At 42.6% G+C, this 112411-nt stretch carries 93 protein-coding genes and 4 tRNA genes; 48 read left to right on the forward strand and 49 right to left on the reverse strand.

Annotated elements, in window-relative coordinates:
• A partial coding sequence (locus BHC43_RS02105) for a calcium-binding protein (RefSeq protein WP_144078731.1) occupies positions 1 to 2667 on the reverse strand: 2667 nt, incomplete at its 3' end.
• A gap of 827 nt (positions 2668 to 3494) precedes the next feature.
• Positions 3495 to 4025 (reverse strand): menaquinone-dependent protoporphyrinogen IX dehydrogenase, encoded by a 531-nt coding sequence (hemG, locus tag BHC43_RS02115; protein ID WP_100156377.1) that lies wholly within the window; start codon positions 4023 to 4025, stop codon positions 3495 to 3497.
• A gap of 153 nt (positions 4026 to 4178) precedes the next feature.
• Between hemG and BHC43_RS02120 the strand changes: the two genes are divergently transcribed.
• Positions 4179 to 5897, forward strand: a complete 1719-nt coding sequence (locus tag BHC43_RS02120; protein ID WP_100141565.1) for a proline--tRNA ligase — start codon at positions 4179 to 4181, stop codon at positions 5895 to 5897.
• A 185-nt stretch (positions 5898 to 6082) separates the two neighbouring features.
• Here BHC43_RS02120 and nadE read toward each other — a convergent pair whose 3' ends face one another.
• A complete protein-coding gene (gene nadE / locus BHC43_RS02125) occupies positions 6083 to 6874 on the reverse strand; it encodes an NAD(+) synthase (protein ID WP_100156378.1) in 792 nt (263 codons plus the stop codon).
• Between the two features lie 352 nt (positions 6875 to 7226).
• Here nadE and BHC43_RS02130 point away from each other — a divergent pair, with 352 nt between their 5' ends.
• The 5 genes from BHC43_RS02130 (at position 7227) to BHC43_RS02155 (ending at position 11911) form a co-directional block, all read left to right on the forward strand.
• Positions 7227 to 7469, forward strand: a complete 243-nt coding sequence (locus BHC43_RS02130; protein ID WP_100141563.1) for a Pathogenicity locus — start codon at positions 7227 to 7229, stop codon at positions 7467 to 7469.
• 338 nt (positions 7470 to 7807) lie between these two features.
• Positions 7808 to 8194, forward strand: a complete 387-nt coding sequence (locus BHC43_RS02135; protein ID WP_306807691.1) for a DUF971 domain-containing protein — start codon at positions 7808 to 7810, stop codon at positions 8192 to 8194.
• Positions 8195 to 8268: 74 nt separating this feature from the next.
• Positions 8269 to 9006 carry a bifunctional demethylmenaquinone methyltransferase/2-methoxy-6-polyprenyl-1,4-benzoquinol methylase UbiE gene (gene ubiE, locus BHC43_RS02140; protein WP_100156380.1) on the forward strand — a complete coding sequence of 246 codons (738 nt, stop codon included), beginning with the start codon at positions 8269 to 8271 and terminating at the stop codon, positions 9004 to 9006.
• Between the two features lie 71 nt (positions 9007 to 9077).
• Positions 9078 to 10520, forward strand: coding sequence for an aminoacyl-histidine dipeptidase (locus tag BHC43_RS02145; protein WP_100156381.1), 1443 nt, complete (start codon positions 9078 to 9080; stop codon positions 10518 to 10520).
• Positions 10521 to 10717: 197 nt separating this feature from the next.
• Positions 10718 to 11911, forward strand: a complete 1194-nt coding sequence (locus BHC43_RS02155) for an LD-carboxypeptidase (RefSeq protein WP_100156383.1) — start codon at positions 10718 to 10720, stop codon at positions 11909 to 11911.
• Between the two features lie 40 nt (positions 11912 to 11951).
• Here the strand turns inward: BHC43_RS02155 and BHC43_RS02160 are convergent, their stop codons facing one another.
• Both BHC43_RS02160 and hmpA read right to left on the reverse strand, forming a co-directional pair.
• Positions 11952 to 12395, reverse strand: coding sequence for an Rrf2 family transcriptional regulator (locus tag BHC43_RS02160; protein WP_100152132.1), 444 nt, complete (start codon positions 12393 to 12395; stop codon positions 11952 to 11954).
• Positions 12396 to 12478: 83 nt separating this feature from the next.
• The gene (hmpA, locus tag BHC43_RS02165; protein WP_100156384.1) at positions 12479 to 13693 is read right to left on the reverse strand and encodes an NO-inducible flavohemoprotein; all 1215 of its coding nucleotides are present in this window, start codon (positions 13691 to 13693) and stop codon (positions 12479 to 12481) included.
• A 276-nt stretch (positions 13694 to 13969) separates the two neighbouring features.
• Here hmpA and lgt point away from each other — a divergent pair, with 276 nt between their 5' ends.
• A complete protein-coding gene (gene lgt, locus BHC43_RS02170) occupies positions 13970 to 14821 on the forward strand; it encodes a prolipoprotein diacylglyceryl transferase (protein ID WP_100156385.1) in 852 nt (283 codons plus the stop codon).
• An 82-nt stretch (positions 14822 to 14903) separates the two neighbouring features.
• Here lgt and BHC43_RS02175 read toward each other — a convergent pair whose 3' ends face one another.
• From BHC43_RS02175 to BHC43_RS02195, 5 genes are all read right to left on the reverse strand, one after another.
• Positions 14904 to 17270, reverse strand: coding sequence for a DNA translocase FtsK (locus BHC43_RS02175; protein WP_100156386.1), 2367 nt, complete (start codon positions 17268 to 17270; stop codon positions 14904 to 14906).
• Positions 17271 to 17380: 110 nt separating this feature from the next.
• Positions 17381 to 18487, reverse strand: coding sequence for an anhydro-N-acetylmuramic acid kinase (locus tag BHC43_RS02180; protein ID WP_180297407.1), 1107 nt, complete (start codon positions 18485 to 18487; stop codon positions 17381 to 17383).
• An 8-nt stretch (positions 18488 to 18495) separates the two neighbouring features.
• Positions 18496 to 19260, reverse strand: a complete 765-nt coding sequence (xth, locus tag BHC43_RS02185; protein ID WP_100156388.1) for an exodeoxyribonuclease III — start codon at positions 19258 to 19260, stop codon at positions 18496 to 18498.
• A 74-nt stretch (positions 19261 to 19334) separates the two neighbouring features.
• Positions 19335 to 20660: a M23 family metallopeptidase gene (locus BHC43_RS02190; protein WP_100156389.1), complete on the reverse strand. Its 1326-nt coding sequence runs from the start codon at positions 20658 to 20660 to the stop codon at positions 19335 to 19337.
• A gap of 49 nt (positions 20661 to 20709) precedes the next feature.
• Positions 20710 to 21987 (reverse strand): YihY family inner membrane protein, encoded by a 1278-nt coding sequence (locus BHC43_RS02195; protein ID WP_180297408.1) that lies wholly within the window; start codon positions 21985 to 21987, stop codon positions 20710 to 20712.
• Between the two features lie 131 nt (positions 21988 to 22118).
• Between BHC43_RS02195 and wrbA the strand changes: the two genes are divergently transcribed.
• Together wrbA and nfsA are read left to right on the forward strand one after the other, a co-directional pair.
• Positions 22119 to 22721 carry an NAD(P)H:quinone oxidoreductase gene (gene wrbA / locus BHC43_RS02200; protein ID WP_100156391.1) on the forward strand — a complete coding sequence of 201 codons (603 nt, stop codon included), beginning with the start codon at positions 22119 to 22121 and terminating at the stop codon, positions 22719 to 22721.
• 17 nt (positions 22722 to 22738) lie between these two features.
• Entirely contained in the window at positions 22739 to 23479 is a 741-nt protein-coding gene (gene nfsA, locus BHC43_RS02205) for an oxygen-insensitive NADPH nitroreductase (RefSeq protein ID WP_100156392.1), read from the forward strand.
• A gap of 61 nt (positions 23480 to 23540) precedes the next feature.
• Here the strand turns inward: nfsA and BHC43_RS02210 are convergent, their stop codons facing one another.
• Genes BHC43_RS02210 through BHC43_RS02220 form a run of 3 tightly spaced genes read right to left on the reverse strand, consistent with a single transcriptional unit; the run spans position 23541 to position 27388 of the window.
• Positions 23541 to 24701, reverse strand: a complete 1161-nt coding sequence (locus tag BHC43_RS02210; protein WP_180295855.1) for an SGNH/GDSL hydrolase family protein — start codon at positions 24699 to 24701, stop codon at positions 23541 to 23543.
• The gene (locus BHC43_RS02215) at positions 24691 to 25896 is read right to left on the reverse strand and encodes an SGNH/GDSL hydrolase family protein (protein ID WP_100156394.1); all 1206 of its coding nucleotides are present in this window, start codon (positions 25894 to 25896) and stop codon (positions 24691 to 24693) included. The genes BHC43_RS02210 and BHC43_RS02215 overlap by 11 nt, the downstream gene beginning before the upstream one ends.
• On the reverse strand, positions 25883 to 27388 hold the full coding sequence (locus tag BHC43_RS02220) for an MBOAT family O-acyltransferase (protein WP_100156395.1): 1506 nt from the start codon (positions 27386 to 27388) through the stop codon (positions 25883 to 25885). Before BHC43_RS02220 ends, BHC43_RS02215 begins: the two co-directional genes overlap by 14 nt.
• Positions 27389 to 28078: 690 nt before the next feature.
• Here BHC43_RS02220 and BHC43_RS02225 point away from each other — a divergent pair.
• Genes BHC43_RS02225 through BHC43_RS02235 form a run of 3 tightly spaced genes read left to right on the forward strand, consistent with a single transcriptional unit; the run spans position 28079 to position 30478 of the window.
• Entirely contained in the window at positions 28079 to 29056 is a 978-nt protein-coding gene (locus BHC43_RS02225; protein WP_100156396.1) for a cation diffusion facilitator family transporter, read from the forward strand.
• Between the two features lie 35 nt (positions 29057 to 29091).
• On the forward strand, positions 29092 to 29742 hold the full coding sequence (locus tag BHC43_RS02230) for an HAD family hydrolase (RefSeq protein ID WP_100156397.1): 651 nt from the start codon (positions 29092 to 29094) through the stop codon (positions 29740 to 29742).
• A 34-nt stretch (positions 29743 to 29776) separates the two neighbouring features.
• A complete protein-coding gene (locus BHC43_RS02235) occupies positions 29777 to 30478 on the forward strand; it encodes an aspartate/glutamate racemase family protein (protein WP_100156398.1) in 702 nt (233 codons plus the stop codon).
• Positions 30479 to 30555: 77 nt separating this feature from the next.
• Here BHC43_RS02235 and BHC43_RS02240 read toward each other — a convergent pair whose 3' ends face one another.
• From BHC43_RS02240 to BHC43_RS02270, 7 genes are all read right to left on the reverse strand, one after another.
• Complete coding sequence (locus BHC43_RS02240; protein ID WP_100156399.1) at positions 30556 to 31443, reverse strand: NAD(P)H-hydrate dehydratase; 888 nt, start codon at positions 31441 to 31443, stop codon at positions 30556 to 30558.
• A gap of 60 nt (positions 31444 to 31503) precedes the next feature.
• On the reverse strand, positions 31504 to 34068 hold the full coding sequence (glnD, locus tag BHC43_RS02245; protein ID WP_100156400.1) for a [protein-PII] uridylyltransferase: 2565 nt from the start codon (positions 34066 to 34068) through the stop codon (positions 31504 to 31506).
• 2 nt (positions 34069 to 34070) lie between these two features.
• Positions 34071 to 35309 carry a multifunctional CCA addition/repair protein gene (locus BHC43_RS02250; protein WP_100156401.1) on the reverse strand — a complete coding sequence of 413 codons (1239 nt, stop codon included), beginning with the start codon at positions 35307 to 35309 and terminating at the stop codon, positions 34071 to 34073.
• 186 nt (positions 35310 to 35495) lie between these two features.
• Complete coding sequence (locus BHC43_RS02255; protein WP_100156402.1) at positions 35496 to 36809, reverse strand: SLC13 family permease; 1314 nt, start codon at positions 36807 to 36809, stop codon at positions 35496 to 35498.
• A 345-nt stretch (positions 36810 to 37154) separates the two neighbouring features.
• On the reverse strand, positions 37155 to 38474 hold the full coding sequence (locus BHC43_RS02260) for an SLC13 family permease (protein ID WP_100156403.1): 1320 nt from the start codon (positions 38472 to 38474) through the stop codon (positions 37155 to 37157).
• Between the two features lie 304 nt (positions 38475 to 38778).
• The gene (locus BHC43_RS02265) at positions 38779 to 39168 is read right to left on the reverse strand and encodes a YgiW/YdeI family stress tolerance OB fold protein (protein WP_100156404.1); all 390 of its coding nucleotides are present in this window, start codon (positions 39166 to 39168) and stop codon (positions 38779 to 38781) included.
• Positions 39169 to 39697: 529 nt separating this feature from the next.
• Positions 39698 to 39880, reverse strand: coding sequence for a hypothetical protein (locus BHC43_RS02270; RefSeq protein ID WP_100141536.1), 183 nt, complete (start codon positions 39878 to 39880; stop codon positions 39698 to 39700).
• Positions 39881 to 40255: 375 nt separating this feature from the next.
• Between BHC43_RS02270 and BHC43_RS02275 the strand changes: the two genes are divergently transcribed.
• Together BHC43_RS02275 and ribA are read left to right on the forward strand one after the other, a co-directional pair.
• Positions 40256 to 40960 carry a GAF domain-containing protein gene (locus BHC43_RS02275; protein WP_100156405.1) on the forward strand — a complete coding sequence of 235 codons (705 nt, stop codon included), beginning with the start codon at positions 40256 to 40258 and terminating at the stop codon, positions 40958 to 40960.
• A gap of 4 nt (positions 40961 to 40964) precedes the next feature.
• Positions 40965 to 41588: a GTP cyclohydrolase II gene (gene ribA, locus BHC43_RS02280; RefSeq protein ID WP_100156406.1), complete on the forward strand. Its 624-nt coding sequence runs from the start codon at positions 40965 to 40967 to the stop codon at positions 41586 to 41588.
• A 207-nt stretch (positions 41589 to 41795) separates the two neighbouring features.
• Here the strand turns inward: ribA and BHC43_RS02285 are convergent, their stop codons facing one another.
• Both BHC43_RS02285 and BHC43_RS02290 read right to left on the reverse strand, forming a co-directional pair.
• Positions 41796 to 45326, reverse strand: a complete 3531-nt coding sequence (locus BHC43_RS02285) for a PilC/PilY family type IV pilus protein (RefSeq protein ID WP_100156407.1) — start codon at positions 45324 to 45326, stop codon at positions 41796 to 41798.
• 699 nt (positions 45327 to 46025) lie between these two features.
• Positions 46026 to 49379: a PilC/PilY family type IV pilus protein gene (locus BHC43_RS02290; protein WP_180297409.1), complete on the reverse strand. Its 3354-nt coding sequence runs from the start codon at positions 49377 to 49379 to the stop codon at positions 46026 to 46028.
• An 887-nt stretch (positions 49380 to 50266) separates the two neighbouring features.
• Here BHC43_RS02290 and BHC43_RS02295 point away from each other — a divergent pair.
• From BHC43_RS02295 to BHC43_RS02305, 3 genes are all read left to right on the forward strand, one after another.
• A tRNA-Val gene (locus BHC43_RS02295) sits at positions 50267 to 50342 on the forward strand.
• A 32-nt stretch (positions 50343 to 50374) separates the two neighbouring features.
• A tRNA-Asp gene (locus BHC43_RS02300) sits at positions 50375 to 50451 on the forward strand.
• Positions 50452 to 50477: 26 nt separating this feature from the next.
• Positions 50478 to 50553 (forward strand) — tRNA-Val (locus BHC43_RS02305).
• A gap of 452 nt (positions 50554 to 51005) precedes the next feature.
• On the opposite strand, the gene BHC43_RS02310 is transcribed toward BHC43_RS02305, so the two are convergent.
• Positions 51006 to 51090, reverse strand: a tRNA-Leu gene (locus BHC43_RS02310).
• Between the two features lie 298 nt (positions 51091 to 51388).
• Complete coding sequence (argS, locus tag BHC43_RS02315; protein ID WP_100156409.1) at positions 51389 to 53110, reverse strand: arginine--tRNA ligase; 1722 nt, start codon at positions 53108 to 53110, stop codon at positions 51389 to 51391.
• Here argS and BHC43_RS02320 point away from each other — a divergent pair.
• Entirely contained in the window at positions 53109 to 53291 is a 183-nt protein-coding gene (locus BHC43_RS02320; protein ID WP_100156410.1) for a hypothetical protein, read from the forward strand. The two genes, argS and BHC43_RS02320, sit on opposite strands and share 2 nt — an antisense overlap.
• Positions 53292 to 53383: 92 nt before the next feature.
• Here BHC43_RS02320 and metW read toward each other — a convergent pair whose 3' ends face one another.
• Together metW and metX are read right to left on the reverse strand one after the other, a co-directional pair.
• Positions 53384 to 53980 carry a methionine biosynthesis protein MetW gene (metW, locus tag BHC43_RS02325; RefSeq protein ID WP_100141529.1) on the reverse strand — a complete coding sequence of 199 codons (597 nt, stop codon included), beginning with the start codon at positions 53978 to 53980 and terminating at the stop codon, positions 53384 to 53386.
• A complete protein-coding gene (metX, locus tag BHC43_RS02330; RefSeq protein ID WP_100156411.1) occupies positions 53977 to 55116 on the reverse strand; it encodes a homoserine O-succinyltransferase MetX in 1140 nt (379 codons plus the stop codon). The genes metW and metX overlap by 4 nt, the downstream gene beginning before the upstream one ends.
• Positions 55117 to 55196: 80 nt before the next feature.
• Between metX and BHC43_RS11045 the strand changes: the two genes are divergently transcribed.
• On the forward strand, positions 55197 to 55373 hold the full coding sequence (locus tag BHC43_RS11045; protein ID WP_445081773.1) for a protein MIGRI: 177 nt from the start codon (positions 55197 to 55199) through the stop codon (positions 55371 to 55373).
• 59 nt (positions 55374 to 55432) lie between these two features.
• Here the strand turns inward: BHC43_RS11045 and BHC43_RS02335 are convergent, their stop codons facing one another.
• Positions 55433 to 56410, reverse strand: a complete 978-nt coding sequence (locus BHC43_RS02335) for a malate dehydrogenase (RefSeq protein ID WP_100141527.1) — start codon at positions 56408 to 56410, stop codon at positions 55433 to 55435.
• Between the two features lie 223 nt (positions 56411 to 56633).
• Here BHC43_RS02335 and BHC43_RS02340 point away from each other — a divergent pair, with 223 nt between their 5' ends.
• The 11 genes from BHC43_RS02340 to BHC43_RS02390 all read left to right on the forward strand — a co-directional run bounded on the left by BHC43_RS02340 (position 56634) and on the right by BHC43_RS02390 (position 68971).
• Positions 56634 to 57398 carry a GntR family transcriptional regulator gene (locus BHC43_RS02340; protein WP_180295853.1) on the forward strand — a complete coding sequence of 255 codons (765 nt, stop codon included), beginning with the start codon at positions 56634 to 56636 and terminating at the stop codon, positions 57396 to 57398.
• 139 nt (positions 57399 to 57537) lie between these two features.
• Positions 57538 to 57918, forward strand: a complete 381-nt coding sequence (gene sdhC / locus BHC43_RS02345) for a succinate dehydrogenase, cytochrome b556 subunit (protein WP_100152105.1) — start codon at positions 57538 to 57540, stop codon at positions 57916 to 57918.
• Entirely contained in the window at positions 57915 to 58262 is a 348-nt protein-coding gene (sdhD, locus tag BHC43_RS02350; protein ID WP_100152104.1) for a succinate dehydrogenase, hydrophobic membrane anchor protein, read from the forward strand. The genes sdhC and sdhD overlap by 4 nt, the downstream gene beginning before the upstream one ends.
• A gap of 2 nt (positions 58263 to 58264) precedes the next feature.
• Positions 58265 to 60034, forward strand: a complete 1770-nt coding sequence (sdhA, locus tag BHC43_RS02355) for a succinate dehydrogenase flavoprotein subunit (RefSeq protein WP_100141523.1) — start codon at positions 58265 to 58267, stop codon at positions 60032 to 60034.
• 12 nt (positions 60035 to 60046) lie between these two features.
• Positions 60047 to 60751 (forward strand): succinate dehydrogenase iron-sulfur subunit, encoded by a 705-nt coding sequence (locus BHC43_RS02360; protein ID WP_100141522.1) that lies wholly within the window; start codon positions 60047 to 60049, stop codon positions 60749 to 60751.
• Positions 60751 to 61008, forward strand: a complete 258-nt coding sequence (locus BHC43_RS02365) for an FAD assembly factor SdhE (protein WP_100152102.1) — start codon at positions 60751 to 60753, stop codon at positions 61006 to 61008. The genes BHC43_RS02360 and BHC43_RS02365 overlap by 1 nt, the downstream gene beginning before the upstream one ends.
• A gap of 73 nt (positions 61009 to 61081) precedes the next feature.
• A complete protein-coding gene (gene gltA, locus BHC43_RS02370) occupies positions 61082 to 62365 on the forward strand; it encodes a citrate synthase (RefSeq protein WP_100141520.1) in 1284 nt (427 codons plus the stop codon).
• A gap of 197 nt (positions 62366 to 62562) precedes the next feature.
• Positions 62563 to 65385 carry a 2-oxoglutarate dehydrogenase E1 component gene (locus tag BHC43_RS02375; protein WP_100141519.1) on the forward strand — a complete coding sequence of 941 codons (2823 nt, stop codon included), beginning with the start codon at positions 62563 to 62565 and terminating at the stop codon, positions 65383 to 65385.
• Positions 65386 to 65451: 66 nt separating this feature from the next.
• Positions 65452 to 66675: a 2-oxoglutarate dehydrogenase complex dihydrolipoyllysine-residue succinyltransferase gene (gene odhB, locus BHC43_RS02380; protein ID WP_100141518.1), complete on the forward strand. Its 1224-nt coding sequence runs from the start codon at positions 65452 to 65454 to the stop codon at positions 66673 to 66675.
• Positions 66676 to 66822: 147 nt separating this feature from the next.
• The gene (gene lpdA, locus BHC43_RS02385; RefSeq protein ID WP_100141517.1) at positions 66823 to 68235 is read left to right on the forward strand and encodes a dihydrolipoyl dehydrogenase; all 1413 of its coding nucleotides are present in this window, start codon (positions 66823 to 66825) and stop codon (positions 68233 to 68235) included.
• Positions 68236 to 68410: 175 nt separating this feature from the next.
• The gene (locus BHC43_RS02390) at positions 68411 to 68971 is read left to right on the forward strand and encodes a TIR domain-containing protein (protein WP_100141516.1); all 561 of its coding nucleotides are present in this window, start codon (positions 68411 to 68413) and stop codon (positions 68969 to 68971) included.
• Positions 68972 to 69017: 46 nt separating this feature from the next.
• Here BHC43_RS02390 and BHC43_RS02395 read toward each other — a convergent pair whose 3' ends face one another.
• From BHC43_RS02395 to BHC43_RS02415, 5 genes are all read right to left on the reverse strand, one after another.
• Positions 69018 to 69428 carry an RNA-binding S4 domain-containing protein gene (locus tag BHC43_RS02395; RefSeq protein ID WP_180297410.1) on the reverse strand — a complete coding sequence of 137 codons (411 nt, stop codon included), beginning with the start codon at positions 69426 to 69428 and terminating at the stop codon, positions 69018 to 69020.
• A gap of 109 nt (positions 69429 to 69537) precedes the next feature.
• Entirely contained in the window at positions 69538 to 70767 is a 1230-nt protein-coding gene (gene pncB, locus BHC43_RS02400) for a nicotinate phosphoribosyltransferase (protein WP_100152100.1), read from the reverse strand.
• A gap of 83 nt (positions 70768 to 70850) precedes the next feature.
• Complete coding sequence (locus BHC43_RS02405) at positions 70851 to 71762, reverse strand: PaaI family thioesterase (protein WP_100156412.1); 912 nt, start codon at positions 71760 to 71762, stop codon at positions 70851 to 70853.
• Between the two features lie 83 nt (positions 71763 to 71845).
• Complete coding sequence (locus BHC43_RS02410) at positions 71846 to 72652, reverse strand: segregation and condensation protein A (protein WP_257377967.1); 807 nt, start codon at positions 72650 to 72652, stop codon at positions 71846 to 71848.
• A gap of 8 nt (positions 72653 to 72660) precedes the next feature.
• Positions 72661 to 73437, reverse strand: coding sequence for a tRNA threonylcarbamoyladenosine dehydratase (locus BHC43_RS02415; RefSeq protein WP_100156414.1), 777 nt, complete (start codon positions 73435 to 73437; stop codon positions 72661 to 72663).
• A 102-nt stretch (positions 73438 to 73539) separates the two neighbouring features.
• Between BHC43_RS02415 and BHC43_RS02420 the strand changes: the two genes are divergently transcribed.
• On the forward strand, positions 73540 to 74010 hold the full coding sequence (locus BHC43_RS02420; RefSeq protein ID WP_100141511.1) for a universal stress protein: 471 nt from the start codon (positions 73540 to 73542) through the stop codon (positions 74008 to 74010).
• A gap of 176 nt (positions 74011 to 74186) precedes the next feature.
• Here BHC43_RS02420 and BHC43_RS02425 read toward each other — a convergent pair whose 3' ends face one another.
• The 4 genes from BHC43_RS02425 to trkA form a co-directional block, all read right to left on the reverse strand.
• Complete coding sequence (locus BHC43_RS02425) at positions 74187 to 74729, reverse strand: isochorismatase family protein (protein ID WP_100156415.1); 543 nt, start codon at positions 74727 to 74729, stop codon at positions 74187 to 74189.
• Positions 74730 to 74838: 109 nt separating this feature from the next.
• Positions 74839 to 76704 carry a lytic transglycosylase domain-containing protein gene (locus tag BHC43_RS02430; protein ID WP_100156416.1) on the reverse strand — a complete coding sequence of 622 codons (1866 nt, stop codon included), beginning with the start codon at positions 76702 to 76704 and terminating at the stop codon, positions 74839 to 74841.
• A 51-nt stretch (positions 76705 to 76755) separates the two neighbouring features.
• Positions 76756 to 78261 carry a TrkH family potassium uptake protein gene (locus BHC43_RS02435; protein ID WP_100156417.1) on the reverse strand — a complete coding sequence of 502 codons (1506 nt, stop codon included), beginning with the start codon at positions 78259 to 78261 and terminating at the stop codon, positions 76756 to 76758.
• Between the two features lie 10 nt (positions 78262 to 78271).
• Positions 78272 to 79669: a Trk system potassium transporter TrkA gene (trkA, locus tag BHC43_RS02440; RefSeq protein WP_100156438.1), complete on the reverse strand. Its 1398-nt coding sequence runs from the start codon at positions 79667 to 79669 to the stop codon at positions 78272 to 78274.
• A gap of 367 nt (positions 79670 to 80036) precedes the next feature.
• On the opposite strand from trkA, the gene BHC43_RS02445 reads away from it, so the two are divergent.
• The 5 genes from BHC43_RS02445 (at position 80037) to BHC43_RS02465 (ending at position 86539) form a co-directional block, all read left to right on the forward strand.
• Positions 80037 to 80939, forward strand: a complete 903-nt coding sequence (locus BHC43_RS02445; RefSeq protein WP_100156418.1) for a M48 family metallopeptidase — start codon at positions 80037 to 80039, stop codon at positions 80937 to 80939.
• 260 nt (positions 80940 to 81199) lie between these two features.
• Complete coding sequence (gene acnB / locus BHC43_RS02450) at positions 81200 to 83785, forward strand: bifunctional aconitate hydratase 2/2-methylisocitrate dehydratase (protein ID WP_100156419.1); 2586 nt, start codon at positions 81200 to 81202, stop codon at positions 83783 to 83785.
• Positions 83786 to 84118: 333 nt separating this feature from the next.
• On the forward strand, positions 84119 to 85051 hold the full coding sequence (gene cysK, locus BHC43_RS02455) for a cysteine synthase A (protein ID WP_100141505.1): 933 nt from the start codon (positions 84119 to 84121) through the stop codon (positions 85049 to 85051).
• A gap of 436 nt (positions 85052 to 85487) precedes the next feature.
• Complete coding sequence (locus BHC43_RS10980) at positions 85488 to 85694, forward strand: DUF2867 domain-containing protein (RefSeq protein ID WP_373885628.1); 207 nt, start codon at positions 85488 to 85490, stop codon at positions 85692 to 85694.
• Between the two features lie 347 nt (positions 85695 to 86041).
• Positions 86042 to 86539, forward strand: a complete 498-nt coding sequence (locus BHC43_RS02465; protein WP_100141503.1) for a prokaryotic membrane lipolipid attachment site family protein — start codon at positions 86042 to 86044, stop codon at positions 86537 to 86539.
• A gap of 134 nt (positions 86540 to 86673) precedes the next feature.
• On the opposite strand, the gene BHC43_RS02470 is transcribed toward BHC43_RS02465, so the two are convergent.
• From BHC43_RS02470 to BHC43_RS02480, 3 genes are all read right to left on the reverse strand, one after another.
• Positions 86674 to 87165 (reverse strand): peptidylprolyl isomerase, encoded by a 492-nt coding sequence (locus BHC43_RS02470; protein WP_100141502.1) that lies wholly within the window; start codon positions 87163 to 87165, stop codon positions 86674 to 86676.
• A 53-nt stretch (positions 87166 to 87218) separates the two neighbouring features.
• A complete protein-coding gene (locus tag BHC43_RS02475) occupies positions 87219 to 88199 on the reverse strand; it encodes a class 1 fructose-bisphosphatase (RefSeq protein WP_100156420.1) in 981 nt (326 codons plus the stop codon).
• A 73-nt stretch (positions 88200 to 88272) separates the two neighbouring features.
• Positions 88273 to 89121 (reverse strand): 23S rRNA (adenine(2030)-N(6))-methyltransferase RlmJ, encoded by an 849-nt coding sequence (locus BHC43_RS02480; protein WP_100156421.1) that lies wholly within the window; start codon positions 89119 to 89121, stop codon positions 88273 to 88275.
• Between the two features lie 177 nt (positions 89122 to 89298).
• Here BHC43_RS02480 and BHC43_RS02485 point away from each other — a divergent pair, with 177 nt between their 5' ends.
• Positions 89299 to 89985 (forward strand): glutathione S-transferase family protein, encoded by a 687-nt coding sequence (locus BHC43_RS02485; RefSeq protein ID WP_100156422.1) that lies wholly within the window; start codon positions 89299 to 89301, stop codon positions 89983 to 89985.
• Positions 89986 to 90039: 54 nt separating this feature from the next.
• On the opposite strand, the gene BHC43_RS02490 is transcribed toward BHC43_RS02485, so the two are convergent.
• The 6 genes from BHC43_RS02490 to BHC43_RS02515 all read right to left on the reverse strand — a co-directional run bounded on the left by BHC43_RS02490 (position 90040) and on the right by BHC43_RS02515 (position 95169).
• Positions 90040 to 91101: a dihydroorotate oxidase gene (locus BHC43_RS02490; protein ID WP_100156423.1), complete on the reverse strand. Its 1062-nt coding sequence runs from the start codon at positions 91099 to 91101 to the stop codon at positions 90040 to 90042.
• 233 nt (positions 91102 to 91334) lie between these two features.
• Entirely contained in the window at positions 91335 to 91784 is a 450-nt protein-coding gene (gene mscL / locus BHC43_RS02495) for a large conductance mechanosensitive channel protein MscL (protein WP_100141568.1), read from the reverse strand.
• A gap of 154 nt (positions 91785 to 91938) precedes the next feature.
• Complete coding sequence (fabI, locus tag BHC43_RS02500; protein ID WP_100141497.1) at positions 91939 to 92751, reverse strand: enoyl-ACP reductase FabI; 813 nt, start codon at positions 92749 to 92751, stop codon at positions 91939 to 91941.
• Positions 92752 to 92900: 149 nt separating this feature from the next.
• Complete coding sequence (gene trxB / locus BHC43_RS02505; protein WP_100141496.1) at positions 92901 to 93857, reverse strand: thioredoxin-disulfide reductase; 957 nt, start codon at positions 93855 to 93857, stop codon at positions 92901 to 92903.
• 108 nt (positions 93858 to 93965) lie between these two features.
• A complete protein-coding gene (locus tag BHC43_RS02510; protein ID WP_100141495.1) occupies positions 93966 to 94157 on the reverse strand; it encodes a zinc-finger domain-containing protein in 192 nt (63 codons plus the stop codon).
• Between the two features lie 88 nt (positions 94158 to 94245).
• Positions 94246 to 95169 (reverse strand): branched-chain amino acid transaminase, encoded by a 924-nt coding sequence (locus tag BHC43_RS02515; protein WP_100141494.1) that lies wholly within the window; start codon positions 95167 to 95169, stop codon positions 94246 to 94248.
• Positions 95170 to 95497: 328 nt separating this feature from the next.
• Between BHC43_RS02515 and BHC43_RS02520 the strand changes: the two genes are divergently transcribed.
• From BHC43_RS02520 to pyrF, 3 genes are all read left to right on the forward strand, one after another.
• The gene (locus tag BHC43_RS02520) at positions 95498 to 95848 is read left to right on the forward strand and encodes a lipopolysaccharide assembly protein LapA domain-containing protein (RefSeq protein ID WP_100156424.1); all 351 of its coding nucleotides are present in this window, start codon (positions 95498 to 95500) and stop codon (positions 95846 to 95848) included.
• On the forward strand, positions 95841 to 97025 hold the full coding sequence (gene lapB, locus BHC43_RS02525) for a lipopolysaccharide assembly protein LapB (protein ID WP_100156425.1): 1185 nt from the start codon (positions 95841 to 95843) through the stop codon (positions 97023 to 97025). The genes BHC43_RS02520 and lapB overlap by 8 nt, the downstream gene beginning before the upstream one ends.
• A gap of 139 nt (positions 97026 to 97164) precedes the next feature.
• Positions 97165 to 97893, forward strand: a complete 729-nt coding sequence (gene pyrF / locus BHC43_RS02530) for an orotidine-5'-phosphate decarboxylase (protein WP_100156426.1) — start codon at positions 97165 to 97167, stop codon at positions 97891 to 97893.
• A gap of 75 nt (positions 97894 to 97968) precedes the next feature.
• On the opposite strand, the gene ubiM is transcribed toward pyrF, so the two are convergent.
• A complete protein-coding gene (gene ubiM / locus BHC43_RS02535) occupies positions 97969 to 99183 on the reverse strand; it encodes a 5-demethoxyubiquinol-8 5-hydroxylase UbiM (RefSeq protein ID WP_100156427.1) in 1215 nt (404 codons plus the stop codon).
• Positions 99184 to 99350: 167 nt separating this feature from the next.
• Between ubiM and BHC43_RS02540 the strand changes: the two genes are divergently transcribed.
• The 4 genes from BHC43_RS02540 (at position 99351) to prmB (ending at position 102126) form a co-directional block, all read left to right on the forward strand.
• Entirely contained in the window at positions 99351 to 99977 is a 627-nt protein-coding gene (locus tag BHC43_RS02540) for a Smr/MutS family protein (protein ID WP_100156440.1), read from the forward strand.
• A 99-nt stretch (positions 99978 to 100076) separates the two neighbouring features.
• A complete protein-coding gene (locus tag BHC43_RS02545; RefSeq protein WP_100141489.1) occupies positions 100077 to 100625 on the forward strand; it encodes a DUF2062 domain-containing protein in 549 nt (182 codons plus the stop codon).
• Between the two features lies 1 nt (position 100626).
• Positions 100627 to 101136, forward strand: coding sequence for a type IV secretion protein Rhs (locus tag BHC43_RS02550; RefSeq protein WP_100156428.1), 510 nt, complete (start codon positions 100627 to 100629; stop codon positions 101134 to 101136).
• 84 nt (positions 101137 to 101220) lie between these two features.
• Positions 101221 to 102126, forward strand: a complete 906-nt coding sequence (prmB, locus tag BHC43_RS02555; protein WP_100156429.1) for a 50S ribosomal protein L3 N(5)-glutamine methyltransferase — start codon at positions 101221 to 101223, stop codon at positions 102124 to 102126.
• A gap of 51 nt (positions 102127 to 102177) precedes the next feature.
• Here the strand turns inward: prmB and BHC43_RS02560 are convergent, their stop codons facing one another.
• The 3 genes from BHC43_RS02560 to clpB form a co-directional block, all read right to left on the reverse strand.
• Complete coding sequence (locus BHC43_RS02560; protein WP_100156430.1) at positions 102178 to 102642, reverse strand: CYTH domain-containing protein; 465 nt, start codon at positions 102640 to 102642, stop codon at positions 102178 to 102180.
• A 93-nt stretch (positions 102643 to 102735) separates the two neighbouring features.
• The gene (locus BHC43_RS02565; protein ID WP_100156431.1) at positions 102736 to 104055 is read right to left on the reverse strand and encodes a serine hydrolase domain-containing protein; all 1320 of its coding nucleotides are present in this window, start codon (positions 104053 to 104055) and stop codon (positions 102736 to 102738) included.
• A 418-nt stretch (positions 104056 to 104473) separates the two neighbouring features.
• Positions 104474 to 107047 (reverse strand): ATP-dependent chaperone ClpB, encoded by a 2574-nt coding sequence (clpB, locus tag BHC43_RS02570; protein WP_100156432.1) that lies wholly within the window; start codon positions 107045 to 107047, stop codon positions 104474 to 104476.
• A gap of 760 nt (positions 107048 to 107807) precedes the next feature.
• Between clpB and BHC43_RS02575 the strand changes: the two genes are divergently transcribed.
• The 4 genes from BHC43_RS02575 to BHC43_RS02595 form a co-directional block, all read left to right on the forward strand.
• A complete protein-coding gene (locus BHC43_RS02575) occupies positions 107808 to 108161 on the forward strand; it encodes a hypothetical protein (protein WP_100156433.1) in 354 nt (117 codons plus the stop codon).
• 419 nt (positions 108162 to 108580) lie between these two features.
• Positions 108581 to 109573: an AfsA-related hotdog domain-containing protein gene (locus tag BHC43_RS02585; protein WP_100156435.1), complete on the forward strand. Its 993-nt coding sequence runs from the start codon at positions 108581 to 108583 to the stop codon at positions 109571 to 109573.
• A gap of 15 nt (positions 109574 to 109588) precedes the next feature.
• Positions 109589 to 110245: an HAD family hydrolase gene (locus tag BHC43_RS02590; protein WP_100156436.1), complete on the forward strand. Its 657-nt coding sequence runs from the start codon at positions 109589 to 109591 to the stop codon at positions 110243 to 110245.
• A gap of 1016 nt (positions 110246 to 111261) precedes the next feature.
• Positions 111262 to 112411 (forward strand): ShlB/FhaC/HecB family hemolysin secretion/activation protein (locus BHC43_RS02595; RefSeq protein WP_144078732.1); only part of this gene is annotated, 1150 nt, incomplete at its 3' end.

Consider the following 112411-nt stretch of genomic DNA (forward strand, 5'->3'; position numbering starts at 1 on the left):
ACCGCGGATAATATCATTAGTTTGCCATCCGGTAATGATATTATCATTATCATCACCATTCTGGGTAAATGTAATTTTATTAATAATATCCTGAGGGTTAAGCGTTACATCTTCAAAAATAAATTTGAAAGAACGATATTCGTCAGGACCATTGTTAAAGTATTTAGGCAGGGTAAGTGAATCGTCCTCACCATAGGCTTTGATGATTAAATCATCACCGGAACGACTGAAATAATCGACAGAGAAATTGGCACCTTTGAACACAATTTCATTGAGGTCATTGATATAATAATAATTTCCTGTATCTTTAATGATATCGTGCCCATGGCCGGCTTCGAATTCGTAACGGTCTTTTTCATAGTTGCCACCGCTAAGCGTGTCATTGCCGGTACCGCCAATAAGGATATCGTAGCCGGCACCGCCATTTAGGATGTCGTCGCCAGCGCCACCGTAAAGGATATCATTGCCTGCATCGCCGCTAAGCGTATCATTACCCTCTTCACCGTAGAGGATATCATTGCCATCTTTACCGTAAAGGGTATCATTTCCTTTACCACCGCGGATAATATCATTAGTTTGCCATCCGGTAATGATATTATCATTATCATCACCATTCTGGGTAAATGTAATTTTATTAATAATATCCTGAGGGTTAAGCGTTACATCTTCAAAAATAAATTTGAAAGAACGATATTCGTCAGGACCATTGTTAAAGTATTTAGGCAGGGTAAGTGAATCGTCCTCACCATAGGCTTTGATGATTAAATCATCACCGGAACGACTGAAATAATCGACAGAGAAATTGGCACCTTTGAACACAATTTCATTAAGGTCATTTATATCATAATAATTTCCGGTATCATTAATGATGTCGTGCCCATGGCCGGCTTCGAATTCGTAACGGTCTTTTTCGTAGTTGCCACCGCTAAGGGTATCATTGCCGGTACCGCCAATAAGGATATCGTAGCCAGCACCGCCATTTAAAGTGTCGTCGCCAGCGCCACCATACAGGATATCGTTGCCTGCATCACCGCTAAGCGTATCATTGCCCTCTTCACCGTAGAGGATATCATTGCCATCTTTGCCGTAAAGGGTATCATTTCCTTTACCACCACTGATAATATCATTACTCCACCATCCGGTAATGATATTATCATTATCATCACCATTCTGGATAAATGTAATTTTATTAATGATATCCTGAGGATTAAGTGTTATATCTTCAAAAATAAATTTGAAAGAACGATATTCGCCATAACTAAAGTTGAAATAATTAGGCAGGGTAAGTGAATCGTCCTCACCATAGGCTTTGATGATTAAATCATTACCGGAACGACTGAAATAATTTTCAGAGAAATTGGCGCCTTTAAACACAATTTCATTGAGTTCATTGATATCATAATAATTTCCTGTATCTTTAATGATGTCGTGACCATGGCCTGCTTCGAATTCATAGCGGTCTTTTTCATAGTTGCCACCGTTGAGAGTGTCATTGCCGGTACCGCCAATAAGGATATCGTAGCCGGCACCGCCATTTAGGATATCATCGCCAGCGCCACCATACAGGATATCGTTGTCGGCACCGCCGTTGAGAGTATCATTACCATCACCACCGCTTAAATAATCATTACCGTTTTCACCATAGAGTGTGTCGTTGCCTTTACCGCCAAAAATATTATCTACACCGTTACCACCATACAATTGGTCATTACCTGCACCGCCTGCAATGATATCGTTGCCATTCCAGCCTTTTATGATATCGTCACCAGAAGTACCACCTAAGGTAAAAGACATAGCAGTAATATCATCGTAACTTAATGTTTTATCTTCAAATATAAAATTGAAGGCGTTGTTGTAATTACTGTTTGGGTCAAAATAGTCTTTGAAAGTAACGGAATCGTCGTTACCATATGCTTGGATGATTAAATCCATATTAGAACGGATGAATTCAGCGTTTATGGAGCTAGCTTGTTCAAATACGATATCGTTATACTCTTGTTTGTCGTATTGATAACCGCTGTCGATGATAATATCCTGTCCATGTCCTTTTTGAAAGATATATTGGTCTTTATGGAAGTTTCCGCCATAAAGGGTATCGTTGCCTGGTCCTCCAATCAGGGTGTCGTAACCACTATCGCCTTTGAGAATATCGTCCCCCTCATTTCCGACTAGGATATCGTCTCCATTGCCTCCACTTAAAGTATCGTTTCCATCGCCTCCGATTAAGAGATCATTTCCTTCGTTTCCGCTTAGTTTATCGTTACCACTTTTACCATAAATGATGTCGTTGTTATTGGTACCATTCAGTACATCATCTTTTTCGGTGCCGTTCAAGGTGGTGACTAAATCAGTTATATCTTCAGGATTGAATGTTTTATCGTTGAAGATAAGAGTAAAACGGCATTTATTGGTTTGATCAGTGTTAAAAAAATCTGTCAGGGTAACTGAATCTTCGTTATTTTTATTTTTTATGATGAAATCATTTTTATAGTGATAAAAAATAATATCTGAAACATTGGTATTTTCGAATAGTATTTTAATATGCTGATAATTGTTATTGTTACTTATCTGGCTGTTGATAGTGTTTTGTCCATGTCCAGCTGAAAATATGTATTGATATGAGCTATCGTTATTTTCACTTGGCATTTCATTATCTGTTTGTATCATTATTTTAGTCCTTTGAGTAGATTTTAATAAATTTGGTTGCTTATTTTTTTCTTTCTTATGGTTCTTAATAAGGTTTTATTTTTATGTAATATATATTTTATAATACGTAACTATTTTATTTTTTTAGTTTTAAATTAATTTAACTTTATAATTGTATAGGTTCTGAATAGTATATTAAATTTGACATTTGATATTTGTAAGCTGTTTTTATTGATTTGGCTATGATTTCCTTTCAATTATAAATATTTCAATGTAATAATTATAAAGTTTCTTATTAAACTCTATTTGGTATTTCGTAATAATAAATTAATGAAGTTAGGCATTTACTTTTTAGTGCACGATGAATTTTATAATTACAATAATTTTTGTACATGATGGAATTGAGGTTGTAAATTATTTTAATGAAGATTTTCCCCTTTTTTATATATAAGATATAAAAATCATTATTATATTCAAATTATATGTTAATAATATGATTTTCTGAGTTTTTATTTTTTCTACCAGATTAAATCAATTTGTTATTTGTTTTTAACAATATAAGTTTAAATTCTTAATTAAGAATGTATAATTTGGGTAGAGATATGATTATTTTAGACTGAAGGGAAGTTTATTTCAATTAATTTTTTTATCATAATGATTTTAAAATGTTTTTAATTTTTATGTTTATATGCTTTAGATTGCAATAATTAAATTTGTAGGGATGGTTCAGAATATGGTTTTACTCTGATGTTATTTTATTCATTATGAATGAAATTTTTTTGTGTGTTTAATAGTATGCAATTTTTTATTTTAAAGGCGATTTTGTGATTGTAATATCAGGTTTGAGTTTAGTTGGTTAGTTTAAGTATCTGTTCTCCAAATTCTCTTACTTTTTTCCAGTCTGTATATTCGATATGCGCGTTAAGATTGGTTTCGCCTTTGTTTAGTTTCATAACTAAGCGCATCATATATCGATCAATAAGATTGTATCTGGCATAGTGCAATTCTCCGGCGAAAATGCCGATAGTTTGAGGCTGCCAAGGGCTTTTGGCGAAGAATTTGCGCGTATAAGTATGGGTTTGCGGTGTGTTGCGATGTGGTTTGTTGGCCAATATGCTGACGCTGTAAAAGGCACTAGGGGTGCTGTTGAGGATGTGCTGATTTCGAATAATCCATGGTGCCAATGCAGCTGCATAGTGTCCATAGCGAATAGAGGCTCCAATAATTATTTTATCATATTCTCCTGAGTGGAGAATGGGAGCATCTGCGAGATTCACTAAGTTTACTGTAATACCGGCTGCTGTCCACTGTGCTTCCAGTTTCTGGGCTATTTTCTTGGTGTAGCCGAAGCGGCTGCTATAGATGAGCAGATATTTCATAGTGGATATTTGGTGATTGGTGTAGATAAATCATATCACGCCTAATGGATTTTGCTCAGGCTTTTGTTGCTGAAAAATTAATTTTTACTATGAGGTATATGCTTTTTTAGTGGCTGGAGGCTGGTACAATGGCGGCTGTTTTGGGAGATTTTTATGAAAGCTAGTCAGTTTTATATTTCGACTTTGAAAGAAGCTCCGGCAGAAGCGGAGCTGGCCAGCCATAAACTTATGTTGCGGACGGGGATGATTCGTCGTTTAGCCAGTGGTCTGTATACTTGGATGCCAATGGGTTTACGGGTGTTGCGCAAGGTAGAACGTATTGTGCGTGAGGAGATGAATCGCGCCGGTTCGATTGAGCTGCTGATGCCGGTGGTGCAACCAGCGGAGTTATGGCAGGAAAGTGGGCGCTGGTCGTTTTATGGTAAGGAATTATTGCGGATTACTGACCGCCATGAACGTGAGTTTTGTCTGGGGCCGACCTGTGAAGAAGTGATTACGGATATTGTGCGCAGTGAGATTCGTAGTTATAAGCAGCTGCCACTGAATTTTTATCATATTCAGACTAAATTCCGAGATGAAGTGCGGCCGCGTTTTGGTGTAATGCGGGCGCGTGAATTTGTGATGAAAGATGCTTATTCTTTCCATACGACATTTGAATCACTGCAACAATCATATCAGGATATGTTTAATGCGTATTGCAGGGTGTTTGACCGGCTGGGTCTGGATTATCGACCAGTTGCGGCTGATACAGGCAGTATTGGTGGTACGGGGTCGCATGAATTTCAGGTACTGGCGGAAAGCGGTGAGGATGTAATTGCGTATAGTGATGGGTCTGATTATGCGGCTAATGTTGAGCTGGCTGCTACTTTGCCGCTAAGTGGTGAACGTCACAGTGCTGCTGAAGAGTTGTCTAAGGTGCATACGCCGAATGTGCGCAGTATTGATGAATTGGTGGCTTTCTTGAATGTGCCGGTAGAACAGACGCTGAAGTCGCTGGTGGTTGAGGGCGAAGAAGAGGGTACAGTGGTGCTATTGCTTGTTCGTGGTGACCATCATCTGAATGAAATCAAGGCTGAGAAGCTGGCCGGTGTGAAAGCACCGTTGACGATGGCATCGGTGGCTGCGATTGAGAGTGCTTTTAATGGTGCACATGGTGGTTCATTGGGACCGGTGGGCTTTAATGGTAAGGTTTATGCTGATTTTGCTACGGCAAAAGCAGCTGATTGGGTAATTGGGGCCAATGAGGATGATCATCATTATACCGGATTTAATTTCGGCCGCGATGCGGCAGAACCGGAATTTGTGGATTTGCGTGAGGTGATTGCCGGTGACCCGAGCCCGTGTGGTCAGGGCAGTCTGAAACTGGCTCGAGGTATTGAGGTAGGACATGTATTTCAGCTGAGAACTAAATACTCAGAGGCGATGCAGGCTACGGTACTGGATCAGAACGGCAAGAATGTTGTGCTTGAGATGGGGTGTTACGGTATCGGTATTACACGGGTAGTAGCGGCTGCTATCGAACAGAATAATGATGAGCGCGGTATTATCTGGACGGAAGCGATGGCGCCGTTTACGGTGGTGATAGTGCCGATGAATTATCGTAAATCTGATACGGTGAAGGCTGCTGCAGATGATTTATACGCACAATTGCAGCAGGCCGGTGTAGATGTGTTGCTGGATGATCGTGATGAACGCTCTGGGGTGCTGCTGCATGATTCAGAACTGATAGGTATCCCGCATCGTGTTGTGATTGGTGACCGAGGTCTGAAAGCTGGCAAGGTGGAGTATCAGGCTCGCAGAGATGCTGAACCAACTGAATTGGATATGGATAATGTGGTGGGATATATTTGTTCTTTGTTGAAGCAAGATTGAGTTTCAAATGTTAATTCAAAAAGCCAGACATAACTTGTCTGGCTTTTTGGATTTAGGCTTGTGATAGTTTTTTTTAATTTTTGTTTTATGGATAACTGCTGCGAAATGGCCTGATAATTCTGGATGTTTCAGGTACAGAAATACTGTCGACAAAAAACCAGATTTTTCAATCTGGTTTTTTTGTATTAACTGAGTAATTCGGGAGGGATGATACATACGGGTATTGGGTTGATTTTGTGCTGCATGGCGCGATGATAGCGATCGTAGATGGCAAAAACTTCGCGCTCGCGACCACTGAAATCATCTATGGTGTGGTTGGGGTAAACGCCCATTGCCCATTCTAGCTCAGGATAGGTAGCGCCAATTTGTTCTTCATCGGTTTTGTCTGCATCCCACAAACCGTCTGTGGGCGGGGCGTCGATTATTTTTTGATCGATATTCAGTTCTTTGGCCAGTTCATATACTTGTGTTTTCAGTAAGTCGGCGATGGGGCTGAGGTCTACGCCGCCGTCGCCGTATTTGGTAAAGAAGCCAACGCCGAAATCTTCTACTTTATTGCCGGTACCGACTACGAGTAGGCCGCGCTCTTGAGCGTAATAGTAGAGGGCTATCATTCGCAGACGGCTGCGGGCATTGGCTAGTGCTAGCTGAGTTTGCTCATCTTTGTTGTCGCCGATGTCAACGGCCATGGTGAATGAATCGAAAGTACGGGTGAGGTCGACCCAGTGTTCTTCGATATTGTTGAAGCAGCTTTTAAGCTGGCGAATGTGTTCCTGTGCGCGCGCTATTTGGTTTACTTTCTGGTGGATGGGCAATTCTAGTACCAGTGTGGGTAGGCCGGTTTGGGCTGCAAGTGTGGAAACCACTGCGGAATCGATACCACCGGAAACGCCGACGACGAAACCTTTGCATTTGGCCTGAGCGGCGTAGTCGCGTAACCATTTTACGATATATTCGATGATGGCTTTGGTTTGCATGGTATGCGTCCTCTGGCTATTTTTGATAGGGTTAATATACTTCTTTAAGTGATGGCTTGCAAAGTGTATGCATAAAATGGTCAGTACGGATTGGGTTGAATAATTTTAGGGTATTGCCCAAAAAGCTGTAGTATGAACGATATTTGCTCAGAGATAGATTATGTTGATTTTGATGTCATTAATCTATTTGTTGTTTACTTTTCCCTGAATCTTGAACGATAGTGTGTTTTATTTATATCAATTCGGTGTCACCTTTAAAACGTTTCGAAGCAAAATCGGAAGAGGAAAAAATTGAATGCAATAATACAAACGTAACTTAAAATTAATATTTATTTAATTTAAAAGGTTTGATATGGCTTTTTCTGAATCTGAGCGACAGCAATTGCTAGAACTAAAATTTGTGGGTAGCAAAATTGTTGACAGACTCGAGCAAATGCAGCTTGATTCTTTTGATAAATTACGCGAGGTTACTTCAGAAGAAATCCTTAACCAAGGGGTATTGCTAACAGGCTCAATTTGTTGGAAAAATAGTCCTCAGGCTAAAACCGCTATCAATAATATTTTGCATTTAGTGAAACAAAACAATAATGGGTAAATATGGTAATTTAATTGGAGTTTGTCATTTGTTTTTATGATTAGTGTCTAACATCGGCATTTTGTTGGGTATTTTTTAACTAAAAAAAGCCAGATTTAGTTTAAATCTTACTGATTAATGATTTAACTGTTTGGAATTAGTTTCATTAAAACATTTAAGTATACTTAATTTGTTAAATGAATAAAATGAATTATAGCTGTTAAATATTTGAATTCGTTGAATGCATTGTTTTCTTAAGCTGTTCCTTATATTTAAATTAGTGATACTACCAATTATGCCGAATGCTTATTGGGTGGGCAGTATAGGGTATATTAGGTTAGAATAGGTACGGTTTGTTAATGTCTTGTGATGGGGATGCAGTTTCTATGCAGGAGAAGGTGCCGACAGAAATCCGTTTGTGTCAGAATCGGCAGGTGCTGCGACTGGATTATACGGGACAGACGTTTGAACTGATGGCTGAGTATCTACGAGTATATTCGCCTAGTGCAGAGGTGCGAGGTCATGGTTCGGGTCAAGAGGTATTGCAAACTGGTAAACGCTACGTGACGATAGCCGGTTTACAGCAGGTGGGTAATTATGCTTTGCGTATTGCTTTTTCTGATGGGCATGACACTGGGCTGTATGATTGGGCTTATTTGTATGATTTGGCGATACGTCAGCCCAAGCTTTGGGCTGCTTATGAGCAAAAATTATTGCTGGCTGGTGCCAGCCGTGAGCCTACCTAATTGAAGCTGCGGCTGGGCTGATGTGGATGGCTGGCTGATTTTATTTGGGCAATGTTTAATTCTGAAAGTGTGGTATGAGCGATCACAAAACTCATTTTGGTTATCAGACTGTTGATGAAGATGAAAAGGCGGGACGTGTTGCCGGTGTATTCCATTCGGTAGCCAAAAACTATGATGTGATGAATGATGTGATGTCTGGTGGTCTGCATCGGGTTTGGAAACATTTTACGATTACCACAGCTCCTTTACGTAAGGGAGATAAGGTGCTGGATATTGCCGGGGGTTCGGGTGATTTGTCGCGTGGTTGGGCCAAACGGGTAGGGCACGGTGGTGAGGTCTGGCTGACGGATATCAATTCTTCGATGTTGACAGTGGGGCGTGACCGGCTGCTGAATGAGGGAATGGCTTTGCCAGTGGCATTGTGTGATGCAGAAAAGCTGCCGTTTCCAGATAATTATTTTAATTTGGTATCGGTGTCGTTTGGTTTGCGAAATATGACGCACAAGGATGTAGCACTGGCAGAAATGTATCGAGTGTTGCAACTTGGTGGAACGCTGTTGGTGCTCGAATTCTCTCATGTATTTAAGCCGCTTAAGCCGGTATATGATTTGTACTCTTTTAAGATGCTGCCACTGATGGGCAAGTTGATTGCGAAGGACGCAGACAGTTATCAGTATTTGGCTGAATCTATTCGTATGCATCCGGATCAGGAGACATTGAAGCAAATGATGCTGGATGCTGGTTTTGATAGTGTGAGTTACCATAATTTAACGGCAGGGGTGGTGGCTTTGCATAAAGGTGTTAAGTTTTAGTTTGCTGGTTGACACTATGTTCAGGCTGCCATATGGTGGCCTGATTTATTTTGTTGGTGATGGATTTAAATATGAATACTTTAGAAGATTTACAACCGCAGCCGGTATGGCAATGGTTTGCTCGTTTGTGTGCGGTGCCTCGTCCGACATTTCATGAAGAGGCGGTACGGGACATGTTGGTGCAGGCTGCACATGAGCGGGGTCTGAACACAGATATCGATGCTAAGGGTAATCTGCGTATTCAGAAACCTGCGACTGTAGGTATGGAAAACTATGCACCGGTGGCACTTCAGGCACATATGGATATGGTGGCGCAGAAAGGTGCAGGGTCGCTGCATGATTTTAAGCGTGATCCGATACAGATGCAGATTAAGGATGGTTGGATTTGGGCCAACGATACTACACTGGGTGCAGATAATGGTATTGGTCTGGCTATGGGGCTGGCGGTGCTGTTTGCTGATGATGTGGCACATCCTGATATTACGCTGATTGTGACGGTGGAAGAAGAAATCGGCATGGGTGGTGCGGAAGCACTGAGTGCTGATTGGTTGCAGATGCCGTATCTGATTAATTTGGATACGGAAGAGGCGGGTGAGATTTTTATTGGCTGTGCCGGTGGAAGAGATGCCAGTATAACCTTGCCGCTAGATTGGCAGTCTAATCAGGCTTCTGCTTGTAGGATACGTGTGTCTGGTTTACGTGGCGGCCATTCTGGCGTAGATATTGATAAAAATCATGCTAATGCTAACGTTTTGCTCGCTCGTGTGCTGGCTGAAATCTATGCGCAGGTACCGTTTGCTCTGGGCTCGTGGCAGGGTGGTGAGTTGCGAAATGTGATTACGCGCGAGGCGGAAGCGGTGATTGTGCTGGATGAAGCTACAGCAAAAGCGCTGCTGGAGCCGATTGCAGCGGTCATTGCAGATGAGTGGGCGGAAGAAACGCAGTTATGTATTGAGGTGCTTGCTGCGGAAAATATGCTTCAGGCAGCTTCTCTTGAAAGTACGCAGCAGGCGCTGGATTTGTTGATGGCGGTTCCCAACGGGGTATTACGTATGAGTCCGGACTTTGAGGGGATCGTGGAAACATCCTCAAATCTAGGAGAAGTCAGAACGGGTGCGGATGGTTTGCTGATTCACTGTCTGATGCGTTCGTTGCTGGAAACGCCAAAAGATGAATTCAGCCTGCGTTTGCAAGCTTTGGCACGTATGGCTGGAGCAAAGCTGGAACTGACAGCAGATTATCCTGGCTGGGCACCAAATCCCGATTCGGCTTTGCTGAAGCTAACTAGTGATATTTTTGAGCGCCATTATGGTAAGAAACCGCCATTGCAAATTATTCATGCGGGGTTGGAATGCGGTATTCTGAGTGGAAAAGCGCCGCATCTGGATATGGTATCTTTCGGCCCAACAATCCGGGCGGCGCACTCGCCTAAGGAACAGGTAGAGATTGCGGCAGTGGCAGAATGCTGGGCTATTCTGCAGGATTTATTAAAAGCGATACCTCAGCAACATTAAATTATTTTCTGTATGTAGAAAGGCATGGTGATTCCATGCCTTTTGTTAATTTTTTTGCTGCTATTAATGACAAACAGGGCTATAGTAGGATTTTATTTAACGGTGCAGGCTGGTGGTTTTTGGTTTGCGCTGTTTTGAATGATATTGGCTGCTGTTTTCTCAGCGGGATGAGCTGCCGGAGCAGAAAGTGAGTATTTATGGATTTACAACATCAAAGCCGTCGTGGATTTTTGCGTGCCGGTGCTGCTTTTGCCGGTGCCGGTTTGTTGCAGGCATGTGGCAGTACTCAGAAACCTTCTGTTACACCGCTGTCTGCTTCTAAAGTGCTGAAACCATCTAATGGTAATCTGAATTCTATGCGTATTTTTGCGTGTTCCGGTTTTGGAGAAAGTACCAGCCGCAGTGATTTGGCGGCACAACGTCTGGCTACTGCTGGTTTTGTAGTTACTAATCAGCAGGCATATGTGCGCCGCTATCAGCGTTTTGCCGGTAGTGATGCTGAGCGTGCGGCTGATTTGCAGGATGTGGCCGCTGGCCGTGTGCAAGTTCCTAAAGTGTTGATGGGATTGCGCGGGGGCTATGGGGCGATGCGTATTCTGCCTTTGGTTAATTGGCCGGCTTTGGGTGCCCGTATGCGAGAACAGGGTACGCTGCTGTTTGGTTATAGTGATGTGACGGCAGTACAGCTGGCGCTTTTGGCACAGGGGCAGATGTGCAGTTTTGCCGGCCCGATGCTGTATAGTGAGTTTGGTAAGCCACAGATGAGTGAATTCACCACTCGTTCGTTTATAGATAATAGCTGCAATCCGGCGATGTCGGTTGTGGTACCTGTGATGCAGAATTATCAGGTCCGAGCTGAAGGTGTGTTGTGGGGCGGTAATCTGAGTGTGCTGTCTGCGCTGGTGGGTTCCCCTTATATGCCTCAGGTTGACGGCGGGATTCTGTTTATTGAGGATGTAGGGGAACAGCCTTATCGGATTGAACGAATGCTTCAAACTTTATATCTGAGTGGCATTTTGAAGCGGCAGCAGGCAATTGTGCTGGGCAATTTTCGTATGGGTGCGATACGGGATGTGTATGACAGTAGCTATACATTTAATGCGGTGGTACAGACGATGGCGCGTTTGACGCGGATACCCGTGTTAACTGGATTTCCGTTTGGACATACAACTGATAAGGTTACATTCCCGCTAGGGGCACGTGCTAGTCTGCATTCGACCAGTGGTGGGGGGTATCAGATTGATTTTAGAGACTATCCGGTATTGAATGCATCTGTACTGGCGTTGAATACGCTGATTCCACAGCCGCCTGCTGCAGAGGGGCTGCTGAATGGAATAATTGGCGCGCCGGTGTCTGAGTCTCCTTCATCTGAAACTGAAGATGTGATGTAAGGGTTTTGGCCGGCATTAAATACCGGCTTTTTAATTCGCTCTATTGAGCAAGCCATTTGATAACGGCCTGATTGGTAGCAGGTACTTGAAGCTGTTTGAGGGTATATTGGTTTAGTGATGCGTAGAATGCCTGTTGTGCCTGATTGAACATCTGGGGCAAAAAGCAGAATTCTGTCATGGAGCAGGGGGGCTGCTGGCAGTTGATTAATGTGGTTATTTCGGATGAGGCTTCTTCTAGAGCTTGTACGATTGAGCCTAGTTGAAGCTGTTGGCTGCCGGCAGCCAGTCTGATGCCGCCGTTTCTGCCTTTGAAAGATTCTATCCATCCTGCCTGTGCCATGAAATAGACGATTTTTACCAGATGGTTTCTGGAGACGTTAAGCTGTTTGGCTAGGTTTTCTACGGTGGAAAGTTCGGATTCGGGCAGGTATTGCAGGGATAATAAGACGCGCAAACCTAAATCGGTGAAACGGTTTAATTGCATGGCAGACTGTTGGGTTGTTGATGTAATGATTTTGCCCGTTTTCAGCTGCCATGAAAAGTTCAATGTTTAAAACTGCCGGTTTATCAGGCTGCAAGCTGGCTGAATCCACCTGTTCCAAAAAGTTCCATAAAGATTTGATTCTGGGGGATGTGCAGTTTGCGCAAAGCCTGATATTGGCTATGCATGAATGCTTTGGGTCCGCACAGATAATAGTCGGCATCGCTGGGTAGGAGGCTATTATTCAATTCGGAAAGCTCAAGTCGCCCTTTTTTGTCTGCCATCAGTTCGGTACCAGGATTTTCACAAGCCAGATAGCTATGTAGATTGGGCATGCTTTGCTGCAAGCCGATGATGTGTTGGTGCATGGCTAGTACGTCGCTGTTGCGGCAGGCATGGATAAAGCTGATATGTTGTTGGTTTTTGTTTGTGGCAAGGGTATTGAGTATGGCAATCATAGGAGTAATACCAACACCGGCGCTGATGAGTACGATGCTTTTATCGGTATGGTGTAAAAGGAAGGTACCAGTGGGATGGGTGACTTCTATTTCGTCTCCGATATGATAATGTTGATGAAGGGTATTAGAAACATAACCTGCTTCATGCTGCTGGTCGGCAGCTTCTTTTTTTATACTGATGCGAAAATAATCTGGATGGTTGCTGTCTGACAAAGAATACTGACGAGGTTGTTTGATTCCTAACTGGGGCACCATGACGCGAACGGATATATATTGTCCGGGTTGATAGGTGGGTAGTGGTGTATTGTCTGCAGGTTGTAGATAAAAAGATGTGATTTCGCTACTTTCTGGCTGTTTGTCTACAATTTTAAATTTTTTCCAACCATTCCAACCGCCATGATTCTTTTCCTGCTGCTGATAAAGATTAGCTTCGGTTTTTATGAGAATATCGGCTAGTTGCTGATAGGCGGCTGTCCATGCTGCTATCAATTCGCTATCCATGGGTACGTTTAATACTTCGCTGATGGAATGTAAAAGGTTGGTGCCGACTATTGGATATTGTTCTGGCTGTATATCGAGGCTGACATGGCGGTGTGCTATTTGGCTGACGGCGTCGCCAAGATTTTGCAATTTAGTGATGTTTTGTGCATAGGCGAGTATGGCTTTGGCAAGTGCCTGCGGCTGTGCATCGTTGCGCTGATTGCCGAGATTGAATGTTTCTTTTAGCTCCGGATGGTTGCTAAGCATTCTATTGTAAAAATAGCGGGTTAGTTCTACGCCGTGTTGCTGGAGTGTGGGTATGGTAGCCTGAATTAATTTGATTTGTTTGTCAGTTAATTGCATGAGTGCTCTCCTAATTATTTTAATATGTATATAAAATACATATTTTATATTAGGCGGCTTACTTTGTGATGTCAATGCAGTTGAGGATATTTGTGATATTTGCGGCGGCTATCCGGTAGTGGCCAATGTGTGGTTGTAATGAAATTAGGGCATCGTTTGGCTGCTTGAGTTAAACTGTGAGCTGTTTTAGCTGTGGTGTTAAGGCCATGGTATTTATGTCCGGCTGTGAGTTTTTGGCCGGTGCGTTGGGCAGTATATCTGAGGAATACTAAGCTTATGATGATTCATCCGAATTTTGACCCGGTGCTGGTGCATCTGGGACCGCTGGCGATTCGCTGGTATGCGTTGAGTTATATTGTTGGTTTTTGTTTGTTTATCTGGCTTGGGCGACGGCGCATACGAAGCGGACAAACGGTATTTACTAATGAGCTGCTGGATGATTTTATTACCTGGGGTGTTTTTGGGGTGATATTGGGCGGCCGTTTGGGTTATGTGCTGTTTTATCAGCCGGCATTCTATCTGAACCATCCATTGGAAATACTGAAAGTCTGGCAGGGTGGGATGTCTTTTCACGGCGGATTTGTGGGCGTGCTGGTGGCAATGTTGCTGTTTGCGCGCCGTCACCACTTGCGGTTCTGGAGGGTAGCAGATTTTGTGGCGCCACTGGTGCCGCTGGGGCTGGCCTGCGGGCGTATTGGTAATTTTATCAATGGCGAACTATGGGGGCGGGTAACCAGTGTGGATGCTTTTTGGGCGATGGGTTTTCCACATGCGCGAGAAGAAGATATGGCGCTGGTGATGCAGGATCCACAGAAATGGCTGCCGGTATGGGAAAAGTTTCAGATGTTGCCACGTCATCCTTCGCAACTCTACGAGTTTTTGCTGGAAGGTATTGTGTTGTTTGTGATTATGTGGCTGTTTGTGAAAAAGCCACGTCCTGTAGCGCAGACATCGATGTTATTTTTGCTGGGCTACGGAGTGTTCCGTTTTATTGTTGAGTTTGCGAGAGAACCGGATGATTTTCTGGGGTTGCTAGCGATGCATATGTCTATGGGGCAATGGTTGAGTCTGCCGATGATTGTGATTGGTGCCTTTGGTTTTGTATATGCCGGCAAAAGGGCGAAATAGGTTATCAGGATAAAATTTTAAAGCCGCAATCGATTATGGTTGCGGCTTGAGTTTTTTGGAAGTTGGTAGAAGAGACAAAGATTTAGATATTGTCTTTTTGTGCCAGTATGCGCCGGTTGCCTCCCAGCTCGGCGGCAGAAACGATTCCGGCGGCTTCCAGTGCTTCCATTAGGTTGGCGGCACGGTTGTAGCCGATGCGTAAATGGCGCTGGAGGGATGAAATTGAGGTTTTTCGGGTTTCAAGTACAAACGCCACGGCCTGATCGAATAATTCGTCGCTGTTGGCATTTGGGTTAACCTGATTGACGTTGGTTTGTGCGGCTTCTCCAGAAAGTATGCCTTCTACGTATTGGGTAGGTGCCTGCTGTTTGATGAAATTAACAACGGCATGTACTTCTTCATCGGATACAAAGGCACCATGTAGTCGTGTGGGCTCAGCCTGCCCTGGAGGTAAAAACAGCATGTCTCCTTTGCCTAAGAGATTTTCAGCACCCATCTGGTCGAGAATGGTACGGCTATCGATTTTGCTGGATACCTGAAAAGATAGGCGGGTGGGGATATTGGCTTTTATCAGTCCGGTAATGACATCGACGCTGGGCCGTTGGGTGGCCAATATCAGGTGAATGCCGGCTGCGCGGGCTTTTTGTGCCAGACGGGCAATCTGCTGCTCGACTTTTTTTCCTTCAACCATCATTAGATCAGCCAGTTCGTCAATTACCACAACTATATACGGCAGTTTGTTTAGTGGTTCTGGTTCATCTGGATTGGTGCTGAATGGATTAACAAGTGGTGTGCCGCCGGTTTTGGCTACGGCTACTTTGTCGTTGAAGCCGCTGATATTGCGTACGCCAACGTGTGCCAGTAGACGATAACGTTTTTCCATTTCAGTTACACACCAGTTCAGTGCCTGTGCCGCTTCTTTCATGTCGGTAACGACAGGTGCAAGTAAATGCGGGATACCGTCGTATACGCTCAGTTCGAGCATTTTTGGGTCTACCATGATGAAGCGGACTTCATCTGGCTGTGCCTTGTACAGAATCGACAATATCATACAGTTAACGCCGACTGATTTACCGGAACCAGTGGTGCCGGCTACAAGTAAATGTGGCATTTTGGCCAAACTGGCGATAACAGGTGCTCCTGCGATGTCTTTGCCCATGGCCATGGTCAGTTTATCGCTGGCGTCGTGAAATATTCTAGCGCCTAATATTTCAGCCAGAAGTACGTTCTGGCGCTGTTCGTTTGGCAGTTCGATACCCATGGTGGTTTTACCAGCAATGGTTTCCACGACTCTTACGCTCTGAACGGAAAGTGAGCGCGCAAGATCTTTGTTGAGATTAACTATCTGGCTGCCTTTTACGCCTTGTGCTGGTTCGATTTCATAGCGGGTGATGACAGGTCCGGTTGTAGCGCTTGTAACGTCTACTTCTACTCCAAATTCTTTTAGTTTGGATTCGATATGTGCGGCAGTTTGTTGCAGCTCTTCATTGTTGATAGCTGTTGGCTGGCTGGTGGGTTTGGTCAAAAGATTGATTTCCGGTAGCTGTATCAATCCCTGTGTTTTTGTGCTGCTGGCAGGGCTGGTAACGGCTGGTTCGGGTATGGTTAGTTCTTGAGCTGTGGGGGCTTCGCTGCGCACGACTACGTTTTTGCGATTGCTACTGGCCACAACCGGTGTGTCGATATTTTTGGCGGTGATGGTTTTGGCTTGTTTAACCATGCGCTGTACAGTTTTGTTATTGGGAAATTCGGTAATCAGGCGTTGCGGGCGGCGCAGCAGTTTGCACCATATCCATTCGAATTGCGCCCCGATTTTTTCGATTACCGTTAGCCATGAAACTTGTATTAGTAGCGATAAGCCAATCAGCATCATGAAAATACTGATTACCAGTCCGCCGGTTAGGCCGAAAAATTGTTGCAGTAAATGGCTCAATACCTGTCCGATTAATCCGCCGGCGCCGATGGGCAGGGCTTCTTCTAACAGGTTTGCCAGTACTAAGTTTTCCAGTGTGGGGCTGAAAATCAGTAGGATAATCAGGCCGGTTATGGCCAGCCAACTGCTGTAGGGCTTGCTGGTATCGCTGGTGTTGAGTGAACGGGCATTTAGGGGACGGAAACTCTGATACAGGGCGATTAGTGCTGCAATGATGCACCACCAGACTGAAAAGCCAAAAATGTAATAGCCGATATCAGCCAGCCATGCTCCAGTAAGGCCGGCTAGATTGTGGATTTTGTCGAGCTGGACGATGCCGCGCGACCATGCAGGATCGGCCATGTTGAAGCTGGCTAAAGACAGCATGACAAAAATCGTTACCATAAGTGCCAGTAACCAGAATATGTCGTTAATTAAATTCATTAACCAAGGCTGTTTTGGTTTGCTGACTTTGGTTGATTTTACTTTTTGCGCGGGCTGTTTGCGGGAAACAGATTTTTTTGGTGTTGTGGCCATAAATATTGCGACTGTAGCGGTATTCTTATCTTAAATTAACTGGTTATTATAAAGTCTGTTGGGCGGGATACTGGTGCTGGTAACAGGATTTAACGGTTTTTTGCTGATGGTTAAGCCCAGTAGCCGCAGCCAGGAATGCGTGCACCGGCAGCACCGGTGGCGAAGTGAGTGGCTACCGGCTGACGCTGATACCAGCATGCGGCAAGCCATGCAAAAGCGGCTGCTTCAACCAGTTGTGCTGGAAGTTGTAATGCATCAGTGGTATGCAGGATGATGTGGTGCCGGCTGAGTAATTGTCTCAATGTTTGCATGAGCAGCATGTTTTGGCTGCCGCCGCCACAGACGTATACGCATTCGGTGTGGGGTGCAGCGCTGATGATGGCGCTGACAGCTGTTTGTGCGGTGAGTTCCAGTAAGGTACGCAATACATCTGCCGGATTTTCTCTACCACTGAGGTAGTGGTTGAGCCAATTCAGGCTGAATAAATCACGGCCGGTGCTTTTGGGATAAGGCTGGGCAAAATAGGCATCGCTAAGCATGGATTGCAGCAGCGACACAATAATTTGCCCATTACTGGCAAGTGTACCGTTGTAATCATATTGTTGTTGCCAGTGTAATTGTACCCATGCATCCATCAGCATATTGGCAGGGCCTGTGTCGAAGCCGAAAGCAGGCTGGCTTGGTGGTAGGACGCTGATGTTGGCTATGCCGCCTAAATTCAGTACTACGCGTGATTGCTGTGTACTGGCAAACACAGCTTGATGAAAAGCTGGAACGAGTGGTGCTCCCTGACCGCCTGCGGCTAAATCGCGGCTACGGAAATCTCCTACTGTGGTAATACCTGTCAGCTCGGCCAGCAGTGCCCAATCCATCAACTGAATACTGTAGTGTTGTTGTGGTGCATGGCGTATGGTTTGGCCATGACAGCCGAGTGCGGTGATGGTTTCTGGCTTTATTTGAGCGTGGCTGAGAACGGCACTGACGGCCTGTGCATTGAGCTGAGCCAGTTGCTGTGCTAATAGTGCGGCTCGTGCAAGCTCGTTGTGAGCGGGGGTTTGTAAAGCCAGTAAATGTTGTTTCAGTTCATCGGGATAAGCAATGAAGGCATGAGCACTGACGCCCTGCCATTCAGTACCGCTGAGTGTGGCCAGCACGGCATCAATTCCATCCATGCTGGTACCTGACATTAGGCCGATATAGTATTGTAAAGGTTGCATGCTGTTCATTAGGCAAGGGTAGCGATTACCGGGGCATGGTCGCTGGGACGCTCCCAGCCGCGTGCACTACTGTCCACCTGTACGTCACGCAGCAGGGGGACAAGTTTTTCACTCAGCAAGATGTGGTCGATGCGAAGGCCAAGCTTGCGTTTGAACATATTCATGCGGTAATCCCACCATGTATAGTGAGCGCTGTCGGGATACAGTTGATGCAGGCTGTCGGTAAAGCCCAATTGCAGCAGTTGCTGAAACCAGCTACGTTCCTGCGGCGAACATAAAACTTTATCTTGCCATTTTTCAGGGTCGTATACATCGATGTTATACGGAGCTATGTTGAAATCGCCGAGTAATATCGTTTTGGGATGTTTTTCTAGCTGAATGCGCATATAGGCTTGGAGAGCGGCAAACCAGCGTTCTTTATAGGCAAATTTTTCGCTGCCTATGGCTTCGCCGTTGACACAGTAGGCACAGACAATGCGGATATCATCGATTGTGGCGGCAATGATGCGCTTTTGCGGTTCGTTTAATTCCGGAATATCGATGCTCACTTCTTGAAACGGTAGACGGCTGAGAATGGCCACACCATTGTAGGTTTTCTGGCCGTTCCATGCAGCGTGATAGCCGATGCGGGTGAATTCTGCCTCCGGAAATTTGTCTTGATCAAGTTTCAGTTCCTGCAAGGCCAGTATATCCGGCTGGTTTTCTTCTAGCCAACGCAGAGTATGGGGCAGGCGTACGTTTAAAGAGTTGACATTCCAGGTGGCAATTTTCATGATGGATACACTGTCAGCAAAGCGGTTATTGTATGCGTATTCGGAACTGAGTTCTAGCGTGCTAGTGTGTACGGTTAATCCATCTGGGCGATAGTAACACTCAGATTGCGGATGTCTGCCAGACGGGAATTCCAACGCTGCTCCATCTTTTTGAAAGTTGCTAGTTCGTGTGCATTCAGTTTTCGGGTGGGCAGGGCTACGCTGGCGGGATTAACTGGCTGACCGTTAATTCTAACTTCGTAATGCAAGTGTGGGCCGGTGGAAACGCCGGTGCTGCCAACATAGCCAATTATATCTCCGGCTTGTACATGTTGGCCGGGACTGAGGTTGGCAAAAGCGCTCATGTGTCCGTAAAGTGTTTGCATGCTGTCGTTGTGACGTAATATCACTGCGTTGCCATAGCCGCCTTTGATGCCGTAGCTTTCTACTATTCCGTCAGACGGTGCGTGGATCGGTGTACCGCTAGCCACGGCATAGTCTATACCGCTGTGCATACGCAGGGTTTGCAGTATTGGATGGAAACGGGTACCAAACGGAGAGGAAATGCGTGCCCCTTCTACAGGTACACTGGTGAATCCTTGCCGTAAGGGTTTGCCTGTGGCGTCGTAATACTGGCCATTGCCATCATTGCCGGTGTCGAAATAATAGGCTTGATATAGGGTGCCGTTGTGGCTGAATTCGGCCGCACGGATGTCACCTGTAGCCAGTTGTTGTCCGCGATAGTACAGGCTGTCATAAATCAAGCGGATGGTGTCGCCGCTTTGCAGGGTATTAATGTCTATTTTGTCTTTGAATATTTCCCGCAATGATTCGCGGATTTCGACGGGGATGCCGGCCTGCGCCAGTGCTCCACGGGCGGAGGTTTTGACGACAACGGCTTTGAATGTTGGGAGGGTTTCGGTATCTACTGCGCCGATATCGGCATTCCAATTGTTGCCGGTTTTTTTGAGTGCTACCAGATTTTTTTCACCGTTATCGTCATCATTGAAAAACTGGATATCGGTTAGGTGGCCATTGTTGTCCATACGGATGCTGAATACTTGGTTCACTTGCAGGTGTTGAACTTGGTTTTTAATGATTTTTAGGTTGGTAATTTGTCGGATTTCTTCGTCATTGATATGAAATCGTTGTAAGACCATGCTGATGGTATCGCCCGGCTGTACGACTTCGTCGCGCCAGAAGTTGAGATTGGTAGTTTGTGGTGTGATTTTTACCGATGCCAATTTGAGAGTGGTTTGCTGTGGCTGGTAGGTTTGTGGCTGGTGTTGGCAGATGGACGAAATCACAATACCCAGCAGCAGTATTAGTGTTGCTGCTGTGCCAAACCATAGTCGGGGATGACTGGCTATTTTATTTTTCAGGCGCCTGATTAACGCTGCTGCTTGGTTAAACTTGCTCATGGTCAGGTATTGTGTTGTTTATGCAACGCTAAAACCGGTAAATGTAAAACTATTTATCTGAAATTGCCAGTGCCTTGTTTGGTTTTTGTGTTTTTTTCTGTTGTTGATTTTCTTTTTCTTGCGCGCTGAAATGGCGAGCCCATTCGCACAGGCTAATATTCATATGTTGTAAACAGGGGTTGAGCAGTGTTTGTATGGAGCTGGCTATGGCTGAGTACTGGTTGGGCTGATATATAAATAGTTGATATAAATCGGCTAGCGTAATTTTGTTGGGATTGGTTTGTAATACCCAGCCGTTGCTGCTGTCGGTAATGTAGTGCTTGTGTTTGAGTTTGCTTAGTATCTGATCCAGATGTTTGTCGCTAATGCGTAGAAGCTGCTGTAGTTCACAGGATTTTATGGCCTGTCCTTGCTGCTGGCACAGGATTAGTCTGTACATGAGGTCAAGTGCATTTTCAAACGGCTGATACTGACGTAGATGCAGAAATCTGTCTTGATGCCAATAAGGTAATGAAGAAGTGAGTACGGCGCCGGCGAGTAAGAGCAGCCATAACAAATTCAGCCAGATTAGAAATACTGGTATGGCAGCAAAAGCACCGTATACAAGCTGATAATTGCCAAAGTGAGTGACAAATATAGCAAATCCTCGTCGCAGTAAATCCAGCCCGATTGCAGTGATTAATGCACCGGTTAAGGCATGCCGCCAGTTTACAAAACAGAATGGTACCAGTTTGTACAGTAGAAAAAGCAATAGAGTTATCAATGCTAGATTGGTGCTGATTTTGAAAATTTTACTGTAAAACGGAATTTGGCCGGCTACGTTGTCTGGATTGGACAAAAATCCGAGGGCTGAAAGACTCATGCCCAGCACCAACGGTCCCAGAGTCAGCAAGGCCCAGTAAATCAGAATACGTATCCATATCGGACGCTGGTCGCGTGCCTGCCAGATTTGGTTGAATGCGTGTTCTATTGTCTGAATCAGCATCAGCGAAGTGATGATCATGAAACTGATGCCTACTGCAGTGAGGCCGCTGGCTTTGTCACGAAAAGCATATAGATAATCGCTCACGGAATCTGCGCCGGCTGCAGGAACAATAATATGAGTTAGAAACTGATTAAACCGTGTGGCCATATCGGCAAACATGGGAAATGCGTTAACCACAATTACAGTAATAGTAAAAAACGGTACCAATGCCAGTAGGGTGGTGAAAGTTAAGCTCGCAGCAATCAGAGGCAGATTGCAGCGCTGGTAGTTGTGTGCAACAAAAAGTAAAAACTGGGGCAGGCGCTGCTTTAAATATTTGCTTTTAAATAAATGTATATTCATGGCTACTCCTGACAAGCGGCTATCTGATTGTAACCAAAAATGCGGTTTTGCAGCAGAATTTTGGTGCTGACTGGTCAAGTAGGGGCAGTTGCGGCACAATAATGGCATGAAAACAGGTTCAGGAGCGCTTGATGAAAGATTTGCCTATTCTAGTGGTGTATTACAGTTTATCTGGCAGTACACGCAATCTGGCGCTAACGCTGGTACGAGGTATAAATAGCGTGGCTGGTTGTGAAGCTTTGTTGCGTACTGTACCTAAGGTATCGGCTGAATGTGAGGCAACTGCTGCCGTCATTCCGGATGACGGCGCACCCTATGTTACGCTTGAAGAGTTGCAGGATTGTGCCGCATTGGCGCTGGGTAGTCCTACCCGTTTTGGCAATTGTGCCGCACCGGTGAAATATTTTCTCGACAGCACGAGTAGTCTGTGGTTGGCCGGCAGCCTGATTGGCAAGCCTGCCTGTGTGTTTACCAGCACTACCAGTTTGCATGGTGGGCAGGAGAGTACTTTACTGAGTATGATAACGCCATTGCTGCATCACGGGATGTTGATATGCGGGATTCCGTTTAGCGAGCCACAGCTAAATGCTACGCATAGTGGTGGTACACCCTATGGTGCCAGCCATGTGGCCGGAATGCACAATAACACTCAGTTAAGTGAAGCTGAAGAAGAGCTGGCATTTGCTCAGGGTAAACGGCTAGCAGAGCTAACTTTACGGCTGGCACGCATATAATCGTTTTAGGAATAATTATGACTTACCACACCAATTTGAATAGTGCGGCTACTTTGCCCACAATTTATCGCCACCGCTCAATTCGTAAGTTTACTGAAGAAGCTTTAACTGATGAGCAGCGTGAAGCTATTTGGGAGGCAGGACGGGCGGCGTCTTCTTCTAGTTTTATGCAAAGTACACATATTATCCGTGTCTCAGATAAAGATAAGCGTGCGGCTTTGTGCGAAGTGGCTGCCAATCAGAAATATGTGCGTACGGCGGCTGAATTTTGGGTATTTTGTGTAGATTATACCAGACACCGGCTGGCTTTTCCGGAAGCACAGCTTGATTGGACTGAAGCGATGATTATTGGCTCGGTTGATGCGGGTATCATGGCTCAGAATTGTTTGCTGGCTGCGGAATCACTGGGTCTGGGTGGTGTGTATATTGGTTCTTTACGCAATGATACAGCCCGTGCAGCTGAAATTCTGGAATTGCCTTCGCTGACATTTCCGTTGTTTGGGTTGTGTCTGGGACATCCGGCACAGGATCCGATGTATCGTCCACGCTTGCCGCTTGATACGCTAGTCAGCGAAAACCGTTATCGTCCACTTGATCCGGCTAAACTGGCTGCATATGATGAACAGTTGGCTCAGTATTATCGTGACCGTAGTGGTCTGGATCTCAATTGGAGTAAGGCTGTTGCCAATAATTTTGCCCAGCCGGTGCGACCGCATATTCTGCCATTTTTGCATCAGCAGGGACTGGCCACACGCTAAGCAGATTGGAAACAACACCTGTCCGTGTTGTCTGGACAGGTGTTTTGTATTTGATAAAGTGTTAACGATGCTGTGGTAATGCTAGTATGCTATCGGCCAGTGCCTCGCCCAGACGCTGATAACCACTGGCTGTGAAATGCACACCATCGCTACGCGCTAACCCCTCACTAATCCATGTTTTCATACTGCATTCGCCACCCATGACAGCCTGCCAGTCCCAGTAGAAAGTATGCTGATTTTGCGCTACTTCTTTCTGCATGTTTTGCAGCTCGGTTAGTTTTTCTGGACGTACGCCGCATGCACCAGCGGTACTTTTAAGGCTTTCTGGAGCACCTAGCAGCATGATTGCGCTATTGGGTGCGGCGGTACGGATGCGAGCTATGGTTTCGATAAGATTCTGTTTTACTGTGGCGGTGTCTAGATTGTTGTAGGCTTCGTTGGTACCGAAGGCCAAAATAATGAGGTCTGGTGCAATCACGTTCAGTTCTTGCTGCCATGCCGTTGTATTCCAGCGATTCCATTGGTTGAGCTGAAAACCGTTGATTCCAAGTGCCGAAAATACTACCCCTTGCTTGTTTTGATTACGTGCCCACCAGCCACCGATGGCAGTCTGAAAATTCATGCCTGCTTTGACGGTAATCGGAAAACGGGCATTAAACTGGCTGAAATGCCACTGATTATCCTTAGGATGGGCGGCCAGTTCAATCTGTTGGCCGTTGCTATCGGTAACGGATAAATTTTCATCGTTCGGCCCTTGCCGGATGCTGACTGTTACAGTTTGCTCTGCTTCTGGTTCTTTGGTTGCTATAGTCATTACTGAACCGACCGCAGGAATGGCAATCAGACCGCCGAGCGCATAGTTTACGTTGGTGTCAGTGCGGCTGGATATAGCCTGCCAGCCCTGATTCTGATAGGTATAGCGTGCCAGCCGCATACCGGGAAACTGAGTAGGCATAGCCCAGCCCGGGCCGCCGTTGCCCAGCTGCTGTTGCAAACGTACACGGGCGGCATCTGTGAGGTAATCAGCGGCTGTATGCGAGTCTCCTAGCTGTACGATGTTAATACTTTTTTTCTTAAAGGCCTTTGCCAGCTGTGCCCTGTTATTGTCCGGTAAAGCTGTACTATGGTGATTACGGCTAGATTGAGCCGGAGCCGGATCGGCAGAGCAGGCCATAATCCACAAGCAGCAGCTTAGGATAGCTAAATGTGTTTTAGTGTACATTTGAGTAATCGTTTTTATTTGGCTGTGCCGGTAAGATAAAGCGGTTAAAAATATCTCTAGCAATAATTTTCTGCCCTGAGATGGTGAAATGAATACCATCTGCACTACGGGTTTTGATTTTTTTGCCATTTGGTTGCATCAAGGTATCAGTATATTCATCTCCATTGCTACCGAGCATGGTGCGGGTATCAACAACAAAACCATGATTTCGCATTACTTCATCAGTAGTCAACTGACGCAGGTAAACCATTTGCTGATTAAGTTTATGGCGGCGCATATCCGGCGGGGTAAGCCATAGTACGGTTACGTGATGCTGGCGGGCAGTGTCCATAATCGTTTGTATGCGGCTGCGATACATGCTTTCCCAGCGCGCAGATGCAAAGCTAATAAAGCGGGTGCCATTATGCGGGTCAGGAATATCCCACGGGTCGTTTGGCCCCAGAAATATTACCATAATCTTAATGCGGGGATTATCGTTTAAGGTACGAGCGATGGTTTCTGGCCAGTTGAAAAAGCCAGGATAGGTGAGTCCAGTGCTTTGTTTGGCAAGATTAACGCTTTTGATACCATAGCCTTCGCTCAGCCATTTCTGGATATGTGGCGCCACACCCTGCATTAAGGAATCACCGGCAAAGAATACCTCATCTTCTGCGCCCAGTGTGAAAGCTGATTTGATACTGTCTTGTTTAGCTGTCTGTTGCAGATTCTGCTGCACTGCCACCTGTGTTTTCTGCGCAATAGTGACCTTATTTTTATCTGCATTAGCAACATGCTGATTAAAGGTTGTTGTGACATTATGATTGGCAGATGTAATGTTCTGATTTAGCCAGCTGATACCATTATTGAGTACCAATCCTGCTTTGGCGCCTGCTTGCCACCACGAATATTTTTTTAGTTTGGATAAAATACTGTTTTTATGATACGTCTGCTGATAATAGTTTTCTACGGAATCCTGCATCAACCATAAAGATAAGCCGGCAGCAAGGATTAAGCTTAGCAAAACATACCGAAACTGCTGTTTGTTGCTTTTGGGTGGTTGTACCTTTGATTCTGATTCTTCATCGGATGCCACTACCATGGGTACAGTGGTCACTGTTTTCACGCTTACCACGGGCATTTGCTCAAACTGAGTATATTTTTTTTTCTGATTATGACTACGGTAGGTTGGCAGACGGCGATATTTAGAAGTTTGCATAGATAAATCCCGGAATTCCGGCCGGCGCACAGATTAATATCAGCACCAGCAGCAATAATAAAGGCACAATCAGACTGTAGCGCGGTAAACTCTCTGCACGCTGGAATAACTGTTTGGTCAGTCTGGTTAGCAATGGATAAGCTATCCAAGCCAGCAGCAACAGGCTGAAAAAGTAGAATGGGTTGGTACTTAGCGGTACGTTAATATAATTACAGAACAAAGCGTGCAGCAACATTAAAGCATCGTTAAGGGTGGGCGCCCGAAAGAACACAAAACAGAAACACACGAAATGTACTGTAATGATGATGCTTAAAATTTTGCCTACACGGCCACTTTTGCTCAGACTATCGCGTGCCTGTTCAGCGGTACAGTGACGTAGACGGCTATATAGCCAATCGCTCAGGTTTAGCAATATCATCCCTGCACCATGCAATAATCCCCAGATGAGAAATGGCCAGCCATTGCCATGCCAAATACCAGATAACGCCATTGCAATAAGCAGGTTAAGCTGTGTGCGTATACAGCTACCTCGGCTGCCACCTAACGGAATAAATATGTAATCTCTAATCCATGTAGACAGGCTGATGTGCCAGCGCTTCCAAAAATCGCGAATATTATAAGCTAATAACGGCGAACGGAAGTTAAGCGGCAAGCGAAAGCCCAACAGTAGACCCATGCCCACCATTAGGTCGCTGTAGCCTGAAAAATTAAAAAACAGCTGTAAAGTATAACCGTAAATGGCAGCCAGTATTTCCAAGCTCTGATACTGCATGGGATTGGCAAAAACCGGATCCACCCAGTTATCTCCAATCCAGCCCGAAAACCACCAGTTTTTCGTCAGCGCCATTATAATCAGACACAGAGCCACTGCTGGGGCCAAAATACGGCGGCGTTCTACGGCTTGGATTTGCGCGGCCATGCCACAGGGCTGACCAGATATGTCCGTTAAACCACGAGCGTCATAAGCACGAGCAATTGGCCCTGCGGTGATGGTCGGAAAAAAAGCAAGATGCAATGCCAGAGCAGACAAAGATAAAGGCTGGCCGGCTATTTGTCTACTATTGCGAAGTTGATAAAGAGAAACCAGATAGCTAATTGCTTGAAATGAATAATAGGATAAGCCCAGCGGTAATATGACATTGGCTATCCAGTCTATATTACTCCTAAACCAATCCGAATTCTCGTTTATTTGTGCAGAGAAAAAATCGGAATATTTCCACAATATCAGTTGCAGAATGGTAATGGTAATTCCAGATATCAGCCAGATTCTCGGTTTTTTACTGCGATTAATGCAGGCTGATATCACATAAATGATAAATGTATATATTAATAGGGTAATCAGAGCCGGCAGTTTACCGCATAGATACACAATCAGATAGCTGGTACACAATAAAAGAATATTCTGGAGCCTTGGTCTGGCGCCCAGAAGCCAATATAGGCAGAAAAAAACAATGAAACACAGACTAAATTCGATGGATATAAAGCTAAACATGAAGCCAATAAGCAAAAATAAAAAAGAGATTGTTTAACCATGCCAAACATATAAGCAGAAAAGTTTCTGTTTAAAATCAGTTAATTCATGTTTATGCCTATCGGCAGGACACAGAAGTTTAGGCTGTATATCACTCGAAGTTGCAAACAAAGATTCTACTGTAATGGCTTAATTGATTTCTGAATAAACTTTTTCACCGTTCTGGTTCGGAATACTGTGTTTGTTTCGTTCTGAGGCTGCTGAATAACATTCTTTTCAGTTAATCTAGATTGGCTGTAAATTTCTATATTGATAGAGCCTTGGTGGGGCAAAATTACATCAAATTAGAAAGTGACTATTTTACCTGTAAGTGTGAAATATTGTAACGAAATTCAAATATAAAATTTTGTTATCAAAAAAATTTTATTAAAGAATATAACTATAGTTATCATGTATCAACATCACCGCACTATCTATTGTTGTTTGGCTAGTCTCAGTGAAAGCTTTTTATATAGGTGAATTGAAATAGCAGTAGGTTTATTTTTTTTGCTATTATCCAAAAGCTCAGCTAATCTGTGGCAATAAATTTCTGTATCTTTAATGCATTGTGCCACCATTTGTCCTCAGCTCGGCTGATATCAGTAATTGACTTTTACCTTACGTCAGGGTTTAGCCTGAAGGATTCTCAGGCTATTTTAGATAAGGCTTACTATGCACCAGCACAATCAAACTCATGAGCACACTCATGAAAGCGGGCATCACCATCATCTTGGAGCACACGCCGCGGATAAGCAGGTGTTGCGTGTTTCATTGTTGGTTATCGGGGCTTATATGCTGGTGGAAATCATCGGTGGCTGGTTAACCAATAGTCTAGCGCTGCTTTCCGATGCTGGTCATATGTTTTCCGATGCGCTAGCACTGGCACTGTCTCTGATAGCATTTCATCTGAGTGAACGGCCGGTTAATCAGCGGCAGACATTCGGTTATAAGCGTTTTGAGATTATCGCCGCAGCCGTTAACGGCATCGCACTGATGGTGATTGCAGTATTGATTGTCTATGAAGCCATTGGCCGTTTCGTTAATCCACCAGCCATTGCTACTCGTGGGATGCTGATTATCAGTGTCTTGGGTTTGCTGGTGAATATCGCTATCGCGTGGTATATGCATCGAAGTAGCGAGACCGAGCATAATGTAAATATGCGCGGTGCTTTTTTACATGTGCTGGGTGATTTACTCGGTTCTGTAGGGGCGATCGTTGCGGCCATACTCATGATGCTGTTCGGCTGGCGTTGGGCAGACCCGTTGGCCAGTGTTGTAGTGGCCTGTTTGATTGCTTACAGTGGTATCGGTATTCTGAAAACAACATTGCGTATTCTAATGGAAGGAACCCCAGTCGACATCGAACTTGAGCAGCTAGGCAATGTGATATTGGCCATGCCCGGAATTAAGGCCGTGCATGATTTACATGCATGGACAATTACCAGTAATATGAACGCATTGTCTTGTCATATTGTTGTGGATGGTACCATTACCGTTGTCGAAGCAGAGAAACTAGTGAATGAGCTTGCCTCTGTTTTGCTCAAACATGATATCCATCATGTGACAGTACAGACGGAAAGCAATGCCCATACGCACAGTGACAATTTGTTATGCTGCATGCCTTCTGTTGCTCATCAACATGCACATTAATACAATACATGTAGCTCAAGGATGGAAACGAAATCATGATTAAAGCGGTATTATTTGATTTAGATGGCACACTTGCAGATACTGCCCCAGATTTGGGTACCGCTCTCAACCGAGTTTTGGAAAAGCAGCATCTGCCGCAAAAAAGCATGACCGAAATTCGACCGGTCGCCAGCCATGGTGCTTCTGGCCTGATCACGCTAGGAACTGGCTGGCAACCGGATCATCCTGAATTTGCTACATTGCGGCGTGATTTTCTGGCTGAATACGAGCTGCACTTTACTGATGAAACTGTATTGTTTGGAGGCGTTAATGAGCTTTTGCTAAAGTTAGCTGAGCAAAATATTGTCTGGGGCATTATTACCAACAAACCATATGTGTTTACTGACCGCCTGCTTCCAAAATTAGAATGTAGTGTTAAACCATCTGTAGTTGTAAGTGGTGATACCACCAGCGCTCCTAAGCCCAGTACCATACCGATGTATTACGCCTGCAGACAAATCGGTGTGGCACCGGAAAATTGTGTTTATGTTGGTGATGCTGAACGTGATATGCAAGCAGGACGTCAAGCCGGTATGATTACCGTATTGGCAAACTGGGGTTACATCAGTGCCACAGACGATACAGCGAGTTGGCCAGCTGATTATGTGATTGAGAAGCCTGAACAAATTCTCAAATTATTAAAATAAATAATTTTTTAGATGTATTTCAAGGGGGTTAATAATGAAAACCATCGGTTTAATTGGCGGCATGAGCTGGGAAAGTTCTGCGGAATATTACCGTATGATCAATGAGCAGGTACGTGATCGACTAGGCAGTACCCATTCAGCTCAAAGCATTATGTTGTCTGTTGATTTCGCGGAAATAGAAGCGTTACAGCATCAGGGTCAGTGGGATAAGTTGGCTGAAAAAATGTGCCATGCCGCGCGTCAGTTGCAGCAGGGCGGAGCAGAATGTATCGTTATTTGCACCAACACCATGCATCGTATGGCGGAGCAAGTGCAAAACAGTGTTTGCATTCCATTGCTACACATAGCCGATGCTACTGCCGAACAAATTTGCCGCCAAAAACTTCGCAAAGTCGGGTTGCTGGGTACAGAATTTACCATGAAGCAGGACTTCTACAAGGGGCGGCTCACCGATAAATATGGTTTGCAGGTACTAATTCCAAATGATCATGATTGCCAAATAGTGCATAAAATCATATATAACGAACTGGTGTCTGGCATTATTCGTGAAGAGTCGCGCCAGCAGTATCGGCAGATTATTCAACATTTGGTAGATGCGGGAGCAGAGGCCATAATTCTTGGTTGTACTGAAATCATGTTGCTGGTGTCTGAAGCAGATAGTCCGGTGCCTGTTTTTGATACAACAGCCATCCACGCTACTGCAGCCGTGAACTGGGCACTGGCGGATAAGCAATAATAGCCCTTTTGTACAATAAACCTTTTGAAGGAAAGTCAAAGCCGGTTACTTATTTAAATATCCGGCTTGTTTACTATTCAATTAGTTTCACTCAGGCGGTTTCTCAGCCAGCGTACAGCTGGGGCAATTTCACCGGCACATAGACCAATTGGTCCGATTTCATTGGCAGCAAGGATATCGGCAGCTGTACCATGTAACCACACTCCAGCATAAACGGCTTGCTCCAATGGTATTTGTTGCGCCAATAGACTTCCTATAATTCCGGCGAGCACATCTCCACTGCCAGCCGTAGCTAGCCCGGGATTGCCACTGTTATTCTGCCAAACTTGCCCGTTAGGTGAAGCGATCAGGCTCTGATGTCCTTTCAAAACAACCCATGCATTATATTTTGCTGCCAATCGGCATACTGCTTGGTTGCGGTTTCCTTGTATTTCACTGATGCTGCATTGCAGCAAGCGAGAGGCTTCTCCGGGATGAGGAGTCAGTATAATATTGTGTATATTCTTTCTACCGGCCAGGATATCTGGCTGCTGTGCCAGCAGATTAAGCGCATCTGCATCCAATAACGTAACTATATTGTGTTGTTGCAGGCATGATTTCAGCACTGATACAGCCGATTCGTGCGTGCCCAAACCACAGCCGATTACCCATGCACTAATCTCTGAACGTTGCAGTAGGTGCTCGGCAGTGGCTAGCATAATTTCTGGCTGTTGTGTCAGTAGCGGTAAGGGTAAAGTAGGCTGGTGAAAGCCAAGCCAGACTTTACCACATCCACAATGCAAAGCTGCCACAGCCGCCATAGAAACCGATCCAGCCATGCCTTCAGCGCCACCAATAATACCCAGAGTACCAAAGGTACCTTTATGGCTTTGTGCAGGACGCGGTTGGCATATATCAGGAAACTGACTGCGTGCCAGCCGCTGCCATTGGCGTAATAATTCCCTGTCTGTCCTGAATGTGTTCATTATCTCTTCACTATATGTATTGTTTACCTGTAGTTTTTAGGCCGTTACACATTGTCTTGATCAGCACAGAAGCTGGTCTAGCAGTGCATTTTTTAACTGTAATTGCTGCTGGGTATCTGCTAAATGGGGCGCATACACCAGAAAGCTGTCTTCTACACGTTCGTCCAATGTGGTGATTTTGGCAAATCGGATGCTGATATTCAGCTCTGATAACACTGCGGCAATATTGGCCAATAAAAAGCGTCGATTAGCCGTAATGATGTGTAAATTATACCAGCCAGGGTTATCTTCCTCATCGATGGTAATGCGGGGCGCTATCGGCATATGCCTGCTGCGCCGGCTCAGACTAGCCGGAGTGGCAGCACTCATCGACAGATTGCCATTCACAAACTGATTTAGTGCCAGCTCAGTTTTATTCTGAATACTAAGGTAATCAGCAATGCTGAGGCCAGATGGAAATTGTAGAATAAAAGTATCCAGAATAAAGTTGTGGTCGGTAATATAGGCACGCGCAGTCAGGATATTCATTCCTGCCTCACTAAACACTGAAGCCAGCTCTGTAAAGAGTTTTGGCCGGTTTGGCATATAAACCATCACTTTTAATGTATTTGTATCCGGCAGCCACTGGCTATGTGCCTGTGGCTGCTGCTCATAATTGATGATTTTGGACAAATGCCACAAAATATCCTGCCATTCATGGCGTGCAAAATACGCCTGCCCCAGAATATGCCACAGTTCACGCTGCTGTGACTCGCTGATTTGATACTGGCTTAATTCATGCATCGCCTGCTGACGTCGGTCAAGAATGGCTGTCTGCCGGTTACTCTGTCTACCGTTTAGGTAATGCAGTGCGGCTTTATATAAACTTTCCAGTAGGCTGGCTTTCCATGAATTCCAGATTTTCGGATTAGTACCGCGAATATCTGCAACCGTAAGCAAATACAATGCGGTCAACCGTTCAATTGTTTTAACTTGATTACTAAATCGAGCTACTACTTCAGGGTCTTGAATATCTTCTTTCTGCGCAGTCATCGACATCAACAGGTGCTGTTCCACCAACCATGCAAGCAAATCACTTTCCTCTGCGTCCAGAAAATGATCTTTTGCAAAGGAACGTGCATCAGCTACGCCTTTAACGGCGTGATCGCCGCCACGTCCTTTAGCTATATCATGAAACAATGCTGCCATATATAAAATGTGCTTGCGTTCAAAAGCATGCATCAAAGTAGAAGCAAATGGCAGTTCATGGCTGTGTCGTTCCATAGCCAAACGGCGCATATTACGCACTACCATTAAAATATGGTCGTCTACCGGATAGATATGAAACAGGTCGTGTTGCAGTAAACCCACAATTTTTTCCCATGCCGGTAGATACTTGCCTAGCACACCATACAGATTAATAAATCTAAGTAAGTGCGTCAGACCATTGCCATGCCGGAAGAAGCCAGCAAAGCATTCGCGATTGATTGGATTCTGATAAAACGCTTCATTCACTTGCTGATGAGCTGCAGCCCACCATGCTCGCAAGGTTTTTGGTGCCAGACCAATAATATCGCTGTGTTCCTGTGCAATCCGCAGACTGATAAAAATATGCTCCGGCTTATGCCGAAAAAGCTCAAGATTGTGTACCGCCAGCATATTGCCAACTTGATAATAATGTTCATCCAGCTCCACAACCACGCGAGGCAACGTGGCATAGACACGGTCTCGCAGCATCGGCACCAGAATGCCACTAAGTTGTTTTACACCTTTAATGGCGCGGTAAAAATCATGCATCAGCTTTTCACAGGCACGTGAATTTGTATCATCCACATATCCCAGATTTTCTGCTACCTGTGTCTGAAGATCGAAAATCAGCCGGTCTTCAGCTCGTTTAGCGGTCAAATGCAGTTCAATGCGGATTCTGGCAAGCTGCTTCTGGCAGCTGAGTAGCAATCTTGCCTCGGTGCGGTTTAGAATGGCATTACGCATCAAGTCATGAATCTGGGGCGGTAGTCCCTGTACTTTCGCCAGCCACAATAAAGTATGAATATCACGTAAACCACCCTGAGTGGTTTTTACATTAGCTTCCAACAAGCTGGCTTCACCAGAAGCTTTTGTATAACGTTGGCTCTGCTCCAGTATTTTACCTTCTGTAAATGCAGCGACATCACGCTGTAAATCCAGTTGATGGATTAACTCTGTCGCCAGCTGCCGGCTGCCACATAAATAATGGCTTTCTAGCAAAGCGGAATCGCCGGTTAAATCCTGCCGTGCGCTTTCGCATAATTCAGCAATCGTACCTACTTTGGCAGCAGGTTGCAGATGAATGTCCCACAAAATCTGAATAAACGCGGCAATTTGCTGTTGCAACTCATCCCCAACCGTTTCTCTGCTGACAATAGCAATATCCACGTCTGAATAGGGATACATTTCGCCACGGCCGAAACCACCTATCGCCAGCAAACACAATTCTCGCTCGGCAAAAAAGTGCTGCCACAAAGTAGTCAGTATTTCAGAAATAATTTGCGTGTGCTGGCGGAAGTAAACAAACGGATGCTTCCGTCGCCGGTAAGTTTCGGCAGCCTGCTGTTTATGCAGCCTTAATTTATCGGCCAGAGAAGTAACCAACGTTGCAACTACCATAATTAATAGCCATTAGATTGTGATTGACGATAAGCATTCTGCAATGGGCTGATTTGATGTAGCCGCGCTCGTTCAATAGCATGGGCAATATGTTGCGGATTATCAGAAGCTCGTGCAATGGCCGCAGCATCAACTGCCATGGCAGCCGACTGTAATGCCAGCCAGTGTTGCTGCTGCGGATAAGGTTGTTGCTCAAAACCCAGCCGACCACGGACATCGGCCACACAGACTCGAAGAATTTGAGCAAAGCGTTGTGGACGCCGTAACGCATCAGTTTGCTTGAGAATCTCCAGAACAGTTTTGGGTTTCAACTGTCCCACACTGTGCAGCCTGATGTGATAGCTGCATATCAGTAAAGCTAACTGGGCACAGGCTTTGGGAACCTGCCAGCGCTGATTAACAGCTTCCACTAGCTTGATTCCAGCATAATCGTGTCCAGGATGACCAGGTAGCTTATCCTTAGGAGTTAACGCTTTACCTAAATCATGGGTGAGGGCTGCATAACGTTCGGGTAATGAATAATCGTGTTCCGCAGCATACTGAAGGCTTAGTAGTGTGTGCTCACCCGCATCTATTTCTGGATGATGCACAGCTCGTTGTGGTACCCCAAACAAAGCATCTACTTCTGGCAGAATAATTTTCAGGGCACCGCAGGCACGCAAAACTTCAATCATCAGACGCGGCTGTTTTTCCATCAATCCCTTAGCCAGTTCCTGCCATACTCTTTCTGCGACCAGTGCGTTGACTTCCCCGTTGTACACCATTTGTCGCATCAACCCCATGGTTTCATCTGCTACCTGAAAGCCATAACGAGCCGCAAAGCGGGCAATGCGCAGAATGCGCACTGGGTCTTCAGCAAAAGCAGGGCTAACATGGCGCAAAATTCCACGACGTAAGTCTTCCAGACCATGATAAGGGTCGATCAGATGGCCTTCAGAATCCTCTGCCATTGCATTGATGGTTAAATCACGCCGTTTTAAATCCTGCTCCAGCGTCACATCTGCTGCCGCATGGAAAGTAAATCCACTATACCCGGCGGCAACTTTGCGTTCTGTTCGAGCCAGCGCATATTCTTCGTGTGTTTGCGGATGTAGAAATACCGGAAAATCTTTGCCCACCGGCTGATAGCCAGCCTCAGACATTTCTACTGCCGTGGCACCCACTACTACCCAGTCGCGGTCAGACACAGGACGCTGCAAATATTTATCTCTTACCGCACCACCAACCAAATAAATCTGCATATCAAAATATCAGTCGAAAACAGAAGTCAATTGTGCCGTACTCCTGTCCAATTGTTAACCGCTTTTTGCATTACCTAGAACTAGCTACCTGTTATAGGAGTATAACTAAAAAGGTAAAACAGAAATTACCAGTCGTATCAGCAACAGCGCTCAGTAATCGGCAAATGTGTGTATTTCATTATCTGTTTACATCATGATGGCCGGCACAATCATAGCCAGACCAGGGAAAAACGGTACGGTAGCAAAAGCGATAATCAGTAAGCGCTTAAACATTGTTTCCTGCTGTTTTTCATCCGTAACACTCACAACAAGTGTGCCTGCAATATGAATCGGATTAACCACACTCAGCATAGCCGGAGCCGCACAAGCTGCTAGAATTAGGGAAATCTGTGGTGAATCTCCGAAAATCGTGAATACCATCGGAATCATCAGACTGATTACACCAAGAGTAGACGATTCAACATTACTGAGGAAAGTGGTCAGATAGGCCAGCATAAACAATAGCGCAATTTTACTGCTGGTCATACTCAATAGTCCTTGTTCTACAGCTTTCATGGTATCAATCTGCATCATCGTACCGATAAAAACCAAAAGCCCGCTGATTACTACTACCGCATTCCAAGGAATCTTCTTCACAAAATCCTTACTGTTTTTAGGGAAAAACAGCATCATCATCACAGCTAACGTTAATGCAGTTAAACCAACATTAGCCTTAGCAAAAATCACCAGAAACAGAAAAATCAGCACCGCAATTGTCGAACAAAGTGCATAAAAAGGCTGCAATTGATGATTGTCACAACTTTCCTGAGTCACAGGTTTAAGTAACAGATAACCCTTTTTACCCTTATTCAATTCGGATACATCAACTACCCGTTTATCTTGGAAAACTATCTGTAAAGCGATAACCAGCACAAAACTGAGCACCATCCCCAGAAACCATACTAGCCATGGGCTATAGATGACTTGAGCTTTTTTCGCTGCCTCAAGAATAACCTGTCCAGTGGGATTAATAGGAGACAGAGCTCCAGTATTCGCCCCGATAATTGCAGCCATTTCACAGATAAAAAATAATCGGGGATGTTTTCTGCCCAGTGCCGCGATTACAGGAACCAGCAAAGTAATCGAAGCAGTAGAAAACGCGCCGGCTGTGGAAATAGCAAAACCGATAAAATAGCCTATCCATGGTACCAAATGGGTTTGATGTCCCATTTTTGAGTATACCTTATCGGTAAACCAACTCAGCCCACCGCTTTTTTCCAAATGGGCAAACAATAAAGATACACCAATGAGCAGCGTCACAATGGCACCGGGGAAATGATTTAGCACTGCCTTACTGCTTAGCACTGTCTCAGCAGCAGAACCATCTGCACTTAAAGCAGAGACCATCACCATTACAGCTGCTGCACTGAACCCCAGCAAACCAATGTTAACATGTCGCCAGACAGCTAGAACCAAAATCACAACCAGTAATACGAGAGATAATATTTGTGGTAAGTTCATAAGTAGTCCTGATTTGTTATCATTCTGAAAAGAAAAGTTGCGTTGAAATTCACACTAATCAAACAAAATTTAAATTTATTCAGCTTTCAGTATGTTTCTTACAGCAAAATATTCGGATAAATGTGTTTACGTTATAAAGTATCTAGATAAAATAAACAAACAAAAATTAACCTAATCACTAATTCTTTGAATTAAATTAAAGTGTAAAGTTCGTTAGCTTGAATCAAAAATAAATAAATTATCAGATGAATAAGCAATAACTAAGCATCTGCTGCATAATCACAGAATATTTTCTATGCACAAATCCAATCCATCACCCATAAAACATCAGACTGCCGGTAACATTCAGAATAAAATAGCCGGTAAAATCATTGTGGCACCCGGAATAATCGGTATTGTAAAAAAAGCGATAGTCAGCAGACGCCTAAACATCGCATCCTGTTGCTGCTCATCGGTGTAGCTGACGATTAACGTGCCGGCAATATGAATTGGGTTAATCACACTCAGCAGAGCTGGTGCCGTACAGGCAGCCAAAATCAATGGTAAATGTTCAGAACCACCGAAAATGGTGAAAATCATCGGCGTCATCAAACTAATTACCCCTATAGTAGATGATTCCACATTACTCAAGCAGGTCGTGAGATAAGCAATGATAAATAGCAGAATAATCTGATTGCTTGTCATACTTAGCAAGCTTTCTTCCACAGCCTGCATCGTATGTACTGACATCATCGTTCCAATAAACACCAGCAGTCCGCTAATCACAATCACCGCATTCCAAGGAATCTTTTTAGCAAAATCCTTACTTTGCTGCGGAAACAAAAGCATCAAAGCCACTGCCAGCGAAATCGAAGTTAGACCGACATCAGCATCGGCAAACACCACCAGCACAATAAACAGCAACACAGCCAGCGTAGAGCAAACAGCGTAAGAAGGGCACAATTGTTTCTTCTCACTGTCATCCACCGCTATCGGTTTTAACAGCGCCAGCCCATGCCTAGGTTTTTGGCCTTTTGGGCTATCTGTCATCCTCTTAGGGCTAAAAATAAATTGTAAAATCAATACTGTTACAGCACTTACAATCGTTCCCAACAACCAGAGTTGCCAACCGTTGAAACTCACATTCGCATGGCTGGCAGCATCTTTAATCACCATCCCCACAGGATTAATAGGAGACAATGCACCAGTATTTGCCCCTACAACAGCCGCCACCTCACAAATAAAAAATATTTTTGGCAGGCGTCTGCCCAAAGCAGCCGTAATCGGCACCAGCAAAGTAATGGTAGCCGTAGAAAATGCACCGGCAGTTGAGATAAACAGACCAAACACATAACCCACCCAAGGTATCAGCATCGCATGATTACCGATTGTTTTATAGACCTTATCAGTAATCCAGCTGAGACTGCCACTGCGTTCAAAATGAGCAAACAGTAAAGACACCCCGATCAACAATGTCACAATAGATCCTGGAAAATGATCCAATACGGTTTTAGCAGTTAAAGCCTGAGCTTGAGAGGCCATACCACTATCAGGATAAGTTTGGGAAGCCACCAGCATCACGGCAGCGGCACAAAATCCTAATAAACCAATATTTACATGTCGCCAGATAGATAACACCAGTATCAATACCAGCAATACCAGAGACAGTATTTGCAGAAAAGACATAAACAAACCTGATATTTATAAATTATATTTAATCAATATATTCAAACTGGCAAAACAAATTCACCAACAAAGTAGCAACTGGGTAGCGACCTTTTATCATTCATTTCTTCATGCTGTGGCATAAAGCCGATATACTTATACTTTAATTAGTATTAATCATATAGCATAATATTTTTAATCAAATTCTTTAGTCACATATTTCTATAAGCCACGCCAGACATAGTCAGGCTGACAAAATCAACACATACTCTGACAACACAGAGATAGCGTTTCCTGAACATTTTGGCGCTGTTTATCGCTAGATTTATGGCACAATCTTACGAAGATGTTTCACGTCGATTTCTACAGAATTCCAGTCCTTATCCACTTCTCCCTGAATTTCCACAGTATCCTGTGGACTGACTCTTAGTCCGTTCCAGCGCTTTTGATCGATATCCACATCTATTACCCCAGTAGCATCCTGAAATTTATACATATCATCCGAAACATGCTTGGTTATTTTGCCACGCAAAATAACACGACTGTCGTCAGGCAAAGATTTGGCATGAGTAACAGTGGTTACAGCGGCATTAGGGTCTTTATATCCACTCTTTTGCGTGGGCACAGAAGGACCAGTAAATCCTCCTTGACCGGCAGCTATTAGCGGCATAGAAACCATAGCAATAATCCCAGACAACGTAGTAATTTTTTTCATGGTGATTTCTCTCTACATTTAATAAAGCTAGTTCTGTTATTGATAGTAAATAACGGTATTAAATATCGACTTTGGAGTAAAGTAAAGAAAATTATATGGCAAATACCTAACATCTGCTGAAAATGCAAAAGATTATTATGAAAATAGATTTGAAAAATCAGAATATTAACGACAAATATAAACAAATATTGGAGAGAGCATTTGAGATTGAAAAGACGACAAATAGCTATACTCTAAGCAAGAAATAAAGAAGAAATTAGAGAAAAAGAGATCCAAATAGAAAAAAAAATGGAATACTGGATACAAATCATTAAAAATAATATCCATGTAAAAGTGGATTTAATCAGAAAAGCAAAGTTTCATACTCTTAATTCACGTATCCATTACAGTTCAGTTTCAATAACAAAAAACAAAAACAAAAAATTGATATTATTTTCAATTTTATTTTAATTTTCTGAGCTATCTGACTGCTACAGATTATATTTATAAACCTATCAAAAAATACAGCCAGATAGCTGTCTAAGTAAAATTAATGTTTACTGTCTGGAGTTCTGCTTTTTAGTTTCCAGCAATTACCTGCGTGCTGAGTAGGCGGTGCTTTTTCATGATCCTTAATTGTTGCAAAATTTTCCAGAGGATGGCCGTGCTGATCAACTTCTTGATAGATACCACCATTGGTACCAGAATTATCACCAGGTTTAAGATTACTCATATACTACTCCTATTCACAATAGTAACCGTGAAACTACGGTGAAGATATTATTCGATGTAATTTAATATAATACAAGCACTTAACATTATTTTAACTTGTTGCAATTAAATTAACAGCCCATAATCAACCTTCACCCAGATACAAACATACAGTCTTGTAGTATCCCCACAAAATCATTGAAACCAATCAAATCTAAACCATTACAACATTCATAGAAATAACTAATAAATACCAATAATATCTGCCACCACATTAATTCATAGATAATTTAATAATGAATCAGAAAGTTTTTAAAGACGCTTGAAGCATATTTGCAAGAATCAGCATCATTTTCGGTTACAATATTTGTTTGTAAAGAAATCTCCAAGGAAACGTATGGCTTGTGCTCAGGTGCATGATTACCTGCAAACTCAAGGATTAAAATTATCGGCAGACCAAGTGCAGATGGCCATGCTGGCTGCCCAGTCAGTTTTAACACTCGCTCAGGCCGAAATAGATATGTCAGTAATTTGGTATCAGGAAAATGGTTTTAGTCTGGCAGAAAAACTAGGTGTGAACACCGTATCATTGCACCAGCTTCAGCCTACAGAACTTTTTACTGCCAATAACAACAGCACATATACTTTACGCCAGATGTATCTAGCTCTAGATTCAATAGCCAGCCGTCATCATAATGAAATCTTTGCATTGTACTTATATGAACCAGATGAGATAACAGGACATTTGTATCGACTGCTTTCCCGTAGTGGTAGCTTACCAGCACAAATCTATTGTGGACAGCAACAGGTGCAGCAGTATTTATTTGTACGTACCGCCACTACCGGCTGGCTGAATCAGGTGAATAATGTCCAGCATTGGCTGAGTGATGGCAGCTTAACTGGCGAGCAAGCCGCTCATTCCCAGCTGGCTATTCCAGTTACCAATGCACAGGGGCATGTACTGGGTGTACTATATGCAGCTCACATGCAGCCCAATTCCATCTCCGAAACCGAACTGATAGACTGGACAGCATTAGCCATTGTCATCCCACCATTATTGCAAAACCTGCATCAGGCCATCGAGACTTCCATCAAGAGATAAAAACATGACAGCAACACAACAAAACCAGATAAAAGATAACAGCCCTGTAAGATTCATTTCTGCATGCCGTTTGCCTACCCAGTGGGGTGAATTCACAATGTACGGTTTTGAAGATGTACGCAATAAACAGGAACACATTGCACTTACAGTAGGTGATGTAAGTAGTGGAGCACCAGTTCTTGGACGCATTCATTCAGAATGCCTGACCGGTGATGCTCTTTTTTCTAGACGCTGCGATTGCGGGCCACAGCTAGAAGCATCCATGAAGGCTGTACAGAAGGCAGGGCGTGGTGTAATTGTTTATTTACGGCAAGAAGGCAGGGGTATAGGTTTACTCAATAAGATTCGAGCTTACAAGCTTCAAGATGAAGGTATGGATACCGTAGAAGCCAATCTGGCCTTAGGATTGCCTATAGATGCACGTGATTTCAGTCTGGCCAAATATATTCTCGATTATCTTAGCATCAGTTCAGTACAGCTGATGACCAATAACCCACACAAAGTAGATACCCTCAAAGCATCGGGCATCAACGTAGTTAAGCGCGTACCCTTACACGTTGGTCAGAATCCAGAAAATCAGCAGTATTTGCACACCAAAATGGAAAAACTTGGCCATTTCGCAAACTAATTAGATTATTATCTGAATAAATATTTGTTTTAAAATTTAAAAAATATGCTTTTTATATTAGTTTTAAACGCACGCTAATCTAAACTTCTTTTCAAGCCAATAAACAAATTATTTTTCATATTTTAAATAAAAATGCACTTACTACCTAAGTTATTACTCAAGTAGTAAGTGCAGATTGAAGTTATCAATACTAGCTATTTAATTAATTTAATCAAGATAACTTGTTTTCACTTCTCTCCATGACAATCGTTTAATACTGATAGGACACATTTGAATACCATTTATCACTGGTTTGGATCCATCAGTCATAGCTATCTGAGGAGCGGTTCGTAAACAGCTTGTCTGATTTTCCTTTTGTTTATTTAATGAAGTTTGTTTACCAGAAACGCTGAGAACATTCTTATTACTTCCGCCACTAATTTTCATACCTACTAGACTATCAATGCCGACACTGCTTGCTAAAGGAGTGTTTGGATCAAAGATGATATGCGGATCCGATTCAAGCAATGCACCACCTGTTAGAGCATTGAATTGCGTTTTTCTTGTGTAAACATTGGTTTTTTCATTTGTGGTTACCGGCTGACAAGGATCACGAAGCTTATTATCAGAAGAAACTGAATAAGAACGGGTAAGCACCATTCCAGAATATAAAAGCTGTTCTACAGGTGTTACCACACGTTCACCATCAGTATTCAGATTAAAATACCAGCCTCTGTATTTGTCAGCTGAAAAAGGATTATTACTTAACACACCTGTTCCACCGTTATAGGTCATAACTTGTTGCAGTAAAGAATTTTTACTAACCAGTGGGTCAACATTAGGTGTCAGATCATCGTAAATACCATAGATGGTTTGTTGGTCCTTATTTTCCAAATCAGACTGATAAATATCACTACCTGTACCGAATACAATAACCACTTTACGATTCGTTTTCTGATCCGATGAAGAATTATTAGGGTCTTGTTGGGCTTCATAAATAGCTGGTGCAGTAGTAATAGGAACACCCGCTGAAAAGATTTTAGTCGCTTTCCAATTAGCTGGATTTGGGCTACGCAAATCAAAACGGAACAAATTACCTGCATAATCACCGGCATAAACAAGATCAGCAACGCCATCACCATCAATATCATAAGCAACCGGACTGGATAACCCTCCCGATCCGCCTGGCGCAACTATCTTGGCTATTTGTTGTCCGGCATGCATTCCAGTTCTGACATAACCAGCAGTACCGACATCTATACCCAGTACATCATAAATATACAATGCTGACTCTTCAGATTGTTGAGTTGGCAAGTTACGGTAGTCTTCAGAGTAATTATATCCATTATTAAGGAACGCAGCTTCCCGGATGTGATCCTTAACTGAAACAGCTGAGGCATCTTTATCGGTATTGACCCGAACACGGGCTACACTAGGGGTACCAATTGTATAGCCAAATTTATTATTTTCTCCGCTGGGCGTCTGGAAAAGAAATACATTTTTATACCAGTCGGAGCTTCCCATATTGTCAGCGCCTATTGGCTTTCCAGAAATCAAATCTTTTCCGCCGATATTAATCGCGAAAGCTCCGCGTCCGGCTTGACCCATATTAGAAACCATAAATATCAGTTCAGGTGCATCGCCTCTATTTTCAGTTTCATAAACAGAAAAACCACCATTTAATAAAAATCGATGTGGATGTTCACTATCTCTACCATAATTATTATCAGTTAAATCTTTGTAGTAGTGTGCAACAATATCACTACCATCATTACTTTGTCGCTCAATAGCCATAGGCATGAAATTAAATTTCAAATCATAAGGCTGAGTTTCATTATTAGTAGATTGGAAAACATATACCATACCATCGTTGGCAGAAGTTATCATATACTTCTGATATCCGTTATTTTGATTCTCACCAATAGTAAGAATGGGATTATCATCAATATCGCCTATATTGCGGGTGTCTCCATAATTTTCTTTTTGCTTACGCTCACGGTAGTTCAGAACATATCCGTCTTTTTTAATTTCGTTGTCAGCTTTTGAACGGCTAAGCCAAGTAAGCAAGCCATTCAACCATTCTGACTTATTTTTGTCATTATCTGGAATTGAAAAATAATTATTATTTAAATCTTTCAATGAATCAGAGTACAGATAAGTGTTTGTACCATCATTCAGCAACAATTTACGATTAGCATAGCCAGGCTGAATTTTGCAAGATGCAATATCTGTATCATCCAGTTTATTAATACAAATCTGACTACTCCAGCCACCGGTTTCTACTCGGGCAGTAATCATGGCGTTTTTAGTTGTTGTACTAGAAACACCTACTGTGGGTGCAGTGGTAGTGACATTAACTGTAGTAGTGGTTGTTTTCCCTTTTATTTCTTCAAAAATTTTCTTAAATGCATCATTAATTTCCTGCAGCGAATTTGCATTGAAAAAGTACCTAGCATTTGGGTTAGTTTTGGGGTCATAGTCAGGCTTTGGAGAAGCACCATTTAACAAATATGCTATTGCTCTTGATTGGTCAGTTGACAAAGCTCTGCTTCCCAGTCCCACACCTATAGTGAATGTTTGTGCTGTCTGAGTAAAATTTTTTGTGTGTCCAGGTTTATCGCCCAGTGGATCCGGTCCATTCCATGGTTGACCAGCTTCATCAACTGATCTTCTATCCGTAAACTTATTGGTATTTACTTGGTAAGCACCACCAGAGTTAGTAACAAAATCTTTGGAATAAATGTAATCACCAAAATTTTTGTTTGCCAAAGTATTGGTGTAGTAATTGAGCAAATTAAACCGATTATTTATGTTTACGAGGGTACCATCTGGTCTGATATTGCTTCCATCGAAATAACCATCATAACCGTAGTTGAGTCGTCCGGCATAATATGTGGAATCTGTTATTGGAAGTGTTCCGGCATCCAGACCATCAGTTAATAGGATTAAATAAGATTTCTGGCAACGATATCTCAATTTGTTCATCACTGTATTGCGTACAACAGCGTTTAACCTTAGGGCTGTGGGTGTGCCTCCCGATGCTCTTAATCCTCGAATAGATTGCGCTTTGTTGCCAATTATATGATCTTTGATAAACTGGTAATCTTTAAGCTCAGAGGTATCATAAAATTTGTTGTAGTCTGGAGTAATATATGCAGGATATGATCCATTAGGATTTTTTTCTAAATCAGCCCAGTTATTCATTGGTTGGAGACTGAAATAAAATTCATTTTTATTGGTGTCAACAATATCTGATAATACTCTTTGTACCATCATCATTTTGGTTGTTTTCTTGTCACCATCGACACCGATAGCTTTACAGTAACCATAAAAAGTCCATTTGTGTTCATTTACAGGTAAACTTGGATCATCAATTTGCTCATCTAGTCTAGCTAAATCAGGAAATCCCGTAACCATATTATTCTCTCCGCTCCATGCGCTGGTCGGACCCCAGTTAGAACATTTTTTGGTGTTTGGGTTTAATCTTTGACAAGTGTATGTACGATACTGACATTGATAACCGATTGAATCACCCATACTACCCGAATCATCGATATACAAAGTAATATTAGGTTTTATGTTATAAGCAGTTGTAGTAGTAGATTTGCTTTGTAAACGCAGAGGAACATCAGCAAAGATATTAGATGCTGCCTGAGTTTGCAGCATAATTAAACTCAAAGCCCCAGCTACAGCTTTGAATATAATTCTTTTACCAAAGCCACAACTGGAATTTTCTTCCCTTGTGATTTTATTATACATAGGGTTGTTCTCCGATTAATATAACTGCAAATATTAAATTTGAAATTAATTACATACAATCAACAGTTAAACATATATATTTTCATATTATTACTTTTAAAGAAATGTGTAATAAAATAAATTTAAAACATTTTTATGTAAATATACATTCAACTAAAAATTCACTTAGCACTCAAATCTTCAATAATTGCTGAGATCATGATTGCTTTAGATTTAGAAAACCGGTTTTCAATTCTAAATTGCTACTTTATTCATACCTTACCTTGTTACTTGGGCTGCTGGTTAAATTTTATGAAGATATTGTCTTCAAAACTACTTAAAATGTAAAAATATTTTTCAAAATTAAGTATATTTTATAAAAACTAATATATGATAATATAGGTATAAAAACTGTTTAAGTCAATTGATTTGAATTAAAACTTATTTACAAAAATTATCAGATTGATTACATGTCTGTTCGAATCCTAATAATGAAACAAACAGCCAAACAATTATTTTATGGTATGTTTTAATAAAGAATTAAATAATTGATATTATCGACATTTACCAAAATATGTATGAAGATTATTGCTCAATGTAATAATATGTCAAAATAAAAAATCAGACGAATTCGCGCAGTATGAGAAAATAAAGCAGATTATATTTGAATATAATCTGCCTATTAAAAAGAATAAACTGTTAAAGCATACTTGGTTTTAATTAGTGATAGCTGGTTCTTATTTCACGCCATGAAAGTTGCTTAATGCTGATAGGACAGCGTGGAACATTTACTGTTAATTTTTCTCCATCGGTTGTGGCGGCGACCACTGCTGCACGTGAGCAACTATCTGGGAAAGGCGTTTTTTCACTTAGTGGCTTTTGGGTAGCCGACCCACCTATATCAATAGCATTATAGCCTAATACTATAAAACCAAAAGGTCCTTCTTTGTTGACACTTGCGCCTGCTGGTGCATGTTCATCAAACACAAAGTTGGGATCTGAAATCTGTAATGCCCCTCCATTTTTTATATTATATTGGATTTTGCCAGTGCTCACTGAGGTGCGCTGTGTTGTGGTTGTTACTTTACATGGATCAGGAAGTTTGTTTTCTTTTTTCACGTTGTACGTGCGTGAAAGAACAGCTCCGGCATAAGATACTATCACTGGTTTCGTGACTACACGTTCTCCAGTGTTGTTTTGCAGTAGGAAATACCAGCCGCGGTGAACTTTTGGGTTTAATGGGTAATTACTCAGTAGTCTATAACGCTCTTTTTGAATAAATTCCTGTTTTAACAAATTATTTTTATTTATTTCTTCTACTTGTGTCTGATTTAAATTGTCATAGATTCCATAAACTGATTGCTGCTGTTTGTTATTCAAGTCTGATTGATAAATATCACTTCCAGTACCAAACGTGATAATCGCGGTTTGACTGGTACTGTGATTTTGTCCGGGTGTCTGTATCAAAACTACACCTGGTGCTGAAGTAATAGGAGCATCAGCAGTAAAAATTTTATGCACTTTCCAGTTGGCCGGATTAGGGGAACGCAAATCAAAGCGATAGAGATTTCCTCCATAGTCGCCAGCGTAAACAATGTCGGCTATGCCATCTCCATCGATATCAATAACGGTGGGACTGGATAGACCGCCTTTACTATTAGGTGCAGTCAGTTTAGCAATCAGTTCACCTTTTTTGGGGCCTGTACGCGTGTAAGCTTTGGTGCCTACATCAATCCCGAGAATATCGTAAATATACAAAGCCGATTCAGGGGAGGGTTTGGCGCTTATATCCTGAGCCAGAGTTGAGGAGTAGTTGTAACCATTGCTGATGAATGCTGCCTGACGGATGTGGTCGGTTATAGAGGTATCCGATGCGTTGGCTGCCTTGTTTACGCGTACACGGGCAATTGCAGGTGTGCCAACGGTATATCCGAATTGGTTGTCTTTTCCGCTTGGAGTCTGAAACAGAAATACATCTTGATACCAATTAGATGAATTCATATTTTCTGCAGCAAGAGGACGGCCTGTTATGACATCGTGCCCGCCGATGTTGATACCAAAGGCGCCGCGCCCAGCCTGTCCTAAAGTAGAAACCATAAAAATTTGTTGTGGGCGATTGTTGCTACCATCTGTCTGTTGTACGACCATGCCGCCGTTGAGGAGGTAGCGATGGGGGGTGGAATCGTTAGAACCATATTTTTTACTGGTTAAATCTTTATAGTAATGAGCAATTAAATCAGAACCATTATTACTTTGTCTTTCGATGCCCATTGGCATGTAGTTGAATTTTAAATCGTACGGGTAATTTGAGCTGTTGCTTGAGCGGAATACATAGACCATGCCGTCATTGGCTGAGGTAATCAGGTATTGCTGACGATTGTTTTCGATATTGCCGGCGGTAAGAATTGGGTTGTCGATGATATCGCCGATATCACGGGTATTGCCAAAATCTTTCAACGGACGACGGGTGCGATAATCCAATACAAAATCATTGTTTTTGAGTGTTGAATCGGTAAGAGAGCGGTTTAACCAAGCCAGTAAACCGTCGCGCCATTCTAAACGGTTTTTATTATTATTGCTGATTTTAAATGTGCTGTTGTTTAAACTGTTTAGATTGCCATCAAAGAGATAGGTGTTTTTGCCATCGTTCAGTAGTAATTGCCGGTTATCAAAGGATGGTTGCATGGGGCAAGTATCGTTGTTATTTTTTTTATCGAGATCTGATATACAGATGCGGCTGCTCCATGCTCCGGTTTCTACTTTGGCGGTAATGGATAAATTACCGATACTGGTGTTAGATATGGCAATGGTGGGGGCAGTAGTGGTGGTTTGAATGGTAGAAGCGGTCATTTCTCCTTTAATGGTTTTAAAAATTTTGTCAAAGGCACTGATAATTTCATCACGGGAATTGGCGTTGAAAAAGCGCCCTTTGGGATTGTTTTTTTCATTAAATTCACCACTAGGTGTGGCACCGTTTTCCAAATAAGGAATGGCTATTTTGGCTTCATTGGTATTACGCTGGCCTAAACCTACACCAATGGTAAAGGTTTGCGCAGTTTGAACAAAGCGTTTACCGGTTTTGGGGTCAACTTCATCCCATGGCTGGCCTGCTTCATCGGTTTTTCTTCTAACTGGTGATGCATTAATGGATCGGCCACTGGAATTATAATAATCCTTGGTGTAGATATAGTTGCCAAAGTTAGAATTATTGAGCCTGTCTGTGTAGTATTTCAGACGTAATGGTTTGTTGATGTTGTGATTGCGTGCCAGAAAATTAAGGCGCTCATTTTCACTGCTGTAATCACGGTCGAAATAAGCATCGTAGCGTGAGTCTTTACTGTTATTGTAGTTTTTGTCGGATACGGAGTAGGTATTGTCTGCCTCGCCATCACTCAACAGAATAATATAGGATTTTTGACAACGGTATTTAAGTTTGTTTATCACTAGATTGCGGGCGATGACCGGAAACTGGCGTGTGGTTGGTGTATCACATGGAGTTTCAAGTTTTTTAATATTGTCCAGCATGTTCTGGTAATTTTCGGGATCTGAAGTGTCATAAAATTTGTTGAATTTTTTTTGGTCACCTGTACCGCACATGGGTCGAAAAGCAAAATACATATCATCATGATAGTTATTGATGATGTCTGTTAATACTTCTTTTACTGAATCTATACGACGATAGGTGTCACAGCTATAGCGGACTTCTGAGGTATTTTTGGGTTTCACGTTAAAACCGTATTCATAGCCAGCAAAAGGTGGCCAGTAGCCACCTTTTCCATCTGGATTAGGAACCCACTTACTTACACGACATTTGTATGTAATGGGTACAATGTTCATGGACATACTGCCGGAATCGTCGATGTAGAATGTGATATTGGGTTTAACGCTATAGGATGAGGTGGTAATCGATTTGCTTTGTAAGTGTAAAGGGATATTGGCAAAGATATTGGCGGAGGCTGAGACTGAGGAGTAGGACAGTAAGCTCAATATTCCCAGAATAGTGCATCGCAGAGTTTGATAAAGTTGCTCTTTTCTGGTTTGTTGATTGTGAATGGCTTCAGGTTGCTGGTTCATAAGTTTCCTGCGTTTGATGATATCTGTTTTTAGCCAGCTGATTAACTTGTGCAAGGTGAACAGAGAGAAGTAATAAAAAAAATATTTAGAAGGGCTAATTTTTATCCTGACATTTATGCTGGATACTATCCAGACATGAGTAATCATTCAGTTTGAAGGTAAGTATGTGGTCCGTTAGACAGTAGGTTGGTAGCTGAAACGTTTGCCAGTGTTTTATATTCCAAAAGAATTTTTAAGCAATTTTATGCTCATGGATGCTAACCTGAATAAAATTAATCTTTTAATTTATTTTAGAAGTAAACAGATTAACTTTGCTTAGATAGAGCCAATAAATTAATGTAAAGGATAAATTAATCGATATTTATTAAAATTTTATTGCGTATTTTATATTTATTAATATGTTTATTGTGTAGTTTAAGATTGTATTTAGCTTTTACTTTAGTTTAATTCTCGATTTCAGTAATGAATTATTAAATCCTTTTTTATCTATATTGGCAATTTTATTGCTTATTGCACATTTATACATGTTTTGTTTTGTTAATTTTGCAGTTCGATATTGATGATCAGCTGAGCTTGGTTAGCTCCTGAACAAAAAAACTTGTATGGCTGTAATGTAGTGGGATGATGGATAAAAAGACAATTAATAGATTAGTGTGTTTTTGAGGTTTGAGCCATGTATGGCTGTGGTAAGGTTGTTTTATATTGGTTGTATCTTCAAATTGAATTATAAATTTATTGTTACAGAATGATTTAATGTATAAGTCATATTTCTACTTTAATAATTATATCTATAAAAAACATATAACTAGCTAATAAGTGATTGCTAATTTAAAAAATAGCTTGCTGAAGTGTTGGCACTGTGATTAAATACGCGCCTCAACAGCACAGGGTGATTAGCTCAGTTGGTAGAGCGTCTGCCTTACAAGCAGAATGTCGGCGGTTCGACTCCGTCATCACCCACCAGTTTTTATTTTATGCATTAGCATAAAATTTGCGCGGTGGTAGCTCAGTTGGTTAGAGTACCGGCCTGTCACGCCGGGGGTCGCGGGTTCGAGCCCCGTCCGCCGCGCCAATATATCCATTTAGCTGTTTTCTTTTGGGTGATTAGCTCAGTTGGTAGAGCGTCTGCCTTACAAGCAGAATGTCGGCGGTTCGACTCCGTCATCACCCACCAAACATATCTTTTTATATCATTCTAGTTTCTTCATTTTTGCATAGTTATTAGCTTTCTTAGTGGTACCGACAGCTTAATATAGATATATGCAAAACAATTTAATTTAGATTCGGTAAATATTCAACTTATTCTGCATAATTTAATTTTAGTTTGCTGAAAACAGTGCATGATCATATTTGTGATTGCTTTGAGCGCATCCGCACATCATATCATCAGAGTGAAGAATAAAAAATTTGAAAATTGTTCTTGGATTTGGGTAGAGAGCAAATTTCTATAGATCATTTAATCTTTTGTTTGGAGATTTATAGAGATAATGAAGATATTGGTATCTAGAGGATCCAGTTAGTTTGCGTATAGAAAAAGCCAGATATTATGGACTAGATTCAGGGGCTGGGAAAATGTGAGGTATTAAAAAAAGGTATCTTAAATAAAGATACCTTTTTTAAAATCTGTGGTGCGGATAAAGAGACTCGAACTCTTACACCTTTCGGCGCCAGAACCTAAATCTGGTGCGTCTACCAATTTCGCCATATCCGCATAAATCAAAACTTGATTCAGACGATCATTATAAGATAGTTTGAAAAACGTGCCAAGAAAAATAAATTAAGAATATACAAACAGATAAATATACGGTTTAAAGACAATAAAAATATTCTAGACAAACCTTGCTAGAAAGACGAAATAAACTTATTTCATTTAAGTAACTTGTGGTGGAATAGAATTTCCTATTATATACAGATATTAATCAAATATGATTTATGTAGTTGTTTAATACAGTACAGTCTGAATTACTTTGCTTCAGACTGTACTGTATTCTCTGCATATGAAAATAGGTTTACATGGTTTCCAGTGTGTCAATACCCAGTAAAGCCAGACCTTGTCGTAAGGTTTTACCGGTCAGGCTGGTGAGCTGTAAACGGCTATTGCGCGTGGATTCATCTGCTTTAAGAATAGGACAGGCTTCATAGAAACGGCTGAATAGGGTGGCAATTTGGTACAGATAGGCAGCAAGATAATGTGGAAAAGATGTTTCTGCCACGCTATCGAGTATATCTTCAAACTTGAGTAGTTCTACAGCCAACTGGAGTTCTAATGGTTCTTTGAGGCTAATCGGTGCCTGTTCATTCCATGTGCCTGCTTTACGGAAGACGCTTTGTACACGGGTGTAGGCATATTGTAAATAAGGGGCAGTGTTGCCTTCTAGTGACAGCATACTGTCCCAGTCGAATACATAATCACTGGTTCGGTTTTTGCTTAAGTCTGCGTATTTTACTGCACCTATGCCAACTACCTCTCCGATATGAGCTATTTCGTCAGCACTCAAATTAGGATTTTTAGCAGCTACTAAGGCGGAAGCGCGATTCACAGCTTCGTGAATTAAATCCATTAATTTTACGGTATCGCCACTGCGGGTTTTGAACGGTTTACCATCTTTACCCATCATGGTACCGAAAGGTACATGTTCTGCATGCACGCTATCGGGTAGCCAGCCGGCTTTACGTGCTACTGTAAATAGTTCGTCAAAATGTAAGCTCTGACGTGCATCAACTACATACATTAATCGGTCACCATGCAAGGTATTGATGCGATAGCGTAGGCAAGCTAAATCAGTGCTAGCGTACAGAAAGCCGCCATCTTTTTTCTGAATAATAAAAGGTGCTGGTTCATCATCTTGGTTTTTAAATTCTTCCAAAAAAACAACTTTGGTGCCGTCACTGTCTACGGCGATACCTTTATCCAGCAATTCGTTGACTGTAGATTGCAACTGATCGTTGTAAAAGGATTCTCCGGTTACATCTTTAGGTTGCAGTTTTAGTCCTAGTTTTTGATAAATGGCCTGTGCATGCTGCAGTGATGTTTGTACAAATTGCTGCCATAATGCTAAAACTTCTTTGTTGCCACTCTGAAGTTTTACGACATACTCGCGCGCAGTATTGGCAAAGTTTTCATCTTCGTCAAATCGAACTTTGGCATTGCGGTAGAATTGTTCTAAATCAGCTAGTTCTAGAGCTGCATTGCCGTTTTTCTGCTGTTCTATCAGATAGGCTACCAGCATGCCAAACTGGGTGCCCCAGTCTCCAACGTGATTTTGCGGAATTACTTTATGGCCAAGAAAGGACAGTATGCGGTTGAGACTATCGCCTATGATGCTTGATCGCAAGTGTCCGACGTGCATTTCCTTGGCTAGATTAGGCGAGGAATAATCGATTACTACTGTTTGTGGAGTGCTGCTTTGGGCAATCCCCAGATTTTCGTTTTTTAAAGCTGATTGGATGTACTGAGCCAGTTTTTCTGGGCGCAATCGTAAGTTGATGAAGCCGGGACCGGCAACCTCGGCGGAAGCTATCAACGGGTTGTCTGATAGAGCGTCAGCAACTTTTTTTGCCAGTTCACGTGGATTCTGCTTTGTTTTTTTTGCAGCACCCATTACGCCGTTAATTTGATAATCACCAAAATCGCGGTTTTTGGCGGGTTGTAATACGATCTGGTGTTCAGCAAGTCCGGTTGCGCTGAAAGCTTTTGTTACTTCAGCAGCAACTTGTTGATGTAATTTCATGTTGATTCAGTACTTAAGAAAATGGCTAATTTTCGCACAAATACGCTTTAATCGCATCCGCAAAGACTATTATCGGCAAGGGGATTTTTGGATTGCTGCTGATTGTGAGATAAATGATAGTTTTACACAGATTGGTGTTATGAATATGAGTGTGCTAGGGGCTGAATTTTGGTTGATGTGACATTTTCTGGGTTGAAAATGAGTGCGTACATGATGGTTACCCTAGCAGTTGTTTTTAAGGCTTAGAGCAGAAGCTACTATTTCTTTTTATTTTTAACCTACGCGATAAAAAGCTAGACTACCTAATAGGTTTGGCCACAATGAGATACGTTTATTGCCACTCATTACGGCGCGTTGCAGCACATTTAAATGATTTTTGGCGCATAACTTGTCAAAATCTTGTAAGGTACACCAATGTATATTTGGTGTGTTATACCATTGATAGGGCATGCGTTCAGATACGGGCATGTGGCCGCGTAAAGCAATTTGCAAACGGTTGCGCCAGTAACCAAAATTGGGAAAAGTAACGATAGCTTCACGTGCTACACGTTTCATTTCCTGTAAAATTTTTTCTGTATTCTGCATGGATTGAATGGTTTGGCTTAAAACGATTATATCAAAGCTATTATCATTGAAGTGTTGCAGTCCTGCTTCCAGATCAGCCTGTATGACATTGATACCACGTTGCATGGCCGCCAGGACGTAGTCTGTGGCAATTTCCAGTCCATAACCCTGACAATTTTTGTGTTTAACCAGTGCAGCCAGCAATTCTCCATCTCCGCAACCTAAATCCAGAACACGGCTATTTGGAGTTATCCAGTCGAAAATTAGTTGTAAGTCACCACGCAATGGCGTAGTAGAAGTGTTCATAATGTAAGTTCGCTAGCTATGTTATTGAAATAAATGCGGATGGCGGCCTGATAATCCTTGTCTTCCATTAAAAAAGCATCATGGCCGTGAACGGAGTTGAGCGCGATATACTGTACAGGTTTGTTGGCTGCCACCAAAGCATCCAGCAATTCCTGTGAACGTCTGGGTGAAAAACGCCAGTCACTGCTGAAGCTGGCCAGAAATATTTTAGCTTGAATTGTTGAGACTGCGGCTACTAAATCGCCATCAAAGTCTTTTGCCGGATCGAAATAATCCAGAGCTTTTGTCATTAGTAAATAACTATTGGCATCGAACATCTCGGCAAATTTGTCACCCTGATAACGTAAGTAAGATTCTACTTCGAATTCGACATTGTAATCATATTGATAATTTGGCTGACGCATTTGCCGGCCAAATTTTTTGCCTAGGCCGTCTTCAGCGAGATAAGTGATGTGTCCCATCATGCGAGCAATGCGCAAACCACGACGTGGAATTTTTTGTTGTTGTACGTAGTGACCCTGACAGAAGTCGGGGTCAGTAAGTATGGCTTGTCGAGCGACATCGTTGAAAGCAATATTCTGGGTAGATAAACGGGGTGCTGAGGCGATAATCAGCGCATGGCGTAATCGTTTTGGTTCATCTATAGCCCATTGTAGTGCCTGCATTCCACCTAGACTGCCACCCATGATGGCAGCCCATTGCTGGATACCTAGCCGATCGGCTAGCATAGCTTGGCTTTTCACCCAATCTTTTACGGTAACCATTGGAAATTCAGCACCATAAGCCTGTCCGGTAGTGGGATTGATGCTTAAAGGTCCGGTGCTGCCATGGCATCCACCCAGATTGTTCAATCCCACGACAAAGAAACGGTTGGTATCAACTGGTTTGCCAGGACCAACCATGTTATCCCACCAGCCAGGATGTTTGTCATCGCGATTGTGGTAACCTGCAACATGATGATTTCCAGACAAAGCATGGCAAATCAGTACCGCATTGCTTTTATCTGCATTTAGACAGCCATAGGTTTCTATCATTAGCGCAAAATGTGGTAAAACGCTACCATTTTGCAGGGTGAGCGGACAGTCAAAAAACAGCTTCTGCGGGATGACAAGGCCTATACTGTCTACTTCTTTCATGAGAATATGTAAAAGAATAGAAAATGGGCATTATAACGACTTTACGTTGTTTGCACAGGATTACATGTTTTGGAAAGTAAATGATTGGACGATTACTGCGTCTGTTGATAATTGGTTTGTTTTTGGTGGTGATATACAGATGCGTACTGAGAAAGCGGAATAGAGAAACAATAAGTTACTGGGTGAACTGTCTGGCGTTGATATTGTTAAGTATGGCTGCGCTGATATGTTTATTATATGTGCTAAAAGGAGACTGAAGTTTCGCTTAGACAAAAACGGCCAGCAATTAGTGCTGGCCGTAAACAGGTTTGAAATGTTAAATTAAATTGCTGACTTCGGCTTTTTCTTCTTCAAGCTCGGCCAGAGTCTGATTAATGCGTTGCTGGCTGAATTCATCTATTGGCAAATCTTTGACGATAGTGTACTCACCATTTTCGCAGGTCATCGGGAAACCGAATACCATTTCTTCTGGAATGCCATAAGAACCATCAGAAGGCACACCCATAGTAACCCATTCGCCGTTAGTACCGATTACCCAATCATGAATTTGATCAATGATGGCATTGGCCGCACTAGCTGCAGAAGAAAGGCCACGTGCTTCGATAATTGCTGATCCCCGCTTACCTACTTTAGGCAGAAATTCGTTCACATACCAGCTTTGGTCATTAATCATCTCTGCTATATTTTCGTTATCAATAGTGGCAAAGCGATAATCTGCATACATGGTGGGACTATGATTGCCCCATACGCATAATTTACTGATTTTACTTACTGGCTTACCCGTTTTTTCTGCCAATTGACTGAGTGCGCGATTGTGATCCAGACGCATCAGGGCAGTGAAATTTTTAGCGGGTAAATCGGGCGCAGATTTCATGGCAATGTAAGCATTGGTATTGGCCGGATTGCCAACCACTACTACTTTAACATTGCGGCTGGCTACTTTATTTAGCGCCGCACCCTGAGTTGCGAAGATTTCTGCGTTGGCTTGTAATAGATCGCTGCGTTCCATTCCTTTGCTGCGAGGGCGGGCGCCCACGAGAATGGCAATATCCGCATCTTTAAAAGCTACTTCCGGATCATGAGTTGCAAACATATCAACCAGCAGGGGAAATGCACAATCCTGCAATTCCATCATGACACCCTGTGCAGCAGTCTGTGATTGTGGCAAATCAAGCAGTTGAAGAATAACCGGTGTATCGGTTCCAAGCATATCGCCGCTGGCAATACGGAATAGCAGAGCATAACCAATCTGGCCAGTAGCACCCGTTACGGCAATGCGTACAGGTTTTTTCATAACTTGTCCTCTTAATAAATAAATAAACACGACAACAAATAGTTTTTCTTGTCTTTACAAGGTGGTTGATGATGCTGCACCACAAAATTTAGGTCGGTATGATAGCAAAAATTTGTTCAAAATTAAATTAATTGACGTAATGGAATGATGTTTTTTGAGAATATTTTAGCAATTTTTGTGATATCTTATGTCTTATATAAGACTTTGTTTACTTGAGTTAGAAATGTCGTACAATAGATTCAAACTTAATCCGCTTAAAAGGCATATTCCTCTATATCAGTCTGTCATGAAGCGGGTAGTACACCTACTTGTGGATGGCGATTTCAAACCTGGCCAGCCTCTTCCAAGCGAATGGAATCTGGCAGAGCAGTGGAAAGTCAGTCAGGGTACGATACGTAAGGGTCTGAGTGAATTGGCGGCGCGTGGTATTTTGCAGCGCCAGCAAGGGGTGGGTACTTTTGTTACTAAGCAAAACTGGGATTGGGGTTGTTTTCCTTTTACGGAAATACCTGCCTTACACAAGGATAGGCTGGAAAAAATCTGGCCTGTAGCTGAAGTATTGAGTCTTGCGGTTGCCGCTGCTGATGAAGAAACGGCAGAGCAGCTGGGTATTAAGGTGGCAGAATCTGTTTGGAAAATTATGTTGCTGTGGCGTACTGGTTATACAGAGGTGGCAGTAGATGAGATGTATTTACCTGTTGCATTATTGCCGGATTTAAATGTACGTTTTGTGCGCCGCCGCGGCAGTTTTTATGCTTTTTTGTTGATTGAATATGATGTTCTGGTGGATACTGCGCAACAATGGCTCTGGCAGACTTCGCTGCGTGCAGAAACAGCCAAACTGTTAAAAGCGGATATGGTTACATCTGCACTTTGTCTGGGGCGCCTAAGTCAGAGTGTTGACGGTGTAGCTTATGAGTGGCGCCGGCGTTATTTACAATTTGGAAGTCAGGCTTTGCAGCTTTCATTAAGTTCAGCAGATTTTTGAAGACTGAATTGTAAATAATTTATCTGTTGTTTTTTTACTGGTTTGTTAAAAACTGGGTCAATTGCAGTAAATTTCGGTTTGAGGCGGCGTGAGTCGCTAGTTTTGAGTTAAATCTTCTAATAATCAAGAGGAGTTACCGATGCAAAAGGAAAGGCCAGTTTATCTGGATATTCAAAAGATACGATTACCCATTCCGGGTATTGTATCTATTTTTCATCGTTTCAGTGGTGTGGCACTGTTTATCTGTATTCCGGTTTTATTGTGGCTGTTTGCAGGTACGCTGTCCCATGAATCTGCGTTTAATACTTATCAAGCATTAGTACACCATCCTTTGGTTAAGTGCATTCTTTTTGTGCTGTTGCTGGCCTACGTTTATCACAGTCTGGCCGGTATTCGCTTTCTGCTTCTGGATATACATAAAGGTACAGAACTGAAAACAGCACGAGCTTCTGCCAAAGCTGTGGTGGTATGTGCAATTGTATTGACCGTTATTATTTATGGAGCGTGTTTATTATCATGATAGACCGTAAATTAGCTGGCGCGCACTATGGCTTGCGCGACTGGATTATGCAGCGCATCACCGCTGTCATCATGCTGGTGTATTCAGTGCTGTTTTTAATCATGATCATCTGTTTACCCCATACTTATCAGGATTGGCGCTGTTTTTTTAGCCTGACTTGGGTGCGCTTGGTGACTCAGATATTTGTGCTGGCACTGGTGATGCATGCCTGGATTGGTATTCGTGATTTATGGATGGATTACATTAAACCGGCGGGGTTACGCCTGTTTTTACATGTGGCTACTATTTTATGGCTGTTAGGCAGTCTGATTTATTCTGTTAAAGTGATTTGGGGGTTAGCATGAGTATGCCCAAGAGTTTGCCGGTACGTCGTTTTGATGCAGTAATTGTTGGCGGCGGTGGTGCAGGGCTTCGTGCGGCTCTGCAATTATCTAAAGCAGGTTTAAATACAGTGGTGCTATCTAAAGTTTTCCCAACTCGTTCGCATACGGTTGCTGCTCAGGGTGGTATTTCCGCCTCGCTGGGTAATGTGCAGGAAGACCACTGGAGCTGGCACATGTACGATACCGTAAAGGGTTCTGACTGGCTGGGTGATCAGGACGCAATTGAGTTCATGACTCGTCGTGCACCTGATGCGGTGGTAGAGCTGGAACACATGGGTATGCCATTTGACCGTGTTGAATCCGGCAAAATTTATCAGCGTCCTTTTGGCGGGCATACTGCCGAATTTGGTAAAAGAGCAGTGGAGCGTGCTTGTGCCGTGGCTGACCGTACTGGCCATGCCATGCTGCATACTTTGTATCAGCAAAATGTTCATGCTGAAACTCAGTTTTTTGTAGAGTGGGCAGCGCTGGATCTGATTCGGGATTCAGAGGGTGTAGTCATTGGCGTCGTTGCCATGGAAATGGAAACTGGTGAAGTTTACATCCTGCATGCTAAGGCTGTGCTTTTTGCAACTGGCGGTGCCGGTCGTATTTATGCTTCCTCTACTAATGCCTATATGAATACCGGCGATGGACTGGGGATTGCAGCTCGTGCAGGTATTCCATTGGAAGACATGGAGTTTTGGCAGTTCCATCCTACAGGCTTGGCCGGTGCTGGTGTGCTGATTACTGAAGGTGTACGTGGTGAAGGTGGAATCTTGCTAAACAGTGAAGGTGAGCGTTTTATGGAACGCTATGCGCCTACTGTAAAAGACTTAGCATGCCGCGATGTGGTGTCTCGTGCTATGGCTATTGAAATTCATGAAGGCCGTGGTGTCGGTAAAAATAAAGATCATGTTTTGCTAAAAGTGGACCACTTAGGTGCGCAGAAAATTATGGAAAAATTGCCGGGTATTCGCGAAATTTCCATTCAGTTTGCCGGTGTGGATCCGATTAAAGACCCGATACCGGTGGTACCAACCTGTCACTATATGATGGGTGGTATTCCGACTAATTATCATGGTCAGGTAGTTATGGCCAAAGGTGATGATCTGGAAGCTCCTGTACCTGGTTTTTATGCTGCAGGTGAGTGTGCATGTGCATCTGTGCACGGAGCCAACCGTCTAGGCACTAATTCTTTACTTGATTTGGTGGTGTTTGGTAAAGCGGCCGGTGACCACATGATTGAGTATATTAATCAGCAGGTTGCTCATCGTGAATTGCCAGCTGATGCCGGTGAGAAAACTTTGGCACGTCTCAGCCGACTGGAAAATCAGACGAATGGTGAAGAAGTGTCTGATGTTCGTACTGATTTGCAGCGTTGTGTACAGTCGCATGCTGGTGTATTCCGCACCGATGCCTTACTAAAAGAAGGCGTAGATAAAATCAATGAGATTGCTACTCGTGTGGCTAAATCTCAGATTCATGATAAGAGTAAGGTTTGGAATACAGCACGACTAGAAGCGCTGGAACTGGATAACCTGATTGAAGTGGCTCAGGCTACGCTGGTTTCTGCTGCTGCACGTAAAGAATCACGTGGTGCTCATGCTTCTGATGATCACCCTAAACGTGACGATGAAAATTGGATGAAACACACATTGTATTACGCAGAAGATCAGCATCTGGAATATAAACCAGTACACACTAAACCTTTGAGTGTGGAATATATAAAACCGGCTGAACGCGTTTACTAAGGAACTATCAAGATGGAAAAAATCCGCTTCCAGGTGTACCGCTATAATCCCGATGTGGATGCTAAGCCGTACATGAAAGATTATGAACTTGAAATTGAACCAACAGATGTCAAGCTGCTAGATGCGTTGATTAAACTGAAAGCACAGGACGATAGTCTGTCTTTCCGTCGCTCCTGCCGTGAAGGTATCTGCGGTTCGGATGGTATGAATATCAATGGTAAAAACGGGTTGTCCTGCTTGACGGATATTCGTAGCCTGAAGCAGCCGATTGTGTTGAAACCTTTGCCGGCCTTACCGGTCATCCGAGATTTGATTGTTGATTTTACGCAGTTTTTTAATCAATATCATTCTATTAAACCTTATCTGGTTAATGATACAGCAGCACCAACGCGTGAACGCTTGCAAACACAGGCTGAGCGTAAGGAGCTAGATGGTCTTTATGAATGTATTCTTTGTGCTTGTTGTTCAACTTCTTGCCCTTCATTTTGGTGGAATCCAGATAAGTTTGTAGGACCCTCTGGTTTGCTCAATGCTTATCGTTTTATTGCCGATACTCGTGATACGCGTACTAATGAACGGCTAGATAATCTTAATGATCCATATCGCTTGTTTCGCTGCCACACGATTATGAATTGTGTGGATGTTTGTCCGAAACACCTTAATCCGACTCGAGCTATAGGCAAGATTAAAGATTTAATGTTAAGAAGAGCAATTTGATGCAACATTTTGATGATAATGCCAAACGCCGCATTCGTTGGTTAGCTCGCAGGGGTCTGCTGGAATTAGATATTATTCTAGGCAGATTCATGACACAGGTTTTTGACCATTTGTCGGATAGTGAGCTGGCAGCTTTTGTGGCGTTAATGGATTTGCCGGATCCGGAAATTCTGGCATTAATCAATAAAGCGGAAGAATGTGCGTACCCTGAATTTGAGCCTGTTTTGGAAAAAATCAGACAGGCTGAGAGGTTGTGAAACGCCTTACTTTTGTTAATGTATTTAAGTTTAGATTATTTAAATAGAAAAATTGAAAATTAAGGAGTTAGGGATGACCAAGAACGCTATACTCAACGTCGAGGGGCAAGAGCCTTTTGAAATGCCAGTGTTATCTGGTACGCTGGGGCCAGATGTGGTTGATATTCGTAAACTGTATGGCACTACCAACATGTTTATGTTTGATCCAGGTTTTACTTCAACCGCATCCTGTGAGTCGAAAATCACCTTCATTGATGGTGAAAAGGGGCAGTTATATTATCGGGGATATCCCATTGAGCAACTAGCAGAGCAGAGTGATTATTTGGAAACCTGTTATTTGCTTATCTATGGTGAATTACCTAATGCAGTCGAAAAACAGAAATTTGAACTGGGTGTTTTGCGTCATAACATGGTGCATGAGCAGTTAACCTGGTTCTTCCGAGGTTTTCGTCGTGATGCTCATCCGATGTCAATGATGGTGGGGGTTGTAGGTGCACTGGCGGCGTTTTATCAGGATAGTCTGGATATCAGCAATCCTGAGCATCGTCGGATCGCTGAATACCGTATGATTGCCAAGGTTCCGACACTTGCGGCCATGTGCTATCGCTATTCAAAAGGTTTACCTTTCAATTATCCGCGTAACAGTCTGTCTTATACTGGCAATTTCATGCATATGATGTTTGCCAAGCCAACTGAGGATTATGTGGTTAATCCTGTGCTAGAGCGTGCTTTGGACCGGATTTTTATTCTGCATGCTGATCATGAGCAGAATGCTTCCACTTCTACTGTACGTTTGGCCGGTTCGTCTGGAGCCAATCCCTTTGCCTGTATTGCAGCAGGTATTGCTTGTTTGTGGGGTCCGGCTCATGGCGGTGCCAATGAGGCTGTACTGAAAATGCTGGATGAGATTGGTGATGTATCCCGCGTTGAAGAATTTATGCAGGGAGTTAAAGAAAAACGTTATCGTCTGATGGGTTTTGGCCACCGTGTTTATAAAAACATGGATCCTCGAGCCAAAATCATGAAACAGACTTGTGATGAAGTGCTCAATGAGCTGGGTTTACACGATAGTCCTAAATTCAAGCTGGCAATGGCTTTGGAAAAAATCGCATTGGAAGACCCTTATTTCATTGAACGCAAGCTTTATCCAAATGTAGACTTTTACTCTGGTATTGTTCTGAGTGCATTGGGCATTCCTACAACGATGTTTACTGTTTTGTTTGCTCTTGCGCGAACAGTAGGCTGGGTTTCACATTGGCATGAAATGATTGCTGACCCACATCAGAAAATCGGCCGTCCAAGGCAGTTATATACTGGTGCCGGCCGTCGCGATTATCTACCTGTAGATAAACGCTAATTTGGTTGGTGTATTCAGGCAGCTTTTTAGCTGCCTGAAACATACTAATGCTTCATCCCCATGTGCTTACGTGGTGATCTGGAATCGGTATGTTGATATGCGGTAATCTGGAATCGGCATTCGATTCTCGAGTTGAATATTGGTAGGGGATAGTTATATTCCTGTTTTATAGTTTAAGGTAAAAAAGGGTTTTTACCATGATGGAAGAAAAAACCAGTCTTTCTTATTTATACGGTGCCAATGCTCCTTATATAGAGGAGTTATACGAGAGCTACCTGAAAGATAGAGATTCAGTTGATGAATACTGGAAAGATTATTTTGACAAAGTGGCTGCTTTGCCGGGCTACGTTGCCAAAGATATACCGCAATTACCGATTCAAGAATCGTTTGTAAATCTGTCCAAGCAGCATGGTGCTGCACAGGGCAGTGTTGATTTAAATATGTTGCAAAAGCAAGTATCAGTTTTAAATCTGATGAATGCTTATCGTATTCTGGGCAGCCGTAATGCAAATCTGGACCCATTGAAACGGCGTCCAAAAGAATATCTGGCTGAGCTGGATCCGGCACAGTACGGCCTGACTGCTGCCGATATGTCTACTAAATTCTATACTGGCAGTGATTTCTCCCGCAGCCAGCAGCTGCCTTTGTCTGAAATTATAAATAAACTGGATCAGACATATTGTGGTACGGTTGGTGTGGAATTTATGCACATTACTCGTCCGGATGAGCGTAACTGGGTGCAAGATCGTGTAGAAAAAGATTTATCTGCCGGTAGTTATACTCCTGAACACAAACGCCGTATTCTCAAGCAGCTTACTGCTGCTGAAACCCTAGAGCGCTACCTGCATACTCGCTACGTGGGTCAAAAACGTTTTTCTCTGGAAGGCGGCGAAAGTACTATTGTTGCGCTGGATTATCTGATGCAGCATTGTGGCAGTCAGGGTGTAGAAGAAGTCATGATTGGTATGGCGCACCGTGGCCGTTTGAACGTGCTGGTTAACATCCTAGGCAAAGAACCTCGCGATTTGTTTAGCGAGTTTGAAGGTAAATATACTACGACGCTACCAAGTGGTGACGTGAAATACCATATGGGCTTCACATCTGACTTGGCTACTGGTAATGGTCCGCTGCATGTTTCTCTGGCATTCAATCCATCTCATCTGGAAATTGTGAATCCGGTTGTGGAAGGTGCTGTGCGTGCACGCCAGAAACGCCGTGGGGAATCTGGTCGTAAAGCAGTATTACCGGTATTGATTCATGGTGATTCTGCGTTCATTGGTCTGGGTGTGAATCAGGCTAATTTCAACCTGTCTCAAACCCGTGGTTATACCACCGGTGGCACGATTCATATTGTGATTAATAATCAGATTGGTTTTACGACTTCTGATTTACGCGATACCCGCTCTACCGTGTACTGCACTGATTTGGCTAAAATGGTTGATGCGCCGATTTTCCATGTAAACGGTGATGATCCTGAAGCAGTGAGCTATGTAATGGGACTGGCGATGGATTATCGTAAGTCTTTCGGCAAAGATGTAGTTGTGGATATCGTTTGCTTCCGCAAACTGGGCCATAACGAGGGTGATGACCCGATGCTCACGCAGCCTATGATGTACAACAAGATTCATCAGCATCCGGGTACCCGTGCATTGTATTCAGACCGTCTGGTAAATGAAAATGTGATTAGCAAAGAAGCAGCTGATGGAATGATTCAGGCTTATCGTGATGCGCTGGATAAAGGTGAGCATGTAGAACAGACCACGCTGACTGATTACAACCACAAGCACGCTGTAGACTGGACACCATATATTGGTACTCACTGGAATCATCCGGTAGAAACCGGTATTCCTGAGGCCGATATTAAACGTCTTACTGCTAAATTTACTGCGCTGCCTGAGGGCTTTACGCCACATAATACTGTTAAAAGAATGTTGGCTAACCGTGTTGCTATGGCTGAGGGTACGCAACCTGTTGATTGGGGTATGGCTGAAACACTTGCTTATGCAAGTTTAGTAACCAATGGTAATGGTGTACGTATTTCTGGTGAAGATTCCGGTCGCGGAACTTTCTCACATCGCCATGCTGTGCTGCATGATCAGAAACGGGAAAAAAGTGATGCTGGTGCTTACGTACCATTGCGTAACTTGAGTGATAATCAGGCTTCTTTCTTGGTTATTGATTCCATTCTGAATGAAGAAGCTGTATTGGCTTATGAATATGGTTTTGCTTGCAGTGCTCCAGATCGTTTAGTTATCTGGGAAGGTCAGTTTGGTGATTTTGCAAATGGTGCACAGGTTGCTATTGACCAATTTATCACTTCAGGTGAAACCAAATGGGGTCGTCTGTGTGGTCTAACTGTGATTTTACCGCACGGTTATGATGGCCAAGGTCCTGAGCACTCTTCTGGTCGTCTGGAACGCTGGCTGCAATTGTGTTCTGAAGAAAATATTCAGGTGGTAATGCCGTCTGAAGCTTCGCAGATGTTCCATGTGTTGCGTCGTCAGGTATTGCGTCCGTATCGTAAACCTCTAGTTATTTTCATGTCCAAACGTCTGTTGCGTTTCAATGAGTCTATGAGTCCGCTCAGTGATTTCACTGAAGGCCATTCTTTCCGACCGGTAATCGGTGATCAGGTTGAGGGCAATGAAAATACTGTTAAGCGTGTGATTCTGTGTGCCGGTCAGGTGTACTACGATATCAATAAAGCACGTATGGAACGTGATTTAGGCAAGGATATCGCGATTGTGCGTGTTGAACAGTTGTATCCTTTCCCTTACGAGCAACTGGCTGCTGAACTAAGCCGCTATCCGAATGCTACTGAAATTCTGTGGGCTCAGGAAGAACCGAAAAATCAGGGTGCATGGTTCCAGATCCGTCACCGCATTGAAGCGATTGCCAGCAGCAAGCAGAAAGTTATTTTTGCCGGCCGTCCTGCCAGCGCCTCTCCAGCTGTGGGCTATATGAGCAAACATGTTGCTCAGCTAAAACAATTGGTTGATGATGCTCTGGAATTGAAATAATCCGAATCTGTAATGAATAACCGGCCACCTGTGTGGTGGCCTTTGGCCCTTTTTTAGGAGTAATCCATGATTATTGATGTAACCGTTCCCATGCTTCCGGAAAGTGTGACTGAAGCCACTCTGATGACCTGGAATAAAAAAGTGGGTGAATTCGTACAGCGTGATGAAAACCTGATTGATCTGGAAACGGATAAAGTTGTGTTGGAGCTGCCTGCTCAGCAAGCAGGTAAGTTGGTCGAAATTATTGAAGCAGATGGTGCTACTGTGACTGCTGGTCAATTACTGGCCAAAATTGATACTTCAGCTACTGCTGAAGCATCTGCGCCAGCTGCCGCTGCTGCCCCTGCAGAATCTGCCCCTGCTGCTGCACCTTCAGCTCCTGCTGCACCGGCAAATCAGTCTCAGGCTGGTGTAGCTATGCCTGCAGCTGCTAAGCTGGCTGCGGAAAAAGGTGTAAATACTGCTACGATCCAAGGTTCTGGTCGTGATGGTCGTGTATTAAAAGAAGATGTTGCTGCTGCAGCATCTGCATTGGCTGCTGCTCCGACCATGGCTACTACTAAAGCTGCTACACCTGTGGCTGCCGGTGATCGTGTAGAACAGCGCGTGCCGATGTCTCGTCTGCGTTCACGTGTTGCTGAACGTTTGCTGCAGTCTCAGCATGAAAATGCGATTCTGACTACATTTAACGAAGTGAATATGAAGCCGGTTATGGATTTGCGTAACCGTTATAAAGAACAGTTCCAGAAAGAATATGGTATTAAACTGGGCTTTATGTCTTTCTTTGTTAAAGCTGCTGTGGCTGCGTTGAAGAAATACCCTGTGGTTAATGCTTCTATTGATGGCACTGATGTTGTTTATCATGGCTATTTTGATATTGGTATTGCTATTGGCAGTCCTCGTGGTTTAGTTGTGCCTATTTTGCGTGATGCAGATCAGATGAGCATTGCTGATATTGAGCAGGCCATTCATGATTATGCAGTTAAAGCTAAAGACGGTAAGCTGGCTCTGGAAGACCTGACTGGTGGTACATTCAGTATTACCAATGGTGGAACATTCGGTTCTATGATGTCTACACCGATTATTAATCCACCTCAGTCTGCTATTTTGGGCATGCATGCAACCAAAGAACGTGCAGTAGTAGAAAATGGTCAGGTAGTGGTACGTCCGATGATGTATCTGGCTCTGTCTTATGACCATCGTCTGATTGATGGCCGTGAAGCTGTGTTGACACTGGTAGCTATTAAGGATGCGCTGGAAGATCCTGCTCGCTTGTTGCTGGAACTGTAATTTGATTTGCTGGCTGCCGTATTCTCAAATTATGGCGGCTTGATGAAGATAAACCGTAATGCTGGCCACACCGAATCAAATGGCGTTTGTGCCACATTGCGGTTTTATTTTATCAGTCAGAAATATTCATGATTGAAAGGAATTTTAATGTCTCAATTTGACGTTGTGGTAATCGGTGCTGGTCCTGGGGGCTATGTTGCAGCCATTCGTGCGGCTGAGCTGGGTTTTAAAACTGCCTGTATTGATGCTGGTTTAAATAAAAAAGGGGATGGTCCGGCTCTGGGTGGTACTTGTCTAAATGTAGGTTGCATTCCTTCTAAAGCTTTGCTGCAGACCAGTGAGAATTACCATGCCGCGCAATCTGAATTTGCTGAACATGGTATTGATGTTCAGGTTAAGGGCTTTGATGCAAAAAAAATGATTGAACGTAAAGATGCTATTGTTAGTAAGCTGACAAATGGTATTGGTTTTCTGTTCAAAAAAGACAAAGTTGAAAGTATTTTTGGTAAAGGTTCTCTGGTTGGTCAGGCTGATGGTTTATGGCAGATTGAAGTAGATGCCAATGGTAACAAACAGCAGGTTACAGCTAAGCATGTAATTGTTGCTACTGGATCTGTACCGCGCCCGCTGCCAATTACTGAAATTGATAATATTAATGTATTGGATAATGAAGGTGCGCTGAATCTTGAAGCGGTACCAACTAAGCTGGGTATGATTGGTTCCGGTGTGATTGGTCTGGAAATGGGTTCTGTATGGAATCGTCTAGGCTCAGAAGTAACCATTCTGGAAGCAATGCCTACTTTCTTAGCTGCTGCTGACCAGCAGGTGGCAAAAGAAGCATTTAAGGTTTTCACTAAAGAGCAGGGTCTGAACATTCATCTGGGTGTAACGGTGAATGAAATTGTTAAAGCTGAAAACAGTGTAACGGTTAAATATACTGTTGGTGGTGAAGAAAAAACCGAGTCTTTTGATAAGTTAATTATTGCGATTGGCCGTATTCCAAATACCAATGGTCTGAATGCAGAGGGTGTTGGCCTGCAAAAAGACGAACGTGGTTTTATTGTAGTGGATGATGAATGCCGTACTAATCTGCCTAATGTTTGGGCGATTGGCGACGTAGTACGAGGCCCGATGCTGGCTCATAAAGCATCTGCTGAGGGTGTGGCCGTGGCTGAACGTATTGCTGGTCAGAAACCGTTTGTAGATATGAATACCATTCCTGCTGTGATGTATACTCATCCGGAAATCGCTTGGGTTGGTCAGACTGAGGAGCAGTTGAAAGCTGCTGGCGTGAAGTATAAAAAAGGTCAGTCTAGTTTTGCTGCAAATGGTCGTGCACTGGGTATGGGACAGGCAAAAGGTTTTGTTAAGATTCTAGCCGATGCGGAAACTGATCGTGTGCTGGGTGCACATATCATTGGGCCGGTGGCTTCTGAGCTGATTGCCGAAGCAGTAATGGCTATGGACTTTAAAGCCTCTAGTGAGGATATTACCCGTATTGTTCATGCCCATCCGACTTTGTCTGAAGCTATGCATGAGGCTGCTTCTTCTATTAAATAAATATTAGAAGTAAGTATCAACCGCATCCTCTGGGATGCGGTTTTTTTATCTTAATTATTACATTTGATTATATGTGTTTGTATTTTAAAGTTTTTTAAGTGGGATTTTGTTTATATTTACTGTAATATTCAGCGATGTGTGGTGATGGTCTGGATAATAATTGAGGAGAAATGTTATGCCCAGTAATTACAGTATTTTTTATGTTGATGAACCATTTAATGAGTATGCGGCGGGGGCGTTAATACAAAGAGACTATTTTTTTTATAATCAGCTGAAAACGTGGAAAACTCAGGATGAGCAATTTCTGTTTGATGATATTCATGCTAAAAAATATGATGTACGCGACGGTAGCGATTGGGAAGGAGTGTTAAAGCCACGTATTAAAGAGCGTTTAAACCGAGCAGATAATATTATTTTAATATTAAGTGAGGATACTTTTCAGTCACGCAGTTTGAAAGAGGAACTTGAATATGGAATCGGGCGTTTGAGGCTACCGGTAATTGTGATTTATACAGAAATACGCGAAAAGAAAGATATGCTGGTTAGTGGTAAAAATAATATGAATTTTAAGGTTCACTATTTCTGGAATAAGTTACCGCTTTTCAAAAAGTTAAAATCTCAGGTGCCGGTGTTGCATGTTCCATTCAATAAGGAAATGGTAGCTAAGGCGCTTAAAAAAAATAATTTTGTTAAAAATACCCACATTAAGCCTAATAATTATATGCTGACTATGTAAAGTGAGTTGGGTACTTGCATTATCCGAGCTGCTATTTAATTTATATTCAGTCTTCCCAGTGTCTTTTTACTTTATCTAGCGCTCTGCGGTCTCGTTTAGTTGGCCGACCATCGGGATATGCAGCACTTATCTGGCTGGCCTGTTTGAGGGCTTTGAGTTCTGCACGTTTGGTGGCAACGCTTTCGTCTTCACTGTAGAGTAAACGTGCTTCAGAGGCGGGTCGGCGCATATGATTGAGTTGCTGAACCTCAATTTTATAGGGCAATGAGTTAAGCGTCAGGTCTATACTGTCGCCTACCTGAATATTTTTACTGTTTTTCACTTTGGCTCCGTTTACCAAAACGCGTCCGAGCTCGATGTGTTTCTGAGCCAGGGCTCGGGTTTTAAAAAAACGTGCTGCCCATAGCCATTTGTCCAGTCGCATGCTGGTGGTGCTGGCATCGTTATTTCTGTTCATTTTTGGTGTGTCCTATATAGATGTGTTTTTTTAAATGATTTAAAGCCGGTAAAAAAGTAACTCTTCTTTCTGAGTTGCTATCATAAATAATACACTGGCTTTATTTTGTTTAATATTTGTTGATATCTGGTATATCGAATACTTGGCGCAAATAAGCCAGAAATGTGCTGTTATCAGACATGGTTTTGCCAGGTGAATCAGAAATTTTGGCTACAGATTGGCCATTGCATTCTACCAGTTTTAATACGATGTTTAATGGTGTCAATCCCATGTCACAGGTGAAGTTAGTACCAATACCGAAGCTGGTTTTAAAGCGTTTGTTAAAATGGACGTATAGATCCCACGCCCGCTGTAAGTCGAGCCCATCACTGAATGTTAACATTTTGGTACGAGTGTCAATGCGTAGTTTCCGATAATGGTTGTAGGCTTTTTCACCCCAGATATACGGATCGCCGCTGTCATGGCGCAGTCCATCAAACAGCTTTGCAAAGTATAGGTCGAAATCGCGCAGGAAAGCATCCATGCCGACTACATCAGTTAAAGCGATACCTAAATCGCCGCGATATTCGTGTACCCATGCTTCGAGAGCCGCTTTTTGGAAATCACGTAAACGTACATCCAGCGCTTGAAAGGCCTGAAGGAATTCATGTGCCATGGTGCCAATAGGTATTAGGCCAAATTCTTTGGCTATGTGAACATTGCTGGTGCCACGAAATACGTTGGGAGCGGCTTCGCGAAGGGTTTTTACCACATGTTTTTGCCATGTATAACGATAGCGACGGCGGGTACCAAAATCGGAAACGATAAAAGGTGAGCCATAATGTTGCTGTTCATTAGCATATTGGTGTATCAGCTCAGCTTTATTTTTTAATCGACGTTTTCCTTCAGCAATTATTTCAGGAGTTTCTAGACGACGGAAGTAAAGTTCATTGACTATCGACAAAACAAATATCTCAAAAAACATGGCCTGTATGATCGGGCCTTCTATGCGTATATTAAGATAATGATTGTTATCGATACTGGTACTGATAAACCGACGTTTTAACTGAAACAGCTCCATGTAGTCGACAAAATCGCTTTTGATGAAGCGTAGGCTCCGCAGATATAGTAATTCATCTTCGTTGAATTTCATCTGACATAGACGATCTAATTCCCAGTCAAGCTCTTCCAGAATATCCCCAAGCGGGTAAGCGGTTTCATGGTTATTGCGACAGCGAAATTCATAAACCCCAGTAGCTTGTGGAAACTGGTGCAGGACTACCTGAAGCATGGTGAATTTATACAGGTCTGTGTCCAGTAAAGACTGGATAATCGGCGGGCGGTTGGTATCAATAGCCATAACGCTGGGTCAACTCACTAAAATATTGCTGTTACAGAAATTGTGTAACAAAATTTCTGAAATGGACAAACAATTGATTTTTTTTATTCAACTACAGGCATTTGTATCTGCGCCCGAGCAAAAGCTATAGGCTTTTCAATTCGGCTTTGCCACATGGTTGCGGTGACCTGTGAAATGCGCTTACCTGCATGAATGATCTCACATCGGGCATAACTGTCCTCTGGCCTGCCACTTAGTAAATAATCAGTTGAATAGTCAATAATTCGTGCTGGTGAAGAAAGATTTAGCTCTTCCATCACATGTAGATTTATACAGCTTTGTAAAAAACCACCAATTAAGCCGCCATGTAATGCCATCTGTGTAAAATCACCTATATGGTCTTGAGAAAAAGGTAGACAATATATTCGTCTATTTTCGCTATCTGTACCAATTTTTAGATTAATGGCTTTGCTGTAGGGCATCAAATCATAAGCTCTTCTTTTCAATTCTGCGTCATGATTAATTGTGGCTCTTTTTAATTCGGATCGCTCATTTTTGAGCTGTTTCAATGTTACCTGTAGCTCTGAAAGGGATATTAGTCTGTGAACAAAGGTAGCCATGCCCAGCGCAAAGGGTTTGGTTTCATCTTCTTGATAGCAATGGCTGCGTATATAGGCGATCTGTCCTTCAGTTTTGTAACAATGTGCACGTGCGTGAATAGCTTGTCCGGGTACAGGTTGTTTCAGGTAATCGATTCGCATATCTAGTGTGGCTATAGATTCAAACCGTTCAAACTGAGCGGCAAGTGTACAGGCTGAAGCCATATCTACTAGCGTCGTAATAACACCACCATGGATATTGCCGGTTTCTTTGTTTTCCAGTAGTTCATCTCTCCAGTCAACAGAGATGACAGGTTCATCGGATGTGCATTCACCATAAATTTTTAGCCAACGGCAATGAGGTAAATCCAGACAAGTATTAAACGAGGTATTAAATATTGTAGGGTTGGCAGCCATGACTTTATCCTGATATATAAATTTATTTATATTAGGGTTTTTCAATAAACTTGTCACTATGTGACTGGTCTCTGATGTGACGCTTAATGTTCAGCAGATTCATTACTGGCAGTTCTAACTAATATCGGATCATCTGTTTGTTGCTGAGTAATGTACACCAAACCTTCTTTTGCAAGCTCAAGCAGAGCAATGAATGTGGTGACGACCAAAGCCAGACTATCATTACGGCAGAAAAGTTCAGTGAAATAACATTGCTGCCGAGTTTGCAGATGTCGCAACACCATGCTCATCTGGGCACGTACTGACAGGGTTTCTTTAATTACATTATGGCTGCGATTGTGCTGTGAACGCGCTAGAATCGCTAACCAAGCGCGGGTTAAATCAGCCACCTGTACCTGAGGAGGCTGAGTGACGGCAATGAGTTCTACTGGTAGCCATGCCCAGCCGAAATCTCGTCCAGCACGAGGTAAGGCATCGAGTCCGGCTGCGGCCAGTTTCATCTGTTCATAAGCAAGCAGGCGGCGAACCAGTTCTGCGCGGGGGTCAGCAACTTCTTCTTCCTCGGCCGGTGGTGCAGGAAGGAGCAGGCGAGTTTTGATTTCAATCAGTACCGCTGCCATTAGCAGATATTCAGCCGTTAAATCCAGCTCATGCTGCTCCATTTGCTGAATGTATGAGAGATACTGTTCGGTTATGGTGAGCATTGGAATATCGAGAACGTCGATATTTTGTTTTCGGATCAAATATAACAATAAATCCAGCGGTCCCTCGAAGCTTTGCAAAACTACTTGCAATGCATCGGGTGGGATAAACAAATCATGAGGAATTTCAGTGACAGCTTGTCCGAATAAAATGGCAACAGTGTGTTCTGCTGGGTTAACGGTATTCATGCTTGAGCTCAGGTATGTCTGCATAGATGATCAAGACACGCCTGTGCACAACGCAGTCCAAAACTGGCAGTGACCACCATGGAAGCACCATATCCAGCGCAGGAAAGACCCTGTGGAGCGCTTGATTCTGTCTGGCAGCTACCTGCTTGTGGCGGAGTAATATTTTCGCTCGAATAAATGCAGGGTATGTGCATCTTGTCTGCCGGCTGGCGGCTGAAACCATGCCGTTTGCGCAAGGTATAACGCATACTGGCCAGCATTCGGTCATTAGTCACACGGCTTAAATCGGCACTTTGAATTAGGGCAGCATTTTTCTGTCCGCCGGCGCCACCGGAAACAATAAATGGTTGGTGCTGTGCGATAAAATAATTAGCCATGGCTGCCTTGACACGCACCTGATCAATGGCGTCGATAACAAAATCAAAGGGCTGTTTGAATATCTGGCTAATATTGTCAACATCGACGAAATCTTCGATGCAGTTAACCTGACAATCGGGATTAATGTCGGCAATGCGTTCGGCCAGTGCTTCTACTTTTGGCTTGCCAATCAGGCTGATTAAAGCCGGCAGCTGTCGGTTGATGTTGGATTCGGCTACGTTGTCCAAATCAATCAGTGTAAGAGAGCCGATACCACTGCGTGCCAATGCTTCTGCAGCCCATGAGCCAACGCCACCGAGACCAACAATGCATATATGTGCAGAAGCGAATCGTTGTAAGGAGTCTTCGCCGTATAATCGTGCAATACCACCGAAGCGGCGCTGATAATTTACTGAGGAATGGAACATCTGCGACACGTAGTAAAATCCGAAAAGCCGTTTTTAGCAGGTAGTGGTATTATACTGTATCTGCCTGATGATTCGAATTGCAAAAACGATAAGGAGAGTTTCATGTACAAACATTTACTTGTGGCGGTGGATGGCAGCCATACTTCAGAAAATGCTCTGGAGCATGCTATTGGTCTGGCTAAAAGTGAAGAAGCAGAATTAACGGTGGTAAATGTGGCCAATCCGACTGAATATATGGCGCTGGCTCCTGAGTTTCTGCAGCATGAAAGTTACGAAGCGGCTGCTTTGTCCGAAGGAAATACTGTTCTGGACGATGCGGTAAATAAGGCTTTGAAACAATTGCCGCAGGACAGAGTACACCGCCATTTGCTGATCGCTAATAAAGGAGCAAAGGAAATGGCGCAGATGCTGGTGGATTATGCTGACGAAAAAAGTAGTGACCTAATTATTTTAGGTACACATGGCCGTAGTGGACTAATGCATTTGCTTATGGGTAGTTTTGCTGAAACAGTGATGCGTGAAACTAATCTACCGCTCTTGATTATCCGCAGTGATACTAATGGGGAAGGCTAAAGGCTAACGCTAGTTTACATAAAAATTGAAATGAGATATTTTATCCTTTAAATGAAGCTGAATCTGGGATGATACGGATTCAGCTTTTTATTTTGTAATGTTGTACTGAACATGAAAATAAAACTGCACCCATTTTTTATTAAGGGTGCAGTGGTAATGTGAGGACTCACACTAAATTAACGAATGAATTTTTTGTGAATTTCTCGAAATTGTGGATTACTGGTTGAACCTAGCCATTCAAATGCTATCATTTCTCCGCTAACTATATTGCATCCACTAGACTGCATGCGAGACAGACCCAGCTCCAGATCACGTTGACGGCGAGAACCTACGGCATCAGCTACAACAAATACTTCATATCCTTGCGAACGTAGGTCCAGAGCTGTTTGTAATACGCAGATATGCGCTTCTATACCGGATATGACAATCTGGCTTGCATTTTGTAGATTATCAGCTGTGAGTACACCAGCAGAAAATACGGAAAAACTTTGTTTTTGTACAATTTTTGCCTGCGGTGCAGCGGTGATGATTTCTTCACGGGTAGAGCCAATTTTATCGACACAGTGTTCGCTTATGATGGTTGGAATGGCCATATCATTTGCTAATTCGGCCAACCATACGTTGTTGTTTAGTAATTCATCGGTGTTGCTGATGGCTGGCAGCAAGCGTGTCTGTAAATCAATCATTAATACGGCGGAGCGTTTGCGGTCTAACAACATAATTTGCTTTCCCAAGGGTTGAGTAATTTACACGATAATTATGCATTATTTGTAGGTAGCGGAAAGTAAGTACGGGTTAAGGCTGGCAAGGCTGGTAAGTGTCAGCAGGTTACCGTGCCGGTACGGTACCCATACGTTCTGTAAGCGTGGTACGCGGTTCGCCAAAAAGGTTGGCATAATAAGTGGTATTGGCCATAACATTTTTGACGTAGGTACGGGTTTCGTCAAATGGAATAGTTTCGGCATAAATGGCCCCTTCCAGAGGCGTATTTGCCTGCCATCGGCGAGCACGGCTAGGTCCGGCATTGTAGCCGGTGGTGGTGAGCACTTCATCGCCAAACTGTTTGCGTACATTGCCCATATACCATGTACCCATACGGATATTGCCGCGCATGGTATACAGCTCATTACTATCCATACCTAGCCGGCTGGCGATGTCACGGGCTGTAGCCGGCATCACTTGCATCAGGCCGGCTGCACCAACGTTGGAGCGGGCGCCGATCATAAAGCGGCTTTCCTGACGGATTAAGCCATATACCCACGCAGGATCAATACCGGCTTCTTGCGCATATGGAACGGCCAGCTCTTTAAATGGTGCAGGATAGCGCAATTCGTAGTTGAGGAGGTTATCCGCTTTATCTGCACTGTAAATTCCCATTTCATAAAAACCATTGTTTTCTGCAAGGGTGGCAGCTGCGATTTGGGTGTCGTCGTTGAAGTTACGTGTAGCATAACGCCATTCTTGCTGAGCCAGTCGGCGCATTGGCCAGTTATTTTCTGCTTGTGCGGTTTTAAATAATGTTAGTGCACGGTGGATATTACCGTCAGCTGCTATTCTGTTCTGAACTTGCTGGCTGCTTTTGCCCACAGTGCTGCTGGTATTGGCTTTGCTTCCCAAAGCTTCTTTAGCTAGCAACGCATAAAAATTATGTCCGCGTTGAGCTGTTTTTTGGAATATAGCGTTCGCCAGACTATTTTGCCCCAATGAGCGGTAACTGCGAGCCAGCCAATATTGCCACGTAACTTGCTGCTGTAGCGCTGTTGGCATTCTGAGGATGATGCTATTAAGTTTTTGCCAGCGCTGCAGACGCAGTGCTGAGCGAGCATACCATTCCCACATTTCGTTATTCATCTGCTCTGGGGTGGCTCGGTCAAAATAATTCAGAGCTTTAGCAGAATTGAGACTATTTGCTTGAGCCAGCCCCAATTGCGCCCAGCCGAAGCCAATTTGTTCTTTGGTGAGACTGGCTGAAAGTTGCTCTAGGGTGCTGGCGGCACTGTCTTTGTTGCGATTATCCTTATTGGTAACTTGATACAGTAAAGCTTCTTGTGCGCCCTGACTTCCACCGGTGCTGCTGCCCAACGGATCTGGTAAGGGACTGCCTAAAGCTTGAGCTAAATTACGTGCATTAGTAATTTGATTCAGTGCCAACAGGTTGCGTACACGCCGCCACCCATTTTGGGCACTAATTTTTTGACGGGCAGCAGCCTGTTCAAGCAAGCGATTGCATCCTAATGGAAGATTGCCGGATTCCATGCTCAAACTGGCTAATAACTCATTGTCATTATCTATGCCTGCTTGTGCGGCATAACACCGTGTTTCCAGATCGCGGAAATTTTTATCCAGAAAATCATATTGCTGGCGGAATACTGTCCAGTTGCCACGTTTACCTAACTGCTGTAACCAACTATTGCGTATGCTATTGCTCATGGCACTGTCAGGTTGATGAGCCAGAAACTGAGCCGGTAAAATGTCATCGCCATTTTTGGCTGCTTTAAGAGCATTTTGATATTGCTGAAAACTGCTGATGACTTTGTCCGGTGCTTCAGTGGCTTGCGTGCCAGGCAGAATGGCTTGACCACTGTTTTTGTTGATGGGCTGAAGTGCAACTTCGTGCTGATTGCTGCATGCGGTAAGGAGCAGCAAAGTGCCGGAAATGAGATGCTGTTGGTTAGTCAGTTTTGCTTTCAGCATCTTTAAGTGTTTAATCAATTTTTTTTCCTTCAAATTTTCTCAAGTTGTATTTTATTTTTTCCAGTAAGCAGGGGTAAACAAGATAAAGACGGTAAATATTTCCAGACGTCCGAGCAACATGATGATGATGCATAACCACTTCTGAAGGTCTGAAAGAAAAGCAAAATTATTGGCTGGACCCACAGTACCCAGCCCAGGGCCTGCATTGGTGATACAACTGATTGCGGCTGTCAGGGCAGATAGAAAATCCATTCCACTCATCATTAAGGCAAAGCTGAATAATATAATGGTGATTACGTACACAAACACAAAGGCCATCACTGTTAAAGCTCGCCGGTCGGGAATATGGCTGCCGTTAATTTTAACCATACTTACTGCATTGGGATGCAGCATCAGCAACATTTCGCGCAAACTGAATTTAAACAGCACAAGCGCACGAACTGTTTTAATACCACCGCCGGCTGATCCGCCGTTAGAAAGTATGTTGGCCAGAAAAAACATCCATAAGGAGGCGATTAATGGCCATTTGGCAAAATCAGTATCGGAATAGCCATTTGCCAGCCCGATAGATATTAAATTGAAAGCCGTGTATCGAAATGCTTCACCCAGCGAATAAAAACTGTGCCACCACAAATACAAGCTGATGCCAATGATGCTGAACAACAAAACAAATAATAGTACACGTACTTCTTCATCACGCCAGTAATAACGTAATGATTTTTTTTGTAGCGCATTAAAATGATTAGTGAAATTAATAGCACCTAGTATGGTAGCAATGCTAAGAATAATTTCAATCGGTACAGAATTAAAATAGGAAATGCTGTTGTCGTGTGTAGAGAAACCACCAAGGGAAAAAGCCGACATAGCGTGACAAACTGCATCAAACCAGCTCATGCCGGCCAGACGTAAAGCCAGCAGAGTAACGAATGTAAACAATACATACACGCTCCATAAGCGTTTGGCCGTTTCTGAAATACGTGGTGCCATTTTGCTGTCTTTGTTTACGCCCGGTATTTCTGCTTTAAATAATTGAGTTCCGCCTACGCCTAGCATCGGCATGACGGCTACGGCCAGCACAATAATCCCCATGCCGCCCAGCCAGTTGAGCATATGACGCCAGAAATTCAGTGACGGGGCAAGTGTATCCAGACTAGTGATGATGGTGGCACCGGTGGTGGTGAGACCGGAAATGGCTTCAAAATAGGCATTAGTAAAACCCAGTCCGGGCATGTAGATATAAAAGGGTAGGCAGGCAATCAGGGCAAAGCCAATCCACAGCATGAAGACCAATGTATAGCCATCACGCGGTCGCAGTTCACGGTTATAGCGCATCGTCAGCAGCCAAGTCAGCGCACACACACTCATGCTAATAGCAGCCGTAACTGCAAATGCTGAAAACACATGATCCATGTACAGTAATGAGACTACCGTCGGTGCCAGTAGCAATAATGAAAATAAAAAACCGGTTTTGGCCACAATATGAGCGGTGGGCGCAATTTTGTTGACGAAACCTGATGCCTTATGATGCACAGTAAAGCGGTTGCTGAAATGGCTCATAACATGCTGCCTATGCAAAAAAGCCCAGTTTAACCTGAATCATTTTTTCTAGATCCTGCACCGCTTTGCGCCGAGCCACGAAAAATATTACATGATCTCCATCTTCTAGTACTGTATCCTGATGGTACATAGTGATATTTTCGTTACGTACTACCGCGCCAAAATAACACCCCGCGGGCAAACGTAATTGAGACATAGTGCGGCCGATAAGTTTAGAAGTATGGCGGTCACCGTGCAATACAACTTCAATGGCTTCTGCCGAACCGCGGCGTAATGGATACACTGCCATGATATCGCCCAAATGTACATGAGTCAGAATAGAACCAATAGTAATCAGATGCGGTGAAATTACAATATCGATAGCACTGCCCTGCAATAAATCCACGTAACTGGAACGATTGATAATGGCCATCACGCGTTTGGCACCAAGGTTTTTGGCCAACATGGCCGACATGATATTATTTTCATCATCGTTGGTCAGTGCGCAAAATACATCAATTTCATCAATATATTCGTTTTCCAGTAGGCTTTCATCCGAAGCGTTCCCTACCAGAACCAGCGAATTGTTAAGGTTTTCAGCAAGCCATTCTGCACGATTTTGTTTACGTTCAATAATTTTAATATCTAATCTAGCTTCCAGCTGTTTAGCCACGCGGTAACCGATATTGCCACCACCGGCAATCATAATGCGACGTGTCCGCTTAGTAACTGGACGTAGTTCGCGCATAATGTTTTCCAAATAAACAGTTGGCGTTAAAACAAAAACTTCATCACCTTCCTGCAAGATAGTACTGCCAGTGGGAACCAGCAAACGGTTATTGCGGTAGATAGCGCAAATTTGGCAATCCACGCCTTCTTCCAAATGCTGTTTCAGTGCACTAATAGGTTGATTAATCAGCATACCACCATTTTGAGCTCGGATGACAAGCAAACGAATTTTGTCGTTGGCAAATCGCAGGATTTGTAAGGCGCTAGAATGCAGTAGTAAATTAACTATCTGTTCGGTTACAAGCTGCTCAGGGCTAATGGCTTCGGTGATGTTAAATAAGTCTAAACTGGTTTTGTATTGATTGTTGCCTGTTTCAAATTCAACGAAATCACTGTAGCGTACTCTGGCAATACGATTTGGCGTATTGAAAAGCGCATATGCAATTCGACAGGCAGCCATATTGGTTTCATCATTTTGGGTCAGAGCCAGAATCATGTCAGCATCCTGAGCACCGGCTGTAGACAAGACAGACGGCCACGCGCCGTTGCCGACAATGGTTTGTACGTCTAGTCGCTGATTGATTTTCTGTAAAGCAGTTTCATTGACGTCAATAATAGTGACATCATTATTGGGCATTCTGGCCAGATTGCTGGCAATGGTCGAACCTACTTGTCCACAGCCTAAAATAAGGATTTTCACGTAATTTACATCATCTCTGTGGTAATCAATAGCATTGTAGCCTTTGTGGTGCTGCGTGCAAATATTGGTGTAAAACCGCGACACAAGTATAAAAAAGCTAGCTCTAATCATTTTGTTATATTTGGTCTGCTGCAAAGACGGATGTTACTAATAATTTGCTGAATATTATTAGTTTTGATGGATAATCTGAGCCATTTTTCTCTATTGGTATTTTATATGCATAAATATTGTAATGCGTATATGTTATAAGAGTGGTTTTAAAATTAAATAAACACCATATAATAAAACCATTTTTTACATTTATTACTCAATGTAAGACATTAAAAAGTGATATTTTTTCAACCAGTTATATTACCGTGGATAAATTATGTATTCAATCAGACGGCAATCTAAATTAATCACACTGGCTGCCATGCTTACAGCTTTAAGTGGATGTGCGCAGGTGGCTGATGTGATGGGCTATGACACCCAGACTCTAAATAGCAGTGCGGCCAAAAGCTATACTCAGATGATGGGTAAGGCCAGAGCAGAAGGGGTGATTGAAACCAATACACCCGTGGCCAGAAGGGTACGTAATGTATTTCAACGACTGGTACCATACGCCAATCAAGCAAACACTACTGGTGTTCCTTTTGACTGGCAGCTTAATGTTATCCGTAGCGATGAAGCTAATGCTTTTGCCATGCCAGGCGGAAAAATGGTGGTGTATACAGGCATTGTTGATCGTCTGAATTTAACCGATGATGAAATTGCTGCGATTATTGGGCATGAGATGACGCATGCATTGCAGGAGCACAGTAAAAAAGCAGCTGGCCAGCAAATTTTGACTAGCGTGGCATTGGAAGTAGGCAGTGCAGTGGTGCAATCTAAAACCGGTGCCAATGCAGATAATGTCGGTGTGTATAAAGATGTGCTAAGTCAATATGGCCTGACTTTACCTTTTTCCCGTTATCAGGAATCTCAGGCAGATGCAGGCGGTCTGAGGCTAATGGCACAGGCAGGCTACAACCCCAATGCTGCCATAACGGTATGGGAGAAAATGAATAAAGTTTTGGGCAACAATAGTGGTACTAGCCTTTTGTCTACCCATCCGAGCAATAATGCACGCATTAGCTCTTTGAAAAAAATGCTGCCGGAAGTTATGCCGATTTATGAGCAGGCCAGACTAAATCAGCCAGCTTTGCAAAATCCCACCGGTCGAAGCCAGTATAGTCAGGCGGGCTCAAGCTTGCGCAAAAATGCCAGTGCTAAGAAGAGAAACCGTTTCTAAGATTTTTCAGAAAGTTTGAAATATTAAAAATGGTGTAATCAATGTGAAATCACCATGATGGTATTCATTTTTATTACTGTATAGCAGCCTCTAACGGGCTGCTTTTATTTTAATCTTTACATTTTCTAATATTGACTACATCAGACTACAAATTGTTTCAATCGCCCCTGTTTTCGGTTATCATTCATATTATTGCATTAGTAATGCATAATAAATCTACAAGAAAAACTTAAAAAACCATTACATTAAGGATGTTCAAGATGTTAGAAGCCTACCGCGCAGCCGCCGCTGAACGTGAAGCACTGGGTATTCCGCCTCTGCCGCTAACAGCGAAGCAAACAGAAGAGTTGGTTGAATTACTAAAAAATCCTCCCAAAGGGGAAGAAAAATTTCTGGTTGATTTACTGTCACATCGAGTGCCGCCTGGTGTAGATGATGCTTCTAAAGTCAAAGCATCTTTTCTGGGTGCGATTGCGGAGAAAACCGTAAGTAGTCCATTAATCACGCCCGTGTTTGCGGTAGAGCTGCTGGGTACTATGTTGGGTGGTTACAACGTTCAGCCGCTGATTGAATTTCTGGATAATGAAGAGTTGGCGGCTACTGCAGCAAATGCTTTAAAACATACTTTGCTGATGTTTGATGCTTTCCACGACGTGGAAGAAAAAATGCGAGCCGGTAATCGGTATGCAAAAGAAGTAATAGAGTCATGGGCCAATGCTGAATGGTTTACTTCTCGTGAAAAAGTGCCGGAAAAAATCACTGTTACCGTATTCAAAGTAGTGGGTGAAACCAATACTGACGATTTGTCCCCGGCACCGGATGCATGGAGCCGGCCGGATATTCCGCTACATGCACTGGCTATGCTTAAAAATCCACGTGAAGGCATACATCCAGATAAACCAGGTGAAGTAGGCCCGATTAAACAATTAGCTGAGTTGAAAGCCAAGGGGAATTTGGTGGCTTACGTTGGCGATGTTGTAGGTACTGGCTCATCACGTAAATCAGCTACTAATTCTGTAATCTGGCATACCGGTCAAGATATTCCGTATGTACCGAATAAACGGTTTGGTGGCGTTTGTCTAGGTGGCAAAATTGCGCCAATTTTCTTTAATACACAGGAAGATTCAGGTGCGTTACCGATTGAAGTAGATGTATCCAAACTCGACATGGGCGATGTAGTGGATATTCTGCCTTATGAAGGAAAAATTATCAAAAATGGCGAAACTGTCGCCGAATTTGAGCTCAAATCTCAGGTTATTCTAGACGAAGTACAGGCCGGTGGCCGCATTAATCTGATAATTGGCCGCGGTCTAACTGCAAAAGCTCGTGACGCATTAAGTCTGGGACATTCTGAAGTATTTCGCTTACCACAGGCTCCTGCACCGAGCACAGCTGGATTTAGTCTGGCACAAAAAATGGTTGGCCGTGCTTGCGGCTTGCCGGAAGGACAGGGTATTCGTCCGGGTACCTATTGTGAACCACGAATGACTACTGTTGGTTCGCAGGATACTACCGGCCCGATGACACGAGACGAACTGAAAGACCTGGCTTGTCTGGGCTTTAGTGCTGATTTGGTGATGCAATCTTTCTGTCATACTGCAGCCTATCCTAAACCAGTGGATGTCAAAACCCACAAGGAATTGCCAGTATTTATGTCTTCTCGTGGCGGTGTGGCTTTGCGTCCTGGTGACGGAATTATTCACTCATGGCTAAACCGGATGCTGTTGCCTGATATGGTGGGTACTGGCGGTGATTCACACACACGTTTCCCTCTGGGTATTTCTTTTCCTGCTGGATCTGGTTTGGTAGCATTTGCTGCGGCTACTGGCGTGATGCCATTGGATATGCCTGAATCAGTATTGGTACGCTTCTCCGGTAAAATGCAGCCGGGTATCACCCTGCGAGATTTGGTAAATGCCATTCCTTTGCAGGCTATAAAAGAAGGACTTCTTACCGTTGCTAAAGCAGGTAAGAAGAATATTTTCTCCGGTCGTATTCTGGAAATTGAAGGTTTGCCTGATTTGAAAGTAGAGCAAGCATTCGAGCTGACTGATGCTTCTGCGGAACGGTCTGCTGCCGGCTGTACAGTGAAACTGCATAAAGAGCCGATTGAAGAATATTTGAAATCCAATATAGTGCTCTTAAAAAATATGATTGCCGATGGCTATCAGGATGCACGTACGCTGAAACGCCGTATTCAGAAAATGGAACAATGGTTGGCTGAACCGAAATTACTCGAAGCCGATGCGGATGCAGAATATGCTGCCATTATTGATATCAATATGGATGAAATCAAAGAGCCGATTCTAGCCTGTCCGAACGACCCTGATGATGTAAAAACTTTGTCTGATGTAGCAGGTACACATATTGATGAAGTATTTATTGGTTCCTGCATGACTAATATTGGTCATTATCGTGCAGCCTCCACTTTGTTAGACGGTAAAACAGATTTACCTGTACGTCTGTGGGTGGCTCCTCCAACCAAAATGGATGCCAAAGAACTTTCTGATGAAGGCTATTATGGTATCTTGGGTCGAGTAGGTGCGCGTATAGAAATGCCAGGCTGTTCTTTGTGTATGGGTAATCAGGCGCAGGCACGTGAAGGTTCTACTGTAGTTTCCACTTCGACTCGTAACTTTCCAAACCGATTAGGTAAGAATACGCAAGTTTATCTGAGCTCAGCAGAGCTGGCGGCAATTTGCTCTAAACTCGGACATATCCCGAACATCGATGAATATCGCGAAAATATTGCCATTATTAATGATAAAGGCATCGAAATTTATCGCTATATGAACTTTAATGAAATTCAGGATTATGTAGATGTAGCAGCCAAGGTAGATGCTTAATAACGGCATTTTATCAGTGGCCTATAAAAGGACTACCGTAAAGGTAGTCCTTTTTTAAATGGCGCTAAAAATTAAACTTTAAGCTTTGGTTGCTGGATTACTTAAATTAGCCATCAACTAAGAAATTATATGAATTATTCAGCGGCTTACTGCTATAATTAATCACCTCATTCTAAGGTAATAATCAGAAAAAATCATATTTCAGCAGAAATTCCCTTTTTCACCGCCTATATAAATATTAATTGTATTAACCCACTGATAAATTATTTAGGTTGATAGTGGTTTTAATCTATGATGATAATTAATGCAGTTTCTCATAACAAAGGATAGACAATGAATATCGCCTCTAGCATCACTGACCTGATTGGTAACACCCCGCTGGTACAACTCAACCGTCTGAGTGCCGGTTTACCGGGCAAAGTGGTGGTTAAACTGGAATTTTTTAATCCCGGCAACAGTGTCAAGGACAGAATTGCAGCTAGCATGATTGATGCGGCAGAAAAGGCGGGTAAGATTCATTCTGATACGGTGATTGTGGAACCAACCAGTGGTAATACCGGTATTGGACTGGCAATGGTATGTGCTGCACGTGGATATAAATTAATTATTACTATGCCGGAAACCATGAGTAAGGAACGGCGCATGCTATTGCGTGCATACGGTGCTGAACTGGTGTTGACACCCGGAGCAGAAGGCATGTCTGGCGCGATTGCACGTGCACAGGCTTTCGTGGATTCAGATCCGCAGAAATATTTTATGCCACAGCAGTTTGAAAATCCGGCAAATCCAGAAATTCATCGTGAAACTACTGCTCAGGAAATTTGGCACGATACTGATGGTAAAGTAGATATTTTTGTTGCTGGTGTTGGTACGGGTGGTACTATCACTGGCGTAGGCGAAGTTTTAAAAGAAAAAAAACCTGAAGTTGAAGTATATGCTGTAGAACCCGAAGCTTCTGCCGTATTGTCTGGTGGCTGCAAAGGACCACATCCGATACAGGGTATTGGTGCCGGTTTTGTACCTAAAATCCTCAATACCCATGTTTATGATGGCATTATTCAGGTTCCAAATGATGTTTGTTTTGATACTGCTCGTGCAATGGCTTCCAAAGAAGGTATTTTAGTGGGAATTTCATCTGGTGCAGCGGTATGGGCAGGCTTGCAACTGGCAGCTAGACCGGAAAATAAAAATAAACTAATTGTGGTATTGATTCCTTCTTATGGTGAACGCTATCTTTCTACGCCATTGTTCGCAGATTTAGCCTAAGTTTTAACCCTATGATTGCAACCGAACCGGAAAAAAGGTTCGGTTTTTTATGCAGTTAAAGCTGCGATACAAATATTATAAATAAAAGTATATTTTTTTGACTAACTTCTGAAACAAAAGCAACATAGAAATTAATTGATTTATGAAAAGAAAACAAAAGCTTTCTTTTGAAAGATTTAATGGTTAATTGAGTAACATAACATTAGTAGACGAAAAGGTTGATTATTTAAGACTACCAGTCTCAAGAAAGCTGCAAAAATGTCACTGCCTACGAAGCTTATGAATTGATGATCTCCCGCTAACCCAAATGGTTGGCAGGACTTTCTAAAATAAGGGATTTTTTGGGGAAAAGAGTCGGTATCAACCTAATTAATAGATTCAATAAATTGGAAGAAACAGAGCTGTACATAGGCAGTAAAGTCCGTTTTTCACAATTATTGAAAAACAAAAGGATACGCTTACATTAACACTAAGGGATCATCATCTCGATGTTCGTTTATGTATTCGTATTAAAGAAACTAAAGATTATATATATAAATTATATGTCATTATTTTAGTTAAAATTCATAATTTTGGGGGGAAATTATATATGGCACCTGTTTCTATTATCCATCCTTATATTGTTTATAATATTCATTCCTAAAAAAAGAGAATGGTTATATACATAAAAAACATGTTGGTTCTGGTTTAGTTCATAAATCAGAAATAGATGATGTTTATTCATGAAACAAATTTTGTATTAATTAATAAAATTAAAAGACATAATTTTTAGTGATTTAATTCTATAAATCTATAAAAAAATCAGTTACTTAAATCTGTTTATAAACAATGTAAATGTAAAGACCAGCATGTGGATATGCTCAGAACTTTACCATTGGAGAGGCAAAAGACGTCGCTTGCACACTCTTTTCTGATATCATGTACAGCCACACGCTCAAGCTAGCTAGCTTTTATTTTTGTTTTAAGCAATATACGTTGAGTAAACAAATGATGAAAAAAACATTAGCATTATGTGTCGTAGCAGCATTTTTAGGTGGTTGTTCATCTATAGATGTACCTTTATCCGCGAAGCAGGCAAATAAAGAAGTCAAACCGGTACAGGTAGTTGACGGCACTGCAGTAAATAATGAGTATCATCTTGCCAGCAGCCACTGGTCTGATGTGGCCAAAATCCGCGATGAGGCTACCCGTTTAAGTTTTCAGGTTTCACAGGGTAGCATAACCAAAGTGCAGGCCGCACAATTGCTGGATCAGTTTCGTTTGGCTCAGGTAGGACATAATATGGTAGACGATGACATGTTTGCCATTTATTTGCGTAGTGCTGTAGAAAGTCAGCAGGGTACGATTGATACTGCACAATCCAAGGCCTATATACAGAATGCTTTGTCTGGCTGGCAGCAACGTTGGCCGGTAATGCGTTCTAAACCAGCCAATCCGGCTTTTACAAACTTCCTTATGGAAGTGATGAATATGAAGCCGCTACAATAAATAGGCAAAAATAAAATACCCTGTCTGTTGAAAGATTGGGTATTTTTGTGCGTTCAAAATTTTTATCCTATAATTTTATACGCATATTTATATTAAAAAAGCAGCCGGTCATGGCTGCTTTTTTGTTGTGCTAATTAAACAATTTCAGCTTTTTCAATTACTACATTTTCTACTGGTACATCCTGATGGCCGCCATGATTACCAGTTTTAACACCTTTGATTTTATCAACTACATCCTGTCCTTCAACCACTTTACCGAATACGGCATAACCCCAGCCGTGTAAATCCGGTTTGGTGTGATTTAGGAAATCATTGTCTTTTACATTGATAAAAAATTGTGCACTGGCTGAGTGAGGCTGCATGGTGCGTGCCATAGCAATGGTATATTGGTCATTTTTCAAACCATTATTTGCTTCGTTTTCAATTGGTTCATGAGTAGGTTTTTGTTGCATGTCTTTGTCGAAACCGCCACCTTGAATCATAAAACCATCGATTACACGGTGAAAAATGGTGCCATCATAGAAACCTTCACGTACATAACGTTCGAAGTTGGCTGCGGTTTTCGGTGCTTTGTCATGGTCTAATTCGATGCCGATAACGCCGAAATTGGTAGTTAATTTAATCATGGGAATCTCCAGACGGGAGTGAAATAAAAAGTTGCAGCTTTTAGCTGCAATGGTTAATTTGCTTGATGCATGGCTGTGACGTAATCTACTTCTTCTTTGCTACCAAGTACGACAGCAACACGCTGGTGTAGTCCACATGGCTGGATATCAAGAATATTTTGCTTGGTATCAGTGGCTGCACCCTGTGCCTGTTCAATTAACAGACTCATGGGATTGGCTTCATACATTAATCGCAGCTTGCCTGGCTTGTCAGGATTACGATTATCCTGCGGGTAAGTAAAGATACCGCCACGCATTAGAATACGATGCACTTCCGCTACCATGGATGCAACCCAACGCATATTATAGTCTTTACCGCGGTTGCCAGTTTTACCAGCTAGTAATTCGGCTATATATTTCTGCATTGCCGGCTGCCAGTGACGCTGATTGGACATATTGATAGCAAATTCGGCTGTAGTAGCTGGTATTTGCGGATTTGTCTGTGTCAGTTGAAACTGGTTTTGTTCATTCAGGGTAAACATGGCGATGCCATGTTTCAGCGTCAGTACCAGTATGGTTTGTGGACCATACAGAACATAGCCGCTGGCCAGCTGCTGACGGCCGCACTGTAAGAAGCTTTCGGTAGTCAGGGCACCAGTGGGTTTTGCCAGCACCGAAAAAATGGTACCGATGGAAATATTGACATCAATATTGGAGCTGCCATCAAGTGGGTCAAAGAGAACCAGAAATTGACCATCGCTATTAGCAGTGACAAAAGAATCTTCTTCTTCACTAGCCAGACCGGCGATGGCTGGATTGGAAGACAATGTGTCAATCATTATCCGGTTGGACAGTACATCTAGCTTTTTCTGCTCTTCGCCCTGAATATTTCCAGTATGGGCACTACCCAATATATTATCCAGTGCACCTAAGCGGATTTCGCGGTTAATGAGTAGACACGCATTGCTGATGCTGGTGATAACTTCAGGTAATAATGGTGTGACTGCATAGTTTTGTTGTTGCTGATACAAATAATCAGACAGTAAAACGGACATGCAAATACTCCCTTTTAAAATTCTAGGCCATTATACAGTAGCCTTGTTTGCTTGACTGATAAGCAGATGATTTTCAGGCAATGTGAGACTGTAAAACAAAATGGGCACTGTTATCCTGTGCCAGTAGCTGGTTTAATGCTGGTAAAACTTCTGCTAATTGCTGAGGTAGGGTGTAAGGCGGATTAATAATAAACATTCCACTGCCATGCATACCAAAACCGTCTGGCTGCGGGGATTTAACGTGAAGTTCTGCTTGTACAAAGTTATCTGGAACTAGTTTTTGTAGTTTCGTAGGTAACTTCTGGCTTTCTGCGCTGCCCAGACAAGGATACCAGACCATATAACAGCCGTTAGAAAATTTTTTTATTGCAGCTTTAAGTGTATCCACAACCTGCTGATAATCATGTTTTACTTCATAGGGGGGATCGATTAATACTACAGCACGACGGCTGGGTGGCGGCAGCATTGACAATAAACCCTTGAATCCATCATCACAAAAGACCTGAGCTCGGTTGGGCAATTTTATATTGCGCATATTACTTCGTAATAATTCTGCATCTGTTGGATGCAATTCAAACAGTCTCAGACGATCTTGTTCACGAGCCACTGCCTGAGCAAGCCATGGTGAACCACAATAATAATTTTTTGTATCTGGTAGGCTGGCTATAACTACTTCACGGAAAGTTTGCAGATTGGTATCTAGATTTTCTTTATCTAAAATTCTTTTAATTCCCTCACGGTATTCGCCTACTTTTTGAGCCTCTTTGCTGTTCAGGCTGTATAGACCTGCTCCAGCATGGGTGTCTATATAGCAATATGCTTTGTCTTTAAGCTTAAAATATTCTAGAACTGATATCAGACAATAATGTTTTAGAATGTCGGCATGATTACCGGCGTGAAATGCATGACGATAGCTGAGCATGTACGTGTGACTGTTGTAAAGACTAATAAATTTGAGTTCTTATTGTACCGAATTTATGCATTAGGGTGAAAGATTCGGCTTTCATTGTTTATGGTATAAATGTTCTAATATAATAAAAAAATAGGTAAATAAATTAATTATTTTGACAAATATTTTTCTATAAGGAAAACATGAGCGATGAGCTATTCTCTTTATATCGGTAATAAAAATTATTCAACTTGGTCTATGCGACCTTGGCTAGTGATGAAAAATTTTCAGATAGATTTTACAGAAATAATGGTTCATTTTGACAACTTCGATGCCGATTCAAAGTTCAAACAAACCATTTTGCCATTGAATCCTTATGGTACGGTACCGATTTTATTAGATGATGAACTGGTGATAAGCGATTCTCTTGCTATCTGCGAATATCTGGCCGAACGGCATCCTCAACTTCCTTTATGGCCTCAAAATTATAAAATTCGCGCAAAAGCAAGAAGCGTAACGGCCAAAATGCACAGTGGTTATAATCATATACGCCAGCATTTAGCTATGAATATTGAGGCAGTCTTACCTGAAATTGGACAGATAAAACTTCGTGATTTTCCAACACTCAGAGATGAAATCAATTTTTTAGATAATCATTTATCATCTTTACTTGCAGAATCTGATAGCTCGTATCTGTTTGGTGATTTTAGCATTGCAGATGCATTTTATGCTCCGATGTGCTTGAGATTGAAAGGATATCAGATACCTGTTTCAAATGTTCTGAACCATTACATAGAAACTATATGTACTACCGAAGCGGTGGCTGAGTGGATTGCTGAAGCTCTTGAAGAAAAAGATTTTGTCGTCATGGATGAACCTTATCGTATCTGTCGCTGAAATAAGGATTGATATAAAAATGCCGGTAAGCTTAATCAAGTTACCGGCAATTATTTATTTATTCAGACTGCTTTTTATCTGCAAAGCCAGTTGAGGGTTCCACATCGCACCGGTTGCACTCATCACTGCATCAGCTCCGGCTGCTCGATAAGCCAGATAATGCTCTGCATTGCTGACACCACCTACGCCGATTATGGCAAAGTGATTATTTAGTCGGGTTCTTAATCTGTGCAAACGTTCTACCATTTCTAGGCCAGCCCAGCGAATAGCATCACCACAAACCCCGCCTGTAGGTCGGGTTTGTCCCAATGCTGGTTTTCCATCTGCATTTACCGGCCTGGCTGACAATGTGTTGATGGTACTGTAACCATCTACCACACCGTCCAATACGTGCAGCAGCGGGTAAATAGCTTCATCATTAGCAAAATAAGCAAGTTTAAGAAATAGGGGTTTTTCAGGTACGGCGTTTTTAATTTCCTTGGCTATGCGTTCGACCTTAGGGAAATCAAAGCACAATAATTGGTTTACCCCTTCATTGGGACAGCTTAAATTGGCCTCTAATATGGGGGCTTCGGTTTCTGCTACGAGAAGGGCTGTTTTGGCATAATCTTTTTCAATACTCGCTTCATTACCGGCGGTGCCTTGAAAACTGCCAATCATAAATTGCCCTTTATGTGCAGCTTTTACAGCTGCAGCCATATCAGGCTGCCAGATATCAGGATTAAAGGAAGGCACGCCAAAAGAATTAGTAATTGATAACGGCGTGGTGTAATTGGTATCAGCCAAAACTGTATCTACGCCGGCAGACAATTGGTTCTCAGGGTGCACCGATAATACATTAGGTAAGGGATGGCTGGCATGTGCACGGCTACGTACGGTTTTGTACACGCATAAATCAAAACCATAGTTAAATGCTGCTTTGATAAAGCTGGCATTTAGTAATGGACCTGCAGGAATACCGAAAGGCAAATTCACTTCCAGATTTAGAAAAGTTTCTGGCTGCTTTTTCTCTGGTATAGATGGTGGTGTCTGACTGAATGCACCAAAAGGACCTTGCTGATAGTTTTCTTCATAGCTTAGAAGAGGGTTATAAAATGGAGTGGTTTGATTCTGCATGGCTGTTCCTGTTGGTCTGATTGATTTATTCTGGCAAAACAATTTACATGAGCATTTAAATGTGATGACAATTATTGAGGCTAATCTGGTGTCATAGTGGCGTGTAACAAGCTCATTTGGTTTCGGCGCAAAAAAAGCTACAAGGTTTATGTAGCTTTTGCATATCGGGTATGAATCAATTAATTAATTGTGTGCAGTGTACACTAGGTTTGGATGCTGATTAATCTTTTAAATTAATTTAACTCAGAAGTGCAATTCGGACAACGTTTTGCTTCAAGCGGAATTTCGGTACAGCATTCAGGACATTGCTTGGTATGGCTTTGCTGTGGTGGGCTTTTATGCAGACGATTGATCCCTTTTACCACCATAAAAATAGCAAAGCCAACGATAATCAGGCTAATAACTGTATTAATAAATAAACCGATATTAATGGTCACGGCTCCGGCTGCCTGAGCGGCACCCAGTGTCTCGTAAGGGCCGGGGGCTTTGGCACCATCACGCAAGGTAAAGAACAAATTGGAAAAATCTACTCCGCCAATTAGTAAGCCAATAGGGGGCATGATTACATCGTCAACCAATGATTTAACCATATTGGTAAATGCAGTACCGACTACCATACCAACAGCGAGATCAATGACATTGCCTCGCATTAAAAAAGCTTTAAACTGTTCTAAAAATTTCATATTTGCCTCCATGGTTGGCTTATAAATGAAATACTTGCACATTTATATTAGCGCGATTAAACCAGCCGGCATGCAGGGAAAGCGTTATGCAGTGTAAAAATAATAAAAGCTGCCTGATTCTGAATTCAGGCAGCTTGGAACAACCTTTTATTAATCAAGCATTATTGTGGGTACTGACTAGATCTTCCGGTACACCCAATGCATTGATGCTGTAGCCACCGTCAACATAGGTGATTTCTCCAGTGATGCCAGTAGCTAAATCGGATAACAGAAAAGCTGCCGTATTGCCCACTTCTTCAATGGTAATATTCCGGCGAATTGGGTTTTGTGCTGAAACGTGGGACAGCAGGCGGCTGAAATTGGCAATACCAGAGGCAGCCAGGGTTTTAATCGGGCCGGCAGAAATGCCATTGCAGCGGATACCTTCCTGTCCCAGACAAGCGGCAGTAAAGCGGATACCAGCTTCCAGCGAAGCTTTCGCCATGCCCATTACGTTATAATTAGGAATGGCACGAACTGCACCAAGATAGGTCAACGCCAGTATGGCACTGTTATGACCAGTCATTAACGGGCGTGCCGCTTTGGCCAGTGCAGGCAAACTATAGGCAGACACTTCATGGGCTGTCATAAAGGCTTCACGGGTAATGCTATCGAGAAAATCACCGTTTAAAGCCTCTTTGGGTGCAAAAGCAATGGCATGTACCAGTCCGTCTAGTTGCGACCAGCTCTGACCGAGGTCAGAAAATAACTGATTGATTTCATCATCACTCTGCACATCGCAGCGATATACCAGTTCTGAGCCAAGGCCGGCTGCCATTTTACGTACCCGTTCTTCGAGTTTATCTACGACATAGGTGAAGGCCAGTTCCGCACCCTGTTCGTGACAGGCTTTGGCAATACCATAGGCAATAGAGCGTTCCGATATCATACCTGTGATGAGGATTTTTTTGCCTTGCAAAAAGCCCATATTTATTATCCTTGAACGTGATTTGTGTTAGCTTAAAGCCCGCATTATAACTAATATTTACTTTTAGGCGAAATGCTAGTATAGAGTAGAAACTTTAAAACCAGCCGCAGGCTACTAAGCCGATAGGCCGGTAATATCTGAAAAAATTATTAGCTGCTTAAGCCGGAAAGATAATGGTCTGCATCCAGAGCTGCCTGACAGCCGGAAGCGGCGCTGGTAATGGCCTGACGGTATATGTGATCTTTTACGTCGCCAGCAGCAAATACACCTGGAATATTGGTAGCACCCACATTACCTTCATTGCCTCCTTTGGTAATGAGATATCCGGTGGCATCCATATCCAGCTGGCCTTTAAAAATCTGGGTATTGGGTTGGTGACCGATGGCAATGAAAATGCCGTTTACGGCCAGAAGCTCACTTTCATTGTTTGTATAGTTGATTCTTACTGCGTTGACGCCAGAATCGTCACCCAGAATTTCGTCTACATTGGCATTGAGTTTCAGAATAATTTTGCCTTCTTTTTCCCGTTCCAGTAGCTTATCAATCATGATTTTTTCGGCACGAAAACTTTCTCGCCTGTGAATGACGGTTACAGTACGGGCGATATTGGCTAAATAGAGTGCTTCTTCAATGGCTGTATTACCACCACCTACCACTGCTACATCCTGATCTTTATAGAAAAATCCGTCGCAGGTGGCGCAGGCGGAAACGCCACGGCCGGCAAATGCTTCTTCACTAGGTAAGCCGAGATATTTAGCCGATGCACCGGTGGCAATAATTAATGCGTCACAGCTATATGTACCCATATCACCGGTGAGAGTAAATGGACGCTGCTGCAACTGTACCTGATTAATGTGATCGAAAACTATCTTGGTACCGAAACGTTCAGCGTGAGCCAGAAAGCGTTCCATCAGTTCTGGACCCTGTACGCCATTCACATCTGCTGGCCAGTTATCAACTTCTGTAGTTGTCATCAGCTGACCACCCTGTGCCATACCGGTAATCAGAGTAGGATTCAATCCAGCACGGGCAGCGTATACGGCTGCAGTATAGCCGGCAGGTCCGGAACCGAGAATGATCAGACGGCTGTGTGTGGTTTCTGTCATGACAAATCCTTCTTATGCTTGTAATGCTTGAGTGAAAAATTAGTAATTACTGTACCACAATAACAGCGGTTGATTAATATTGACACTACTATGCAGAATAATTATTTATCAATGGTGCTGTTCAGCAATCCCATTCAGATGATAATGCTGGCCGCAATATGGGCATTCTATGCTGCTGTTTGACTGAATAGGTAAGAATACGCGTGGATGACCATTCCAAGTTTCGTTTTCTGGTCCGGTGCATATCAGCGGTAAATCATGCGGAGTGATGGTGATCATAGATGGAGCTGAATGACTCATTATATTTTCCTTACATCGGCAATAAGACAAAAAAATCCAGCAGGCTTGATAGGCGGAAATACCTTTATTCAGGCCTGCTGGCTGAGTTTTAGTCAATATAGGTTAACCATGATTCATATTTAGCATTTTTGCCATGAACGATGTCGAAGTATCGCTGCTGAATTTCGGTAGTCAGCGGACCACGTGCGCCGCAGCCGATTGTGCGTCCATCAACTTCACGGATAGGTGTCACTTCAGCTGCGGTACCAGTAAAGAATACTTCATCGGCACAATAAACTTCATCACGGGTAATGCGTTTTTCAGTTACCGTTAACTGCATATCTGCAGCAATGGCCATTACAGTACGACGTGTAATGCCATCGAGTGCGGCATCCAGTGCTGGCGTGTAAAGTTTACCATCATTGATAATAAAGACATTTTCACCTGAACCTTCTGCTACAAATCCATTAGCATCTAACATAATGGCTTCATCGTAGCCATTACGGGTGGCTTCGGTATTGGCCATAATAGAATTCATGTAGTTGCCATTTGCCTTGGCTTTAATCATGGTGATATTAGGGTGATGTCTGGTAAATGAACTGATTTGCACGCGGATACCACGCTGCATGCCTTCTTCACCTAGATAAGCACCCCATGGCCAAGCTGCTACTATGACTTGCACATCATTCTGATCCGGCGCTACCCCCAGTTTGTTAGAACCATAAAAAGCCATAGGGCGGAAATAACAGGAGGACAGTTTGTTGGCCTTTACTACCTCAATGTGAGCCTGATTAATCTGTTCTTGTGTATAGGGCAGGTGCATGCTGGTAATTTTAGCGGAATTAAACAGGCGTTTGGTGTGATCCTGCAATCTGAATATAGCGGCACCTTTTGAGGTTTCGTAGGCACGGACACCCTCGAATACTCCCATGCCATAATGTAATGTGTGTGTTAAAACGTGTGTTTGGGCATTTCGCCAGTCGACAAGATTACCGTTAAACCAGATAAAACCGTCGCGATCGGCCATAGACATAGTAAAACTTCTCCAAAATAAGACATTAAGCTGCGTGGCCGAAACTCAGCTCTGCATGGGATAGGGCAAAACTGGGTCTAAGACTTTGGCAGTGCAAAAATCAATGTAACAACAGCCTAAGGTCTTAGCTTTAGCCAGTGGTTGCTGTTACTTTATGTAAACATAAATATTATACACTGCCTGTTTTGCTTGCCAATGCTGAAAACATGGGCTGCTTTTGCTAAAAAGCCGTGAAATCGTTTAAACTGTGTTGTTTCTCGGCTAAACAGGCTGTTATCTGGCATATGATTGTTTTTTCTGAAAACAGTACATTACGGGGTAGACAGGTATGAAGATTATTTACACATTAATAAAGATAGTGGTGTTACTGGCTTTGCTCTTACTGGCAGTAAGTAACACACAACTGATTACATTTAATTATCTGCCAGGGCAGATGCTGAATTTACCGCTGATTGTACTGTTGCTGATATTTTTTATTATTGGTGCGGTGTTTGGGGTGTTTGCTATGTTTGGTCGTCTGTTAAGACTGCGCAGTAAGGTTAATCAATTGCAGGTTAAAATTGATAAGCAAACAAAAGCTGCCGGTCAGTCAGTCCATACTGAAACTATTGCCACTAATGCTGGTGTGAACGGCCAAAATCATTCTGAAGAGCAGAAGGTAAATAATCAGCATGGATAGCAATGATTTTTGGATGTGGCTGGCGCCGGTTTTTCTATTACCGGTATTTTTTGCCATGGGTTGGTTTGCGGCACGTGTGGATATGCGTGCTGTGCTGAAACAAGCAAAAGCTATTCCAGAAGGATTTTACAAAAGTTTGGATGCGCTGGCGGAACACAAAAGTGCGGTTGCGGTACGTGAGCTTGCTGAAGTACTGGATCAGCAGAATGATGCCAGACAGAGTACATATGAACTGCATCTGACACTAGGTAAGCTGTATCGCCAGCGTGGAGAAAACGATAAAGCCATTGCTCTGCATCAAAGCTTGCTTGAATTACCGGAAACCATCGCAGAACGACGAGATACTGTTGCTTTTGAACTCGGACAAGACTATCAGGCGGCTGGACTAGTAGATCGTGCAGAACAAATATTGGTTGGTTTGCTTGATGGCAGTAAGGATCGGCAGGCACGACAAATTCTACTGAATATCTATCAGCAGGATCGCGACTGGGAAAAAGCAATTAAACTTGCTGAAGAGTTAAGCACTGGTGATCAGACATATCAGTTTGAAATTGCCCAGTTTTATTGTGAGCTGGCTCAGCTGGCTTTATACCATTCGGAATACAATAAAGCGCGCGAATTTATTTTTCAGGCTTTGGCGGTAAACCGTAAATGCTGCCGTGCGAATATGATTTTGGGTGATGTAGAGCTGAAACAACATAATTATCAGGCCGCGATAGATGCTTATAGTGCCATAGAAAAGCAGAATTATGAGTATCTGAGTCAGGTAGGTGAGCGCCTGTATGATGCTTATGATGGTTTACATAAAGCTGCCGACGGTATTGAAGTTTTGATTGGATTTGCCCAGACCTTTCCTCAGTTGGATTTATCCGGTGTGATTTATGAAAAGTCAGTACCTATATATGGTGAGGACAAAGCCACGGAGATTGTGATTGATTTAGTACGGCGCAAACCTACACTCACGGGAACTTATCGTTTGCTCGGGGTTTTGCAGAATAGTATAAACCCGAAATGGAAGGCGGAAGTGGATATGATGCGTTCGGTAGTGGGAATGCAGATGCAAAAATCTGTGATGTATCGTTGCCGACACTGCCATTTCAAATCACAAGTGTTTTTCTGGCATTGCCCAGCCTGCAATAAATGGGAAACGTTTACGCCAAACCGCATTGATATTTAGTTTGCAAGCTAACACAGATTGGTTTAGGCAGACTTAGCGTTTAGTTATCTTTTTTATAAGCAGAACCACTCAGACTGATAACCCTATTCTGACAAGCTAACTGGTCCTTATTATTTTGTAATTTTTTTCTATATAAAGTATGAATCCTTTAATGCTAGATACCACGTTGATTACTCAACCAGCTAAGCCAGTTATTGTGGCGCTGGATTTTGCCAGTGCGGAAAAAACGCTTGATTTTGTGCAGCAGCTGGAACCAAGTCTATGTCAACTCAAAATCGGCAAAGAGTTGTTTACCGCTACAGGACGGTATCTGGTGGAACAATTGGTGTTGCAAGGCTATCGAATATTTCTGGATTTGAAATATCACGACATTCCCAATACTGTTGCTTCTGCCTGTAAGGTGGCTGCTGACATGGGTGTATGGATGGTAGACATGCATGCTTCGGGAGGGCGCAGAATGATGGAAGCTGCAAGCGAAGCGGTCAGCAATTACAGTCAGCCTCCATTATTGATTGCAGTAACAGTTTTAACCAGTATGACCCAGTCAGAGCTGGCTGAAACCGGCATGAACCTGCCAATTGATGAAGCGGTAGTTCGTTTGGCTGAATTGAGCCGTCAAGCGGGTATGAATGGTGTAGTTTGCTCTGCACAGGAAGCCACTTTATTGCGTCAGCAGCTGGGACAAGAGTTTTTATTGGTTACTCCCGGTATTCGTCTCAGTACTGACATCAAAGACGATCAGCGTCGAATCATGATGCCTAAAGCTGCTTTGGCTGCAGGCAGCAGCTATTTGGTTATGGGGCGTCCAATTACTCAAAGTGAGTATCCTTCGGCATTGTTACAGCAAATCAATCAGGGTCTGATTTAGCTCAGAAAATTTTATGTAATTATGCCTGCTATAAATTAATTACAGCAGGCATTTTTTCATAATATTATTTGTATATCAGCCGGTGAGCTGTTTGCTGATAAGTTTTTTCACTGGTGGTAGATTATTGCTGATGCGTAATACCAGAGATCGCATCAGCCGAGCAGGATGGCTGTCATTGGTGAACAACGACACCATGGCATTGGTGCCATGATAAAGCATTCGTGTATGCGGCATATGCTGGCGCTGGTATTGTGCCAATAGGGTTTGGCCGCCAATGTCTTTACCTTTCTGTACCGCTTCAATGATTAGTTTGGATAAGATACCAACTCCACTCAGCCCTAGATTGAAACCATGGGCGGTAACCGGATGCATACCTACTGCGACATCACCAATCAGGGCACTACGGTGGGCATAGAATGCATTGGCGTGAACGCCAACAAGCGGGTAATGATGCACAGTGCTGACCAGATGCATGTCCCCCAATTTGCCTTTTAGCTGCTTGGTAATATCAGCCGCCAGTTGTGCAGGAGACATATTTAGTATTTCACCAGCGCGTTCATTATTAATGGTGACCACGCAGTTGGTCATATTTTCTTCTAAGGGCAGCAAGGCCAATGTACGGCCATAATGGAAACATTCCAGAGCAGTATGCTGATTGCTCAGGGTATGACGCATGCGGAATACAATCACCGTACGTCCGAAATCATGAATCTGAGCGGATATACCTAATTGACGGCGAGTATTGGAAAAGCGGCTATCAGCAGCAATGAGCAATCTGGCGCTGATAGTTTGCCCATTATCCAGAGTGGCTTCGATGTGGTTGCTATCTTCATTTCTGACATCAATAATGCTATGTCCACCAATCAAGTTGATGTTTTTATAAGGGGTGACAGCTTCATAGGCCGCACGGCGGATATGATGATTACTGATTAGAAAACCTAAAGTATTCGCTGGTTTACCGCGTGCCATAGTGGGTTGTTCGAAATGTAGTTGATAATTCGAATAACCATTGATTACCTTGGCATCACGCAAAGGATAAATTTCATTTGCCGGTACTTTGTCCCACATATCCAGCTGTTGCATGAGTTCCTTTGAGTAATGGGTTAGGGCAATTTCCCTACCATCAAACGGTGGTTCTGCCAGCGTAGCCGAATCTTGCTTTTCTACTACGGTAATTGATAGTCCTGATGGTGCCAGTGCACGTGCCAGACTCAATCCTGCCGGACCGGCACCGACAATAATGACATCAGTTTCTTTACCTGAGCTTGGAGAGACATTAGTTGCCGTCATAAAATCTGTTCCTGAATGAATATATTTTATACAGCACTAGGATAACTGAAAATTAGCACGAATCCTATCTTAAACGCTTACAAAGTTAATAAAGGTCAAGCTTAACTTGGAGTTTGCGCCTCTGCTAAAATCATGGAAATGGTATTTAGATTTGAATGGTTACAGATATGGCTGAAAATTCATTTCAACAAAAGTTGCAACAACTGGGTAAACAGGCCAGAGCTCAGCGTCAGGCTGAAGAGCAGCAACGGTCACAGCAAGCAGCAAAGCGTCAAACAGATATCACTTTCAGTGAAGCGATGGGTAAGGATATTGTGCCCTTAAAAGCCAGAAATCAGTTTCAGCATCCACGTGACACTAGTCCGATTAAACCTCGTCAGCATCAGGAAGAACTGCTGGAGACGGAAAGCTATTTTTATATTGGTGAAAATCAGGAAGATAGTGCACCTGTGGTGTTTAGTAAAAATGGCCGTGGTATGGCTGATATTAAACGGTTGCAAGCCAGACATTGGCCGATAGTGGCTTATGTGGATTTACATGGTTACAGACAAGAAGAAGCACAGGAAGTGCTTAACGAATTTATCGCATATATACAGCAATACGGTGTCGTGGGCGAAATTGTTCATGGTAGTGGTCTGGGCTCCAAAGACTATCAGCCGATATTAAAAACGCTGGTACGGCGCTGGCTGATGGCCCATCCCGAAGTTCTTGCCTATGCTCAGCCTAATGAGCGAAATGATGGTGCGGTGTATGTTTTGGTTAAAAAGAAACATCGTATGCAGGAGAAAAATTAATTTTTGCAGATGAAACAAAAAAAGGTTCCGACTTCATCAACTTAGTTAGATCTGTATGGGAATATTTAATTATGCAGCCTTCTTGTCCCGAGAGATGTAATGCGTAATAAAAAGGCTAAATGGATACGGCACATTAAATACAAAATGCCGACACAAGCTTCATTATTTGCCTCGCCTTGGTTTAAGCCATTCGCACGCTGGTTTGATCGACCCTATTTTTGGCAGCTTAATCGTGAACGGGCTGCTTCGGCAGTGGCTGTTGGAATGTTTTGTGGTCTGATGCCGGGTCCAACACAATTTTTTACCGCACTTATTGTGGCTTACCTTGTTCGTACACATTTACCACTGGCATTGTTAACTACACTCTATACTAATCCGTTAACTTATGTGCCTCTTTATTACTGTGCTTATGAAATAGGTGCCGGTCTGATGTATGGGCAATGGGGTGTAGAAATGCCTGCCTTGCCGGCTTTAACCATTGGTCATCTGGGTTCGGAGCTGTGGCAATGGGTGATACAATTTGGCAAACCTTTGCTTGTTGGCGTACCTGTACTAGGGATGATTCTGGCTACTCTTGGCTATTTTTTGGTCTGGAATGGTTGGAATTGGGTAGCGTACAGAAAAACACACCGTAATATCCGGAATTAATATGATAGAGCGTTCGTTAACAGATAATGAATTGCGTCTGGTTACAAATTTACTTGGTCATGCAGCTAAATGGTCAGAAGTAAAGATTGTTTTCGGAGCTTGGTGGCAGTTTCATCAGCATACAGCCATTACCTGCGGCAATCGAATTTATTTTCCAGCTTCTTATTTCACAGATGATTTTGTAGCCACCTCTTTAAGCCGGCAAGCATGGCTAATTCATGAATTAATACATGTATGGCAGAGCCAGCATGGTTTTCCGGTTTTATTGGCCGGTGTCTACCTGGCAATGAAAGCAGGTTATCATCACCGCCGTGCCTACCGTTATCCGCCTTTGAATGAAATTAAATACTTCGGCCAGCTAAATATGGAGCAGCAGGCACAACTGGTACAAGATTATTTTCTGGCACTGGCCGGTGATAGTAGACACCATTCGCATCTACTCCATTTCCGTCGTTTGCTGAAGCCGTTTGTCAATCATCCGCATAATCGGCGCTTACTCCCTCATTACTGAACGTACAGCAAGCCAGAATAGCCTCCGAAAGATTCCCGCACAAGCTGATATAATCTGCATTTGATTTTATTGCCGGAGTGATTCATGTCTGTATTTGATGCAGCTGCACAGCAATTGCATAGTGTACGAGATTTTTTACGTTTTACTGTCAGTCAGTTTGAAGAAGCCAAACTGTTTTTCGGCCATGGAAATAATAGTGCCTATGATGAGGCTGCCTATTTGATTTTGCATACCTTACATTTGCCGCTGGATACTCTCGAGCCTTTTTTAGATGCGCGGTTACTGGATACAGAAAAAGGCACCTTGCTACATCTGGTACAGCGCCGTATCAGTGAGCGTATACCTGTAGCTTATCTAACCAATCAGGCTTGGCAGGGCGAATATGAATTCTATGTGGATGAACGTGTGATTGTGCCACGTTCATTTATTTACGAACTATTAGGCGAACCTCTGCGGTTATGGATAGAATATGACGAGCTGGTACACAGTGCACTGGATTTGTGTACTGGTAGTGGGGCGCTGGCAATCCAGATGGCGCATTGCTATCCAGATGCGGTAATTGATGCTGTTGATATCAGTCTAGATGCGCTTGAAGTAGCCGCAATCAATGTAGAAAACTATGGATTGCAGGAACGAATTAATTTAATTCATACCGATTTATTTACTGGTATAGACAATACGTATGATTTGATAGTTTCTAATCCGCCATATGTGGATGCAGAGTCTGTTGAGCAGCTGCCGGAAGAATATTTACATGAACCTGAGCTGGCACTTGGCAGTGGTGAAGATGGGCTGGATGTAACCAGACAAATCATTCAGCAGGCTGCTCGTTATCTGAATCCTCATGGCGTATTAGTGGTAGAAATTGGTCACAATCGAGAAATACTTGAGCAGGCATTTCCAGAGTTGCCATTTACATGGCTATCCACTAGCGGGGGCGATGGTTTTGTATTCTTGCTAAGTCGTGAACAACTGTTGGGTGAAGAATAAACTACACATCTATGGTCAGTTAAGCCAGTTTGGCTTCAATAAAAGTTTACTCTACCATTGGCTAAATGGCTTGCTGACCAGATTACTGTTGTAATAGCGTGGATCATCTGATACCTCCTCGCCAATCCACTCTGGCAAAATAATTTCATCCTGTGCATGGTTTAGTTCCACTTCAGCCACAATCAGTCCTTGATTAATGCCTAGAAATTCATCAATCTCCCACACAAGACCATTCAATGGTATGCAATAACGATATTTTTCAATAATAGGTTGTTCGGCCAGATGCTGAATCATATATCGTGCTTCATCCGGCGGTATAGGATATTCAAATTCTGTACGCGTAATGCCTTGAGTTGTACTTTTAATGGTTAGCCATGCTTCATTACCACAGCAACGCACACGCACTGTGCGCTCCTTGATGGTGGAAAGGTAGCCCTGACAATAATGTTTTGCAGGTACAAGGCCCCGCCAGCCATTGCCTCTTACCAGAAATTTACGTTCAATCTCTTTTGCCACAATCAATTTCTTTCATCTAATATATACAAGAAAAAGCACCAGCAACCGTGTTTTAGCTTGCTGGTGCAGGGGTCTTAAGCTTAATAATAGCAGTTAAGAGGCCAGTTTGTTGGCAATGGCATTAAACATCAGTGAAGCTTCCAATGGCTGCTCCAGCATAGAAGGCTCAGCTTTCGGCCATGTAGACCACTGTACAATAACCAGTTTTTGCGCCTGATTAATCATTATAATCTGCCCGTAAATACCCAGAGCCCACATGGTATCTTTACTGTTTAGCCCAGTTTTGGGTGCTACATCAGCAGCATTAGCCGGTACACTATTATTCCACCATTCATAACCATAAGTACCCTCTGGATGTAGCTTGCTTACTGAATTTTTTGCCTGATTCCAGCTACGCGCATCTTTTACCCAGTTTGCCGGCAGAATTTGCTGACCATTCGGTAATTTGCCGTTATTCATCACAAACAGGCCAAATTTACCCCAATCCTCAAGTGTGGCATTAAAACCATGAGCACCAACATCATGTTTGCCTACCGCATAACTATGCCATACACCATCACGACTCATGCCAAAAGGCTGCCAGATTTTATCCTGAAGATATTTGGCAATATTTTCACCAGTGGCTTTTTCAAGAGTATCACCTAGCAACCATGCGCCACCTGAAGAATAAGACCAAGCTGTACCTGGTTTGGCGTAGGCTTTACGTTGTGGGTTTTTGACTAGATTGTTGACACAGGTATAAGTGTTGGGATGTGCTTCGCATTGGGTTAGCTGCGCAAAGTCAGATTGAGGATTGGTGTAGTCTTCGTTCCAGTTGACGCCTGAAGTATGTTGCAACAATTGACGAATTGTAACGTTTTCCCATGCAGTACCACGTACATCAGGATTATATTTGACTACCTTATCATCTAGAGATTTGATTTTACCTTCTTTAAGAGCCACACCCACTAGGGTGGATACAATCGATTTACCTACAGACCGGGACGTCCATAAAGTCGTTGGGTTATTACCGTTGGCATAATAATCCCAAACCACTTTACCATCTTTTATAACCATCATACCGGTTACATTGTTGCGTTTTAAATAGTCTTTCAATAGATAAGACTGGCCATGAAGTTGATAACTTACCTGATTAAGATTTTGTGTTGCACGTGGTAAAGGTTTACCACCTGCTGCATGAAACACATCACCAGCATACGAGCGGTAATCATTACGAAAACCAATTGCACGCTGCTGCTGATTCCATGTCAGCATGTTTTTAACATTTGGCAGTTTTTTGTCAACAGGTGTAGGGCAGTTATTCAGATGTAGCGTTTTGCAATTATTCTGAATTGTGTTTGCCTGAGTGTTAAACGCAGCTGAAAGACATAACGTTAATAGCGCTATTTTTATTGTTTTTAAAGAAGAGTGCATATAAATCTCCCAAAAAATATCACAACTATAAAAAGTAATGCATCGCTAATATATTTAAAAGCGATAATAACATTATCTTACTTTTAAAATAGAGTTGTAAATATGTTAATAAATTATATTTTAATGGATATAGTCTTATTAGAGAATAAAATCAAAGTTTTTGAATGATATTAATAAATACAATTTTGAAAATTAATAATTTTAATTATTTAAACGAATATAGTTTAGATATTGGAATACATTAATGAGAATTTATTTTTAAGATTGATGAGAAATCAGTCAATAAAAAAGATGTACTTAGAGACTGACAATTTTATGAACCATCAATCAAATTTTGATCATAAAAAAATTATGCTTATACAATTGTTATGCATTATTAAAAAGAAACCTGCTTTTGAGCAGGTTTCTTTTATAACAATCAGGCGAATGTCAGAACACCATCCTGAGCAGTTAACATAATCGTACTGTCAGGTGCGTAATCACCGGCTAATAACTCCTTAGCCAGCGGATTTTCAATTTCCGTCTGGATAGCGCGTTTCAAAGGACGGGCACCGTATACAGGGTCAAAGCCCACTTTAGCCAGTACATCCAGAGCAGCATCGTCAACTTGCAAGTGCAAATCCATTTTTTCTAAGCGGTTGCGCAGCCCTGCGAGCTGAATATTCGCAATTGCACGGATATTAGACTGATTCAAACTATGGAATACCACCACTTCATCAATACGGTTTATCAGCTCAGGGCGGAAGTATTGTTTCACTTCTTCCATTACAACCGCTTTAATGGCTTCGTAATCATCACTCACCATCTTCTGGATTTCCTGACTACCAATATTAGATGTCATCACAATTACCGTGTTTTTGAAATCGACAGTACGTCCCTGTCCGTCTGTCAAACGCCCATCATCAAGTACCTGTAACAAAATGTTAAAAACATCTGGGTGGGCTTTTTCCACTTCATCCAGTAACACAACGCTATAAGGATTACGTCGTACCTGCTCGGTCAGGAAGCCGCCTTCTTCATAACCAACATAGCCGGGAGGCGCACCAATTAGGCGTGCTACAGAGTGTTTCTCCATATATTCCGACATGTCTACACGAATAAGATGAGTTTCACTGTCAAACAGGAAGCTAGCCAGTGTTTTGCATAACTCAGTTTTACCTACACCGGTAGGTCCAAGGAATAAAAAGCTGCCGTAAGGTTTATTAGGATCAGCCAGACCAGAACGTGAGCGGCGAATTGCATCTGCTACAGCTCTAACAGCTTCATCCTGACCTACCACACGTTCATGCAATACTTCTTCGATTTTCAGCAGTTTTTCACGTTCACCAGCCATCATTTTCGATACAGGGATACCTGTCATACGCGATACAATTTCTGCGATTTCTTCCGAGCCAACTTTAGTGCGTAACAGTTTGTTTGGCTGAGTATCATGCTGACCGCTGTCTGCTGCCTGTAACTGAGCTTCAAGTCGTGGCAATTCCTCATATTGCAGCTTGGCCACGTCCTCCCATTTGCCCTCACGTTTTAGTGCATCCATACGAACTTTAAGATGATCAATCTGTTCTTTAATGGTTACACTGCCTTGGGCTTTAGCACGCTCGGCTTTCCAGATTTCATCCAGATTTGCAAATTCACGCTTAACGTTATCCAATTCTTCATCCAATAAAGCCAGACGTTTTTTACTGGCTTCGTCATCTTCCTTCACCAAAGATGCGCGCTCAATTTCCAGCTGAATTTCTCGCCGTTTCAGCTTATCCATGCTTTCCGGCATAGACTGGCTTTCCACTTTAATCAGTGAAGCAGCTTCATCAATTAGGTCAATTGCCTTATCGGGGAGAAAGCGGTCAGTAATATAGCGGTTAGACAATTCTGCTGCGGCCACAATAGCCGGATCGGTAATTTCCACACCATGATAAATTTCATACCGTTCCTGCAAGCCACGCAAAATTGCAATAGTATCTTCAACCGTAGGTTCTTTCACCAGCACCTTCTGAAAACGCCGTTCCAAGGCTGGATCTTTTTCAATGTACTGGCGGTATTCATCCAAAGTAGTTGCCCCAATACAATGCAATTCTCCACGCGCCAATGCTGGCTTGAGCATATTACCTGCATCCATGGCTCCATCAGCCTTACCAGCACCAACCAGAGTATGAATTTCATCTATAAAAATAATCGTATTGCCTTCATCTTTAGCCAAATCGTTCAATACAGCTTTAAGCCGTTCTTCAAATTCTCCTCGGAATTTAGCACCGGCAATCAAACTCGCCAAATCCAGCATCAGCAGTCGTTTATTGCGTAGAGAGTCTGGTACTTCATTATTGACTATCCGCTGAGCCAAGCCCTCAACGATAGCAGTTTTACCTACACCCGGTTCACCAATCAGTACAGGATTATTTTTGGTACGCCGTTCCAGCACCAAAATAGTGCGCCGGATTTCATCGTCTCGTCCGATTACAGGATCCAGTTTGCCGGCACGGGCTTTTTCCGTTAAATCAGTTGTATATTTTTTCAGTGCTTCACGTTGGTCTTCTGCATTAGGATTATCCACACTTGCCCCCCCACGTACGGCATCAATAGCCATATTCAATTTATCTTCAGTAGCGCCTGCTTGTTTCAAAATACGGCCGCATTGCCCATTTTCCTGTACCGCAGCTAGCAAAAACAATTCACTGGCGATATATGCATCATTGCGCTTGGTAGCTGCCTTATCCATCAAGTTCAAAATGTGCTGTAACTCGGTACTCGGCAGAATTTCTCCGCCCTGACCAGATACCTTAGGCAAACCATTAATAGTGGTTTCAATTTGCTGTTTCACTTGTGCCAGATTGGCCCCAGCCTGTGTCAATATTGCAGCGCTGCCACTATCCACATCATCAAGCAAGGCTTTCAATATAAAAACAGCCTCAAGATATCCGGCATCCTGACCCAAAGCAATGCTCTGAGCATCCTGCAATGCCTGCTGAAACTTTGCTGTAAGCTTATCGAATCGCATCAGATTTCCTTCATTAAAATTTTAATTAATAGATATATTGGTATTAGAAAATTAATGTCAAGACCTAGAATGGCTAAAATAGAGTCTAATTTATAACTTGCTGATTTATAAATTTAATAAATAGTGATGTTATTAACAGTCTAGATTGCTCAATTCCTCACACCTAAACAGCATTGAATTATCACTGTATTGTATTGATAGATTGTTTCCATAATGGTAGGAAACAATTGATTTTATGAACATCATCTCCCCAACTTCGGAACCAAAACTGTATCAAAATTCAAAGCATAATCAGACATGCCTCTTTCTTTAGTAACGCGCAATATTTAAAAATTAAGCAAAGTTTGTGCTACATCATAAAAATATAAAAATTGATATAAATCATATTGTAAAGAATATTTATATGCTAAATATATTTTATGCTGTTGGGGCAGATGCCTGACTAAAATTTCACAAAATTTGTGAGTATATCTGTGGATAACTTAAAAAAAACAAGATGAATCAATCCAATTTTAAGGTGCTTAAAATTTAAGCAGAAAAACCATCCAATATACAAACCATTCAGCAACAACAAATCAATTTCTTATTTTGAAACATAAATATCAATAGATTCATCCAATTAATTCAATGCCACTGGAGATTTGACTTGGAGCTTCAATACAACTTGAGCATAAATTTGTCATATACTCATTTTTCCAACGCTTAAAAGATTAAATGGTGTAAAATTAATTATTATTATGAATATCAAAATAAGACAGCCATGAGAACCGAAGAATTTAATAAGTGCCGTGAATTTCTTGAAGGGCAAATCATGCGCACGCCTGAAAACAAAGAATTAATTGCCACTTATCAAAAGCTGCTGGAGCTGAAGAGCATATACGATACTGAAATTCACATTTCCATGCTCGATAAGAAAGCTCGCAAAATGGAGTTTCAGCAACAAGTCCAGTCAGGCAGTGTTACCGTTTCAGAAACTCATGAAGACGGAATGGACATTAAAGATGATTCTCAAAATTATAACCAGCTGCAACATAACCAAACTAATTTAATGGCTAATCAGAAAAACTGGTACAACTATCAACGGATACAGCATCATCACTTTGGCAACAATTAAAAAGCGTTACACGAATCGACATCATCTAGCAATAGATATTAATCATAAAGTATTAGCCATGAAAGGAAGTTTTTTCTTTATTAAAGAAAAAACTTCCTTTTTATATTTTACTGTAATACTCAAAATAACAATGCAAGCCAAAATATATATAAATACAACGATTCAGACACAATTAGAAAGCTAGTCAATATAAACTTCTTAATATTATGTGTGGCCACCAAACGGCATTGAGAAGAATTGATAACTACAAAGTATCCGAAAATAAAAATTCAAAACAAGCCTGAATATAAATACTCAATAAAAATTTTTTGAAAATGTACAACACATTAAAATAATTCACGGATTATATTTGCCACCTATACAAAACATAATAATAATCACTTAAAGATTAATATAAAATTTTAAATAGGGGCTGAAAAATGGATTTATGGCTTGAAAATAGTGCGGGGACAAAGGCATATTCTGCTCAATGTATTAACAAAAATTTGGTACATAAACGTGCCATCAGTGAAGTGTTTATCACTTCAATAAAATCTACCAAACAAGATCAGTTTCTAGTCACGGCACAGCTTCCGCGTACGCATATGTATTTCAATGATAATCTTACGGGATATTATGATGCGATATTGCTACAGGAAATATTTCGGCAGGCAGCCATTAGCATCACACATCAATTCTATCAGATACCATTTTCCAATATTTTCATCATTGATAATACACAATTGCAAATTAAATATCATCAATTGTTAAAAATGATTAACCATCCAGCTGATGTGTTTATAGAAATTAAAATACTGACATTTAAAACCAAACGCGATACTTTAACCGGTCTAACATTAAGTGAACAACTTTATATTAACAATCTACCGTGTGCTCATTCACAGACCACCCTGCACTGGCTAAACCAAGCACTATGGACCAAATTAAGAAAAAAAACAGCCATTCAATCCGTTTCGCTTGGCAACGATTATTATTCTGAAAATTACTTTCCTCTTCCAGCATTTATGGTTGGTAAAAACCTGAGTAAAAATGTCTTAGCAACCAACCTGATTGAAAATCACGCAACTATTCAAACAACTTTAGGTTTCGATCCCAGCTATTCGGCACTTTGTGACCATGAAGTAGACCATATTTCAGGCATGGTCTTAATAGAGCTATGCAAACAAACAGCTCTTATTGCTATCAGAAAATGTTTTCAACTACCGGCAAATCTGCTTGAGTTAATCTCTTGCAGCCTGGATTTCAACTCCTTCTGTGAATTAGGGTCAGATGTAGATTGCGTGATAGATAAAGCAAAAATGGTACTGGATACCTCACAAGAAAATCAGACCATTACGTTCCCTATTGTGATAAAACAGAAAGACAAAACAATGGCGAGTGTAGACGTCACCTTTAAAATTTTATCCAATTAAAGCAGAGTCATTATCATGAATAAGCCTATATTCTGGTTTGATTTCGGGGGTGTACTTACCCCACCAATTAAAGCAATTATCTATCAATACCAGCAGAAAACCCAATTACCAGCAAATATCATGTTGCAAGCCGTAAAAGACACTGCTGCTGAATTTGGCTATACAGGCCTCGAGCCACTAGAAATCGGTTTAATCAGTGAGCAAGAGTGGGGCAGACGGGTAAAAAACAGATTGACCCAGCTCCAACCAAATATTGACACTTCAAAAGCCGATCTGGAACACTTCGGGCGTCAATGGTTTGAAAATATTCAACCAAATACTCTGATGATAGATAAAGTTCGGCAACTAGAGAAAGCCGGATTCACCATAGGTTTATTAACCAATAATGTCAGAGAATGGGAAGCTTACTGGCGGCCTATGATAAACCTTGATGACGTGCTGGATATAATAGTGGATTCTTGTAAGGTTGGCTGCCGAAAGCCAGACCAGACCATCTTTCAAATAGCTGAGCAACAAGCCAACACAACTGCGCAACACTGTATCCTAATTGATGACACAGAAGAAAATTGTGTAGCCGCTCAAAAAAGAGGATGGCAAACTATTCATTTTATTGATAATGACCAGGTATTAAAGGAAATCAGTTATTTAACTGCAAACAAAAGTTTAGAATAAAAATCTCTTTTCCTCCTATCAACCTTAATATCTACGTTTAGACACATGTAATTCAATACGGTGAATTGTCACTCAATATTTTTGCAAGATTATTTATATAACTTCTTAAAAAGCTGATTTTAATTGGATGAGAAGAAAGATGTACGAAAGTCTTGCCAAGTCTGAATACGCAGGCTGTAAGTATGTCTCTTACACGTATTGCTTATTTCTCCCCCTCATTCATAAAATCAACTCCATCCAAATGCCATATTTGAAATTTTTCAGATTCCGAAATTTCAGTAACCTTCACGATGCGATTTTTCAAAGTTACTACATCTTGAGTAGAATCAGGTTATTTACCCCTATTTAATCAATTAATCTCATTATCTTTTATGGCACATGCCTCATATTTTAGATAGGCAATTAAGAGATAATGCTAATATTGTTGCTAAAAATTAACAGTTCACTGATGCTAGAGTGTTTATCTGAAAATAATATTAAATAAAATTTTAATAAAAATATTTATTATATATATCATTATATTATGATAATATTTATTTAATTTGTTATTATCATATATGCATATTAGTAGTAATTAAATAGGCTAAATTCCAATGTGCTTAATAAAAATTAATATTCAAAAGTAAACATGAAGATTATAATTTTTATAAATTTTCTGAAACAATTGTCTTCCTATTACTAATATTTTTATAGATTTGTCCATTATTGTAGTTGCAATAAACAGAAATCAAACCTCAAGTAATCTTTTTCACAAATTATGTAGAAATAAAACAGTATTTGGAATTTTCAGACTAATTGCTTCATTTTTAGCATAGGGGCAGCATTTCACAACGCAATATTTTTTATAAACCAGCCAGATTAAATGAATAAAAATCTCCATAAAATTATATTCAATACTCTTTACTATCCACTCAAAGCCGAAAATACCAGCCTCATTATTAAAGGCAATATTGCCTATCTTGAGAGCTACATGGATCACAGGCAGTCATAATTTACTTTCATATTTAAAGAGCAAAATGTATCTACAAAAAATCGTATTGCTTATCAATTTCTTGGCTAGTGCTCTTATAAGTGTTTACGCCTCGCCGGTAACAGAAGTAGCTTCCCAGCTAGACCGTCAGCAGCAACAGCAAATCATTCGCGAACAGCAGCGTCAGCAGCAGTTTCAGCAGCAAATGCAGCCCGAAGTAAATATTCGTTTACAGCCACAAGAAGAAAACCCAACACAGACAGATAAACTAAATACCAACGAAACCCCGTGTTTTGCCATCAACAGCATCACCCTGACAGGAGAAGAAGCCAGCCGGTTCCAGTTTGCCCTAAAAAAAGCGCAGCGCCAGAGCCAGTTTACCGCAGGCATGTGCCTAGGCAGCAAAGCCATCAACCAGATCATGACCTTGGCACAGAATGCCGTCATCGAACGTGGCTATACCACCACCCGTATTTTAGCCACACCACAGGATCTTACCAGCGGCACCTTACAGCTCAGCGTCATTCCGGGGCGAATCCATACCATTCGTTACAACCTAGATAATGCAGCAACCACCCACGTAGAGCGTATTCGCCGCATCCAGAACGAATTTCCAGCCAGAGCCGGAGACATCCTGAATCTGCGGCAGCTAGAGCAGGGACTGGAAAACCTGCGTCGCGTTCCCACCGCCGAAGCTGATATCCAGATAGTACCGGCTGAAGCACCGAACGAAAGCGACATCGTCATCAGCTGGTCACAACGAACCATTCCCTTTCGTATAAGTTTTAACGCAGACGATTCCGGCAGCCATTCCACAGGGCGTTATCAGGGAGGCGTCACATTATCAGCAGACAATCCCTTAGGATTAAGTGATTTATTTTATATCAACTACAACCATGATTTAGGCAGCAAAGACAGTCAAATGGACAGCGATGGCAACCGCACCGGCAGCGGTACCCGTGGCTATGCACTGCATTACTCAATACCATTTGGCAACTGGCTGATAGCGTATAACCGCAACCATTACCGTTATCATCAGGCCGTAGCCGGATACAACGAAAACTACGACTACAACGGCAAAAGCGACAACAGCGACATCGGACTAACGCGGCTGCTGTATCGCGACAGCCACCGCAAAACCGACATCACCGCCAAATTATGGCGTCGGCAATCCCATAATTACGTAAACGATGCCG

Source organism: Snodgrassella alvi, from assembly GCF_002777855.1.
Taxonomy (GTDB): Bacteria; Pseudomonadota; Gammaproteobacteria; order Burkholderiales; family Neisseriaceae; genus Snodgrassella; species Snodgrassella alvi_E.

Excerpts from the sequence above, each read along its gene's own strand:
- BHC43_RS02235 (WP_100156398.1), top strand. The coding sequence starts at position 29,777 with ATGAAAACCATCGGTTTAATTGGCGGCATGAGCTGGGAAAGTTCTGCG.
- BHC43_RS02270 (WP_100141536.1), bottom strand. The coding sequence starts at position 39,880 with ATGAGTAATCTTAAACCTGGTGATAATTCTGGTACCAATGGTGGTATC.
- odhB (WP_100141518.1), top strand. The coding sequence starts at position 65,452 with ATGATTATTGATGTAACCGTTCCCATGCTTCCGGAAAGTGTGACTGAA.
- cysK (WP_100141505.1), top strand. The coding sequence starts at position 84,119 with ATGAATATCGCCTCTAGCATCACTGACCTGATTGGTAACACCCCGCTG.
- metX (WP_100156411.1), bottom strand. The coding sequence starts at position 55,116 with ATGAAAGAAGTAGACAGTATAGGCCTTGTCATCCCGCAGAAGCTGTTT.
- BHC43_RS02585 (WP_100156435.1), top strand. The coding sequence starts at position 108,581 with ATGGATTTATGGCTTGAAAATAGTGCGGGGACAAAGGCATATTCTGCT.
- lapB (WP_100156425.1), top strand. The coding sequence starts at position 95,841 with ATGGATAGCAATGATTTTTGGATGTGGCTGGCGCCGGTTTTTCTATTA.
- BHC43_RS02485 (WP_100156422.1), top strand. The coding sequence starts at position 89,299 with ATGAGCTATTCTCTTTATATCGGTAATAAAAATTATTCAACTTGGTCT.
- lpdA (WP_100141517.1), top strand. The coding sequence starts at position 66,823 with ATGTCTCAATTTGACGTTGTGGTAATCGGTGCTGGTCCTGGGGGCTAT.
- sdhD (WP_100152104.1), top strand. The coding sequence starts at position 57,915 with ATGATAGACCGTAAATTAGCTGGCGCGCACTATGGCTTGCGCGACTGG.
- pncB (WP_100152100.1), bottom strand. The coding sequence starts at position 70,767 with ATGGCTATTGATACCAACCGCCCGCCGATTATCCAGTCTTTACTGGAC.
- BHC43_RS02575 (WP_100156433.1), top strand. The coding sequence starts at position 107,808 with ATGAGAACCGAAGAATTTAATAAGTGCCGTGAATTTCTTGAAGGGCAA.
- BHC43_RS02130 (WP_100141563.1), top strand. The coding sequence starts at position 7,227 with ATGGCTTTTTCTGAATCTGAGCGACAGCAATTGCTAGAACTAAAATTT.
- hemG (WP_100156377.1), bottom strand. The coding sequence starts at position 4,025 with ATGAAATATCTGCTCATCTATAGCAGCCGCTTCGGCTACACCAAGAAA.
- ubiM (WP_100156427.1), bottom strand. The coding sequence starts at position 99,183 with ATGACGGCAACTAATGTCTCTCCAAGCTCAGGTAAAGAAACTGATGTC.
- BHC43_RS02540 (WP_100156440.1), top strand. The coding sequence starts at position 99,351 with ATGGCTGAAAATTCATTTCAACAAAAGTTGCAACAACTGGGTAAACAG.
- clpB (WP_100156432.1), bottom strand. The coding sequence starts at position 107,047 with ATGCGATTCGATAAGCTTACAGCAAAGTTTCAGCAGGCATTGCAGGAT.
- BHC43_RS02210 (WP_180295855.1), bottom strand. The coding sequence starts at position 24,701 with ATGTACACTAAAACACATTTAGCTATCCTAAGCTGCTGCTTGTGGATT.
- BHC43_RS02435 (WP_100156417.1), bottom strand. The coding sequence starts at position 78,261 with ATGAGCCATTTCAGCAACCGCTTTACTGTGCATCATAAGGCATCAGGT.
- BHC43_RS02240 (WP_100156399.1), bottom strand. The coding sequence starts at position 31,443 with ATGAACACATTCAGGACAGACAGGGAATTATTACGCCAATGGCAGCGG.
- sdhA (WP_100141523.1), top strand. The coding sequence starts at position 58,265 with ATGCCCAAGAGTTTGCCGGTACGTCGTTTTGATGCAGTAATTGTTGGC.
- BHC43_RS02160 (WP_100152132.1), bottom strand. The coding sequence starts at position 12,395 with ATGCAATTAAACCGTTTCACCGATTTAGGTTTGCGCGTCTTATTATCC.
- BHC43_RS02425 (WP_100156415.1), bottom strand. The coding sequence starts at position 74,729 with ATGTTGTTAGACCGCAAACGCTCCGCCGTATTAATGATTGATTTACAG.
- sdhC (WP_100152105.1), top strand. The coding sequence starts at position 57,538 with ATGCAAAAGGAAAGGCCAGTTTATCTGGATATTCAAAAGATACGATTA.
- BHC43_RS02545 (WP_100141489.1), top strand. The coding sequence starts at position 100,077 with ATGCGTAATAAAAAGGCTAAATGGATACGGCACATTAAATACAAAATG.
- BHC43_RS02220 (WP_100156395.1), bottom strand. The coding sequence starts at position 27,388 with ATGTTTAGCTTTATATCCATCGAATTTAGTCTGTGTTTCATTGTTTTT.
- ribA (WP_100156406.1), top strand. The coding sequence starts at position 40,965 with ATGACAGCAACACAACAAAACCAGATAAAAGATAACAGCCCTGTAAGA.
- fabI (WP_100141497.1), bottom strand. The coding sequence starts at position 92,751 with ATGGGCTTTTTGCAAGGCAAAAAAATCCTCATCACAGGTATGATATCG.
- BHC43_RS02155 (WP_100156383.1), top strand. The coding sequence starts at position 10,718 with ATGGATTTACAACATCAAAGCCGTCGTGGATTTTTGCGTGCCGGTGCT.
- nadE (WP_100156378.1), bottom strand. The coding sequence starts at position 6,874 with ATGCAAACCAAAGCCATCATCGAATATATCGTAAAATGGTTACGCGAC.
- BHC43_RS02215 (WP_100156394.1), bottom strand. The coding sequence starts at position 25,896 with ATGCAAACTTCTAAATATCGCCGTCTGCCAACCTACCGTAGTCATAAT.
- BHC43_RS02320 (WP_100156410.1), top strand. The coding sequence starts at position 53,109 with ATGTTGATTCAGTACTTAAGAAAATGGCTAATTTTCGCACAAATACGC.
- BHC43_RS02255 (WP_100156402.1), bottom strand. The coding sequence starts at position 36,809 with ATGAACTTACCACAAATATTATCTCTCGTATTACTGGTTGTGATTTTG.
- BHC43_RS02195 (WP_180297408.1), bottom strand. The coding sequence starts at position 21,987 with ATGAATATACATTTATTTAAAAGCAAATATTTAAAGCAGCGCCTGCCC.
- gltA (WP_100141520.1), top strand. The coding sequence starts at position 61,082 with ATGACCAAGAACGCTATACTCAACGTCGAGGGGCAAGAGCCTTTTGAA.
- BHC43_RS02395 (WP_180297410.1), bottom strand. The coding sequence starts at position 69,428 with ATGAACAGAAATAACGATGCCAGCACCACCAGCATGCGACTGGACAAA.
- BHC43_RS02415 (WP_100156414.1), bottom strand. The coding sequence starts at position 73,437 with ATGTTCCATTCCTCAGTAAATTATCAGCGCCGCTTCGGTGGTATTGCA.
- pyrF (WP_100156426.1), top strand. The coding sequence starts at position 97,165 with ATGAATCCTTTAATGCTAGATACCACGTTGATTACTCAACCAGCTAAG.
- BHC43_RS02390 (WP_100141516.1), top strand. The coding sequence starts at position 68,411 with ATGCCCAGTAATTACAGTATTTTTTATGTTGATGAACCATTTAATGAG.
- BHC43_RS02375 (WP_100141519.1), top strand. The coding sequence starts at position 62,563 with ATGATGGAAGAAAAAACCAGTCTTTCTTATTTATACGGTGCCAATGCT.
- BHC43_RS11045 (WP_445081773.1), top strand. The coding sequence starts at position 55,197 with ATGATTGGACGATTACTGCGTCTGTTGATAATTGGTTTGTTTTTGGTG.
- BHC43_RS02120 (WP_100141565.1), top strand. The coding sequence starts at position 4,179 with ATGAAAGCTAGTCAGTTTTATATTTCGACTTTGAAAGAAGCTCCGGCA.
- lgt (WP_100156385.1), top strand. The coding sequence starts at position 13,970 with ATGATGATTCATCCGAATTTTGACCCGGTGCTGGTGCATCTGGGACCG.
- BHC43_RS02285 (WP_100156407.1), bottom strand. The coding sequence starts at position 45,326 with ATGTATAATAAAATCACAAGGGAAGAAAATTCCAGTTGTGGCTTTGGT.
- wrbA (WP_100156391.1), top strand. The coding sequence starts at position 22,119 with ATGAAAGATTTGCCTATTCTAGTGGTGTATTACAGTTTATCTGGCAGT.
- metW (WP_100141529.1), bottom strand. The coding sequence starts at position 53,980 with ATGAACACTTCTACTACGCCATTGCGTGGTGACTTACAACTAATTTTC.
- BHC43_RS02590 (WP_100156436.1), top strand. The coding sequence starts at position 109,589 with ATGAATAAGCCTATATTCTGGTTTGATTTCGGGGGTGTACTTACCCCA.
- BHC43_RS02290 (WP_180297409.1), bottom strand. The coding sequence starts at position 49,379 with ATGAACCAGCAACCTGAAGCCATTCACAATCAACAAACCAGAAAAGAG.
- BHC43_RS02515 (WP_100141494.1), bottom strand. The coding sequence starts at position 95,169 with ATGTCTATGGCCGATCGCGACGGTTTTATCTGGTTTAACGGTAATCTT.
- BHC43_RS02225 (WP_100156396.1), top strand. The coding sequence starts at position 28,079 with ATGCACCAGCACAATCAAACTCATGAGCACACTCATGAAAGCGGGCAT.
- BHC43_RS02405 (WP_100156412.1), bottom strand. The coding sequence starts at position 71,762 with ATGGCTGCCAACCCTACAATATTTAATACCTCGTTTAATACTTGTCTG.
- BHC43_RS02430 (WP_100156416.1), bottom strand. The coding sequence starts at position 76,704 with ATGCTGAAAGCAAAACTGACTAACCAACAGCATCTCATTTCCGGCACT.
- BHC43_RS02445 (WP_100156418.1), top strand. The coding sequence starts at position 80,037 with ATGTATTCAATCAGACGGCAATCTAAATTAATCACACTGGCTGCCATG.
- BHC43_RS02230 (WP_100156397.1), top strand. The coding sequence starts at position 29,092 with ATGATTAAAGCGGTATTATTTGATTTAGATGGCACACTTGCAGATACT.
- BHC43_RS02135 (WP_306807691.1), top strand. The coding sequence starts at position 7,808 with ATGTCTTGTGATGGGGATGCAGTTTCTATGCAGGAGAAGGTGCCGACA.
- BHC43_RS02565 (WP_100156431.1), bottom strand. The coding sequence starts at position 104,055 with ATGCACTCTTCTTTAAAAACAATAAAAATAGCGCTATTAACGTTATGT.
- BHC43_RS02190 (WP_100156389.1), bottom strand. The coding sequence starts at position 20,660 with ATGAGCAAGTTTAACCAAGCAGCAGCGTTAATCAGGCGCCTGAAAAAT.
- BHC43_RS02420 (WP_100141511.1), top strand. The coding sequence starts at position 73,540 with ATGTACAAACATTTACTTGTGGCGGTGGATGGCAGCCATACTTCAGAA.
- BHC43_RS02340 (WP_180295853.1), top strand. The coding sequence starts at position 56,634 with ATGTCGTACAATAGATTCAAACTTAATCCGCTTAAAAGGCATATTCCT.
- BHC43_RS02510 (WP_100141495.1), bottom strand. The coding sequence starts at position 94,157 with ATGAGTCATTCAGCTCCATCTATGATCACCATCACTCCGCATGATTTA.
- BHC43_RS02265 (WP_100156404.1), bottom strand. The coding sequence starts at position 39,168 with ATGAAAAAAATTACTACGTTGTCTGGGATTATTGCTATGGTTTCTATG.
- BHC43_RS02260 (WP_100156403.1), bottom strand. The coding sequence starts at position 38,474 with ATGTCTTTTCTGCAAATACTGTCTCTGGTATTGCTGGTATTGATACTG.
- acnB (WP_100156419.1), top strand. The coding sequence starts at position 81,200 with ATGTTAGAAGCCTACCGCGCAGCCGCCGCTGAACGTGAAGCACTGGGT.
- hmpA (WP_100156384.1), bottom strand. The coding sequence starts at position 13,693 with ATGCAATTAACTGACAAACAAATCAAATTAATTCAGGCTACCATACCC.
- BHC43_RS02180 (WP_180297407.1), bottom strand. The coding sequence starts at position 18,487 with ATGCAACCTTTACAATACTATATCGGCCTAATGTCAGGTACCAGCATG.
- BHC43_RS02475 (WP_100156420.1), bottom strand. The coding sequence starts at position 88,199 with ATGTCCGTTTTACTGTCTGATTATTTGTATCAGCAACAACAAAACTAT.
- trxB (WP_100141496.1), bottom strand. The coding sequence starts at position 93,857 with ATGACAGAAACCACACACAGCCGTCTGATCATTCTCGGTTCCGGACCT.
- nfsA (WP_100156392.1), top strand. The coding sequence starts at position 22,739 with ATGACTTACCACACCAATTTGAATAGTGCGGCTACTTTGCCCACAATT.
- BHC43_RS02550 (WP_100156428.1), top strand. The coding sequence starts at position 100,627 with ATGATAGAGCGTTCGTTAACAGATAATGAATTGCGTCTGGTTACAAAT.
- BHC43_RS02410 (WP_257377967.1), bottom strand. The coding sequence starts at position 72,652 with ATGAATACCGTTAACCCAGCAGAACACACTGTTGCCATTTTATTCGGA.
- BHC43_RS02275 (WP_100156405.1), top strand. The coding sequence starts at position 40,256 with ATGGCTTGTGCTCAGGTGCATGATTACCTGCAAACTCAAGGATTAAAA.
- BHC43_RS02465 (WP_100141503.1), top strand. The coding sequence starts at position 86,042 with ATGAAAAAAACATTAGCATTATGTGTCGTAGCAGCATTTTTAGGTGGT.
- BHC43_RS02145 (WP_100156381.1), top strand. The coding sequence starts at position 9,078 with ATGAATACTTTAGAAGATTTACAACCGCAGCCGGTATGGCAATGGTTT.
- BHC43_RS02490 (WP_100156423.1), bottom strand. The coding sequence starts at position 91,101 with ATGCAGAATCAAACCACTCCATTTTATAACCCTCTTCTAAGCTATGAA.
- BHC43_RS02360 (WP_100141522.1), top strand. The coding sequence starts at position 60,047 with ATGGAAAAAATCCGCTTCCAGGTGTACCGCTATAATCCCGATGTGGAT.
- argS (WP_100156409.1), bottom strand. The coding sequence starts at position 53,110 with ATGAAATTACATCAACAAGTTGCTGCTGAAGTAACAAAAGCTTTCAGC.
- ubiE (WP_100156380.1), top strand. The coding sequence starts at position 8,269 with ATGAGCGATCACAAAACTCATTTTGGTTATCAGACTGTTGATGAAGAT.
- BHC43_RS02365 (WP_100152102.1), top strand. The coding sequence starts at position 60,751 with ATGCAACATTTTGATGATAATGCCAAACGCCGCATTCGTTGGTTAGCT.
- mscL (WP_100141568.1), bottom strand. The coding sequence starts at position 91,784 with ATGAAATTTTTAGAACAGTTTAAAGCTTTTTTAATGCGAGGCAATGTC.
- xth (WP_100156388.1), bottom strand. The coding sequence starts at position 19,260 with ATGAAAATTGCCACCTGGAATGTCAACTCTTTAAACGTACGCCTGCCC.
- BHC43_RS02520 (WP_100156424.1), top strand. The coding sequence starts at position 95,498 with ATGAAGATTATTTACACATTAATAAAGATAGTGGTGTTACTGGCTTTG.
- BHC43_RS02175 (WP_100156386.1), bottom strand. The coding sequence starts at position 17,270 with ATGGCCACAACACCAAAAAAATCTGTTTCCCGCAAACAGCCCGCGCAA.
- BHC43_RS02250 (WP_100156401.1), bottom strand. The coding sequence starts at position 35,309 with ATGCAGATTTATTTGGTTGGTGGTGCGGTAAGAGATAAATATTTGCAG.
- glnD (WP_100156400.1), bottom strand. The coding sequence starts at position 34,068 with ATGGTAGTTGCAACGTTGGTTACTTCTCTGGCCGATAAATTAAGGCTG.
- BHC43_RS02335 (WP_100141527.1), bottom strand. The coding sequence starts at position 56,410 with ATGAAAAAACCTGTACGCATTGCCGTAACGGGTGCTACTGGCCAGATT.
- BHC43_RS02480 (WP_100156421.1), bottom strand. The coding sequence starts at position 89,121 with ATGCTCAGCTATCGTCATGCATTTCACGCCGGTAATCATGCCGACATT.
- prmB (WP_100156429.1), top strand. The coding sequence starts at position 101,221 with ATGTCTGTATTTGATGCAGCTGCACAGCAATTGCATAGTGTACGAGAT.
- BHC43_RS02470 (WP_100141502.1), bottom strand. The coding sequence starts at position 87,165 with ATGATTAAATTAACTACCAATTTCGGCGTTATCGGCATCGAATTAGAC.